Annotated in this window: 99 protein-coding genes (1 of these 99 running past the window's edge); 45 read left to right on the plus strand and 54 right to left on the minus strand. The window is 64.2% G+C overall.

Annotation, left to right across the window (positions count from 1 at the left end; translation table 11 throughout):
• The 4 genes from EN861_RS10570 to rplS form a co-directional block, all read right to left on the minus strand.
• A protein-coding gene (locus EN861_RS10570; RefSeq protein WP_135863424.1) for a transporter substrate-binding domain-containing protein crosses the window boundary here: on the minus strand, positions 1-284 show its 5' end (the start). The gene continues 514 nt to the left of window position 1, outside the view; only the first 284 of its 798 coding nucleotides appear in the window; its start codon is at positions 282-284; its stop codon lies off the left edge, out of view.
• Positions 285-452: 168 nt separating this feature from the next.
• Positions 453-953: a MarR family winged helix-turn-helix transcriptional regulator gene (locus EN861_RS10575; protein WP_127872826.1), complete on the minus strand. Its 501-nt coding sequence runs from the start codon at positions 951-953 to the stop codon at positions 453-455.
• A complete protein-coding gene (locus EN861_RS10580; RefSeq protein WP_135863425.1) occupies positions 950-1,363 on the minus strand; it encodes an organic hydroperoxide resistance protein in 414 nt (137 codons plus the stop codon). The genes EN861_RS10575 and EN861_RS10580 overlap by 4 nt, the downstream gene beginning before the upstream one ends.
• Before the next feature lie 439 nt (positions 1,364-1,802).
• Entirely contained in the window at positions 1,803-2,351 is a 549-nt protein-coding gene (gene rplS / locus EN861_RS10585; RefSeq protein WP_096451662.1) for a 50S ribosomal protein L19, read from the minus strand.
• A 338-nt stretch (positions 2,352-2,689) separates the two neighbouring features.
• Between rplS and EN861_RS10595 the strand changes: the two genes are divergently transcribed.
• A complete protein-coding gene (locus EN861_RS10595) occupies positions 2,690-3,442 on the plus strand; it encodes a sulfite exporter TauE/SafE family protein (RefSeq protein WP_127281190.1) in 753 nt (250 codons plus the stop codon).
• Here the strand turns inward: EN861_RS10595 and trmD are convergent.
• Together trmD and rimM are read right to left on the minus strand one after the other, a co-directional pair.
• Complete coding sequence (gene trmD / locus EN861_RS10600; RefSeq protein ID WP_127872825.1) at positions 3,424-4,122, minus strand: tRNA (guanosine(37)-N1)-methyltransferase TrmD; 699 nt, start codon at positions 4,120-4,122, stop codon at positions 3,424-3,426. The genes EN861_RS10595 and trmD overlap by 19 nt on opposite strands.
• The gene (gene rimM / locus EN861_RS10605) at positions 4,119-4,718 is read right to left on the minus strand and encodes a ribosome maturation factor RimM (RefSeq protein WP_127276297.1); all 600 of its coding nucleotides are present in this window, start codon (positions 4,716-4,718) and stop codon (positions 4,119-4,121) included. Before rimM ends, trmD begins: the two co-directional genes overlap by 4 nt.
• 115 nt (positions 4,719-4,833) lie before the next feature.
• On the opposite strand from rimM, the gene EN861_RS10610 reads away from it, so the two are divergent.
• Positions 4,834-5,772 (plus strand): tyrosine recombinase XerC, encoded by a 939-nt coding sequence (locus tag EN861_RS10610; RefSeq protein ID WP_127276294.1) that lies wholly within the window; start codon positions 4,834-4,836, stop codon positions 5,770-5,772.
• Positions 5,773-5,834: 62 nt separating this feature from the next.
• Entirely contained in the window at positions 5,835-6,905 is a 1,071-nt protein-coding gene (locus EN861_RS10615) for a TraB/GumN family protein (RefSeq protein ID WP_127276291.1), read from the plus strand.
• Positions 6,906-6,908: 3 nt separating this feature from the next.
• On the opposite strand, the gene EN861_RS36780 is transcribed toward EN861_RS10615, so the two are convergent.
• The 11 genes from EN861_RS36780 to mdh form a co-directional block, all read right to left on the minus strand.
• Complete coding sequence (locus EN861_RS36780) at positions 6,909-7,685, minus strand: DUF2867 domain-containing protein (protein ID WP_348629804.1); 777 nt, start codon at positions 7,683-7,685, stop codon at positions 6,909-6,911.
• 456 nt (positions 7,686-8,141) lie between these two features.
• Positions 8,142-9,548 carry a dihydrolipoyl dehydrogenase gene (gene lpdA / locus EN861_RS10630; RefSeq protein WP_127276288.1) on the minus strand — a complete coding sequence of 469 codons (1,407 nt, stop codon included), beginning with the start codon at positions 9,546-9,548 and terminating at the stop codon, positions 8,142-8,144.
• 24 nt (positions 9,549-9,572) lie between these two features.
• Entirely contained in the window at positions 9,573-10,328 is a 756-nt protein-coding gene (locus tag EN861_RS10635; RefSeq protein WP_127276285.1) for an SDR family oxidoreductase, read from the minus strand.
• The gene (locus EN861_RS10640; protein ID WP_245464273.1) at positions 10,325-10,837 is read right to left on the minus strand and encodes a hypothetical protein; all 513 of its coding nucleotides are present in this window, start codon (positions 10,835-10,837) and stop codon (positions 10,325-10,327) included. The genes EN861_RS10635 and EN861_RS10640 overlap by 4 nt, the downstream gene beginning before the upstream one ends.
• A gap of 35 nt (positions 10,838-10,872) precedes the next feature.
• Positions 10,873-12,150: a 2-oxoglutarate dehydrogenase complex dihydrolipoyllysine-residue succinyltransferase gene (gene odhB / locus EN861_RS10645; RefSeq protein WP_127276283.1), complete on the minus strand. Its 1,278-nt coding sequence runs from the start codon at positions 12,148-12,150 to the stop codon at positions 10,873-10,875.
• Positions 12,151-12,196: 46 nt separating this feature from the next.
• Complete coding sequence (locus tag EN861_RS10650) at positions 12,197-15,181, minus strand: 2-oxoglutarate dehydrogenase E1 component (RefSeq protein WP_127276281.1); 2,985 nt, start codon at positions 15,179-15,181, stop codon at positions 12,197-12,199.
• A 97-nt stretch (positions 15,182-15,278) separates the two neighbouring features.
• On the minus strand, positions 15,279-16,181 hold the full coding sequence (gene sucD / locus EN861_RS10655) for a succinate--CoA ligase subunit alpha (RefSeq protein ID WP_127276279.1): 903 nt from the start codon (positions 16,179-16,181) through the stop codon (positions 15,279-15,281).
• Positions 16,182-16,193: 12 nt separating this feature from the next.
• Complete coding sequence (locus EN861_RS10660; RefSeq protein WP_127276277.1) at positions 16,194-16,691, minus strand: DUF1579 family protein; 498 nt, start codon at positions 16,689-16,691, stop codon at positions 16,194-16,196.
• 3 nt (positions 16,692-16,694) lie between these two features.
• Complete coding sequence (locus EN861_RS10665; RefSeq protein ID WP_064981484.1) at positions 16,695-17,066, minus strand: cupin domain-containing protein; 372 nt, start codon at positions 17,064-17,066, stop codon at positions 16,695-16,697.
• Between the two features lie 4 nt (positions 17,067-17,070).
• Positions 17,071-18,264: an ADP-forming succinate--CoA ligase subunit beta gene (sucC, locus tag EN861_RS10670; protein ID WP_127872821.1), complete on the minus strand. Its 1,194-nt coding sequence runs from the start codon at positions 18,262-18,264 to the stop codon at positions 17,071-17,073.
• Between the two features lie 44 nt (positions 18,265-18,308).
• Positions 18,309-19,277, minus strand: a complete 969-nt coding sequence (gene mdh, locus EN861_RS10675; protein WP_127872820.1) for a malate dehydrogenase — start codon at positions 19,275-19,277, stop codon at positions 18,309-18,311.
• A 215-nt stretch (positions 19,278-19,492) separates the two neighbouring features.
• Between mdh and EN861_RS10680 the strand changes: the two genes are divergently transcribed.
• The gene (locus tag EN861_RS10680; RefSeq protein WP_127872819.1) at positions 19,493-19,921 is read left to right on the plus strand and encodes a GNAT family N-acetyltransferase; all 429 of its coding nucleotides are present in this window, start codon (positions 19,493-19,495) and stop codon (positions 19,919-19,921) included.
• A 42-nt stretch (positions 19,922-19,963) separates the two neighbouring features.
• Here the strand turns inward: EN861_RS10680 and zapE are convergent, their stop codons facing one another.
• The 3 genes from zapE to EN861_RS10695 all read right to left on the minus strand — a co-directional run bounded on the left by zapE (position 19,964) and on the right by EN861_RS10695 (position 22,414).
• Complete coding sequence (gene zapE / locus EN861_RS10685; protein WP_127276265.1) at positions 19,964-21,166, minus strand: cell division protein ZapE; 1,203 nt, start codon at positions 21,164-21,166, stop codon at positions 19,964-19,966.
• Positions 21,167-21,295: 129 nt separating this feature from the next.
• Positions 21,296-21,835: a protease inhibitor Inh/omp19 family protein gene (locus tag EN861_RS10690; protein ID WP_127872818.1), complete on the minus strand. Its 540-nt coding sequence runs from the start codon at positions 21,833-21,835 to the stop codon at positions 21,296-21,298.
• Between the two features lie 138 nt (positions 21,836-21,973).
• Entirely contained in the window at positions 21,974-22,414 is a 441-nt protein-coding gene (locus tag EN861_RS10695) for a hypothetical protein (protein ID WP_127872817.1), read from the minus strand.
• A gap of 213 nt (positions 22,415-22,627) precedes the next feature.
• On the opposite strand from EN861_RS10695, the gene EN861_RS10700 reads away from it, so the two are divergent.
• From EN861_RS10700 to EN861_RS10735, 8 genes are all read left to right on the plus strand, one after another.
• Positions 22,628-23,647 carry an MBL fold metallo-hydrolase gene (locus EN861_RS10700; RefSeq protein WP_127872816.1) on the plus strand — a complete coding sequence of 340 codons (1,020 nt, stop codon included), beginning with the start codon at positions 22,628-22,630 and terminating at the stop codon, positions 23,645-23,647.
• Positions 23,648-23,737: 90 nt separating this feature from the next.
• On the plus strand, positions 23,738-23,899 hold the full coding sequence (locus EN861_RS10705) for a DUF1328 family protein (protein WP_127281226.1): 162 nt from the start codon (positions 23,738-23,740) through the stop codon (positions 23,897-23,899).
• 91 nt (positions 23,900-23,990) lie between these two features.
• Positions 23,991-24,875, plus strand: coding sequence for a diaminopimelate epimerase (gene dapF / locus EN861_RS10710; RefSeq protein ID WP_135863427.1), 885 nt, complete (start codon positions 23,991-23,993; stop codon positions 24,873-24,875).
• The gene (gene mtaB / locus EN861_RS10715) at positions 24,875-26,200 is read left to right on the plus strand and encodes a tRNA (N(6)-L-threonylcarbamoyladenosine(37)-C(2))-methylthiotransferase MtaB (RefSeq protein WP_127872814.1); all 1,326 of its coding nucleotides are present in this window, start codon (positions 24,875-24,877) and stop codon (positions 26,198-26,200) included. Before dapF ends, mtaB begins: the two co-directional genes overlap by 1 nt.
• A gap of 13 nt (positions 26,201-26,213) precedes the next feature.
• A complete protein-coding gene (gene ftsY, locus EN861_RS10720) occupies positions 26,214-28,133 on the plus strand; it encodes a signal recognition particle-docking protein FtsY (RefSeq protein WP_127872813.1) in 1,920 nt (639 codons plus the stop codon).
• A 57-nt stretch (positions 28,134-28,190) separates the two neighbouring features.
• Positions 28,191-28,865: a septation protein A gene (locus tag EN861_RS10725; protein ID WP_127872812.1), complete on the plus strand. Its 675-nt coding sequence runs from the start codon at positions 28,191-28,193 to the stop codon at positions 28,863-28,865.
• A 23-nt stretch (positions 28,866-28,888) separates the two neighbouring features.
• Complete coding sequence (locus EN861_RS10730) at positions 28,889-29,509, plus strand: pyridoxamine 5'-phosphate oxidase family protein (RefSeq protein ID WP_127872811.1); 621 nt, start codon at positions 28,889-28,891, stop codon at positions 29,507-29,509.
• Positions 29,510-29,545: 36 nt separating this feature from the next.
• On the plus strand, positions 29,546-30,112 hold the full coding sequence (locus EN861_RS10735; protein ID WP_245512016.1) for an NADPH-dependent FMN reductase: 567 nt from the start codon (positions 29,546-29,548) through the stop codon (positions 30,110-30,112).
• 245 nt (positions 30,113-30,357) lie between these two features.
• Here EN861_RS10735 and EN861_RS10740 read toward each other — a convergent pair whose 3' ends face one another.
• Positions 30,358-30,564, minus strand: coding sequence for a 4-oxalocrotonate tautomerase family protein (locus EN861_RS10740; RefSeq protein WP_127280266.1), 207 nt, complete (start codon positions 30,562-30,564; stop codon positions 30,358-30,360).
• Between the two features lie 162 nt (positions 30,565-30,726).
• Positions 30,727-31,647, minus strand: coding sequence for an SMP-30/gluconolactonase/LRE family protein (locus EN861_RS10745; protein ID WP_127872809.1), 921 nt, complete (start codon positions 31,645-31,647; stop codon positions 30,727-30,729).
• A gap of 250 nt (positions 31,648-31,897) precedes the next feature.
• On the opposite strand from EN861_RS10745, the gene EN861_RS10750 reads away from it, so the two are divergent.
• Positions 31,898-32,065: a hypothetical protein gene (locus tag EN861_RS10750; protein WP_127280268.1), complete on the plus strand. Its 168-nt coding sequence runs from the start codon at positions 31,898-31,900 to the stop codon at positions 32,063-32,065.
• Positions 32,066-32,308: 243 nt separating this feature from the next.
• Here the strand turns inward: EN861_RS10750 and EN861_RS10755 are convergent, their stop codons facing one another.
• The 4 genes from EN861_RS10755 to ccmA all read right to left on the minus strand — a co-directional run bounded on the left by EN861_RS10755 (position 32,309) and on the right by ccmA (position 34,672).
• On the minus strand, positions 32,309-32,884 hold the full coding sequence (locus EN861_RS10755; protein WP_135863429.1) for a DsbE family thiol:disulfide interchange protein: 576 nt from the start codon (positions 32,882-32,884) through the stop codon (positions 32,309-32,311).
• Positions 32,881-33,054, minus strand: coding sequence for a heme exporter protein CcmD (ccmD, locus tag EN861_RS10760; protein WP_127280270.1), 174 nt, complete (start codon positions 33,052-33,054; stop codon positions 32,881-32,883). The genes EN861_RS10755 and ccmD overlap by 4 nt, the downstream gene beginning before the upstream one ends.
• Positions 33,055-33,186: 132 nt before the next feature.
• Positions 33,187-33,852, minus strand: coding sequence for a heme exporter protein CcmB (ccmB, locus tag EN861_RS10765; protein ID WP_127872807.1), 666 nt, complete (start codon positions 33,850-33,852; stop codon positions 33,187-33,189).
• Positions 33,853-34,063: 211 nt separating this feature from the next.
• A complete protein-coding gene (ccmA, locus tag EN861_RS10775; RefSeq protein ID WP_135863545.1) occupies positions 34,064-34,672 on the minus strand; it encodes a heme ABC exporter ATP-binding protein CcmA in 609 nt (202 codons plus the stop codon).
• 281 nt (positions 34,673-34,953) lie between these two features.
• On the opposite strand from ccmA, the gene acnA reads away from it, so the two are divergent.
• Both acnA and EN861_RS10785 read left to right on the plus strand, forming a co-directional pair.
• On the plus strand, positions 34,954-37,644 hold the full coding sequence (gene acnA / locus EN861_RS10780; protein ID WP_135863433.1) for an aconitate hydratase AcnA: 2,691 nt from the start codon (positions 34,954-34,956) through the stop codon (positions 37,642-37,644).
• A gap of 382 nt (positions 37,645-38,026) precedes the next feature.
• On the plus strand, positions 38,027-38,842 hold the full coding sequence (locus tag EN861_RS10785; RefSeq protein WP_135863435.1) for a thioredoxin family protein: 816 nt from the start codon (positions 38,027-38,029) through the stop codon (positions 38,840-38,842).
• A gap of 46 nt (positions 38,843-38,888) precedes the next feature.
• Here EN861_RS10785 and EN861_RS10790 read toward each other — a convergent pair whose 3' ends face one another.
• From EN861_RS10790 to EN861_RS10800, 3 genes are read right to left on the minus strand one after another with little or no spacing between them, the layout of a single operon-like run.
• Positions 38,889-40,274: an FAD-binding oxidoreductase gene (locus tag EN861_RS10790; RefSeq protein ID WP_135863437.1), complete on the minus strand. Its 1,386-nt coding sequence runs from the start codon at positions 40,272-40,274 to the stop codon at positions 38,889-38,891.
• 21 nt (positions 40,275-40,295) lie between these two features.
• Positions 40,296-40,553, minus strand: a complete 258-nt coding sequence (locus tag EN861_RS10795) for a TOBE domain-containing protein (RefSeq protein ID WP_245511786.1) — start codon at positions 40,551-40,553, stop codon at positions 40,296-40,298.
• A 20-nt stretch (positions 40,554-40,573) separates the two neighbouring features.
• Positions 40,574-41,233: an XRE family transcriptional regulator gene (locus EN861_RS10800; RefSeq protein ID WP_135863439.1), complete on the minus strand. Its 660-nt coding sequence runs from the start codon at positions 41,231-41,233 to the stop codon at positions 40,574-40,576.
• Positions 41,234-41,367: 134 nt separating this feature from the next.
• Here EN861_RS10800 and EN861_RS10805 point away from each other — a divergent pair, with 134 nt between their 5' ends.
• Positions 41,368-41,652: a hypothetical protein gene (locus tag EN861_RS10805; protein ID WP_135863440.1), complete on the plus strand. Its 285-nt coding sequence runs from the start codon at positions 41,368-41,370 to the stop codon at positions 41,650-41,652.
• A 110-nt stretch (positions 41,653-41,762) separates the two neighbouring features.
• On the plus strand, positions 41,763-42,149 hold the full coding sequence (locus tag EN861_RS10810) for a DUF2794 domain-containing protein (RefSeq protein ID WP_127279199.1): 387 nt from the start codon (positions 41,763-41,765) through the stop codon (positions 42,147-42,149).
• Between the two features lie 105 nt (positions 42,150-42,254).
• Here the strand turns inward: EN861_RS10810 and EN861_RS10815 are convergent, their stop codons facing one another.
• The 4 genes from EN861_RS10815 to EN861_RS10830 form a co-directional block, all read right to left on the minus strand.
• On the minus strand, positions 42,255-42,827 hold the full coding sequence (locus EN861_RS10815) for a GNAT family N-acetyltransferase (protein WP_135863442.1): 573 nt from the start codon (positions 42,825-42,827) through the stop codon (positions 42,255-42,257).
• A 104-nt stretch (positions 42,828-42,931) separates the two neighbouring features.
• On the minus strand, positions 42,932-43,705 hold the full coding sequence (locus tag EN861_RS10820; RefSeq protein WP_135863444.1) for a Bax inhibitor-1/YccA family protein: 774 nt from the start codon (positions 43,703-43,705) through the stop codon (positions 42,932-42,934).
• A 230-nt stretch (positions 43,706-43,935) separates the two neighbouring features.
• Positions 43,936-46,485 (minus strand): ABC transporter permease, encoded by a 2,550-nt coding sequence (locus tag EN861_RS10825; protein WP_135863446.1) that lies wholly within the window; start codon positions 46,483-46,485, stop codon positions 43,936-43,938.
• Positions 46,485-47,180 (minus strand): ABC transporter ATP-binding protein, encoded by a 696-nt coding sequence (locus EN861_RS10830; protein WP_135863448.1) that lies wholly within the window; start codon positions 47,178-47,180, stop codon positions 46,485-46,487. Before EN861_RS10830 ends, EN861_RS10825 begins: the two co-directional genes overlap by 1 nt.
• Before the next feature lie 85 nt (positions 47,181-47,265).
• On the opposite strand from EN861_RS10830, the gene EN861_RS10835 reads away from it, so the two are divergent.
• Together EN861_RS10835 and thpR are read left to right on the plus strand one after the other, a co-directional pair.
• Positions 47,266-47,910, plus strand: a complete 645-nt coding sequence (locus EN861_RS10835; RefSeq protein WP_135863450.1) for an arylesterase — start codon at positions 47,266-47,268, stop codon at positions 47,908-47,910.
• Between the two features lie 128 nt (positions 47,911-48,038).
• Entirely contained in the window at positions 48,039-48,635 is a 597-nt protein-coding gene (thpR, locus tag EN861_RS10840; RefSeq protein WP_135863452.1) for an RNA 2',3'-cyclic phosphodiesterase, read from the plus strand.
• Here the strand turns inward: thpR and EN861_RS10845 are convergent.
• Positions 48,539-49,057, minus strand: a complete 519-nt coding sequence (locus tag EN861_RS10845) for a low molecular weight protein-tyrosine-phosphatase (protein ID WP_135863454.1) — start codon at positions 49,055-49,057, stop codon at positions 48,539-48,541. The two genes, thpR and EN861_RS10845, sit on opposite strands and share 97 nt — an antisense overlap.
• Before the next feature lie 50 nt (positions 49,058-49,107).
• On the opposite strand from EN861_RS10845, the gene EN861_RS10850 reads away from it, so the two are divergent.
• The 3 genes from EN861_RS10850 to EN861_RS10860 all read left to right on the plus strand — a co-directional run bounded on the left by EN861_RS10850 (position 49,108) and on the right by EN861_RS10860 (position 50,680).
• Positions 49,108-49,404: a 4a-hydroxytetrahydrobiopterin dehydratase gene (locus EN861_RS10850; protein WP_135863456.1), complete on the plus strand. Its 297-nt coding sequence runs from the start codon at positions 49,108-49,110 to the stop codon at positions 49,402-49,404.
• Between the two features lie 138 nt (positions 49,405-49,542).
• A complete protein-coding gene (locus EN861_RS10855; RefSeq protein WP_127278702.1) occupies positions 49,543-49,905 on the plus strand; it encodes a YkvA family protein in 363 nt (120 codons plus the stop codon).
• 271 nt (positions 49,906-50,176) lie between these two features.
• Positions 50,177-50,680, plus strand: coding sequence for an invasion associated locus B family protein (locus EN861_RS10860; RefSeq protein WP_127278701.1), 504 nt, complete (start codon positions 50,177-50,179; stop codon positions 50,678-50,680).
• Between the two features lie 53 nt (positions 50,681-50,733).
• Here the strand turns inward: EN861_RS10860 and EN861_RS10865 are convergent, their stop codons facing one another.
• Complete coding sequence (locus EN861_RS10865) at positions 50,734-52,089, minus strand: chloride channel protein (RefSeq protein WP_135863458.1); 1,356 nt, start codon at positions 52,087-52,089, stop codon at positions 50,734-50,736.
• Positions 52,090-52,297: 208 nt separating this feature from the next.
• A complete protein-coding gene (locus tag EN861_RS10870) occupies positions 52,298-52,597 on the minus strand; it encodes a hypothetical protein (protein ID WP_135863461.1) in 300 nt (99 codons plus the stop codon).
• Positions 52,598-52,865: 268 nt separating this feature from the next.
• Between EN861_RS10870 and rlmN the strand changes: the two genes are divergently transcribed.
• The 3 genes from rlmN to EN861_RS10885 are packed head-to-tail and all read left to right on the plus strand — an operon-like array spanning position 52,866 to position 55,023.
• A complete protein-coding gene (gene rlmN, locus EN861_RS10875; RefSeq protein ID WP_135863463.1) occupies positions 52,866-54,101 on the plus strand; it encodes a 23S rRNA (adenine(2503)-C(2))-methyltransferase RlmN in 1,236 nt (411 codons plus the stop codon).
• Positions 54,098-54,547, plus strand: a complete 450-nt coding sequence (locus EN861_RS10880) for a hypothetical protein (protein ID WP_135863465.1) — start codon at positions 54,098-54,100, stop codon at positions 54,545-54,547. Before rlmN ends, EN861_RS10880 begins: the two co-directional genes overlap by 4 nt.
• On the plus strand, positions 54,544-55,023 hold the full coding sequence (locus EN861_RS10885) for a hypothetical protein (protein WP_135863467.1): 480 nt from the start codon (positions 54,544-54,546) through the stop codon (positions 55,021-55,023). Before EN861_RS10880 ends, EN861_RS10885 begins: the two co-directional genes overlap by 4 nt.
• Here the strand turns inward: EN861_RS10885 and EN861_RS10890 are convergent.
• Complete coding sequence (locus EN861_RS10890) at positions 54,995-55,636, minus strand: LysE family translocator (RefSeq protein ID WP_127280596.1); 642 nt, start codon at positions 55,634-55,636, stop codon at positions 54,995-54,997. The two genes, EN861_RS10885 and EN861_RS10890, sit on opposite strands and share 29 nt — an antisense overlap.
• A 91-nt stretch (positions 55,637-55,727) precedes the next feature.
• A complete protein-coding gene (locus EN861_RS10895; RefSeq protein ID WP_127872788.1) occupies positions 55,728-57,779 on the minus strand; it encodes a bifunctional diguanylate cyclase/phosphodiesterase in 2,052 nt (683 codons plus the stop codon).
• A 307-nt stretch (positions 57,780-58,086) separates the two neighbouring features.
• Here EN861_RS10895 and EN861_RS10900 point away from each other — a divergent pair, with 307 nt between their 5' ends.
• On the plus strand, positions 58,087-59,310 hold the full coding sequence (locus EN861_RS10900) for an argininosuccinate synthase (protein WP_127872787.1): 1,224 nt from the start codon (positions 58,087-58,089) through the stop codon (positions 59,308-59,310).
• Positions 59,311-59,315: 5 nt separating this feature from the next.
• A complete protein-coding gene (locus tag EN861_RS10905) occupies positions 59,316-59,837 on the plus strand; it encodes a hypothetical protein (RefSeq protein WP_127280414.1) in 522 nt (173 codons plus the stop codon).
• A 48-nt stretch (positions 59,838-59,885) separates the two neighbouring features.
• Here the strand turns inward: EN861_RS10905 and EN861_RS10910 are convergent, their stop codons facing one another.
• Positions 59,886-60,683 (minus strand): lytic transglycosylase domain-containing protein, encoded by a 798-nt coding sequence (locus EN861_RS10910; protein WP_127872785.1) that lies wholly within the window; start codon positions 60,681-60,683, stop codon positions 59,886-59,888.
• Between the two features lie 293 nt (positions 60,684-60,976).
• Here EN861_RS10910 and EN861_RS10915 point away from each other — a divergent pair, with 293 nt between their 5' ends.
• From EN861_RS10915 to rpsP, 6 genes are all read left to right on the plus strand, one after another.
• A complete protein-coding gene (locus EN861_RS10915) occupies positions 60,977-62,074 on the plus strand; it encodes a putative zinc-binding metallopeptidase (protein WP_135863469.1) in 1,098 nt (365 codons plus the stop codon).
• A gap of 63 nt (positions 62,075-62,137) precedes the next feature.
• Positions 62,138-62,737 carry a DUF1236 domain-containing protein gene (locus tag EN861_RS10920; RefSeq protein WP_127280417.1) on the plus strand — a complete coding sequence of 200 codons (600 nt, stop codon included), beginning with the start codon at positions 62,138-62,140 and terminating at the stop codon, positions 62,735-62,737.
• A gap of 176 nt (positions 62,738-62,913) precedes the next feature.
• Positions 62,914-63,867 (plus strand): type II CAAX endopeptidase family protein, encoded by a 954-nt coding sequence (locus EN861_RS10925; RefSeq protein ID WP_135863471.1) that lies wholly within the window; start codon positions 62,914-62,916, stop codon positions 63,865-63,867.
• Between the two features lie 292 nt (positions 63,868-64,159).
• A complete protein-coding gene (gene ffh / locus EN861_RS10930; protein WP_135863473.1) occupies positions 64,160-65,764 on the plus strand; it encodes a signal recognition particle protein in 1,605 nt (534 codons plus the stop codon).
• A gap of 8 nt (positions 65,765-65,772) precedes the next feature.
• On the plus strand, positions 65,773-66,114 hold the full coding sequence (locus EN861_RS10935; protein ID WP_127279013.1) for a chorismate mutase: 342 nt from the start codon (positions 65,773-65,775) through the stop codon (positions 66,112-66,114).
• 64 nt (positions 66,115-66,178) lie between these two features.
• The gene (gene rpsP / locus EN861_RS10940; protein ID WP_127279014.1) at positions 66,179-66,580 is read left to right on the plus strand and encodes a 30S ribosomal protein S16; all 402 of its coding nucleotides are present in this window, start codon (positions 66,179-66,181) and stop codon (positions 66,578-66,580) included.
• A 76-nt stretch (positions 66,581-66,656) separates the two neighbouring features.
• On the opposite strand, the gene EN861_RS10945 is transcribed toward rpsP, so the two are convergent.
• The 3 genes from EN861_RS10945 to EN861_RS10955 form a co-directional block, all read right to left on the minus strand.
• Positions 66,657-66,920 carry a YMGG-like glycine zipper-containing protein gene (locus EN861_RS10945; RefSeq protein ID WP_127279015.1) on the minus strand — a complete coding sequence of 88 codons (264 nt, stop codon included), beginning with the start codon at positions 66,918-66,920 and terminating at the stop codon, positions 66,657-66,659.
• A 121-nt stretch (positions 66,921-67,041) separates the two neighbouring features.
• Positions 67,042-67,452 (minus strand): DoxX family protein, encoded by a 411-nt coding sequence (locus tag EN861_RS10950; protein ID WP_127872781.1) that lies wholly within the window; start codon positions 67,450-67,452, stop codon positions 67,042-67,044.
• Between the two features lie 103 nt (positions 67,453-67,555).
• Positions 67,556-68,461 carry a bestrophin family ion channel gene (locus tag EN861_RS10955; protein ID WP_127279017.1) on the minus strand — a complete coding sequence of 302 codons (906 nt, stop codon included), beginning with the start codon at positions 68,459-68,461 and terminating at the stop codon, positions 67,556-67,558.
• A 176-nt stretch (positions 68,462-68,637) separates the two neighbouring features.
• On the opposite strand from EN861_RS10955, the gene EN861_RS10960 reads away from it, so the two are divergent.
• Positions 68,638-69,045, plus strand: coding sequence for an ACT domain-containing protein (locus EN861_RS10960; RefSeq protein ID WP_135863475.1), 408 nt, complete (start codon positions 68,638-68,640; stop codon positions 69,043-69,045).
• Positions 69,046-69,047: 2 nt separating this feature from the next.
• Here EN861_RS10960 and EN861_RS10965 read toward each other — a convergent pair whose 3' ends face one another.
• The 3 genes from EN861_RS10965 to EN861_RS10975 form a co-directional block, all read right to left on the minus strand.
• A complete protein-coding gene (locus EN861_RS10965) occupies positions 69,048-69,500 on the minus strand; it encodes a GNAT family N-acetyltransferase (RefSeq protein ID WP_135863477.1) in 453 nt (150 codons plus the stop codon).
• 163 nt (positions 69,501-69,663) lie between these two features.
• Positions 69,664-70,698: an aspartate-semialdehyde dehydrogenase gene (locus EN861_RS10970; RefSeq protein WP_127279020.1), complete on the minus strand. Its 1,035-nt coding sequence runs from the start codon at positions 70,696-70,698 to the stop codon at positions 69,664-69,666.
• A gap of 107 nt (positions 70,699-70,805) precedes the next feature.
• Complete coding sequence (locus EN861_RS10975; RefSeq protein WP_135863479.1) at positions 70,806-70,994, minus strand: hypothetical protein; 189 nt, start codon at positions 70,992-70,994, stop codon at positions 70,806-70,808.
• 345 nt (positions 70,995-71,339) lie between these two features.
• Here EN861_RS10975 and EN861_RS10985 point away from each other — a divergent pair, with 345 nt between their 5' ends.
• On the plus strand, positions 71,340-73,202 hold the full coding sequence (locus EN861_RS10985; protein WP_135863483.1) for a DEAD/DEAH box helicase: 1,863 nt from the start codon (positions 71,340-71,342) through the stop codon (positions 73,200-73,202).
• 32 nt (positions 73,203-73,234) lie between these two features.
• On the opposite strand, the gene EN861_RS10990 is transcribed toward EN861_RS10985, so the two are convergent.
• Positions 73,235-74,674, minus strand: coding sequence for a glycosyltransferase (locus EN861_RS10990; RefSeq protein ID WP_135863485.1), 1,440 nt, complete (start codon positions 74,672-74,674; stop codon positions 73,235-73,237).
• Between the two features lie 139 nt (positions 74,675-74,813).
• Between EN861_RS10990 and EN861_RS10995 the strand changes: the two genes are divergently transcribed.
• From EN861_RS10995 to EN861_RS11005, 3 genes are all read left to right on the plus strand, one after another.
• Positions 74,814-75,524, plus strand: a complete 711-nt coding sequence (locus EN861_RS10995) for a DUF805 domain-containing protein (protein ID WP_127872774.1) — start codon at positions 74,814-74,816, stop codon at positions 75,522-75,524.
• 155 nt (positions 75,525-75,679) lie between these two features.
• Positions 75,680-76,108 carry a polyketide cyclase gene (locus tag EN861_RS11000; protein WP_127872773.1) on the plus strand — a complete coding sequence of 143 codons (429 nt, stop codon included), beginning with the start codon at positions 75,680-75,682 and terminating at the stop codon, positions 76,106-76,108.
• A gap of 49 nt (positions 76,109-76,157) precedes the next feature.
• Positions 76,158-76,556, plus strand: a complete 399-nt coding sequence (locus EN861_RS11005; RefSeq protein WP_245512017.1) for a MarR family winged helix-turn-helix transcriptional regulator — start codon at positions 76,158-76,160, stop codon at positions 76,554-76,556.
• 13 nt (positions 76,557-76,569) lie between these two features.
• Here the strand turns inward: EN861_RS11005 and leuB are convergent, their stop codons facing one another.
• From leuB to EN861_RS11025, 4 genes are all read right to left on the minus strand, one after another.
• Positions 76,570-77,673 carry a 3-isopropylmalate dehydrogenase gene (gene leuB / locus EN861_RS11010; RefSeq protein ID WP_135863490.1) on the minus strand — a complete coding sequence of 368 codons (1,104 nt, stop codon included), beginning with the start codon at positions 77,671-77,673 and terminating at the stop codon, positions 76,570-76,572.
• Between the two features lie 178 nt (positions 77,674-77,851).
• Positions 77,852-78,202, minus strand: coding sequence for a VOC family protein (locus EN861_RS11015; protein WP_127276575.1), 351 nt, complete (start codon positions 78,200-78,202; stop codon positions 77,852-77,854).
• 13 nt (positions 78,203-78,215) lie between these two features.
• Positions 78,216-78,599 carry a RidA family protein gene (locus EN861_RS11020; RefSeq protein WP_127276581.1) on the minus strand — a complete coding sequence of 128 codons (384 nt, stop codon included), beginning with the start codon at positions 78,597-78,599 and terminating at the stop codon, positions 78,216-78,218.
• A 205-nt stretch (positions 78,600-78,804) separates the two neighbouring features.
• Positions 78,805-79,809, minus strand: a complete 1,005-nt coding sequence (locus EN861_RS11025) for a L,D-transpeptidase (protein WP_135863492.1) — start codon at positions 79,807-79,809, stop codon at positions 78,805-78,807.
• A gap of 201 nt (positions 79,810-80,010) precedes the next feature.
• Here EN861_RS11025 and EN861_RS11030 point away from each other — a divergent pair, with 201 nt between their 5' ends.
• Positions 80,011-80,958 carry an IS1595 family transposase gene (locus EN861_RS11030; RefSeq protein WP_135863493.1) on the plus strand — a complete coding sequence of 316 codons (948 nt, stop codon included), beginning with the start codon at positions 80,011-80,013 and terminating at the stop codon, positions 80,956-80,958.
• 428 nt (positions 80,959-81,386) lie between these two features.
• On the opposite strand, the gene EN861_RS11035 is transcribed toward EN861_RS11030, so the two are convergent.
• A complete protein-coding gene (locus EN861_RS11035; RefSeq protein WP_135863495.1) occupies positions 81,387-82,142 on the minus strand; it encodes a DUF5343 domain-containing protein in 756 nt (251 codons plus the stop codon).
• Positions 82,143-82,490: 348 nt separating this feature from the next.
• Between EN861_RS11035 and EN861_RS11040 the strand changes: the two genes are divergently transcribed.
• On the plus strand, positions 82,491-82,703 hold the full coding sequence (locus EN861_RS11040; RefSeq protein ID WP_135863497.1) for a hypothetical protein: 213 nt from the start codon (positions 82,491-82,493) through the stop codon (positions 82,701-82,703).
• Here EN861_RS11040 and EN861_RS11045 read toward each other — a convergent pair.
• The 3 genes from EN861_RS11045 to leuD all read right to left on the minus strand — a co-directional run bounded on the left by EN861_RS11045 (position 82,700) and on the right by leuD (position 85,156).
• The gene (locus EN861_RS11045; protein WP_135863499.1) at positions 82,700-83,230 is read right to left on the minus strand and encodes a hypothetical protein; all 531 of its coding nucleotides are present in this window, start codon (positions 83,228-83,230) and stop codon (positions 82,700-82,702) included. The genes EN861_RS11040 and EN861_RS11045 overlap by 4 nt on opposite strands.
• A 331-nt stretch (positions 83,231-83,561) precedes the next feature.
• Positions 83,562-84,497, minus strand: coding sequence for a hypothetical protein (locus EN861_RS11050; RefSeq protein WP_135863501.1), 936 nt, complete (start codon positions 84,495-84,497; stop codon positions 83,562-83,564).
• 53 nt (positions 84,498-84,550) lie between these two features.
• Positions 84,551-85,156: a 3-isopropylmalate dehydratase small subunit gene (gene leuD / locus EN861_RS11055; RefSeq protein ID WP_127276567.1), complete on the minus strand. Its 606-nt coding sequence runs from the start codon at positions 85,154-85,156 to the stop codon at positions 84,551-84,553.
• A gap of 152 nt (positions 85,157-85,308) precedes the next feature.
• Here leuD and EN861_RS11060 point away from each other — a divergent pair, with 152 nt between their 5' ends.
• The 5 genes from EN861_RS11060 (at position 85,309) to EN861_RS11080 (ending at position 87,975) form a co-directional block, all read left to right on the plus strand.
• Positions 85,309-85,734, plus strand: a complete 426-nt coding sequence (locus EN861_RS11060; RefSeq protein WP_127276565.1) for a GNAT family N-acetyltransferase — start codon at positions 85,309-85,311, stop codon at positions 85,732-85,734.
• 86 nt (positions 85,735-85,820) lie between these two features.
• Positions 85,821-86,138 (plus strand): metalloregulator ArsR/SmtB family transcription factor, encoded by a 318-nt coding sequence (locus EN861_RS11065; RefSeq protein ID WP_127276562.1) that lies wholly within the window; start codon positions 85,821-85,823, stop codon positions 86,136-86,138.
• Positions 86,138-86,584, plus strand: a complete 447-nt coding sequence (locus tag EN861_RS11070) for an SRPBCC family protein (RefSeq protein WP_127872766.1) — start codon at positions 86,138-86,140, stop codon at positions 86,582-86,584. Before EN861_RS11065 ends, EN861_RS11070 begins: the two co-directional genes overlap by 1 nt.
• Before the next feature lie 43 nt (positions 86,585-86,627).
• Complete coding sequence (locus tag EN861_RS11075; protein WP_135863503.1) at positions 86,628-87,119, plus strand: SRPBCC domain-containing protein; 492 nt, start codon at positions 86,628-86,630, stop codon at positions 87,117-87,119.
• Between the two features lie 70 nt (positions 87,120-87,189).
• A complete protein-coding gene (locus EN861_RS11080) occupies positions 87,190-87,975 on the plus strand; it encodes a DUF72 domain-containing protein (protein ID WP_135863505.1) in 786 nt (261 codons plus the stop codon).
• The last annotated feature ends 215 nt before the right edge of the window (positions 87,976-88,190 follow it).

Raw genomic sequence — 88,190 nt, forward strand, 5'->3', positions numbered from 1 at the left:
ATGTTGTACTGGTTGTCGGAAACCGCCTGGATCATCGCGTCCCAGGAAGTGTTCTGGTACTCGACCTTGAAATTGAGCCGCTTGGCGATCTCGTTCATCGCGTCATATTCCCAGCCGATCTGTTTGCCGGTCTTGGCATCGATGAACTGCAGCGGCGGATAGGCGTTTTCCGTCACCACCACCACCTTCTTGCCGCCGAGATCGGGCAGCGCCTGCGCGAAGGCGGCAACGGGCGCCAGGACCAGAGCCAACAGGCCGGCCAGCAGCAATTTTGATTTTGTCACGACACACCCCCGAAATGATTGGCCGCGCGATGCTGGCGCGGCAGGAAAATCCAGCGCCGACTTTAGCTTTCCGCAAGCGCCTTGCAAGACGGGTCCACTGCGACGTTACGCGTCAACGTGGATTCCCGTGCTTCTGGGAGGCGGTTTTGAGGACAGTCCTTGCCGCGATCAATCTTGGTCAATCGTGGCTTCGCGCAATCCCGCGACCAGGCGGGTGAGCGTGCCGTGTAGGGTTTTGAGCTCGGTCCGCTCCAGCGGCATGCCGCAATCGAGCGCGGTCTGCACATCCTTCATGTTCGCGCGCAGGGCCTGGCCCTTGGCCGTCGGCTCGACCAGCACCCGGCGCTCATCGGCGGCATCGCGCCGGCGGGTGACGAGCCCGCCCGCCTCCATGCGCTTGAGCAGCGGCGTCAGCGTCGCCGAATCCAGGCCGAGCGCCTCGCCAAGGTCGCCCACCGTGCTCGGCGCGCGTTCCCACAGCGCCAGCATCACCAGATATTGCGGATAGGTCAGGCCAAGCGGATCGAGCAGCGGCCGGTAGAGCTTAGTCATCAGCCCGCTCGCCGAATAGAGCGCGAAGCAGAGCTGCTGATCGAGCCGTGGCACGGGGATCGCCCCGGCGGCTTCCGCCGGGACTTCGCTGGCTTTCGTTTCGACCTTTGCCGTCATACCGCCTTTACCGAAAGCGCCACTTCGACATTGCCCCTGATGGCGTTCGAATAGGGGCAAATCTGATGCGCCGCCGATACAAGCGCTTCCGCGGCCGCCTGATCAAGGCCTTTCGTCTCCGCCGCCAACGCGACGCCGAGCTTGAAGCCCTCGCCATTGGGAAGCAGGCTGACCGTGGAGGTTACCGCGGCATCCGCGAGCGGCAGCTTCTGCTTGCGCGCGACGAAGCGGACGGCGCTTTCGAAGCAGGCGGCATAGCCGATGGCGAAGAGCTGCTCGGGATTGGTGGCGCCGCCCGGCCCGCCGAGCTCCTTGGGCATCGCCAGGTCGACCTTGAGCAAACCGTCAGCGGTCTCGCCATGGCCGGCGCGGCCGCCGGTGACGCGAGCCTGTGTGGTGTAGAGTGCCATATCGTAATCTCCAGTTAATTTGTACACGATTATTTAGTACACAATATAATCAGGCGTCAAGCTCCCTGCCGCTGTGTTTTCGCTATCTTAGAGGATGGGAATCCCAGACTTCGTCATCCTAGGGTGTAGCAGTCGCGAAGCGACGTCGCGGAAACCCTAGGATCCATGCCGTGACGGTCAACCTAGCACAGCGGTTCAGATGGGGTCGCGCTCACCGGAGCCAGCTCTGCACCGTAGCGGCGCTCAGAAGTTGCGGCATGGATCCTCGGGTCTGCGCCGCGTCGCTTCGCTCCTTGCTTCGCCCGTGGATGACGACACACAGATGTCTCGGCCAATCGCCAAGGTGTCCGTAAACACGAAGAACCACGGTAGAATGCCTGGCTGTTCGCCAAAACGAAAAAGGCGGCCGAAGCCGCCTTTTGAATGGATTTCCGAAACCTTATTCGGCCGGAGTGGCTTCCGCGGCGGCCTTGGCTGCTTCGGCCTCGGCGGCCGCCTTCTTCTCGGCGGCTTCCTTGGCGGCCGTCTCGGCGGCCAGCGCCTGGGCGGCGGCGACCTTCTCGGCCTCGATGCGGGCCTTCTCGGCGTTCAGCGCATCGCGCTCCTCATCGTTGAGCTTGCGGGCGCGCACGCCGGTGTTTTCCGAAATACGGGCCGACTTGCCGCGACGGTCGCGCAGGTAATAGAGCTTGGCGCGGCGCACCTTGCCGCGGCGCACGATCTCGACGCCTTCGACCATCGGCGAGAACACCGGAAACACGCGCTCGACGCCTTCGCCATAGGAGATCTTGCGGACGGTGAAATTTTCCTGGAAGCCGGAACCGGCGCGGGCGATGACGACGCCCTCATAGGCCTGGACGCGGGTGCGGGTGCCTTCGGTCACGCGGACCTGGACGCGCACGGTGTCGCCGGGCTGGAATTCGGGGAGCTTGCGCTTGGCTTCGATCTTGGCGGCCTGTTCGGCCTCGAGCTGACGGATGAGATCCATCTTGAAATCCACTTCTTGTTCTTCCGACAGTCAGAGCGCCCTACGCTTGCCTTGCAGTTCCATTGACCGCTCGGCTATGCCCTTTGTCTCCAAGACAATTGTCTTTAAAACATCGGACAGGGGCGACTACACCGTCATTGTTGACGGGTCCGGAAGATTGTTCTTGCCGGTACGGGCGGGCACATACAGCTATTTCGGCGCTTTGTCACGCCTTGGCCATGCATTTTTTGCCGGCATGGCTCCCGGCATGGCACCATCGTAATCCTGTCGTGCCGGGTTGCGCCGGTCCGGCAAGCTTCCTAAGCCAGAAATAGCACAGTTCTTCACGGCGGCCTTCCATGTCAGTCTTCGATGCCATCCTGCTCTTCCTGGCGGGCTTTCTGTCAGGCGCCGCCAACGCGGTCGCCGGCGGCGGCACCTTCATCACCTTTGGCGCCATGACATTGATCGGCGTGCCGCCGATCGTCGCCAACGCCACCTCCTCGGTAACGCAATTTCCCGGCTACATCACCTCGACGCTCGCCTACTGGGACGACATCAGGCACTTCTGGCGCGGCGCGCTGCTGCTCTGCCTGATCTCCGCCATCGGCGCCATGGCCGGCGCGCTGATTCTGCTCGCGCTCGACAATCCATCCTTTCGGGCATTGGTGCCATGGCTGCTTTTGGGCGCGACCGCGCTGTTTGCCGCCGGACCATGGCTGAAGCCGGCGCCGAAAGCCGGACACGAAGCGGCCGTGGGCTCGCTCGCCGGTTCGCTGGCGCAGTTCATCACCGCCATCTATGGCGGCTTCTTCGGCGCCGGCATGGGCGTGATGATGCTGGCAACGCTCGGTCTGACCCAGGCCGGCGACTACCACCGGCTGAACGCGCTGAAGAACATGCTGGCCGTGGTCATCGCGGCAGTCGCCATCGTCGTCTTCGTCTCGGGCGGCGTCGTCGCCTGGCCGCAGGCGATCGTCATGATCCCGGGCGGAGCGCTGGGCGGCTATGCCGGCGTCTGGATCGCCAAGCGCGTGCCGCAGAACGCGGTGCGCGGCTTCGTCGTCGCCGTCGGCCTGTTTCTGGCTTTTTACTATTTCACCAAGGGCTGAGCGCTCAAAAGATCGGGCCGCCTCTCCTTCGTCAGCCGCTCTGACTGGTCCCGCCGCCATTCGGCGATCTTCTTGTGATTTCCGGAGATCAGCACGTCCGGAATCGGCCTGCCCTCGAACTCTTGCGGCCGCGTGTAATGCGGATGTTCGAGCAGGCCGTTCTCGAAACTCTCTTCCTCGCCGGAGACCGCATTGCCCATCACGCCGGGCAACAGCCGCACCACCGCGTCGAGCAGCACGAGTGCCGCCGGTTCGCCGCCCGACAGGATGAAATCGCCGATCGAGACTTCCTCTAGGCCCCGCGCGTCGATCACCCGCTGGTCGACGCCTTCGAAGCGGCCACACAGGATGACAGCGCCCGGCCCGGCGGCGAGTTCGCGCACGCGCGCCTGCGTCAGTGGTTTGCCGCGCGGGCTCATCAGCAGGCGGGGGCGCGCATCTCCCGGCGGCGAGGCATGGTCGATCGCCTTCGCCAGCACATCGGCGCGCATCACCATGCCGGCGCCGCCGCCGGCCGGCGTGTCGTCGACGGTGCGGTGGCGGTCGGTGGCGAAGTCGCGGATCTGGATCGCATCAAGCGACCAGGTGCCCGCCTCCAGCGCCCGCCCGGCCAGCGACAGGCCGAGCGCGCCCGGAAACATCTCGGGATAGAGCGTCAGCACCGACGCGGCAAAGCTCACCGGTTGCCCCCGGCGTCACGCGGTCCGCGCGGCCGGCCCTTGGGATCGAAATCGTCCTCGCGCGGCGCCTCGCCATCCTCGTCCTCGACCAGGCCGGCCGCCACCGGGTCGACGCGGACGAACCCCTCGGCGATCGACACGGCAGGCACGGCGGCCTGCGTGAACGGGATCAGCACGCCCTTGCGCCCGGCGAGCGTCACATCGAGGATGTCGCCGCCGCCGAAATTGTGCACCGCGACGACCTTGCCGATGGCAGCACCGGTATCATCCCGGATTTCCAGCCCGATCAGGTCGGCATGGTAGAATTCGTCCTCCTCGCCATCGTCCGGCAGCATCGAACGGTCGACGAACAGCTCCGTGCCGGCGAGCGCTTCGGCCGCGTTGCGGTCGCTGACGCCCTTGAAGCGCACCACGACAACGGTGTTGGCGGGCCTTATGTCGGTGATCTGGAAGGCACGGCCGTCCCTGGCGTAGAGCGGCCCGTAGTCTGCCAGCGCCATTGGATCGCCGGTGAAGGTTTTCACCCGGAGCTCGCCCTTGATGCCGTGGGCGGCACCGATCACGGCCATCTGGACGGGGTTTTGGAGCTTGCTCATGGCGAAAAATCCTTTGTCCCTGCTCTAGCGCCGCCCCGCCGTCATTTCAATGACGGGCTCTTCACCGCTTCCTAACCCGGCTGCCGGAAAATGACCGCGAACCGGAACAGACCCGATGCAGGAATTCCTCATACCGGCAAAACCCGATCTCCAGGCGGCGCGTGAAAACTGGCTGAAGATGCTGGCGCGCGAACGCCGGCTGTCGCCGCAAACCGTCGAGGCGTATGAGCGCGATTCTCGCCAGTTCCTGCACTTCCTCACCGGCCATATCGGCGGACCGCCCGGCATTTCCGATATCGCCAATCTGCGCCCGGCCGATCTGCGCGGCTTCCTCGCCGCCCGGCGCAATGCCGGCGCCGGCGCTCGCACGCTCGGCCGCGGGCTGGCAGGCATCCGCTCGCTGCTGCGATTCCTCGAACGGCGAGGCCTGGCCAATGCGGCGGGCGCCGCGGCCCTGCGGGCGCCACGCCAGCCCAAATCGCTGCCCAAGCCGCTGACGGCGAGCGATGCCAGGCAGGTGGTCTCCGTCGAGGGTCAACTGGCCGAAGAACCCTGGATCGCCGCCCGCAACGCCGCCGTGCTGACGCTGCTCTACGGCTCGGGCCTGCGCATTTCGGAAGCGCTTGGCCTCAGCGCCGCCGATTTGGCATCTGAAGCCGACACCGTGCTGCGCGTCACCGGCAAGGGCGGCAAGACGCGGCTGGTGCCGGTGCTGCCGGTCGCGCTCAGGGCTATCGCCGAATACCGCCGGCTCTGTCCCTACCATCTCGATCCAAAGGAGTTGCTGTTTCGGGGCGCGCGCGGCGGCCCGCTCAACCCGGCCATCATCCAGCGCGACATGGCAAAACTGCGCTCGGCGCTCAACCTGCCCGATACAGCGACGCCGCATGCCTTGCGCCATTCCTTCGCCACTCATCTGCTCGGCCGAGGCGGCGATCTGCGCACCATCCAGGAATTACTCGGCCACGCCAGCCTGTCGACGACGCAGATCTACACCGGCGTCGACACGACGAGACTGCTGGAAATCTACGAATCGGCCCATCCCAGAGCCTGAACCCTTCAATTTTGCCGTCCCGATTAACGGTTTTGCCGCTTTTCGGTCCTAGGAATGGGACCATGAAACGCGTCATCGCCATCGCCGACCGTGCAGCTTCCATCTCGCTGAAGCTGCTTGTCGCGCTCAACGTGCTGTTTTTCCTATCCTTCCTTGCTGTCCTGCTGTTCGCGGCCGGCAGGGCGCACGCGGAAATCCCGACCTGCACTGGCGCCGACATGCTGTCGGCCTTGCAGAAGGGCAGCCCCGCCACCTACGACAAGATCGAGGCAGAGGCCGCTGCCACGCTCAACGGCAAGGGTCTGCTGTGGAAGCTGGAAAAATCAGGCGAACAGCCATCCTACCTGTTCGGCACCATGCACATGACCGATCCGCGCGTCACCACGCTGCCGGCCTATGCACAGAAGGCCTTTGACGCCGCCGGCACCCTCATCATCGAGACCACCGACGTGCTCGACAAGCAGAAGATGATGACGGCGATGCTGAAGGAGCCGGACCTGATGATGTTCACCGACTCCACGACGCTGTCGTCATTGCTGTCGCCGGACGAGGCGGCAGCCATGAACGCCGCGCTCGACGCGCGCGGCATCCCGCCGGCAACGGTCGCCAAGATGAAGCCGTGGATGCTGTCGGCCATGATGGCGCTTCCGGCTTGCGAACTCGCCCGCCAGTCCAGCGGAGCGCCGGTGCTTGACGTCAAGCTGGCCGAGAGCGCCAAGGCGGCGGGCAAGCCGGTGGAAGGATTGGAAACAGCCGAGAGCCAGCTGCGCGCCATGGCTTCGCTGCCGCTCGCCTTTCACATGAAGGGTCTGGTCGACACGCTGAAGCTGGGCGACAAGGTCAACGACATCAACGAGACCATGATCGTGCTCTACCAGCGTGGCGACACCGGCATGTTCTGGCCGCTGTTCCGCGCCGCCATGCCCGACGAGCAGAACGACCCTGCGGGCTACGCCGCCTTCGAGGAGACCATGATCACCAGCCGCAACAAGGTGATGGTCGATCATGCCGGGCCGATCCTGGCCAAGGGCAACGCCTTCATGGCGGTCGGCGCGCTGCATCTTCCCGGTCCCGAGGGACTGGTCGAGGATTTCCGCAAAGCCGGCTATACCGTCACGGCGGTGGGGCTTTAAGCCCTATTTGATCAGGACCTGAGCCAGCATCGCCGGAACGATGATGCGGTGAAACGGCATGATGATGGCGAGATAGGTCCGCCCAAGCAGATTATGCGTCTTCACGATCGTCGACGCAGCCACCTCCTGCCGGCCCGCGCCGAGATCGTTCACCTCCACCAGGATGCGGAAATCGAGATGCCGGTCGTCCAGCCCAAGGACGACCCTGCCATGTGCCTGGCTGATGAGCGGAAATATGCCGATCCTGCTTTCCGGCGGCGCGTCGGGTTCCGCCCCCGTTTTCAGCCCAAATGGCCTGACCGCGAGGTTGCGCAGCTGCGTCAGCAGGCCGACCCATCCCGGTGTCCGCCCCAGCACGCGTTCGGCCGCGCCAATGGCGGTCAGGGCAAGGCCATCGGTTATCAGCACATATCGGTCGGCGAACTGAGCGCCGGCAAGAGCACCTTCGGGATCAGGAAAAGTCCGTGCAGTGGGCGTCATACCGGCAAATCCCTCGTAACCAACGATAGCATCCGCTGGTGTGGCTGGCTGCGTGGCGAAACGCCGCCTGACCGACGCGTTCATCGCGGTCGGCGCGCCGCACTTCCCGATCCAGAGGGACTGGTCGAGGATTTTCGTAAAGCCGGCTATACTGTCGCCGCTGTCAATTGAGTCGGATGGCAACTGGCGGATCTGCCCGTCGTATTTTCGGCGTGTCCCTTCGCTAGCGTGAAACCTGTTCAACGATAGCGCGTTGATGTCTGTTGATTGATAATTTTCATCCACGGAGGACACTTTCATGGCGAACACACCAAACGACACTCCTAGGCCAAGCGGCGGCGGCGGCGGCAGCCCTTGGCTGATTGCGCTGGTCGTCGTTATTCTGGCGATTGTCGCGTATTACGTTTTCGGAAGAAGCGGCGAGCACCCGGCACCCGCCGAGCCGCCAGCGGCGAGCACCCCGGCCCCGGCACCCGCGCCGGCTGAACCGATGAAGCCTGCCGAACCGGCCAAGCCAGCCGAACCGGCGCCCGCGCCCGCCCCGGCTCCTGCACCAGCGCCCGCGCCGGCCCCCGCGCCAGCTCCGGCACCGGCTCCGGCACCGGCCAACTGATCGGCTCGATATCAAAGACGAACGGCCCGCCGAATGGCGGGCCGTTTTGTTTTGGGCGACGAGCACGGGGTGTTTTGAGATTCAGGGCAGGCCGAACCGACCCTTCGTTCGCAGGCCGGCATCACCTGAATATCAAGACAACCCTAAATGTGGATCGGCTTGAAGAACGTGGCCAGCGCCGCTTCCTTCACCGCTTCCGACATCGTCGGATGCGCGTGGCAGGTGCGGGCCAGATCCTCCGACGAGCCGCCGAACTCCATCAGCACCGCCGCCTCATGGATCATCTCGCCGGCGCCGAAGCCGACGATATGCACGCCGAGCACGCGGTCGCTCTGCTTGTCGGCGAGGATCTTCACGAAACCGTCGGTGTGCAGCATGGCGCGGGCGCGGCCGTTGGCGGTGAAGGGGAATTTGCCGACCTTGTAGTCGATGCCGGCCTTCTTCAGCTCCTCCTCGCTCTTGCCGACCGAGGCGATTTCCGGACTGGTGTAGACGACGCTCGGAATGACATCATAGTTCACGTGGCCGGCCTGGCCGGCGATGGTTTCGGCCACCGCCACGCCCTCGTCCTCGGCCTTGTGCGCCAGCATCGGCCCGGCGATGACATCGCCGATGGCATAGATGCCGGGCACGTTGGTCCTGAGATGCCCATCGGTCTTGACCCGGCCGCGCTCGTCGACCTCGACACCCGCTTCCTTCAGCCCAAGGCTGTCTGAAAAGGCGCGGCGCCCGGTCGAGATCAGCACGACGTCGGCATCGATGGTCTCGGCCGCCCCGCCCTTCACCGGTTCGAAGGTGACGGTCGCGCCCTTCTTGGCCTTGGCGACGCCGGTGACCTTGGCGCCGAGCTTGAACTCGAAGCCCTGCTTGGAGAGCAGCCGCTGGAACTGTTTCGACACCTCGCCGTCCATGCCGCCCAAGATGGTGTCGAGGAACTCGACCACGGTGACCTTGGCGCCGAGCCGTGCCCAGACCGAGCCGAGCTCGAGCCCGATGACACCGCCGCCGACCACCACCAGATGGCCGGGAACCTTCTCCAACGACAATGCGCCCGTCGACGACACGATCACCTTCTCGTCGAAGTCGACCTTGACGCCGGGAATGCCGGCGACGTCGGAGCCGGTGGCGATAACGATGTTCCTGGTCTCGATCTCCTCGACCTTGCCGTCCTCGCCGGTCACCGAGACCTTGCCGGCGGCGACAACCTTGCCGGTGCCGCGGAAGGCATCGATCTTGTTCTTCTTGAACAGGAAGGCGACGCCGTTGACGTTGGCCGACACCGTCGCGTCCTTGTGCGCCATCATCTTCTTCAGGTTCAGCTTGGGCGCCGGGATTTCGACACCCAGCGCGTCGAAGGAATGGCCGGCCTCGGCGAACATCTCCGAGGCATGAAGCAGCGCCTTGGACGGGATGCAGCCGATGTTGAGACAGGTGCCGCCGAAGGTGGCATTCTTCTCGACCACCGCGACCTTCAGCCCGAGCTGTGCCGCCTTGATGGCGCAGACATAGCCGCCCGGTCCAGAGCCGATGATAACCACGTCATAAGCCATGTTTGTTTCCCTTTTGCTTGGGGCTCAGCGGCCGCCGCTGACATTCAGGATCGCGCCCGTCGTATAGGACGCGGCATCGGATAAAAGATAGAGGACCGCGCCGGCGACTTCATCCGCGGTACCGGCTCTTTTCATCGGCAGCAGGTCGCGGAACCGTTCGATCCGGTCGGGCTGGCCGCCGGAGGCGTGGATTTCGGTGTCGATGATGCCAGGCCGCACCGCATTGACGCGGATGCCTTCCAGAGCCACCTCGCGGGCAAGCCCGATGGTGAAGGTGTCGATGGCGCCCTTGGAGGCGGCGTAGTCGACATATTCGCCGGGCGAACCCAGCGTCGCCGCCGCCGACGAGATGTTGACGATCGCACCGCCCGAACCGCCATGCCGCGTCGACATGCGCTTGACCGCCTCGCGGGCACACAGGAACGAGCCCACGACATTGATGCGCATCATGCGCTCCAGCCGCGACACATCCATCTCGTCGACGCGCGCCTTGACGTCAACGATGCCGGCATTGTTGACGAAGGCATCGAGCCTGCCAAAGGCGCGGTCGACGGCGCCGAACATGGCCACGATGTCGGTTTCCTTGCCGACATCGCCCCTGACGGCAACAGCGTCGCCGCCGCCGGCCCTGATCTCGGCAACCAGCGCATCGCCGGCAGCCTTGTTGGAGGCGTAATTGACCGCGACACGATAGCCGGCCTTGGCTCCGAGCCGGCAGATAGCGGCGCCGATGCCGCGGCTGCCGCCGGTGACCAGCAGCACTTTTTGCATCGTGGTCATTCCTGGCACCCCTTCATCGAGAACACATCCGAGGGCACTTTCGAGAAGCCGGTGCCGCCGCCGTAGGCTCGGGATTGCCTGAGCACTGGCCCGAGATCGGGCAGGATCAGCGTCTTTGGCGCCTCTACGCCCTCGGCCGGCAACAGGCCGACAGCGCCCTTGTCATCGGCCGTATAGATGACGCCGTTCCACAGCGTGCAGGCGGCAAGCTCGGCGCCGGTCACGTCACCCTCCGGGCATTTGTACATCAGCGCGCCGTTTGGCCGCGATACGTCCTGGGTCCACATGACGATGCCGTTCAGCACCACATTGTTGTCGAGGATCAAGCGAAACGTGTTGGTGACTGTGGCCGAGGTGCCTGTCGGGGTGAAGTCGATCTCGGCGCCACTTTGTGCATCGCCGTAAACGGCAAGCTCGATTGGACAGGCGGCCTGGGCATTTGCAACAGGCGCGAGAATGCCGGCCACCAGCACGACCGGTCCGGCGAGCCCAAGCAAACGGGCCATCATTGGCCACCCCTGCCGCAACCCGCCATCCGACCGCCTCAGAGATCAAGCACCAGCCGTTCCGGATCCTCCAGGCTTTCCTTGACCCGCACCAGGAAGGTCACCGCTTCCTTGCCGTCGACGATGCGGTGATCGTAGCTGAGCGCCAGATACATCATCGGCCGGATCACGATCTGGCCGCCGACCACGACCGGCCGGTCCTGGATCTTGTGCATGCCGAGAATGCCCGACTGCGGCGCGTTGAGGATCGGCGTCGACATCAGCGAGCCATAGACGCCGCCATTGGAGATGGTGAAGGTGCCGCCCTGCATGTCGGCGACCGACAGCTTGCCGTCGCGCGCGGCGATGCCCAGCCGGCCGATATCCTTCTCGATCTCGGCGATCGACATCTGATCGGCATTGCGCACGACCGGAACCACGAGACCCTTTTCGGTGCCGACCGCGACGCCGATATGGGCATAGTTCTTGAAGATGATGTCGGTGCCGTCGATCTCGGCATTGACCGAGGGGATTTCCTTCAGCGCGTGCGTGACGGCCTTGGTGAAGAAACCCATGAAGCCGAGCTTCACGCCGTGCTTCTTCTCGAACACGTCCTTGTATTTGGTCCTGAGCGCCATCACCGCCGACATGTCGACTTCGTTGAAGGTGGTCAGCATGGCGGCGGTCGACTGCGCTTCCTTCAGCCGGCGCGCGATGGTCTGACGCAGCTTGGTCATGCGCACGCGCTCCTCGCGCGAAGCATCGTCGCCGGACGACGGCGCGCGCACGGCAACCGGTGCCGGCGCCGCCTTTGGCGTTTCGGCCGGCTGCGACGGCGCGCCCTTGGAGATGGCGTCGAGCACGTCGCCCTTCAGCACCTGGCCACGCTTGCCCGAGCCGGAAAGCTGGTCGACAGACAGATTGTTCTCGGCGATCAGCTTTGCCGCGGCCGGCGCCGGCGGCATGGTGCGTGGCTCGACCGAGCCGGCATCGCCGGCAACCTTGGCAGTCTCGGCCGCGGCCTGCTTGGTGGTCTGCGCCGCGTCGGGGCTGGACGCCTGCGCCACCGCTTGCGGCTTGGTCGCGGGAGCAGCCGCCCCACCGCCCGAAATCGACCCGAGCAGAGCGCCGACGCCGACCGTCTCACCTTCTTTTACAGTGATTTCGCCGAGCGTGCCGGCGGCGGCGGCAGGCACTTCCACCGTCACCTTGTCGGTCTCGAGCTCGACCAGCGGCTCGTCGGCGGCAATGGCATCGCCGACCTTCTTGAACCATTTGCCGACGGTCGCTTCGGTGACGGATTCGCCCAGGGTGGGGACGCGGATTTCGGTAGCCATTGTGCCTGTCCGTTCTTTCGGTTCAGTTCTATTCGCCCAGTTCTGCCTATTCGCCGAGCGCGTCTTCGAGCAAGGCGGCGAGCTGGGCAAGGTGCTTTGACATCAGGCCGGTCGCCGGCGACGCGGCCGCGGGACGGCCGGTGTAGCGCACTCGCTGATGCTTGGCGTCGATATGCGCCAACACCCATTCCAGATACGGATCGATGAACGACCAGGCGCCCATGTTCTTGGGTTCCTCCTGGCACCACACCATCTCGGCATTGCGGAAGCGTGACAGCTCGGTGATCAGCGCCTTGGCCGGGAACGGGTAGAGCTGTTCGACGCGCAGCAGGTAGATGTCGTTGATGCCGCGCTTCTCGCGCTCCTCGTAGAGGTCGTAATAGACCTTGCCCGAGCACAGCACGACGCGGCGGATCTTGGAATCCTTGGTCAGCTTGATCGCCTGGTTGGGCAGCAGCTGGGCATCGTCCCACAGCAGCCGGTGGAACGAGCTTTCGCCCGAGATTTCCGGCAGCGTCGACACCGCCCGCTTGTGGCGCAGCAGCGATTTCGGCGTCATCAAGATCAGCGGCTTGCGGAAGTCGCGCTTCAGCTGCCGGCGCAAGATGTGGAAGTAGTTGGCCGGCGTCGTGCAGTTGGCGACCTGCATGTTGTCTTCGGCGCAAAGCTGCAGGAAGCGCTCCAGCCGGGCCGAGGAATGTTCTGGGCCCTGGCCTTCATAGCCGTGCGGCAGCAGGCAGACGAGGCCCGACATTCTGAGCCATTTGCGCTCGCCCGACGAGATGAACTGGTCGAACACCACCTGGGCGCCGTTGGCGAAGTCGCCGAACTGCGCCTCCCACAAGGTCAGCGCCTTCGGCTCGGCCAGGCTGTAGCCGTATTCGAAGCCTAGCACCGCCTCTTCCGACAGCATCGAGTTGATGACTTCGTAGCCGGCCTGCGCCGCCGACAGATTGTTGAGCGGGATGTAGCGGGTCTCGTCGCGCTGGTCGTAAAGCACGGAATGGCGCTGCGAGAAGGTGCCGCGCTCGGAATCCTGGCCCGAAAGCCGGATCGGGTTGCCGTCGAGCAGGATCGCGCCAAAGGCCAGCGCCTCCGCCGTCGACCAGTCGATGCCTTCGCCGGACTCGATCGCCTGACGCCGGTTCTCGAGGAAGCGGATGATCGTCTTGTGCGCCTCGAAACCCTTCGGCACCTCGGTCAGCTTCTTGCCGATTTCCTTCAGCGTCTTGACCGGCACGGCGGTCTTGCCGCGCCGCTGTTCGTCCTGGTTGTCGGCCGTGCGCAGGCCCGACCAGGCGCCGTCGAGCCAGTCGGCCTTGTTGGGCTTGTAGGCCTGGCCGACTTCCCATTCGGCTTCCAGATGCGCGCGCCAGTCGGCCTTGAGCTGGTCGAGTTCGGCCTGGGTGATGTGGCCTTCGGCGATCAGCCGGTCGCCATAGATCTGCACCGTCGTCTTGTGGGTGCGGATGTTGCGGTACATGAGCGGCTGCGTGAAGGCCGGCTCGTCGCCCTCATTGTGGCCGAAGCGGCGGTAGCAGAACATGTCCACGACCACCGGCTTGTGGAACTTCATGCGAAACTCGATCGCCACCTTGGTGGCGTGCACCACGGCTTCCGGGTCGTCGCCATTGACGTGGAAGATCGGCGCCTCGATCATCTTGGCGACGTCGGACGGATAAGGCGACGAGCGCGAGAAACGCGGATTGGTGGTGAAGCCGATCTGGTTGTTGATGATGAAGTGCAGCGTGCCGGCGACGCGGTGGCCGCGCAGGCCCGACAGGCCGAGGATTTCGGCGATCACGCCCTGGCCGGCGAAAGCGGCGTCGCCGTGCAGAAGCAGCGGCAGCACCTTGGCGCGTTCCTCCAGCGGCACGATCTCCTCGCGGCCACGGCCGAACAGATAATCCTGCTTGGCGCGCGCCTTGCCCATCACCACCGGGTCGACGATTTCCAGATGCGAGGGGTTGGCGGTCAGCGACAGGTGCACCTTGTTGCCGTCGAACTCACGGTCGGACGAGGCGCCGAGATGGTACTTCACGTCGCCCGAGCCTTCGACCTCGTCGGGGGCGGCCGAGCCGCCCTTGAACTCGTGGAAGATGGCGCGGTGCGGCTTGGCCATGACCTGGGAAAGCACGTTCAGCCGGCCGCGATGGGCCATGCCGAGCACGATCTCCTTCATGCCGAGCTGGCCGCCGCGCTTGACGATCTGCTCGAGCGCCGGGATCAGCGACTCGCCGCCGTCCAGGCCGAAGCGCTTGGTGCCCTTGTACTTGACGTCGATGAACTGCTCGAAGCCTTCCGCCTCGACCAGCTTCTGCAGGATCGCCTTCTTGCCGGTGGCGGTGAAGGAAATCTCCTTGTCGGCGCCTTCGATCCGCGCCTGGATCCAGGCCTTCTCCTCGGGATCGGAAATATGCATGAACTCGACGCCGAGCGTCGAGCAATAGGTGCGGGTGAGTATCTCCAGCATCTGCCGGATGCTGCCGAATTCGAGCCCAAGCACATTGTCGAGGAAGATCGGCCGGTCGTAGTCGGCTTCGGTGAAGCCGTAATTCTCCGGCGACAGCTCGTTATAGTCTTCGAGCTTGGCAATGCCGAGCGGGTCGAGATTGGCGTGCAGATGGCCGCGCATGCGGAAGGCGCGGATCATCATGATGGCACGCACCGAATCGCGCGTCGCCTGGTGCACGTCGGCGTCGGACAGCACGACCCCGTTGGTGACCGCCTTGTCCTTGACCTTCTTTTCCAGGTGCTTCTCGACAATGCCCCAATTGCCGTCGAGCGCGGACACCAGTTCGCCATTGGCCTGCAGCGGCCAGGAGGGTTTTGCCCAGGAAGCGCCCTTGGCGTTCCTGCGCACATCACCGGCATCGTCCTTCAGACCCGCGAAGAACTCCTGCCACTCGGGATTGACCGAAGCGGGATCGTCCTCATAGGCGGCGTAGAGCGCGTCGATATAATCGGCATTGCCGCCATAGAGGAAAGAGGTGAGCGAAAACCGGTCGTTGGCCTGATCTTGTCGTGCCATTTTTGTCCGCGGAGCCTGGCTCCGTCTCCTTTTGAAGGGAATGGTGAGCAGTCAGCTGCTACTCACCGTTAGTCCCTATTCACTACTGCCTACTCACTTAACCCTTGATCGCCTCGACCAAGGTCGTGCCCAGCCGCGCCGGCGAGGGCGAAACCTTGATGCCTGCCGATTCCATCGCCGCGATCTTGTCTTCGGCGCCGCCCTTGCCGCCGGAGATGACCGCGCCCGCATGACCCATGGTGCGGCCGGCCGGTGCGGTGCGCCCGGCGATGAAGCCCGCCATCGGTTTCCGGCGGCCGCGCTTGGCCTCGTCCTTGAGGAACTGCGCGGCGTCTTCCTCGGCCGAGCCGCCGATCTCGCCGATCATGATGATCGACTTGGTCTCGTCGTCGGCAAGGAACATCTCGAGCATGTCGATGAACTCGGTGCCCTTGACGGGATCGCCGCCGATGCCGACGGCGGTGGTCTGGCCGAGGCCGACATTGGTGGTCTGGAACACAGCCTCATAGGTAAGCGTTCCCGAGCGCGAAACAACGCCGACCGAGCCCTTGCGGAAGATGTTGCCGGGCATGATGCCGATCTTGCATTCGTCGGGGGTGAGCACGCCCGGGCAGTTCGGCCCGATCAGCCGCGACTTGGAGCGGTCGAGCCGCGCCTTGACCTTGACCATGTCCATCACCGGAATGCCTTCGGTGATGCAGACGATGAGCGGGATTTCAGCCTCGATCGCCTCGATGATGGCTTCGCCCGCGCCAGCCGGCGGCACGTAGATGACGGAGGCGTTGGCGCCCGTCCTTTCCTTGCCTTCGGCGACAGTGGCGAAGATCGGCAGGCTCTCGCCCTTCGAGCCGTTCCAGGTCTCGCCGCCCTTCTTGGGATGGATGCCGCCGACCATCTTTGTCCCGTGATAGGCCAGCGCCTGTTCGGTATGGAACGTGCCGGTCTTGCCGGTCAGGCCCTGCACCAGCACCTTGGTGTTCTTGTCGACGAGAATGGACATCGGAGCCCTTTTCTAAAAACCGTTGATCGAGGAAGGCGAGACGCGCCGGTAGACGCCGCTCACCATGTCTTGCCAGCCATCGCTGCCGGCGGGTTTGAATTGCAATCGCATGCGGTAGGTGTCGTTATCGTCGAAAATATACGTCACGCGCGCAAAACCGCGCGGCGACGACCGTTCCAGATTGAGTTCACTGCCGTTCCATATGCCGGTGGCAGGCGACACCGGCACGAAGCCCATCGAATCGAACTGGTGCATGGTGACGACGCCATTTTGCTGGTCGAAACCAAACACGGTGTGCGAACCAAACGAAATCGTGCCGTCGCGGCGCTGGCGATAACGCTGCACCACGAACTGGCCGCCGAACTGTGCCTCAGCCAGCACTTCGCTGGTCGCCGCACCGCCATCGGCCCATTGTGTATCCGCCACCTCTTCCTCGCCGCGCCACGCACCGACCAGCGCCTGCAGGCGCTGGTGATCGGCCGAGAGCGAAGAGAAGGACGCCGCGTTCATCAGTCAGAGCCGCTTCAGATCGGTGACGGTAAGGTCGCTCTTGGCGTTGCCGGTGTTGAGCGTCGTCGCCGGCTCGAACATCAGCACCACGGGCTCGGCGGTGAGCGAACGCGGCCGGTGCTCGACGCCGCGCGGCACGACGATGAAGTCGCCCTCGCCGAGCTCGACCGGACCGTCGCGGAAATCGATGGCGATGCGCCCGCGAAGCACTAGGAACGCCTCGTCCTCATTGTCATGCGCGTGCCAGTCGAAGGTCGCGCCGAACTTGGCGACCTTCGCCTGGCTGTCATTGACGTCGCCGGCGATATGCGGATCGAAGACCTTGCTGATCTTTTGATCCGCCGCCTCGACCAGGTTTATCTTGCGCGGAGGCACCGGCTCAGCCCTGCACCGCCGCAACGATCTTCTTGGCCGCGTCGTCGAGATCGTCGGCGGACACGACGTTCAGGCCGCTGTCGTTGATGATCTTCTTGCCGAGCTCGGCATTGGTGCCTTCAAGGCGCACCACCAGCGGCACCTTCAGGCCGACTTCCTTGACCGCGGCGATCACGCCTTCGGCGATGATGTCGCACTTCATGATGCCGCCGAAGATGTTGATCAGGATGCCCTTCACCGCCGGGTCCTTGGTGATGATCTTGAACGCCGCCGTCACCTTCTCCTTCGACGCGCCGCCGCCGACGTCGAGGAAGTTGGCGGGCTCGGCGCCATAGAGCTTGATGATGTCCATGGTCGCCATGGCAAGGCCGGCGCCGTTGACCATGCAGCCGATATTGCCGTCGAGCGCGACATAGGCGAGGTCGTATTTCGACGCCTCGATCTCCTTCTCGTCCTCTTCGGTGGTGTCGCGCAGTTCCATCAGGTCGGGGTGGCGAAACAGCGCGTTGTTGTCGAACGAAACCTTGGCGTCGAGCACGCGCAGCCGGCCGTTCTTCATGACGATCAGCGGGTTGACCTCGAGCAGGCTCATATCCTTCTCGACAAAGGCCTTGTAGAGGATCGGGAACAGCGTGCCGCCATCCTTGGCCGCGTCGCCGTCGAGCTTCAGCGCGCCATTGAGCGCCTTGACATCATCCGCCGTCACGCCCTTTTCCGGATCGATGGCGACGGTGATGATCTTTTCCGGCGTGTCGTGGGCAACACCCTCGATGTCCATGCCGCCCTCGGTCGAGACGACGAAAGCGATGCGGCCGACCGAACGGTCGACCAGGATCGACAGATAAAGCTCGCGCTCGATATCGGCGCCGTCCTCGATATAGAGACGGTTGACCTGCTTGCCGGCCGGGCCGGTCTGCTTGGTCACCAGCGTGTGGCCGAGCATCTCATTGGCGTTGGCGACCACCTCGGCGACCGACTTCGCCAGCCGCACGCCGCCCTTGGCGTCGGGGCCGAGCTCCTTGAATTTGCCCTTGCCACGGCCGCCGGCATGGATCTGACTCTTCACCACATAAAGCGGGCCGGGCAGCGCTTGCGCGGCGGCTTCCGCCTCGCTTGCCTTGAACACCGGCACGCCTTCGGCCACCGGCGCGCCAAAGCTCTTCAGCAGCGCCTTGCCTTGATATTCATGGATGTTCATGGGGAACTATCTCCAGGTCGTTTGCCGGGGTGATGTTGGGGAGGTCACTTCGAGGCGAGTTGCGGCGCGATCTTGACGCAGGCCTCGGTCAGGCCCTGCACGGTCGCCACCGAGGTGTCGAACATCTTCTGCTCTGCCTTGTTCAGGTCGATCTCGATGACGCGCTCGACACCGCCGGCACCGATCACCACGGGAACGCCGACATAGGTGCCCTTGACGCCATACTGGCCGGAGAGGTGCGCCGCGCACGGCAGCACGCGCTTCTTGTCCTTGAGATAGGATTCGGCCATCTGGATCGCCGAGGCCGCCGGTGCGTAATAGGCCGAGCCGGTCTTCAAGAGGCCGACGATCTCGGCGCCACCGTCGCGGGTGCGCTGCACGATCTGGTCGAGCCTTTCCTTCGAAGTCCAGCCCATCTTGATCAGGTCTGGAAGCGGAATGCCCGACACCGTCGAATAGCGGATCATCGGCACCATGGAATCGCCGTGGCCGCCGAGCACGAAGGCGGTGACGTCCTCGACCGAGACCTTGAACTCCTCGGCCAGGAAATAGCGGAAACGCGCGCTGTCCAGCACGCCGGCCATGCCGACGACATGGGTCTTGGGCAGGCCCGAAAACTTCTGCAGCGCCCACACCATGGCGTCCAGCGGATTGGTGATGCAGATGACGAAGGCCTTCGGCGCGTACTTCTTCAGCCCGGCGCCGACCTGCTCCATGACCTTCAGGTTGATGCCCAGCAGGTCGTCGCGGCTCATGCCCGGCTTGCGCGGCACGCCGGCGGTGACGATGCAGACATCAGCGCCCTCGATGCCGGCATAGTCGTTGACGCCGGTCAGCCGGGAATCGAAACCATCGACCGGCGATGACTGCGCGATATCGAGCCCCTTGCCCTGCGGAATACCCTCGGCAATATCGAACAGGACCACGTCGCCGAGATCCTTGAGGCCGATCATATGCGCGAGCGTGCCGCCGATCATGCCAGAGCCGATAAGCGCTATCTTGTTGCGTGCCATGTGAGGATGATTTCCCTTTGTCTGTGGCGACGCCAACACGGCGTCGAGGAAGAGGCCGGAATGCTGCGGGGAACCGCTGATATCGCCGCACCCAATAGCTCCGGTGAGAAATAAATTCAAACGATTATTTCAACCCCTGCATTTTCAATCGGTTAGAGCGTTTGGGATTTACGTAAACGTCAAAATTTGTAAGCCGACTTGGGAGAATTTACACAATGACGGTCGAGATCAGAAGGCTCTATCCCGGCGATGACGCCCTTGTGATGCGGGTTGCCGACGACGTGTTCGACGAGCCGGTGAGGCCCGATCGCCTGGCCAGTTATCTCGCGCAATCGGGCCATTTCATGATCGTCGCCCTCGTCGAGGGCCTGGTCGTCGGCCAATGCGCGGCGGTCATCCACCGCCATCCGGACAAGCCGACCGAACTTAATATCGACGAGGTCGGCGTCTCGCCGGCCTTCCGGCGCCAGGGCATTGCGCGCAAAATGCTCGACGCCATGTTCGCGCTCGGCAGGGAGCATGGTTGCGAGGAGGCCTGGGTCGGCACCGAACTTGACAATCTGCCGGCCCGAGCGCTTTACGAGGCGCGCAAGGAGCCGCATGCCGAGGCGGAGACATTTGTGATGTATGTGTATCGGCTGTAGATTTTGGAGCTGGCAGGATCTCTATGGAACAAGATTGAGCTCTTATGCCTGCGCCCGTGACGCGTCAGCCGGGGCAGCCTTCGCCTTCCGCCGCACGGCCCAATCGTCCAGCCAGTCGCGGCTCTGCATCTCGATCAGACGCGAGGCCGTGCGCTCGAATTCGAACACCTCGACGCTGCGCTTAGCCACATAAAGCTCGTGCGGCGGCGCATCCGCGCTCACCACCAGGCGCACATGATGGTCGTAGAGCGTATCGATCAACAGGATGAAGCGCTTGGCCTCGTTGCGCTTGCCTTCGCCCAGCACCGGGACATGGTCGATGAAGACGGTCGAAAACCGGCCGGCGATCGCCAGGTAATCGCGCGCGCCGAGCGGCTTTTCGCACAGGTCGGCAAAGGAGAAGCGCGCCGCATCGCCGGCGGCGGCCGGCACGGCCACCTTGCGGCCCTTCAGCGTCAGCGACGTCTCGGCCGTCGGCGCCCCGTGCGTCATCGCCTGCCAGGCCTCGTCGAGCGCCTCGTCGGCAGCCGCATCCGCCGGCATGACGTAGACAGGCGTGCGGGCAAGCTTTTCCAGCCGGTAGTCCTTGTCGCTGTCCAGCGACAGCACCTCAGCATGGCGTTTCAGTATGGCGATGAACGGCAGGAAGAGCTGGCGGTTCAACCCGTCACGGTAGAGGTCTTCAGGCGCCACGTTCGAGGTGGCGACGAGCACGACCCCACTGGCGAACAGTGCCGAGAACAGCCTGGACAGGATCATGGCGTCGGCGATGTCGGTGACCGAAAATTCATCGAAGCACAGCACCCAGGCCTGCTCGGCGAGCGCCTTGGCCACCGGCGGGATCGGATCGTCTTCCCTGACCGTGCCTTCCTTGCGCGCCTGCCGGTGCTTCTGGATGCGGTCCTGCACGTCGGCCATGAAGTCGTTGAAATGGACGCGGCGCTTGCGCCTGACCGGCAAGAGTTCGAAGAACATGTCCATCAGCATGGTCTTTCCGCGCCCGACGCCGCCATGGATGTAGAGGCCCTTGACCGCCTCCTGCGTCTCGCGCTTGCGGGCAAACAGCCAGCCCAGCGCGCTGGACTTTTGCGCAAGCCGCTTGGCCGAGATCTCGTCGGTCAGCCGGTCGAGCGCGGCGGCGATCTCCTCCTGCGCGGGGTCGCGTCCGATCGCGCCTGATACCACCAGATGGTCGTAGCGCTGCCGGACGGTCGCATGGGTCTGGAGGCCGTCACGCAGATGCATCGGTCACGTCGTTGTTCGGAGCGGTATGCTCAAGAGAGAAGGTATATTGAGATTCAGGCCAGGCCGAGCCGAAAGGGCAGGAAGCCGCGATTCGCAGGCCGGCATCACCTGAATACCGGCATACCCAGCCTATCTTGTAAGCGAAATCGGTTGCCCGTTGGAAGTCTGGCCGTCGAATTTCGAGCCGCCCGACGAATAGAGACGTGCCAGCGAACCGCCATTCTCGTCATAAAGCGTCAGCTGCTTGCCGGCGACGTTCCACGATTTGATGCCGTCGATCGGCGCCGGGCAGTGCAGCGGACCGGCGCGGAAGCCGGCGCCGAACTTGGTCTGTGGCGTCGCCACCTTGCAGCTCTGGCCGGAAACGCTGACGTTCCAGACACCGGCGACGCTTGCCGCGTTGAGATCCGCGGCACCCGCAGGCGCCGCGCCATCCGGCGGCAGCGAGGCAACCTGCGTGTTTGCCGGCGCGGTCGGGAATTGAGACGGGTCGGTGGTGCCGGGGGACGCCGGCGGCGGCAGCTGATTCGAGCTCACCTGGCCGGCAGGCGCCGGCTGCAGCGGGGCGGGCTGCTGGTCGTCCATCGACGAGAAGCGTGAGGTTGAGCAGCCGCTCGCAACGAGCGCCGCCAGGGATACGGCCACCAGGCCGCCTTTCGCAAAATTCATTACAACCTCCGTCGGAATCGGCTGGGGGTGCCGTCCGCGCAATCTCACCTCCACCAAGATGGAGAAGGTGGCGAAATTTCAACCCGATATGGTTAAAATAGGGTTTGCGGCAAGATTGTTGCAAATTTATCGCAATCATCACGCCAGGGCGGCACTTGGGACGAACACATATCCGTCCGGCCCCACGATATAGCACTCGCGCAGACCATGCGGCTTGTCGACGGCGCCGGCCAGCACGATGTGGCCATGATCCAGCGCCGCCGCCTCGATCGCGTCGGGATCGGCGCCATAGAGGCGCAATTCGATGCCAGCACCGCGTGTCTCGGCGCCCGTGATGGAGCCCGTCATCGGGTTGTCGAGATAGGAATGGTCGGCATGCAGCATGAATACCGACCCCAGAAGCTCGATCGCCGCGAAATCCTCGTCGGCATAGATGACCCGGGCGCCAAGCACGTCGCGGCAGAAGGCTTCCATCGCCGGCATGTCGGTCACCAGCAAATTGACGCCGACGCCGCGCGGCAGCGAGCGGCCAAAATCCTCGGCCTTCATCCAGAGCGTCTTCGTCCGCTTCATCGCCATGGCGTCCTCCTCCTGATCCGCGATCCTAGCCGAGGCCGCTTCGTCCCCCTTGGCCTTCGGCCGGCAAACGCTTGCGCCAGCCGCGGCAAGGCTTATGTCTAGAATAGTCCCAGGAAAAGTGTGCAGCGGTTTTCCCGGGAAAACGCGTAGCGCTTCCCCCCAGGGAATTGCGTGAAAACAAAGAGTTCACCGAAACCCGCCGGAGCGCAGACCTTGGCCGCGAGACACAAAGCCGCCAACCGCTACTACAGCGGCCCGCCCAGCGATCATTTCGACGGCACCCTGTTCTTCAACCCCGACGGCCGGATGCCTGGCCCCTTCACGGACCTGCTGAAATGGCAGTTCAGCGGCCAGCGTTCGAAATGGCCGCCTGCGAGTCCGAGCCCCTTCGCACAGGCAAGGCCGGCCGCGATGGTCGAAGGTACCGAACTGACCGTGACCATGGTTGGCCATTCCACCTTGCTGATCCAGACCGCCGGGCTCAACATCCTCACCGATCCGGTGTGGTCGGCGCGCACCTCGCCGTTCTCCTTTGCCGGACCCCGGCGCGTCAATCCGCCGGGCATCGCTTTTGACGATCTGCCGGCGATCGACGTCGTGCTGGTCAGCCACAACCACTATGACCATCTCGACCTTGCCACGCTGAGGAAGCTGAAGGAGACGCACGATCCGCTGGTAGTGACGCCGCTCGGCAACGATGCCATCATCGCCGCCGCGGTGCCCGGCATGCGGCTTTCCGCGCATGACTGGGGCGACAGGGTCGACGTCTCCGACGGCACCGCCATCCACATCGAGCCCGCGCATCATTGGTCGGCGCGGGGTGCCCGCGACCGGCGCATGGCGCTGTGGGCCGGCTTCGTCATCGAAACAGCGGGCGGGAAGACCTACTTCGCCGGCGATACCGGCTTCCACGACGGCATCAACTACCGGCTGATGGCGGAAAAACATGGCGGCTTCCGCTTCGCCATCCTGCCGATCGGCGCCTACGAGCCACGCTGGTTCATGGCCCCGCAGCACCAGAATCCCGAGGAAGCGGTGCAAGGCATGAAGCTGTGCAACGCAAGCTTTGCCGCCGGCTGCCACTGGGGCACCTTCCAGCTCACCGACGAGCCGATCGACGAACCGGTCCGAAAACTGGCCGAGGCGCTCGGGGCTGAGGGTGTACCGCAAGAGCATTTTCGCGCCTTGCGGGCCGGCGAAGTCTGGGACGTGCCGGAAACGACGGCGGCCTGAACCGACCAGGCTTCGAAACGAGCGGGAACCCAAGCACGACAGCCGCGTTTTTCCTGCGGTTTCAAATCTGTCGGCTTACGAGGCATTCCCATGCTCAAATGGATCATCATTCTTCTCATCGTCGCCGCCGCGGCGAGCCTGCTCGGCATGCCGGCGCTGGCCGGCGCCGCCGCCACCGGCGCGCGCATTCTCATCGGCGTCGTGCTCGTGATCTTCCTGTTGATCTTGCTGGGGGTCTTCGCGGTGACGTAAGTCCGGCGCCGTCGCGTGAAAGCGGCTGCGCACTGGTAATTCCTGCCCGTTTCCGCCATATAGCGCCGAACGGACATGGAATTTCGGAGCAATGGCAGGCACGGCCCCTTTCGCCAAGATGAACGGCATCGGCAACGAGATCATCGTTGCCGACATGCGTGGCCGTGCGGATCGGGTGACGGCCGCGGCCGCCATCGCGCTCAATGGCGACGTCGCGACGCGGTTCGACCAGATCATGGCGATCCACGACGCCAGGACGCCAGGCACCGCCTATTTCGTCGACATCCTGAATTCCGATGGCTCCGCAGCGCAGGCCTGCGGCAACGGCATGCGCTGCGTCGTCCAGGCCCTGGCCGCCGAGACCGGCGTGAAGACCTTCACCTTCGAGACCGTGGCCGGCATCCTCAATGCCCGCGAACACGCCGACGGCTCGATCTCTGTCGACATGGGCACGCCGCGCTTCGGCTGGCGCGACATTCCGCTGGCCGAGGAGTTCCGCGACACCCGCATGATCGAGTTGCAGGTCGGCCCGATCGACGCGCCTGTGCTGCATTCGCCTTCCGCCGTTTCGATGGGCAACCCGCACGCCATCTTCTGGGTCGATGACGACGTCTGGACTTATGAACTCGACCGTTTCGGCCCGCTTCTGGAAAACCATCCGATCTTTCCCGAACGCGCCAACATAACCATCGCGCAGGTGACCTCGCCCGACAGCATGATCATCCGCACCTGGGAGCGCGGCGCCGGCCTGACCAAGGCCTGCGGCACCGCGTCCTGCGCGGCTGTCGTCGCAGCGGCCCGCACCCGGCGCACGGGCCGCAGCGTCAACCTGCTGACGCCTGGCGGCGGCACGCTGCATGTCGAATGGCGCGATGACGACCACGTCATCCTGACCGGGGCGGCCGAATGGGAATTTTCCGGCAGCTTCGATCCGTCGACCGGACAATGGGCCCGCGACACCGAAAGCGCGGCCTGATGTCCGCTCTTGCCAAAGGCGTCGACGTGGCGAAGCAGCCCGGCCGCATCGACGTGGTGACCTTCGGCTGCCGTCTCAATACCTATGAGTCCGAGGTGATGCGGCGCGAGGCCGAAAGCGCGGGCCTCGGCGCGCTCGACGGCGGCGCCGTCATCTTCAACACCTGTGCCGTCACCGGCGAAGCGGTGCGCCAGGCCAGGCAGGCGATCCGCAAGGCGCGCCGCGACAACCCGGCCGCGCGCATCATCGTCACCGGCTGCGCCGCGCAGACCGAGCCCGAAAAATTCGCCGCCATGGACGAGGTCAATCTCGTGCTTGGCAATGAGGAAAAGCTCAAGGCGAATTCCTATCGCGCGCTGCCCGATTTCGGCGTCAACGACACCGAGAAGGCGCGCGTCAACGACATCTTCTCGGTGCGCGAAACCGCCGGCCACATGGTCGACGCCATCGAGGGCCGGGCACGTGCCTTCGTGCAGGTGCAGAACGGCTGCGACCACCGCTGCACCTTCTGCATCATCCCCTATGGCCGCGGCAATTCGCGCTCGGTGCCGATGGGCGCCGTGGTCGAGCAGGTCAAGCGCTTGGCCGGCAACGGCTATGCCGAGATCGTGCTGACCGGCGTCGACATGACGTCTTTCGGCGCCGACCTGCCTGGTGTGCCGAAGCTCGGCAAGCTTGTGAAGACCATCCTGAGGCAGGTGCCCGACGTAAAGCGGCTCAGGCTGTCCTCGATCGACTCGATCGAGGCCGACGAGGACTTGCTCGACGCCATCGCCACCGAGCCGCGGCTGATGCCGCATCTGCATCTGTCGCTGCAGTCTGGCGACGACATGATCCTGAAGCGCATGAAGCGAAGGCATCTGCGCGACCAGTCGATCCGCTTTTGCGAGGATGTGCGCAAGCTGCGTCCCGGCATTGTTTTCGGCGCCGACATCATCGCCGGCTTCCCGACCGAGACCGAAGCCATGTTCGAGAATTCCGAAAAAATCGTCGAGGAATGCGGCCTGACCCATCTCCACGTCTTCCCGTTTTCACCGCGCGAAGGCACTCCCGCCGCGCGCATGCCGCAGGTTCGCCGCGAGCTGGTCAAGCAGCGCGCCGCCCGGCTGCGCGCAGCCGGCGAAGCGACCTACCAGCGCCATCTGTCTTCGCTCGCCGGCAGCCGCCAGTCGATCCTGATCGAGCGCGACGGCCTTGGCCGCACCGAAGGGTTCACGCTTGCCGCACTCGCCACCGGCGCGCCGGGAGAGATCGTCGAAGCTGAAATAACCGGCCACGATGGCGCGCGGCTGACAGCCGCTCCCCTTGCCGCCCGCGCCGCCTGAGAAACGCAAAAGCATGGCTGGTTTTTTCAAGAAGATATTTTCGTTCGGCAAGAAGGAGGTCGTCGAGGAGCGCATCGACGAGACCGCCCCCCTCCCGCCGATCAAATGGGATCAGCTCGACGCGCTGAAGCCGGCGGCCGAGCAGGCCGTGCCGGAGTTTTTGAAGCGGGAGGAGGCTGTGGCGGAAGCCGCGCCGGCGGCCGCGCCTGGACCGGAGCCCGAGGAGCCCAAGCCCGAACCTGTCCCCACCATTCCGCCCCCGCCGGAGCCTACCGTTCCGTCAGAACCGGAACGGCAGCCGGAGCCTGCGCCGGAAGAGAAACCGGCAGCCCCGCCCCAGACGCCTGAACCGCCGGCGCCCGAAGAAGTGCCGCAGCCGCCCGTCGTTCCGGAGCCCGCGCCCGAACGGCGGCCGCGGGAGATTCCGCCCGCGCCATCCGAGCCGGAGATCGTTCCATCGCGTCCGGAGAGGCAACCGGAACCCGCGCCTGTGGAAGTGCCGGCGCCCCCAGTCGAAGTGCCGGCCGACATGCCCGCACCGGTCGAAGTGCCGCCGGCGTCGCCGGTTGAAGCCCCTCAGTCGACGGCCGCCTCCGAGCAGCCGACTTCAGAGGCTGGCGCTGCCCCTCATCCGCCTGCCGGCACCTTTTCCCCGCATAGGGACGAGGAGAACGGAGCTGATCGCGATGCCGGCGCCCCTCTTGGCGACGTCAAGGAGAAAAGCTCAACGCTGACGCCTCCCTCTCTCCGTCCTTCACTGGGAGAGGGTGAGGGGCAGCGCCAGCCTGCGGAAACCATCCCATCTCCGATCGAAACCGCTCCATCGGCGGAAATCGCGTCACCTATCCGCCAGCCGGCACCCGTCGAAACCCAGCCGGTCATTGCCGAGATCGCGCCCGAGCCTCAATCGATCCCACAACCCGCCCCGGAGCCCAAACCCGCTCCCGGCAAGGTGACGGTGGCCAGGAAGGTCGAGCAGAAGGCCGAAGTGCAGAAGGCGCCCGAGCCGGCGCCGAGGCGGTCCTGGTTCCAGCGCATGCGGGACGGACTTGCCCGGTCGTCGCGCGAGCTGACCGGCAACATTGCCGGCGTTTTCACCAAGCGCAAGCTGGACGAGGAGACGCTGCAGGACCTGGAGGACGTGCTGATCCGCGCCGATCTTGGCGTGGAGACGGCGCTGCGCGTCACCGATTCACTGGCCTCGAGCCGTTACGGCAAGGATGTTTCCGATACCGAGGTGCGCGCCGTCATGGCGGCCGAGGTGGAGAAGGTGCTCGCCCCGGTCGCAAAGCCGCTCGAGCTCGATCTCTCGCACAAGCCGCATGTCATCCTGGTGGTCGGCGTCAATGGCACCGGCAAGACCACGACCATCGGCAAGCTCGCCGCCAAGCTGACCGATGGCGGCCTGTCGGTGATGCTGGCCGCCGGCGACACGTTCCGCGCCGCCGCCATCGAACAGCTGAAGATCTGGGGCGAACGCACGAAATCGCCCGTCATTGCCTCCAAGCTCGGCGCCGATGCCGCCGGCCTTGCCTACGACGCCTTCGAGAAGGCGAAGGAGGCGGGCTCCGACGTGCTGATCATCGACACTGCCGGCCGGCTGCAGAACAAGACGGAACTGATGGCCGAGCTGGAAAAGATCGTTCGCGTGCTTGGTAAGCTCGATCCCGAAGCGCCGCACACCGTGCTGCAGACAGTCGACGCCACCACCGGCCAGAACGCGCTCAACCAGGTCGAAATCTTCCGCAATGTCGCCGGCGTCAACGGCCTGGTGATGACCAAGCTGGACGGCACGGCGCGCGGCGGTATTCTGGTGGCGATCGCGGCAAAGCACAAATTGCCGGTCTATTTCATCGGCGTCGGCGAGCAAGTCGACGACCTCGAACCGTTTTCCGCAAGCGAATTCGCCAGGGCGATCGCTGGAGTGGCTTGAACAGGCACGATGCCGGAAGTGAGGCTTCCGGATTGGATCGTGCGTAAGAAGGAAACCATGAACCCACCCATTCTCGAACGCGATCCGTCCGACCCGCAGAAAGAGAAGAAGGAAGGCATCAACCCCCTGCTCAAGCTGGCGCTGGAGCTGGGGCCGCTGCTCGTCTTTTTCTTCGCCAATGCGCGCGGCGAGTGGCTGACGCAGAAATTTCCGGTGCTGGCCGAATTCGGCGGTCCGATCTTCGTCGCCACCGGCCTGTTCATGGCCGCGACCGCGATCGCGTTGATCGCCTCATGGCTGCTGACCCGCACCCTGCCGATCATGCCGATGGTGTCTGGCGTCGTCGTTTTCATTTTCGGCGCGCTGACGCTCTATCTGCAGGACGACATCTTCATCAAGATGAAGCCGACCATCGTCAACACGCTGTTCGGCGGGGTGCTGCTCGGCGGCCTGTATTTCGGCCGCTCGCTGCTCGGCTATGTCTTCGAGTCCGCCTTCAAACTCGATGCCGAAGGCTGGCGCAAGCTCACCTTCCGCTGGGGCCTGTTCTTCCTGTTCCTGGCCATCGTCAACGAAGTGGTCTGGCGCAATTTTTCCACCGACGCCTGGGTTACCTTCAAGGTCTGGGGCATCATGCCGATAACGCTTCTGTTCACCTTCAGCCAGATGCCGCTCATCCTGCGCCATTCGCTCGACGACAAAGCCGGCGGGGAAGAGAAAGCCGGCAAATAAGGCAGGGAATAAAGGGGAGAGCCATGGAATTCGTCACCACCCAGGAAGAGCTGCGGACGATCTACAAGACGCCGCGCCCGACCGATGGTTCGATCCGCAAGGAATTGAAGGCGCTCGACGGCCATTGCCGCTCCTTCATCGGCAAGAGCCCGTTCGTGCTGATCGGCTCGTCCGATGGCGAAGGCAATGCCGACGTTACCCCGAAAGGCGACAAGCCCGGCTTCACCGCCATTCTCGACGAGAATACGATCGCCATTCCCGACCGGCCCGGCAACAACCGGCTGGATACGCTGGAGAACATCCTGCGCAATCCCTCGGTCGGGCTGCTCTTCCTCATCCCGGGCATGAACGAGACGCTGCGCCTCAATGGCGAAGCCCGCATCACCGTGGATGCCACTTTGCGCGAGCGCCTCGCGGTCGACGGCAAGGAGCCGCAAAGCGTCATCGTGGTCGCCGTCAAGGCCGCCTACATGCATTGCGCCAAGGCCTTCATGCGCTCCGATCTGTGGAAGCCCGAGAGCTGGTACGACCGTGCCACGCTGCCGACGCTCGGCCAGATCCTGCGCGATCAACTGGCATTGGCCGATTCGGCCGAGGCGACCGACCGCTGGCTGGACGACGAGTACAAGCAGACGATGTGGTAGGGTTTTCGGCCCACGATTCGCCCGGACCTATCCATCTTGCTCCACCTTCTTGCCATCTCAGGCAGCCTGCGGGCGGCCTCCACCAATTCGGCCCTGGTCGCGGCACTGGCGCTGAACGCGCCCGAGGGCTGTCGTATCACCGTCTATGACGGAATTCGCGGCCTGCCGATCTTCAACCCCGACGACGAGGGCGAGCGAACACCGGGCGAAGCCTCCGACCTGATCGACGCCGTCACCCGCGCCGACGGCGTCATCGTCTCCTGCCCCGAATATGCGCATGGCGTGCCGGGCGGACTGAAGAACGCGCTCGACTGGCTGGTCTCGCGCGACGCCGCCGTCGACAAGCCGGCCATGCTGGCCCACGCCTCGCCGCGTTCGCTCTATGCCCGAGCCGCTTTGGCCGAGATCATGCGGACCATGTCGTTCGCGCTGCATGATGGTGGGTTGGAGATCGCCCTGCTCGGGAAGAAGCCAGCGGAGATGGAGGCCATTTTGGCTGAGCCGGAAAAGGTGCTGGCATGCGCAATGCGCTGTCCGGTTTCGCAGATTTCATACGCTAGCCTTGATCCTTTAGCGGCCAACCATGCGACTTCGTCATTCTAGGGCGGAGCAAGGAGCGCAGCGACGCGGCGCAGACCCTAGAATCCATGCCGTGACATTTGCCAAAGAATGCAGCGGTTCAGAACAGGCACCCCGACGTGGCTAGTACACTGACCGTATCACAGACGGAAACTGCACCGCCGCGACGTTCGAAAGGTCCGGCATGGATCCTAGGGTCTCCGCGACGTCGCTTCGCGACTGCTTCGCCCTAGGATGACGAAGTGGAAAGGACTTCGCCTTCCTTCGATCTACCCCTTCCGCAAGGTCTCGACATCGGTCTTACCGACATACCAGTCGCGGGCGTTGACCTCTTCGAACACCACCCAGACGTCGTCATTGCCGAGTCCGGTGGCGTCCATGATGGCCGCCGTGACTTTTCTGGCGATGTCAGCCTTCTTGCCTGCCGGATCGGCGGCGATCACTTCCTTGACGATGCGGATGTTGACGAATGGCATGACGTCCTCCCATTGATTTGTGCCTGATACCATCGGCGGACTGCTTCGAACTCCGCTCCGGCGGAGCAAATAATGGCGGCTGCGGAAGCCGCGGCGAAGCGGGTGCCGCGGCTATCCGCAGAAGCGCCAACAAGGGCCGCCAGAGAAAAGTTGCGAGCAGCCTCAAAAAGTCTTGGCCCCATTCACCATCAGCCGCACCGAATAGAGCGAGGTGGTGCCGGCGATGTAGAGGCAGTTCAGCTTGGTGCCGCCGAACACGCAATTGGCGGTCACCTCCGGCACCTTGACCTTGCCGATCAGCGTGCCGTCCGGATCGTAGCAGTGGATGCCGTCGGCAGCGCTGGTCCAGATGCGTCCGTCGGCGTCGAGCCGGAACCCGTCGAATAGGCCTGATGTGCAGTCGGCGAAGACCTTGCCGCCGGAAACCTTCTTGCCGTGCTTGCCGACGTTGAACACCCGCATATGCGCCGGGTTCTCAGCGCCATGCGTGCGGCCGGTGTCGACGACATAGAGCAGGCTTTCGTCGAGCGAGAAGGCAAGCCCGTTCGGCCTGACCATGTCGGTGATCACGGCCTCGACCTCGCCCGTGTCGGGATCCACCCGGTAGACGTTGCAGGCGCCGATCTCGCTCTCGGCCTTGTCGCCCTCATAGTCGGTGTCGATGCCGTAGCTGGGGTCGGTGAACCAGACCGAGCCGTCGGATTTCACCACCGCGTCGTTGGGCGAGTTCAGCCGCTTGCCCTTCCATTTGGCGGCGATGGTGGTGACCGAGCCATCATGCTCGGTGCGGCTGACGCGGCGGCCCGAATGCTCGCAGGTGACGAGCCGGCCCTGCCGGTCGACGGTGTTGCCGTTGGAATTGCCCGAGGGCTGGCGGAACACGCTGACGCTGCCGTCGGTTTCGTCATAACGCAGCATGCGGTTGTTCGGAATGTCCGACCACACGACATAGCGGCCGGCGGCGAACCAGGCCGGCCCTTCGGCCCAGCGGCAGCCGGTGAACAGTTTCTCCACTTGCGCGCTGCCATTGAACAGGCGCGCGAAACGCGGATCGAGAATTTCGTAATAGTCTGCGGCCGCCATGCATTTCCTCCCGGCATCACGTGACGCCGGATCAAGCCAGCCCGCGATCGATCTGGCAAGACGGGGTATCAGCAATTTGTAAGACAAAACGGCGGGACGTTCCTTAGGACGCCATTAACCGGCTATGCGCGCAGTGCAATGGTGCATTGCAACATCTTCTTTTTGCAATGCACCATTACTATGTCATGCTCCGTATCGATCAAGGGAGGAAGAACCCGCCGCGAGAATGCGGCACAGAAGGAACCTTGCTATGATCTTGAATGACCTGATGACCCGCGCTCGCAGCAGCATCGCCAAGCGCAAGCACTACAACCGCCTCGTCGCCGAAATCGACAGCTTCTCCAGCCGCGACCTCGCCGACATGCGCGCCGACCGCTCGGAAATGCTCTACCAGATCCACAAGCAGATCTACGGCTGAGCCCCACCGCGTTTCGTCATCCTCGGGCTTGACCCGAGGATCCATGCCGCGACTTCAAACGAAGCATGCAGCGGCTCGGAATAGCGGTTCTATCAGCGGCGAAGAGTCCCTTATCCTGATCCGCCTTGCCTGTCACTAATATCACGGCATGGATCCCTTGGGCTGCAAAGCAGCTCCAGGGGTCTGCGCCGCGTCGCTTCGCTCCTTGCTTCGCCCTAGGATGACGAAGGCGAGTTGGAGTTGTCAGTTCGGTACGCCCAGCGCTTTTTCAATCTGTGGCAGCAAGAGATCCCTCGCCGACTCCGCCGTCAGCGGGCCGACATGCTTGTAGGCTATCTTGCCATCCTTGCCGATGACGAAGGTTTCCGGCACGCCATAGACGCCCCAGTCGATCGCCGTGCGGCCGGCTTCGTCGACGCCGATCGCCTGGAACGGATTGCCGAGGTCGCCGAGGAAGCGGCGGGCGTTTTCCGGCCGGTCCTTGTAATTCAGCGCCGCCATCGTGAACCGCTTGTCCTGCGCCAGCGCCAACAGAACCGGGTGCTCTTCCCGGCACGGCGCGCACCACGACGCAAAGACGTTGACCAGAGTGACCTTGCCGGCGAAGGCTTTCGAATCGAGCCCCGGCAGGTTTGACCCCTCCAGCGCCGGCAGACTGGTCTGCGGCGCCGGCAGGCCGATGAGCGCCGATGGCACTTCCGAGACATCGCGTCCCGACAGAAGCTGCGACAGGAACAGGCCGGCCAGGCCGAGGAAAACCAGCAGCGGCAAGAACACGAACAGGCGGCGACGCGTCGGCGTTTCGATTTCGCTGCTCACGGCTTTCCCGCCCCGGTCTTGTCGGAGCGCCGCCGCACCCCGGCCGCCTCGAGTTCGGCGAGTTCGCGCTTGCGTGCCCGCTGGTCAAGCAGAATCCAGCCGATCAGCCCGGCCAGCACGATCGCGGTGATGGCATAGGCGGCGGTGACGTAGAGTGCGTGCGGGCTCATGCCGGCCGCCTCCCTGGCATGCCGCTCGCCAACCCGGTCCGTTCGCTGCGCTCGCTCATGCCTTCCCTTAACCTCGCGCCACGGGCCGCGCAATCTGCCGCCGCGCCGCAGCCTCTGCCGCTCGCGGCCGACTCAATCCGTGCCATGGCGCAGCGCCAGCGCCGCGGCCACGGGGCCCAGCACCGCAAGAAACAACGTCAGCGCGGCAAGAATGAGGAAAGGCTGCAGGAACGGATCGGGATTCGCCGTCGCCCCGTAGCTTGCCGAAACACCGAAGATCAACACCGGAATGGTCAGCGGCAGCACCAACACCGAGATCAACAGCCCGCCGCGCGGCAGCGCCACCGCCACCGCGGCGCCGACGGCGCCGATGAAGGTGATGGCCGGCGTGCCGACCAGAAGCGTCAGTGCCGTGGCGCCGATGGCGACCGGTTCCATGTTCATGAACAGGCCGAGCAGGGGCGCGGCGACCACCAGCGGCAAGACGCTTCCCGCCCAATGCGCGACGCATTTCACCAGCACCGTCAGCGCCAGCATGTGCCGGTCGTGGCCGAGCACCAGCAGATCGAGCGCGCCGTCCTCGCGGTCGGCCTGGAACAGCCGGTCGAGGCCGAGCAGGCAGGCAAGCAAGGCGCCGATCCACAGGATCGCAGGGCCGATGCGGGCCAAGAGCTTGAGGTCCGGCCCGACGCCGAAGGGGATGGTGGCGATGACGGCAAGGAAGAAGATGACGCCGGTCAGCGCGCCACCGCCGGCACGGATATTGAGGCGGATGTCGCGGGCTAAGAGGGACCACATTACGATGTGGTCCCCGGTTGAAGAAGGCGTTCCGTCACGCCCCCCTCTGTCCTGCCGGACATCTCCCCCACGAGGGGGGAGATCAGCCGTCGGTTCGGCTTTCGCCAATCACTAGCGTCGCCAAGATGAGCGAGGCGCCGAAGCCACCAATCTCCCCCCTCGTGGGGGAGATGGCCGGCAGGCCAGAGGGGGGCGCCGTAGAGCACGGAAATCAATGGCCTACCCTCATTTGCAGCTCGCGCGCCCCTTCCAACCCCAGCGGCAGATGCGTCGCCGCGACAATCATCCCGCCTTCCGCGCAATGCCCGCTCATCAACCGCGCGAACCTTCCCTCCGAAGCCTTGTCCAGGCCCGCCGTCGGCTCGTCCAGCAGCCACAGCGGCCTATGGCTGACCAAAAGCTTGGCGATCGCCGCGCGGCGCCTTTGCCCGGTCGAGAGATAGCCGAACGGCAAATGACCGATGCCGCCCAGCCCGACCGTTTCCAGCGCCTCCTCGACACCGAGCCGGCCTTCGCCATGGAACTCCCGCCAGAAGCGCAAATTCTCCGCCACGCTCAGCGCCGTCTTCATTGCATTCTGATGGCCGAGATAGTGGCAGGCCGACGCGATCGACGGGAATTCGTCGCCGCCGCCTTCGAGCAGCAGGCGGCCTGCGGCTTTCGGCAGCAGCGCGGCGACCACCCTGAGCAAGGTCGATTTGCCCGAGCCGTTCGGCCCGGTGACGACCAGCGCCTGCCCCGTCTCCAGGGCAAACCCGATGCCGGAAAACACCGCCTCGCCGCCGCGCTCGCCGCCCAGATTTTCGGCGATCAGCCGCATCCCTTGCCTGTCCCTCGAACGAAGCGGCACGGCCGCTGCCGCATCGCACAAATTTGCTTTGCAACTGTCTAGAACTATTCCAGAAAATTCTCTATATGCGGGTCATCCGTGCCAGCGGTCGGCACGGGAACAGAATTAGCGCCGAACCAGCGCACGCGCCGCCTTGAACGGCTCGGGTTGCTTGGGAGCGGACAGCGGAAATGGCCGTACCCGCACCTTTGCGCGTGATTGCATGCCATCGGCGTCCGTTCCCTTTCAGGCTGAACAGACAAGGATCGCACGTGTCAAAATCCCTCGACAGTTTCAATTGCCGCCGCACGCTGAAAGCGGGCGACGCCGAGTATGTCTATTTCGACCTCGTCGAGGCCGAGAAGAACGGCCTCACCGGCATTGCCCAGCTGCCCTATTCGATGAAGGTGCTGCTGGAAAACCTGCTGCGCAACGAGGATGGCCGCTCCGTCACCAAGGAATCGATCCAGGCGGTGGCCGGCTGGCTGACCGACAAGGGCACCGCCGGCGTCGAGATCGCCTACCGCCCGGCCCGCGTCTTGATGCAGGATTTCACCGGCGTCCCGGCCGTGGTCGATCTCGCCGCCATGCGCGACGCCATGGCCTCGCTCGGCGGCGATCCGCAGAAGATCAACCCGCTGGTTCCGGTCGACCTCGTCATCGACCATTCCGTCATCGTCGACGAGTTCGGCACGCCGATGGCCTTCGCCCGCAATGTCGAACTCGAATATGAGCGCAACGAAGAGCGCTACAAATTCCTGAAATGGGGCCAGCAGGCGTTCCGCAACTTCCGCGTCGTGCCGCCCGGCACCGGCATCTGCCACCAGGTCAACCTCGAATATCTCGGCCAGGTCGTGTGGACCAGCACCGAGGACGGCGAAACCACAGCCTATCCCGACACCTGCGTCGGCACCGATTCTCACACCACCATGATCAACGGCCTTGGCGTGCTCGGCTGGGGCGTCGGCGGCATCGAGGCCGAGGCGGCCATGCTCGGCCAGCCGGTTTCCATGCTGTTGCCCGAAGTCATCGGCTTCCGCCTCACCGGCAAGCTCAAGGAGGGCGTCACCGCCACCGACCTCGTGCTCACCGTCACCCAGATGCTGCGCAAGAAGGGCGTCGTCGGCAAGTTCGTCGAGTTCTTCGGGCCGGGCCTCTCCAACATGACGCTGGCCGACCGCGCCACCATCGGCAACATGGCGCCCGAATACGGCGCCACCTGCGGTTTCTTCCCCGTGGACTCGGAAACCATCCGCTACCTCACAATGTCGGGCCGCAGCGAGGACCGCATCGCCTTGGTCGAGGCCTATTCCAAGGCGCAAGGCATGTGGCGCGAGGCCGGTTCCGCCGATCCGGTCTTCACCGACCTGCTCGAACTGGAACTCGACAGCGTCGTGCCGTCCATGGCCGGCCCCAAGCGCCCGGAAGGCCGTGTCGCGCTCGAGGGCATTCCGGCCGGCTTCGCCAAGGCGATGGACACCGAGTACAAGAAGGCCGCGGAAATCTCCAAGCGCTACGCCGTTGAAGGCACCGACCATGACCTCGGCCATGGCGACGTCGTCATCGCCGCCATCACGTCCTGCACCAACACCTCGAACCCGAGCGTGCTGATCGGCGCCGGCTTGCTTGCCCGCAACGCCAACCGCCTCGGCTTGAAGCAGAAGCCGTGGGTAAAAACCTCGCTGGCACCCGGCAGTCAGGTGGTGGCCGAATATCTGGAAAAGTCGGGCCTGCAGAAGGAGCTCGACCAGATCGGCTTCAACCTGGTGGGCTTCGGCTGCACCACCTGTATCGGCAATTCCGGCCCGCTGCCGGCGCCGATCTCCAAGACCATCAACGACAAAGGCCTGATCGCTGCCGCCGTGCTCTCCGGCAACCGCAACTTCGAAGGTCGCGTCTCGCCCGACGTGCAGGCGAACTACCTCGCCTCGCCACCGCTGGTCGTGGCCCACGCGCTCGCCGGCACCGTCACCAAGGACCTGACATCAGAGCCGCTCGGCGACGACAAGAACGGCAATCCGGTTTATCTCAAGGATATCTGGCCAAGCTCGGCCGAGATCCAGGAGTTCATCGAGAAGAACGTCACCCGCGAGCTGTTCGCCCGCAAATATGCCGACGTCTTCAAGGGCGACGAGTACTGGCAGAACGTCAAGGCGCCGGAAGGCCAGACCTATGCCTGGGACAACAATTCGACCTATGTGCAGAACCCGCCCTACTTCGCCGGCATGACATCAGGTTTCGGCAAGATCGGCGACATCAAGGGCGCCCGCGTGCTCGGCCTGTTCGGCGACAAGATCACCACCGATCACATCTCGCCCGCCGGGTCGATCAAGGCCGCCTCGCCGGCCGGCAAATACCTCACCGACCATGGCGTCGGCGTCGCCGACTTCAACCAGTACGGCACGCGGCGCGGCAACCATGAGGTGATGATGCGCGGCACCTTCGCCAACATCCGCATCCGCAACCACATGCTGGGCGAGAATGGCCGCGAGGGCGGTTACACCATCCACTATCCCACGAAGGAAGAGGAATCGATCTACGACGCGGCGATGGAATACAAGAAGGAAGGCGTGCCGCTGGTCATCTTCGCCGGCGTCGAATACGGCAACGGCTCGTCGCGCGACTGGGCGGCCAAGGGCACCAACCTGCTTGGTGTCCGCGCCGTCATCGCCCAGTCCTTCGAGCGCATCCACCGCTCGAACCTGGTCGGCATGGGCGTCATCCCCTTCGTCTTCGAGGAAGGCACCTCCTGGGCCTCGCTCAACCTCAAGGGCGACGAGCTGGTCGAGATCGATGGGTTGAGCGCCATCAAGCCGCGCCAGACGATGACCGCCAAGATCACCTATGGCGACGGCACGGTGAAGAACGTGCCGATCATCTGCCGCATCGATACGCTGGATGAGCTCGACTACTTCAAGAACGGCGGCATCCTGCAATACGTGCTGCGCGATCTGGCAGCGTAGAAAGCAGGGGAGTAGGGAACTAGCCGGGGACGGGTAACCTACTCCCCTACTCCCCTACTCCCCTACTCCCCTACTCCCCTGCTCCCCACAGTCCTGCGGCGATGAAGGCAAGGTCCGTCAAAGCATTGACCGGCTCGGACCAAAGTCCACGGCTGGTTCGCTCGCAATAGAAATCGACGGGGGTGAGGAGAACCTGCCACATGGGGATGATGCCGCCGCCGAATCGAACCACGCCCTGAAATGCCGTGGCTTCTCCTATTGCGGCCTTACCTCACGGTTGCGGCGGTAAAATTTCACCGCAACGTGACTTCCCGTTGACTTCCCGTTCTGCCACATATTTCGGCAAAGCAGAACAAAGCCGGCATCACCGGCGGGAATTGGAATGGTCATGGCCTCGCGACGATCTTTGTGGCTGGCAGCCTTCGCGCTGGCCTTCTCGGCTTTTGCCGGCGCTGGCCATGCCGGCGAGACCGAGAGGGCCCAGGCAGACAAGCCCCAGCTGGAGAAGCCGCTCGGCGTGGTTGAGCTTTTCACCAGCCAGGGCTGCAGTTCCTGTCCGCCGGCCGATGCATTCTTCGCCGAACTTGCCGTCCAGGAAGACCTCGTCGCGCTCTCCTATCACGTCGACTATTGGGACTATCTCGGCTGGCGGGACACGCTGAGCCATAAAGAGAATACCGAGCGCCAGAACGACTATATGCGCGCCTTCGGCAGCCGCTCCGTGTACACGCCGCAAGCGGTCATCAACGGCCGTGTCCACGTCAACGGCGCCAACCGCGGCGAAGTCGACGGCGCGCTTGCCCGTATGGCCCGGGGCGGCGAAGGCATGCGCGTCGCCATCAAGGTCAGCCGGACCAGCGACCGCGTGATCATAGACGCCGGCGATGCCGGGGCGGGCCCCAGCGACGCCCATGTCGTCATCGTCTATTTCGAGCCTCCGCAGACGGTCAAGATCGCCGAGGGTGAGAACTCCGGCCGCAAGATGACCTACTGGAACGCGGTGACCGGGATCCAGACCGCCGGCATGTGGCACGGCAAGGCGCAGCGCTACGAATTGCCGCTGAGCGAGATCACCAAGAAGGGCGGTTGCGCCGTGCTTCTGCAGTCGGTCGGCAAGGATGGCCTGCCAGGTCCCATCCTGGGTGCGGCTTTCATTCACAAGCCCGTATCCGAGACCTCCCTCGATCGAAAACTGTAACGTCACGCGGTTCGGCGTGGTTCCAGACGGAACCCGCTGCACATCTTCAGTGTCCGGTCAGGCGATCGGCAAAGGCCGCAAGGCGTGAGGTCCGGCCCAGGCCGTTTGCTTCACGCCGGTCGGCGATGCGATAGAGCTGGTACATGGTGTGCACGCCGAGCCAGCGCAGCGGTTCCGGCTCCCATTTCTTGACCGTGCGGTTGACCCAGGGCAGCCGGGTCAGCTCGGTGTCGTGGCCGAGCACCAGGTCGCGCAAGGTGCGGCCCGACAGGTTGGAGCTCGACACCCCGAGCCCGACATAGCCGCCGGCCCAGCCGATGCCGCTTTCCCTGTCGAAACCCGAAGTCGTGCACCAGTCGCGTGGCACGCCGAGCGTGCCGCACCAGGCATGGTCGAGACGCGCGCCCTTGGTCTGCGGCAACAGCCTGGTCAGCACCTCGTGCAGCTGGTCGATGGTCGCCTGCTGGGTCTGGCCCCGCACATCGGTGCGCGAACCGAAGCGGTAGGGCACGCCGCGGCCGCCCATGGCGATGCGGCCTTCGCGCGTGCGCTGCGCGTAGCAATAGGTGTGGGCGGCATCGCCCAGCACCTCGTAGCCGTTCCAGCCGATCGCGTCCCAGAGCTTCTGCGGCAGCTTCTCCGTCACCACGATGGCGCTGTTGAGCGGCAGCCAGAGACGCTCATAGCCGGGAATGCCCGCCGTGAAGCCTTCGGTGGCGCGGACGATCTTCTGCGCCCGCACGATGCCCCTGGTGGTGGTGACCTTGCCCTTCTCGATCGCCAGCACTTGCGTCTGCTCGTAGATCGGCACGCCGAGCCGCACGACCGCCGCCGCCAGACCCTGGACCAGCTTGGCCGGCTGCACGCGCGCGACGTTGCGCACGACGAAAGCACCCAGCACCTTGTCGATGGCGATGCGCTGGCGCGCCTCCCGCGCGTCGAGGAACGCCAGCCGCTCCGGCGGCATCTCCCAGCTCAGCAGCTCCTCGTATTCGGCCCTGGCGCGCTGCAATTGCGCGGCGTTGGTGGCGACGGTGATGTTGTCGACACGGCGGATATCGGCGTCGATGCCCTCGGCTTCCGTCACCGCGATCACCTCGTCGACCGTGCCGAACATGGCGCGCTGCATGTCGATCACCGCGCCGCGCGACGAGGTTTTTGCGTATTTCTCGCGCGACCAGCTGAAGCCGCCCGACAGCCAGCCGCCATTGCGGCCCGAAGCGCCGAAGCCGGCGAACTCCTTCTCGACGATGGCGATGCGCAGCGCGGGCTGCGCCTTCTTCAGATAGTAGGCGGTCCACAGGCCGGTGTAGCCGGCGCCGACGATACAGACATCGGCCTCGATGTCGCCGGGCAGGGACGGGCGATAGGCCGGCACGCCGCCGATATCGGCATACCAGAACGACACGTCGCCATTGTGCTTGGCTTGCATTTTTTGAAATCCGTTCCGAAATCAGGTGAGCGTAAGATCGGCCTTGTCGTCATCGGCGAGCAGCTTCACGTCGGCACCGGCGAACAGCACATCGACCTCGTCGCCGATGGCAAAACTGTCTGCTTCCAGCGTCGAGCGCACGATCGCTTTCGACCCGTCGGCCAGATCGACCTCGTATTTGGAGCCCGAACCGAGGTAGATCGCTTCGCCGATGCGCCCCGTGAGCCGGTTGCGGCCGTCACCGGCAACGCCGCGACGGGCGAGCGCCAGTTTTTCCATTGCAGAACTCGCATTTGATTTCATTCACCCGGATGCGAGCGGTTTCCGGGCCTGTATTGATCGAGTTCGAACGCGCCGGCGGTCGGCGGGGCGATGATCCACAGCACCTCCGCCGGCGTGTCGCCGACATTGACCGTGCGATGCGGCACCGAGGTCGCGTATTCGACGCTGTCGCCTTCGTGCATGACGTGGCGCTCATCGGCGAGTGTCAGTTCAACGGTGCCCTTGAGCACTAGGAACATTTCGTGCTCGCCGCTATGGACATAGGTCTCGTCGCCGGTCGAGCCGCCCACCTCGAAATGGCCGGCATAGACCTCGAATTGGTGGATCGGCCGCCGCGACAGGAGCATCTTGCGGCCGTGCCTGCCGACCGGGACGACCGGCCGTTCCTCACGCCGCAGCACCTTGTGCAAGGGGCGGGCATTGTCCTCGAACAGATCGTTGATGCCAAGGTCTAGAGCGCCGGCGATCTTGAGCAGCGTGCCGGTGTTGGCGCCGCACAGATTGCGCTCGAGCTGGCTGATGAAGCTCGCCGTCGTGCCGGTCATGTCGGCGAGCTGCCGCAGCGAGACGCGCCGTGCCGTGCGCAACGCCTTGATGCGAGGGCCGACGCCGCCGGCCTCCGGCGCGGCCGCTACACCATCCAACTGTTTTGCCGTGGAGTCCGATGCGCGTGGCATTGCTGTCTCCGTTCCACTTAACACCCTATTAAGTGAGACGGCAGATGGCAAGCAGGGTCGGCGGAATTGAGTCGCGATGTGAGGGCTGGCCGCTTCGAGCCTGCGCCGGCTTCCCACGCTCGCCACGATCCGGGTTGAAAAAGGTCCAAAAACGAAAAAACCGACGTCAGCTTGCTTCTGACGCCGGTCATTTAGGTTTTGGGATCGTCGCACCTGGTTTTTCCGAGGAAAAGACCGAGGTTGGTTCGATCCGACGCAGACCCGTGGGCGGGGGGCTTGGGGTTTACGAGCCGGTGCCGGACCGAACCGTCTCAGGCAACGCCGGTAAATTCGTCGGACATTGGGGCATGAGCGCGGATAAAAAAAGGCAGAAATGTGGCGAAGCATCACCAATTCCAACATGCGTTTCACAAACGTGACTGGACGCGACGGAAATGGCGCACCGCCGCCTCCGCTTCGCCGGCTCTTGCAATTGCGGTGCGAAGGGGCCAACTTTGGTTGGCAAAGATTCATTTCGAGGGATCGAGGCATGACTGATGACGGCGGCGGGATGGGGGATGGAGACGCATCCGCAATATTGATCCCGCTACACGAGGCGCGACGTGAACGCCTCGACCAGCCGGTCCGCTTCGACCGGCGTGAACTGGATCTGATCCTGAGGCTCTACGGACGCATGGTCGCCGCCAATGAATGGCGCGACTACGCCATCGATCATCTCACCGACCGCGCCGTCTTTTCCGTCTTTCGGCGCGCCAGCGAAGTGCCGCTGTTCCAGATCGTCAAGGATCCGAAACTGGCACGCAAACAGGGCGCCTTCGCCGTCATCGCGGCGGGCGGCCGTATCCTCAAACGCGGCCAGGAGCTTGGCCGCGTGCTTGGCGTCTTCGATCCGAAGCTGAAGGTGGTCGAGGCGTGAAGGGGAACTGAGGAATTGAAGAAATGAGGAATTGGAGAAAAGAGCGCTAAGCGCCTGACATTTCTCCAGTTCTTCAATTCCTCAATTCTTCAATTCCCATTCTTCTCATTTCCCTCCGAGCCTGAACCTCCGCTCCGGCAGCGAATCCGGATCGGGCGCGACCGATGCCCCGCCGTTCAGCGATAGCTGCATGAACACCGTGTCCAGCCAGCGCCCATGCTTATAGCCGGAGCCTTCGAGGCGGCCGGAATGGCGAAAGCCGAGCTTCTCGTGCAACCTGACCGAGGCGCTGTCGGCGCGGCCGTCGCCGATCACCGCGACGATCTGGCGAAAGCCCGCCGCCTCGACCGCGGCGACCAGGCTTTGCATCAGCTTGAGACCGACGCCCTGGCCCTTGGCGTCAGGCGCGACATAGACCGAATCCTCGACGATGAAGCGATAGGCCGGGCGCGGCCGGAAGGGGCCGGCATAGGCATAGCCGAGCACGGCGCCGTCCTTCTCCGCCACCAGATAGGGAAAGCCGCCGGCCGCGAGCGTGGCGAATCGCGTCCCCATCTCGGCACGGCTGGGCGGCTCCAGTTCATAGCTCGCCGTGCCGTTGGCGACCGCGTCGGCATAGATTTCGGTGATGGTGTCGAGGTCGGCCGGGGTCGCCGACCTGATCACGATGTTGCTCATTCTTTATGCAAACCTCCTTTGTGCCTCCAACAACAGCAGAGGCCCGCACAAAAGAAAAGGGCGGCCATTGGGCCGCCCTTGCGAAAGTTGATGGTCCAATACCCTTAGCGGCGGTCGCCCATGAACTGGAGCAGGAACATGAACAGGTTGATGAAGTCGAGGTAGAGCGACAGCGCGCCCATGATCGCCTTGCGGCCGGCGACATCGGAAGCGTCACCCTCGAAATACATCTCCTTGATCTTCTGCGTGTCGTAGGCGGTGAGGCCGGCGAACACCAGCACGCCGATCGCCGAGACGGCGAAGGTGAGCGCCGACGACTGCAGGAAGATGTTGATCACCGAGGCGATGATGATGCCGAACACGCCCATGATCAAGAACGAGCCCATCGCCGACAGGTCGCGCTTGGTGGTGTAGCCGAACAGCGACAGCGCGCCGAAAGCGGCGGCGGTGGCGAAGAAGGTCTGCGAGATGCTTGCCGTGGTGTAGACCAGGAAGATCGAAGACAGCGACAGGCCGACCAGGCCGGCATAGACCCAGAAGGTCGTCTGCGCGGCGGCGACGCTCATCGACCGGATCCTGAACGACAGGAAGAACACGGCGGCCAGCGGGGCCAGCATGACAACCCAGCGCAGCGGCGAACCGAAGATCGCGTAGCCGAACGAGGTCAGCATCTCGCCGCTCGGCAGCGTCGCGACGGCCGAGGCCGGGTCGGTGGTGGTGGCCAGCGTGATCGTTCCGATGGCGGCAAGGCCGGTGATGAGCAGACCGAGCCCCATCAGATTGTAGACCTTGATCATATACGCGCGCAGACCCTGGTCGATGTCGGCACGGACGCCGGGCACCGCCGACGTCTGATAATTGCGAATGGGATCAGCCATTGGAAATCCTCTGTTGCTTCTGCCCCGTCCGGTGTCGGGCCTCTTGCGGACCCAGGCGCCGCTGGCGGGGCTCCAGCATGCCTGCGCGGAATATGATGGTTCTTGGCGTCAAGAACAAGTCCGTAACCTGTTGTAACGGTTCGTGACAGGCTAAAATGCCGCTTCGCCGGCCGTTTCGGACGGTATTCTTACCAAGATTTAACCCGGGGCAGGCGCGCCGGACCGGCGAATCAGAGGTTGCGCAGCACGGGCGCCGCCTTGTGGCCGAGCACCCGCCAGGTGCCGGCAAGGCCGATGCCGACCGTGATCACCAGCGAAAAGGCGATCGTGGCGACCGCGACCTCCGGCATGAAATGCGACGGCAAGGCCATGATGCGCGCGACGATGTACCAGGCGGCTGCACCGCCGGCGGCGAGCGCGAAGATGGCGGTGGCGAGCCCGATCAGCATGTATTCCAGCGAGAAGGCCGATATCAGCGTCGTGCGCGTCGCGCCGAGCGTTTTCAGCACCACTGCGTCGTGGATGCGCGCCCGGTTGCCGGCGGCAAGCGCGCCGGCAAGCACCAGAACCGAGGCGATCAGCGCCACGCCGGCCGCCGCCCGGATCGCCGTGCCGAGCTGGCCGACCAGCCGGTTGACGATGTCGAGCGCGTCCTTGACCCGCACCGTCGTCACGGCCGGAAAAGCGCGGGTGACGGCGTTGAGGACGCGCGCGTCATCGGCCGTCGACGCGCTCTTTTCTGTGAGCGTCGCTATCCAGCCATGTGGGGCGCCCGCGAATGTGTTGGGCGAAAACACCATGACGAAGTTGATGCCCATCGTCTCCCATTCGACCTGGCGGAAATTGGCGATCCGGGCCGTGACGTTGCGGCCAAGCACATTGACGGTGACGGTGTCGCCGAGCTTCAGCCCGATTTCCTTGCCTTCCTTGTCGGAAAACGAAACCAGCGGCTCGCCGGCATAATTGTCCGGCCACCATTTGCCCTCGGTCAGCGTCGTGTTTTCCGGCTGCCTGACGTCATAGGTCAAGCCGCGATCGCCCTTCAGCACCCAGGCGCCCTCGGCCGGCACCTTGACCTTGTCGACATCGACGCCGTTGAGCGCCATCACCCGGCCACGCAGCATCGGCACCCTGGCCAGCGCTCCCCGCGGCGCCTCCTTTGCGATCAACGCGGAGAAGGCATCGACCTCGCTGCCCTGGATGTCGACGAAGAAGAAGTTGGGCGCCCGCGCCGGCAGGTTGCCGGAGATCTGGCGCCTGAGATTCCCGTCGATCAGCGCCAGCGTCACCAGGAGTGTCAGTCCAAGCCCCAGCGACAGCACCACGGACGGCGTCAGCGCACCGGGCCGGTGGATGTTGCCGATGGCGAGCCTGAGCGCGACAAAGCGCACGCGCGGACTTTTCCTGGCCGCCCATTGCACCAGCGCGCCGACGAGACGCAGCACCAGGAAAGCAAAAATCGTGGCGCCGACGAAGATCGAGGCGATGCGCTGGTCGCCCGAAAACAGGATCGCCAGCGCCGCCAGGAAAAGCGCGATGCCGAGCGCGCAAACGACATAGACAGGGCGCGGCAGGCCACGGCCTTCCAGCCCCATCTCCCGGAACAGCGCGGTCGCCGGCACATCACGGGCGCGGCCGAGCGGCAACAGCGCGAAAGCGAGCGTCACCAGCAGGCCGAACAGGGCCGCCATGGCGAGTGCGCCGGGATAGAAGCCGCCTTGCGCCGGCACCGGAATGACGGACTGCAGGGCCGCACTTGCGGCAAAGGGCATCAGCGCGCCCAGCACCAGGCCGGCGCCGATGCCGATGAGGGCGATGATCAGGATCTGCACGAGGTAGACGGCAAAGACGAAGCCGCCGGACGCTCCCAGGCTCTTGAAAGTGGCGATGACGCCGCGCTTGCCGTCGAGATAGGCACGCACCGCGTTGGCGACGCCGACGCCGCCGACCACCAGCGCGGTGAGCCCGACCAGCGTCAGGAACTGCGAGAAGCGTTCGATGTTGGAAGACAACGCCGGGGCGGCATTGCCGCGCGTGCGGATCGACCAGCCGGCCTCCGGAAAATCCCTGGCCGCCTGGTCCTGGATGGCCTTGAGCCGCGCCTCGTCGGCATCGGCGGGCAGCCGGACCTTGTAGGCATTCTCGACCAGGCTGCCCGGCTGGATCAGCCCTGTGGCGGTCAGGCCCTCTGTCGAGATCATCAGCCTTGGCGCGAAGCCGAAGCCGTCGGAGACCGCGTCGGGCTCGGTCACCAGCCTGGCGCGCAGTTCGAAGATGGCGGTGCCGAGCTTCAGCCGGTCGCCGATCTTGAGATGCAGCCGTTCGAACAGAAGGTCGGGTGCCGCGGCGCCGAAAACGCCGAACTGCCCGCCGAACAGTTCCTGCTTCGTCAGCGCCGGTTCGGTTTCCAGCGCGCCATAGAGCGGATAGGCATCGTCGACCGCCTTGGCCTCGACCAGCGCCTGGTCGGATCCGTCGGCCAGGCGCGCCATCGAGCGCATGCCGGCGGTGTGCGAAACGACGCCCAGCCCGTCGAGAAAGCCAAGTTCGGCCTGGCTGGCGTCGCGCTGGTTGATCTGGAAGCGAAGGTCGCCGCCAAGCAGTGTCTGGCCCTGATCGGCGACACCGGCGGTGATGGAGCGGGCCACCGAATTGACGCCGCCGATGGCCGCGACGCCGAGTGCTATGCAGGCGAGGAAGATGAGAAACCCGGACAGGCCGCCGCGCATCTCGCGCAGCGAGAAACGGATGGCGAGCTTCAATGTCCGCGCCAGCGGCATCAGGCAATGACCTTGATCGGCGCCGGCGCTTCGATCCTGCCGGAGCGCATCGACACCTGGCGCGAACAGCGCGCCGCGAGCGCCGGATCATGGGTGACCAGCACCAGCGTCATGCCGCGCTCGGCCGCCTTGGCAAACAGCAGGTCGGCGACCTGCCGCCCCGTCGCCTGGTCGAGATTGCCGGTCGGCTCGTCGGCGATCAGGATGCGCGGCGACGGCGCCAGCGCCCGCGCGATCGCCACGCGCTGCTGCTCGCCACCGGAGAGCTCGCCGGGGTAGTGGGTGACGCGGTCGCTGAGGCCCACGGCCGCCAGTTCCCGCTCCGCCACCGAAAACGGATCCGCGTGGCCGGCCAATTCCAGCGGCACCGCGACATTTTCGAGCGCCGTCATGTTGGGGATGAGGTGGAAGGACTGGAACACGATGCCAATGTTTCGGCCACGAAACGAAGCGATTTGATCCTCGGTCTTGCCGTTGAGCAGCTCGCCCGCGATTCGTACCGTACCCGAATCGACCCGCTCCAGCCCTGCCAGCACCATCAGCAATGTGGACTTGCCGGACCCCGACGGGCCGACGATACCAGTCGCCTCGCCGCGCGCCACCTCGAGGCTGACGCCCTTCAGCACATGGACGGACGAAGCGCCTTCGCCGAGTGTCAGGGATACATCTTCCAGCGCGATGACGGCTTCTGTCAAAATGAAAGCGTCCTATATGGGGAGGGAGGCTCTGCCTGTCGCAAGCCATCGCCGGAAGAATTCTCTGTCATATGGGGCTTGCCGCATGTCTTTCAAACGCCGCTTTGCCGCAGGCCTGATCGTTTTCCTCGCCATTTGCGGCGCCATTTCGTCGGCGCGCGCCGAGCCATTCAAGATCGTCGGCTTCGGTGACAGCCTGATGGCGGGGTTCGGTCTTGGCCCGGGCCAGGGGTTTACAGACAAATTGCAGGCCGCCCTTCGCGCCAGGGGCCATGACGTCACCGTCGCCGATGCCGGCGTCTCCGGCGACACCTCCAGCGGCGGCCTGGCCCGGCTCGACTGGTCGGTGCCCGACGGCACGCAACTGGTGATCCTCGAACTCGGTGCCAACGACATGCTGCGCGGCGTTTCGCCCGACATCACCCGGAAGAACCTTGACGCCATGCTGGGCAAGCTCAAGGAGCGCAAGATCGCCGTGCTCCTGGCCGGCATGCGCGCCGCGCCCAATCTCGGCGCCGACTACCAGAACGCCTTCGACGCCATCTTTCCGGACCTGGCCGGCAAATACGCTGTGCCGCTCTACCCGTTCTTCCTCGAGGGCGTCGCCGGCCAGCCCACCCTGCAACTCGAGGATGGGCTGCATCCGAACGCCGGGGGTGTCGACCTGATGGTCGAGCGCATCCTGCCGACGGTCGAGAAGGCCATCGCCACGGCCCCGGGAGGGTCGTGAGGCCGCCAGGAATCACTTTCCGTTAGGGAAGTTTTTAGCAATGACTGTGACCAATAAACCTCTTGCTCGATCAGGCTATCGATGATTCGCTACAGGTGACAGTTCGATTCGAGGAAGGGAGGCTCTTCATGCCGCGTCTTTTCACCGCCCTCGAAATTCCGCGTGATGCTGCCCTTTCGCTGTCGCTGCTCCGGGGCGGCCTGCCCGGGGCCCGCTGGATCGACGTCGAAAACTACCATCTGACGCTGCGCTTCATCGGCGATGTCCAGGGCCATGTCGCCGACGAGATCGCCAATGCGCTCGACCGGGTGCACCGCCCGTCCTTCTCGCTGACGCTGTCGGGTGTCGGCGCTTTCGGCCAGAAGAAGCCGCACGCCGTGTGGGCCGGCGTCGCCCCATCACCGGATCTGAGCGCCCTGCAGGGCGAGATCGACCGCATCTGCCAGCGGCTCGGCTTGGCCGCCGATCCGCGCAAGTTCACGCCGCACATCACCCTGGCGAGGCTGCGCAATTCGAGCCCGCTCGACGTCGCCCAATATCTGTCGGCGCGCGGCAATTTCTCGACGCTGCCCTTCCGCATCGGCCGCTTCGTGCTGATGTCGTCGCGCGATTCGGTCGGCGGCGGCCCCTATATCGTCGAGGAAGCCTGGCCGCTGTCAGGCGTCGATACCCGCGCCGCCAGCCGTGTCGCCAGCGCCTCGGACGCCTCGCGGATCATGCGGTAGACCGAAGCAAACGCTTCCTGGTCCTCATAATAGGGATCGGGTACGTCGCGCGCCTGTCCATGCGCGAACTCCAGAAACAGGTGGACGCGGTCGCGCACCGCCGCCGGCGCCAGCGCCTTCAGATCGGCGACGTTGGACCGGTCCATGCCGAGGATCAGGTCGAAGCGGTGAAAATCCGCCGGTGTGATCCTGCGCGCCCGCTGCCCTGAAAGGTCGATGCCGTGGCTCGTCGCGACCGCGATCGAGCGCGGATCCGGGGCGGAGCCGACCTCCCAGCCGCTGGTGGCGGCCGAGTCGAGCACCATATCCCCGCCGTATCCGCGCTCCGCCAGCACGGCGCGAAGGACGCCTTCGGCCAGAGGCGACCGGCAGATGTTGCCGAGGCAGACGAAAAGAATGGAATTTATGGGCTTCGCGATCATGGATCCGGCGCTATGGTGGCGACTTCGTCGCAATAGCACGGGAAGCGGACATGACGAGAGAGAAACTGGGCAGGGAAGCCGCCGAAGCAGCGCTGGCAGGACTTGACGGCTGGGCGCTGGCACTGGACGGCGCCTCGATCGGCCGCACCTTTACCTTCAATAATTTCTCCGAGGCCTTCGCCTTCATGACCCGCGTCGCGCTCGCCGCCGAGAAGATGGACCATCATCCCGACTGGTCGAATGTCTACAAGACGGTCGACGTGACCTTGAACACGCATGACGCCGGCGGCGTGACGGCGCTCGATATCGAGCTGGCCAAGAAGATGAACCGCTATTTCGGCGGCTGAACACCGGCTGTCCATGCTCTGGGCCGGGCGCGGACCCGCCAAATCGGCACCGGCATCTTGCAGCCGGGTCCGGCTTTCACCACATTTTGATCCGCGAGCATGCGCCAGTCCGCGCATGGGACCCGCAAGGAGAGATTGATGGCGCAACAACCCGGTTTTGACTTTTTCGGCTTTGGCGACAGGCTGGGCGGCGAGGGCGAAGTGCGCGAAAAGTTCTGGCGCACGGCCAAGAAGGCCGCGCGGCAGATACCGTTCATGGAAGACGTCGTCGCCGCCTATTACTGCGCCATGGACAAGAACACGCCGCTGCGCGCCAAGGGCATATTGGTGGCCGCGCTCGGCTATTTCGTCCTGCCGGTCGACCTCATCCCCGACTTCATCTTCGGTCTCGGCTTCACCGATGACATCGCCGTGCTGACCGCCGCGATCACCGCCGTCAGCGCCCATATCACGCCCGCGCACCGGCAGGCCGCCAAGGACGCCATCGCCGACAAGGGCTGAAGTCCCGCCGCGTCGGCCCGGCTTCTGGATCGGGCGTTCAGCGGCGCGTCAAAAGTCAAACTCTTGCCGTTTTCGTGGCCTCCAAGTCACCAAAGGGACGCCGTGCCGGCCGCTGACAAGGCGGCGGCGCGGAAATGGCGGCGGTTTCCTGGGGTGAGGGTCCTTTTCTCTTGGGAACTTCACCGTTTGGTAACCCAGATTAAATCAAAATGAACCGACGGCAGGACGCCATGCGGCCCGCCTCCGCACCATTTGGAATACGGGAAAAACGATGCGCGGATTGATTGCACTAGTTTCGAGCCTGGTCCTGGCCGCCTCGGCAGCGCCGGCGCTGGCGCAGCAGGCGACCAAGATCGGCCAGCACAATGCCTGGGGCACCTACAGTTACCAGGCGTCGGGCGGCAAGGTCTGCTACGTGCTGACCGTGCCGACCGACAAGCAGCCGCCGACGCTCGACCATGGCGACATGTTCTTCTTCGTCAGCCAGCGGCCCGGCCAGCAGGTATCCTATGAGCCGCAGTTCATCGCCGGCTACAATTTCCAGGAAGGCTCCAAGGCCACCGTCACCATCGACAAGAAGACCTTCTCGATGTTCACGCGCGGAAAATCGGCCTGGGTCGAGAACGCCGCCGAGGAGCCGGTGCTGATCGCGGCGATGAAGACCGGCACCGACATGAAGGTGTCGGCGAAATCGGGCCGCGGCAATCCCACGAACTATGTCTTCTCGCTGAAGGGTATTTCGGCGGCGCTGTCCTCGATCGCCAAGTGCAAATAGGCTTCTTCGTTTTTGAACCAAGGCCGGGCCGCAACGCCCGGCTTTTTGCTTTTTCAGCCCAGGCCTGATTCCGGTGCGGCCCCCGCCCGCCGCCGCCGGATTGCCTCGGCGATGAAGACCCGCGACAGCGCGTGATAGAGCGGCTCGTGCGAAATCAGGCGCGCCGTGCCGTAGCCCAGCATCGAGGCCAGCATCAGGCCGATGACATTGTCGTGATTGCCGGTCATTTCGAGGATGATGACGAAGGCCGTCATCGGCGCCTGCACGACCCCGGCGAAATAGCCGGCCATGCCGAGCAGCGCCGCGACGCCGGCGCTGCCGCCGAACACCAGGCCGAGCGAACTGCCGATGCCGGCGCCGACCGCCAGCGAGGGCGCGAAGATACCGCCAGGAATTCCTGAAATCATCGATAGCAGGCCGGCTGCGAATTTCTCGGCAAAGAAGAACCAGGGCAGCGGCGTGCCTTCGACGGCGCTGCGCGCCTGCACGTAGCCGGTGCCGAAGGTCAGCCCGCCCGAGACGATGCCGATCACCGCCACGGCCAGCCCGCAGACGGCCGCCACCAGCAGCGCGCGCCACAGCGGCTGCAGCGCGTTCCAGCGCCGGATGCGCCGCGTCGCCTTCAGCGCCAGCAACGAGAACAGGGCGCCAAAGCCGCCGCCGATGACGCCGCAGACGATCACCAGCGGCCAGTCGGCGGCAAACGAGATCGTGTCCTTGGACACGCCGAAATAGGTGTAGTTGCCGAGCACGCCAAGCGAGGCGAGGCCGGCCAGGATGACCGCCGTCAGCACCAGCCCGTTGGTGCGCGCCTCATAGGTGCGGCCCATCTCCTCGATGGCGAAGACGATGCCGGCAAGCGGCGTGTTGAACGCGGCGGCGATGCCGGCGGCCGATCCGGCCAGGATCAGGCCGCGCGCCTGCGCCATGCCGCCCCAGCGTGCCGCCTGCAGCATCAGCGACGCGCCGACCTGCACGGTCGGCCCTTCGCGGCCGATGGAAGCGCCGCAGAACAGGCCGACAAGCGTGAGGGCTATCTTGCCCGCCACCAGCCGCAGCGACAGGATATGGCTGCGGTCGTCATCGTCGCGCAGATGCCGGGCGGCGATCGCCTGCGGAATGCCGCTGCCTTGCGAGCCCGGAAAGAAGAAGTGCGCCAGCCATGCGCACAGGACAAAGCCGAGCGGCGTGATCGCCAGCGGCAGATACGAACGCCAGCCGCCATCATTGCCGATCACCACATGGAACAGCGCCTGTGCCTTGTCGGCCAGCGCGGCAAACAACACGCTGATCAGGCCGATCGAGATCGCACCCGCCCAGAACACCAGGCGCGGCTGCCAGACACGCCGCGATGCCCACATGGCGCGCGAACGCCGCAGCATGGGATGTCTTCGCGATTGGCCGGCCATGTCTGTCCTCGTGGGGAAACCCCAGCCGTAACACAGGCACGATGCCAATCAAGCAATAGTCTGATGATCGGACCGGGACCAAAGGGCCGCGATGTTGGGCGTCCGCTCGCGGGCATGGTCAACAAAGCGCATAAGCCCCCGTTCCATCGAAGTGAGAACTGCCCGTCCCGCCGGCCTCCAAGCCGGCGGGCAAGCGCTCGCGAGATCGTCACATGGCCATCTTTTCACATTCGGCCTGGGCCTTCTTGGTCGACGTATCGATCATGTAGGCCTTACCCTTGGCGTCGGTCATCATCATCATGCAGTGCTTGATGGGCTTGGCCATTTTCATCATGTCGGCGCTCATCTTCGCGTCCGGCATCATGGTGCCCATGTGCCCGTCCGGCATGATCGCCGTCACCTGGCCACCTTTCATCATGGTCATGGTGCCCATCGTATCCTCGGCAAACGCCTGCGAGGCGCAAAGAGCGGCGACGCCGGCAATGACGGCGAGTTTGATCGATTTCATTCTGCATACTCCCATTGTGCGGGGGCACAGTTGCCCCATTTCAGGGTTCGCCGATGGCTCGCCAGCCGTTACGCCGACACGAATATGTGATCGATCGCGCGCCGGCAAACAGCACCAGGCAGGCGCGGCTTGTCCACCGCCACCCGGCGGCGGGACAGGCCGCCCGATCGCCCGCGGCATGACTCTGCCGCCAAGCTGTGCTATGCGCCGCGCTTGACATCGGGCCGATGGATGAAATCGGCCGTAAACCGCTTATATCAGTGGAACCATGACCCTTTCACTCGACCTTACCGCCGAAGGCGCCCGCGACGCCTTGCGCGCCCGCCCCGTGCAGACAGAAAAGCCCTCGCTGATTGGCCTGACACGAGCCGAACTCGGCGAGGCTCTCGTCGCTTCAGGCATCGTGCCGGAGCGTCAGGCAAAAATGCGCGCCCAGCAGCTCTGGCACTGGATGTATGTGCGCGGCGTTTCAGACTTTGCCGGCATGTTCAACATCTCCAAGGACCTGCGCGCCGAGCTCGACAGGCATTTCACCGTCGCCCGGCCAGAAATCGTCGAGGAGCAGATTTCCGCCGACGGCACCAGAAAGTGGCTGTTCCGCTTCCCGCCGCGCGGCGCCGGGCGGCCGGTCGAGATCGAAACCGTCTATATCCCCGAGGAAGGCCGAGGCACGCTCTGCATCTCCTCGCAGGTCGGCTGTACCTTGACCTGCTCGTTCTGCCACACCGGCACGCAGAAGCTGGTGCGCAACCTGACCACGGAAGAAATCCTGGCGCAGTTGCTCACCGCGCGCGATCGGCTCGGCGACTTCCCCGACCGCGACACGCCAGACGGCGCCATCGTGCCGGCCGAGGGCCGCAAGGTCTCCAACATCGTCATGATGGGCATGGGCGAACCGCTCTACAATTTCGAGGCGGTGAAGAAGGCGCTGCTGATCGCCTCCGACGGCGACGGCCTGTCCCTGTCGAAGCGCCGCATCACGCTGTCGACCTCCGGCGTCGTGCCCGAGATTTTCCGCACCGGCGAGGAGATCGGCGTCATGCTGGCGATCTCGCTGCATGCCACCAATGACGATCTGCGCGACTTGCTGGTGCCGATCAACAAGAAGTATCCGCTGAAGGAGCTGATCGCCGCCTGCCGCGCCTATCCCGGCCTCTCCAATGCCAGGCGCATCACTTTCGAATATGTGATGCTGAAGGACGTCAACGATTCCATCGAGGACGCCAAGGGCCTGATCAAGCTGCTCAAGGGCATTCCGGCCAAGATCAACCTGATCCCCTTCAACCCGTGGCCGGGCACCAATTACCAGTGCTCGGACTGGGAGACGATCGAGAAATTCGCCGACTACATCAACAATGCCGGCTATGCCTCGCCGATCCGCACGCCGCGCGGCCGCGACATCCTGGCCGCCTGCGGCCAGCTGAAATCGGAATCGGAGCGCATGCGCAAGGTCGACCGGCTGGCGCTGGAGGCCATGATGATCGCGGGGCACGGCGAGGTGTGAGCCGTCTCGTCGCCGGCCTCACGCGCCTCGCCATAATAGCAGTCGGCTACGTCGCCGCCGTGCTGACCTCTATCCTGGTGCCTGTGCTGCTGATCGTTCTTCTGGCCGGGATCGAGGACGGCAACTGGTCGATCATTTTCACATTCGACTGGCTGGCCTCCTTCCCGCTCGCCGTGCTGACCGTGGCGATCTGCGCGCTGCTGATCGTCGGTCCCGCGATCTTCCTCGCCGAACGGCTGGCGCTGCGAGGATGGTTCTACTTCGCCGTCACGGGTGCGGTCACGTCGATCGCCTTCGGTGTTTTTGTCCCTGGCTCGGCAGGAGGCTTCGTTTTCAACCCGGGCTTCCTCGGTTTTCTGGCCGCGGCCGGTGTTGCCGCCGGCTGGGTCTACTGGCTTCTGGCTGGACACAAGTCCGGGCATCTCACGGGACGCGACCCCCCATGACCCGTCTCGTCGCCTATATCGTGCGCTTCGCCGTCATCCTGTTCGGCTACGCCGTCGCCGCGCTGGCGGCGAGCGCCTTCCTCAACGTCCTGTTCCTGGCCTCGCTCGGCTACGCGCCGGCGCAAGCCCATCCGGCGGCGACGGCATCGCTCTATTTTTCCATTCCTTTCGTCGCCCTGTTCGTCGCTTATTTTGGCTTCATGCCGGCCGCCGTCGTCATCCTGATTGCCGAAATCCTGGGCCGGCGCGACTGGCTGTTCTACGCGCTGGCGGGCGCGCTGGTGGCGGGGGTTTTCCTCGGCCTCGTCGACAATGTCCGCGAATCCGCTTTCGCGGTCACCGAGACCAGCGCCATCATGGCCGTCATTGGCGGCGGCATGGTCGGCGGCATCTTCTACTGGCTCAGCGCCGGGCGCTGGGCGGGAAGCTGGTGGGTCGAGAAAGCCCCTACTTCGCCTGGGCAGTCAGGATCTTGAGCGCGAAGGCCGAGAACACGCCGGCGAAGAGATAGTCGACCACCCGCGTCACGCGCGGGCTGGCCTTCATCGCCGCCGAGAATTTTTCCGCCGCCAGCACCATCGGCACCGTCACCGGGATCGACAGCACGATGAACATGGCGCCGAGGAAGAACAGCTTCCCGGGCGCGTTCGGATCGTGCGCGGAGACGAATTGCGGCAGGAAGGTCATGAAGAACAGAATGACCTTCGGGTTGAGCAGGTTGACGCCGATCCCCGCCGCCCAGCTGCGCAGCAGCGAAATCCGCGGGCCTGTCTTCTTCTCCGGCGAGAAGGCCGAGCCCTTGGCGATCGCCTGCCAGGCCAGGAAGACGAGATAGCCGGCGCCAAAGATCTTCAGCACGAAGAAAGCCATCGGCGAGGCGACGATCAGCGCCGAGACGCCGACCACCACCAGCGTGGTGTGGATCAGCGTGCCGCACAACGCGCCGGCCATCGAGGCAAAGCCGGTGGCGCGGCCCTGGCTCAGCGTGCGCGAGACGAACAGCGTCATGTCGGGGCCCGGCGTGATCGCCAGGATCACGGTGGCGATCGCGAACTGGATCAGCGTGGTCGTATCGGGAATGAAGGACATGCAAGGCCTCGGGAAGGTCCCGAGCCTATACAAGATACGCCGCGCCGACGCCAGATGCGCAGGCGGGAGTATCCTCCCGCGGCGGGGTTTTCTAAGCCGCCGACAGATCGATCTCGGCCAGCGAATGGGCGGCCGCTCCGGTCAGCAAAATCTGGTCGATCGGCTTGGGGCGGCCGAGGAAGTAGCCTTGCGCCTCGTTGCAGCCTTCCACTTGCAGGATGGTGAGCTGGACATGCGTCTCGACACCTTCGGCAAGCACCGGAATGTCGAGGCTGCGCCCCAGTGTCAGCACCGCGCGGATGATCGCCTTGGCCTGCGGGCTGCGCTCGACATCGGCCATGAAGGAACGGTCGAGCTTGATCTTGTCGAACGGAAACGAGCGCAGGGTGTCGAGCGACGAATAGCCGGTGCCGAAATCGTCGATCGCGATCGTCACGCCCAGCGCCTTGATCTGGCGCAGCACGTGCAGCGTGCGGACCTTGTCGGCGACGATCGTCGATTCGGTCAGCTCCAGTTCGAGGCGCCTCGGCGACAGGCCGGTTTCGACCAGGATCTGGTGGACGAGCTTGGCGAGATCGGCATGGGCGAGCTGCACCGGCGACAGGTTGACCGCGATCTTGTGACCCTTGTCCCAGGACGCTGCCTGGCGGCACGCGGTGCGCAGCACCCATTCGCCGATCGCCAGGATCGAGCCATTCTCCTCGGCGATCGGAATGAATTCGGCGGGCGGGATCATGCCATGCACCGGATGGGTCCAGCGCAGCAACGCCTCGTAGCCGCAGGTGGCGCCGGTCGAGACCGAAGTCTGCACCTGGTAGTGGAGCGTGAGTTCGCCACGTTCGATGGCCTGGCGAAGGTCGGTGGCCAGGGCGCGCCGTGCCCGCGCCGTCTCGTCCATGGCCGATTCGTAGAAACAGACGGCCCGCGCCACGTCGTTCTTGGCCCGGTACATGGCCAGATCCGCATTGCTGACCAGCCTCTCCCGGTCGGCCCCGTCACGCGGATAGACGGCGACGCCGATGCTGGCGCCGGTAACGGTCTCGAAATCGTCGAGCAGCAGCGGCTCGAACAGGGACTTCTCCAGGCGTGAAACCAGGCCGAGCAGCTCGTTCTGGTCCTTGAATTGCTTGATGGCGGCGAATTCGTCGCCGCCGAGCCTGGCGACGAACTCGCCGTCGCCGGTCAGTTTCGCCAGCCTGCGGGCGATGATCTTGAGTGCCTGATCGCCGGCCGCATGGCCCCTGAGGTCGTTGATCTCCTTGAAGCGGTCGAGATCGATGACGATGACGGCCGTCATCGCGCCTCCCTCGCGTGCCCGCTCGATCTCATGGTCGAGGCGGTCGTTGAAGGAGACCCGGTTGGCGAGACCTGTCAGCGCATCGTTGAGGGCAAGGTGCTGCAGTCGCTCGAAGCTCTCGAGCCGGCCGCGTTCGTCGATCAGGTAGCTGGCAAAGCCTGTGGCCGCGACGATCAGGCCGACCACGGCGACGGCGACGGCCATCGCTTCGAGGATATCGGGATTGGTGCCCGTGGTGATGAAGGAGAGCGGCGTCACCGCCACCGCGGCCATGGCCGTGAAATGCAGGCCGACGATCGCCAGCACCAGCAATCCGATGCCGAGATAGTGCGACCAGCGATATGGCCGGCGCTCCGCCTGGCCGATCGCCACGGCGGAGAACGCCATCGCGATCAGCAGCGAAGCGACCACATAGCGGGCGTCCCATTCGACGATGCCGGCCACGTGATAGGCGATCATGCCGGTATAGTGCATGGCACAGATTGCCAGCCCGACAAGGCATCCGCCCCATTCCGGCGCCAGGCCGCGGCTTTTGTCGAGGGCAAGACCGAAACCCGCCCCGGTTCCAACCATGGCGATGACCAGGGATATCATGGTGAGCGCCGGATCGAAGGTGATCGGCGCGCCGGGCTGATAGGCCAGCATGGCGATGAAATGCGTACACCAGATCGAAGAGCCGGCCGCGACCGCGGTCAGGAACAGCCAGCCCCGCATCTGCATGCCGACGGTCTTCCTGGCGCGATCCAGGAGACCGATCGTCACCCAGCAGCCGGTGACGCACATCAGCGCGGCCAGCAGGACAAGCCACAGATTATGCTCCGTGACGATGCAGGATATAACGCGCATCGAGGATGACCCAAGCCCGAGGATACCCGCGACGAACGGGCAAAAGCCGCTTCGGCGCCAACATGCGGCCAGGCGGCTCTGTCTTGGTTGTTTAGCGGCTGGGGGTGAAAACTTGATTAAATACGGTATATAAATGCAGCCACTGATTGTAGCAGGTTGTTTCCCCAACCCGTTCGGCTGCCCCGCCATTGGCTGGATCAGAAGGCTGGCGCCGCCTGCGCTTGCTCGCTTTGCGGTTCCTGCTAAAAGGCGCTCCGACAATCCGTGACGCCATTGCCTCAAGCGTCCGCTTTTCGACGGAGCAGAAATGTCCAAGACCAAAGACGTCAAGAAGGTCGTGCTCGCCTATTCCGGCGGCCTCGACACATCCATCATCCTGAAATGGCTGCAGACCGAACTCGGCGCCGAAGTCGTCACCTTCACCGCCGATCTCGGCCAGGGCGGCGAATTGGAGCCGGCGCGCAAGAAGGCCGAGATGATGGGCATCAAGGACATCCGCATCGTCGACGTGCGCGAGGAATTCGTCGCCGACTTCGTCTTCCCGATGTTCCGCGCCAACACCGTCTACGAAGGCACCTATCTCTTGGGAACCTCGATCGCGCGGCCGCTGATCTCCAAGCACCTGGTCGACATCGCCAGGGAGACCGGCGCCGACGCCATCGCGCATGGCGCCACCGGCAAGGGCAACGACCAGGTCCGCTTCGAGCTTTCGGCCTATGCGCTCAACCCCGACATCAAGGTGATCGCGCCATGGCGCGACTGGTCGTTCAAGTCGCGCACCGACCTGATCAACTTCGCCGAACAGCATCAGATTCCCGTGGCCAAGGACAAGCGCGGCGACGCGCCGTTCTCGGTCGACGCCAATCTTCTGCACTCCTCTTCCGAAGGCAAGGTGCTGGAAGATCCATGGAGCGAGCCGCCGGAATTCGTCCACCAGCGCACCGTGTCGCCGATGGACGCCCCGGACGCCGTCACCGAGATCGAAATCGAGTTCCTCAAGGGCGATCCGGTCGCGCTCAACGGCAAGAAGCTGTCGCCGGCCACCATGCTGGCCGCCCTCAACGATCTCGGCCGCGACAATGGCATCGGCCGGCTCGACCTGGTCGAGAACCGTTTCGTCGGCATGAAATCGCGGGGCGTGTATGAAACGCCCGGCGGCGCCATCCTGATCGTGGCCCATCGCGCCATCGAATCGATTACGCTCGACCGGGGTGCGGCGCACCTCAAGGACGAGTTCATGCCGCGCTACGCGGAACTCATCTACAACGGCTTCTGGTTCTCGCCCGAGCGTCTGATGCTGCAGGCGATGATCGACAAGAGCCAGGAAGACGTCGAAGGCACGGTGCGGCTGAAGCTCTACAAGGGCAACGTCATGGTCACCGGCCGCAAGTCGAAGAAGACGCTCTATTCCGACGCGCTGGTCACCTTCGAGGACGACCGTGGCGCCTACGACCAGAAGGACGCCGCCGGCTTCATCCGCCTCAACGCGCTGAGGCTGCGGACTTTGGCCGCGCGCAACCGCAACAGCTAGACGGAATGCGCTGTCCCGGCCGATGCCTGGTGCCGCTGGTCCTTCTGGCGGCCCCAGCCATGGCCGGGGATTTCGACCCTGGCCCGCTCGACCTTGCCGCGCTGATCGAGTGCCGGGTCGACGTGCCCAGCTACAACGGCTTTGCCCTCTGGCTGGCAGGCGAGCCCAGCGTGGCGGACACGCTCGGCTGGAAAGAAGTTCCGTCAGGCAATCCGTTCCTGCGCCAATACAGCTTGCCCGCCCCGGTCCACGTCTTCGGGCGCGAGACCGGAGCGATCGTCTTTACCGCGACGGGCCCGATGGCGGTGCTTGACGGCATCGCCGCACCGGACCTCGCCCGCCAGCTCGACGTCCCGGCGACGGTCTCGACGCCGGGCAAATTCCTCGGCGAGAAGGTCGTGGCCGAAAACACCGAGCAAGCCGGCGGCGTGAGCCTTGTCACGCGCGTCACGCTCAACGTCTCGACGGTCGAGTCCCATCCCGGCAAGGCGCTGGCCGGCTGCTCCTATGCGCTCGACGTGAAATGAAAAACCCGGCGCGGAGGCCGGGTTCTTCGTTCAATACCGTATGTTCGATCAGTTGGCATCGATCGCGTCGGCGATGCGGGCGATGGCTTGCTGATAGACGTTTGCCGAATTCCAGCCGGCAATCGCGCCCATATTGGCGCTCGCGCTCGCGCCGGCCCGCCAGCCATGACCCTTGAGGTAGTTGGCGGTGGAAGCCAGCGCGGTGGCCTTGTCGCGCAGGTTTCCGTTGCCGACCGCATATTTCAAGACATTTCCGGGCAGGAACTGCGTGTGGCCGACCTCGCCATGCATGGCGCCGACCGACGACGAGGTCAACGCGCCGCGGTCAACCAGCTTCAGGGCCGCGATGGCATGCGGGTGGAAATAGTCCGGACGGCGGCAATCATAGGCAAGCGTCAAAATCGCTGAGACCGTGTTCTGGTTGCCCATCGAGGCACCGAAGCCGGTTTCCATGCCCCAGATGGCGAGCAACACGCCCGGCGACACGCCGTAATTGGCTTCGATCTGGTTGAACAGCGCCGCGTTCGACTTCTTCAGCGAACGGCCCTTGGAAATGATCGCCGACCCGCCACGGCGTTTCATGAAATCGTCCACCGAGCCGCTGAAAGCCTTGTGGATGGCGCGGTCCGCGGAGATCGTCCTCGTTGCGTAGGTCGCGCCCGCCAGAGCGGCCAGGCCCCTCGACCCGACACCCTCGGACTTGGCCTCGGCGGCGAAATCCTGCTTCCAGGCGTCGAAGCCGGCGCCGGTCTTGCCGCAACTGGCCGCCGCCTGCGCGCCCGTTGCCAGCCCCAGCACCGCCACCATTGCGGCCGCTAAAATCCTACCCTTGGCAAGAAATGCCATGTTGTTCTCCTGATTGCCTGATTCACGTCCCGATTGCGAATTTGCCAGCGAAACGCGCATTTGTCACCGTCTGTGGCGCGATGCTGGCGAATGCCGGGGAATTTGCCTACGATCAAGTGATTATTATGGCGAGGCCAGGCATGAGAGACGATGCCGGCCGTGGACAGCATCGGCGGGGCGGCCGGACCGGCGAAGCGAAATAGTCTCGATGGAGTGCGGAACGCCGGCCGGTGGTTCGCGTTTGGGCACGGGCCGCCATGCATCCTATGCCTTCCTGATGAATTGAGACCGACATGAAACTTTTCGACTGCCCGCATTGCGGCCACCGTCTCTATTTCGAGAACGCCCAATGCCTGAACTGCCGCAGTCTCGTGCTCTACGATCCCGAGGGCGCGCACTTTGTCTTGTCCGGCGTCGATGGCGCCATCCAGTGCACCAACGCCGACGAATGCGCCTGCAACTGGATGGCCGAGCCGGGGCAGGTCTTCTGCCGTGCCTGCGTGCTGAACCAGCTGATCCCCGACCTCTCCGTCGACGGCAACCGCCGCCGCTGGATCCGTGTCGAGGCGGCGAAGAAGCGCGCCATCTATTCGCTGCTCGCCTTCGGCCTGCCGGTCGCGCCCAAGCAGAGCCCGACGGACGAAATCGGGCTGGCCTTCGACTTCCTCGCCGATCCGATCGGTGGCGGCCCGGGCGGCGAACGGATTCTCACCGGCCACGACAACGGCCTGATCACGCTGAACGTCGCGGAGGCCGATTCAGCCGAGCGTGAAAAACGTCGCATCGAGATGGGCGAGAACTACCGCACCCTGCTCGGCCATTTCCGCCACGAGCTCGGCCATTATTACTGGGACCGCCTGATCCGCGACGATCCGCAAGGGCTGGAGGCCTTTCGCGCTTTGTTCGGCGACGAACGCGCCGACTACGAACAGGCGCTGAAGGCTTACTACGCCAACGGCGCCGCGCCCGACTGGCAGCAAAACCACATCTCGGCCTACGCCACCTCGCACCCATGGGAGGACTGGGCCGAGACCTGGGCCCACCACCTGCATATCACCGACACGCTGGAGATGGTCCATGCCCTGAACTTCCCGCTCGGCCGGCTGGAAACGGTGGAGGCGAACGAACTGTCACGGGGCGACACCGGCGGTGAACTGCAGCCAGCGCCTTCGGAGCCTGCAAACACGCCCGAGCCTTTCGACAGGATCCTTGTCCGCTGGCTGGTGCTGTCGGAAGCCTCCAATTCGATCAACCGCTGCATGGGCCTGCCCGATCTCTACCCCTTCGTCATTTCGGACGTGACGGCGCAAAAACTGGCCTTTGTTCACGACCTTGTGACCGATTTGCCGAAAGGCGCGGGAACAAATCGTGAGTTGGCTCGCGCACTTTAGCCGGAACGCATGCGCCGCTGCCCCGTTTTCACAGCCGAGGGGTCACGAAAACGGAGAGTACCCATGAAATCCTTATTGTTTCCCGCAATAGCCGGGATGCTGACCGCAATGTCTGGCGCCGCATTGGCCGATACCGCTGTCTCGGCGGTCACCGATCTCAATGTGCGCGCCGGTCCGGGTCCGCAATATCCGGTGATCGGCGTGCTCGCCGCGGGCCAGTCGGCGACGCTCAACGGCTGCATCGAAAACAGCAAATGGTGCACCATCGCCGAAGCCGGCGGCCAGGGCTGGGTTTATTCCGACTACGTCACCGCCGATTTCGGCGGCAGCCGTGTGGTGCTAACGCAGCGCCGCTCCGCTGTCGCCGTCGTCTCGCCGCCGGAGGACATCGGCAACTACTCCACCGACTATACCGGCGCGATCATTTCCAGTGATCCTGTCGTAGGCGAGTTCCCCGCGCCGCCGGCCGCGGTGCGGACCTATGTCGACACCCACCGGCTGGACCCCGTCTATCTCGACGGCGAGGTGGTCACCGGCGCGACCCTGCCAGACACGGTCGAGCTGCGCGAAATTCCTGACTACAACTACCGTTATGTCTATGTGAACGGCCAGCGCGCGCTGATCGATCCGCAGACACGGCGCATCATGTACGTGGTGCGTTGATAGACGCCGGCGGTCGCCGTCGCGGCCGCTGGCGACACCTGGGTTGGCGATCGGGGCAAGCCGGCCAGCGCCGGGTGCCGCGGCCGCCGGTTTGCGCCTGTCCCCGCTGATATCGATTCCGATTCCCGAGGCCATCGGCTAGATCAAGCAGCTATGGATTGGGATCGAGGACAAGCGTGACAATCGACGACACCGCCTTCGAGCGCTATCGCAACACCCCGAACGCCAGGACGACCTTGCCACGCCTGTTGCTGGGAACGCTGATCGTCGTCCTGTTCTGGGGCGCCACGACCGCGGCGGTGCTGTTCGGCGGCAGCCATGTTTACTTCGCCTGGCAGGCGGCGGCTTCGCCATACGGCATGGAGGGTTTCCTTGCCTCGCCCATCGGCATCCTCAGCGCGCTCACCTCTTTCGGCGGGATCTGGATCGGCCTGTGGATCGCCATGCGCTGGATGCATGGCGAGCCGCTGTCGGCCCTCCTCGGCGCCAGCCGCCGCGCATCGCGGCCCGACTTCCTCAAGGGGCTGATCGCGGTGCTGATCACCTCGGCTTTGTCCGAAATCCTGCTCTATCTGCTGGAGCCGGGGATCGCTCGCGGCACGATCAGCCTGTCGTCCTGGCTGTTGTTCGCGATCCCGATCGTCGCGCTCGTCTTGCTGCAGACCTCGTCCGAAGAGGTGCTGTTTCGTGGCTACCTGCTGCGCGGCCTGGCCAACCGGTTCCGCAACCCTTTCATCTGGGGGCTGCTGCCCGGCCTGCTGTTCACCTCGCTGCACTGGAGCGGCGGCTCCTCGGCCGCCATCAACGCCTGCGTCCTGGTCTCGATCGCCGCTTTCGCGCTGCTTCTGACGCTCGTGGTCTATGCCACCGGCAATCTCGGCGCGGCACTTGGCGTTCATCTCGGCAACAACCTGACCGGCTTCCTGCTGATCTCGCATCAGGAGAGCTACAATTCCTTCGCCTTGTTCACCGCCAAGCCGCTCGAAGGGCCGGGCTGGATGATGTCGGATGCCATTCTCATTGCCCTCATCGGCATCGCCTGCAGCCTGCTGACGATTGTCTTGCTGCTGCATCCGCGCTCGCCGCTGAGGGTTACGGCCGAGGTTACGGACGGCGCGGGTGCGGCCTGATCGCGGCCCGGGAAACGGCGTGACGCGGGCCTTGCCTTGACTCTCGCGCCGATTTCCTGTCTACAGCCCCCGAATTCCGCGACGAGTATCCCTCCGAGCAAGCCGACCAGGACGCCGAAGCCTCTTTGAGGCCAAGTGCTGTAAACAGATCCTGGAGGCCAACACCCGGCAGCGCTGTGCGCCCCCGGGTGCTTTTTGGTTTTGGGCTTTTGCTTGGACTGGCTTTTGCTTGGAGACTGGGCGCGAACGCATTACCTCTCGGATCGAATGAACCGGGATCGAAGGAAGCAAGATGTTTGAATCGCTGCAGGAGCGCCTTGGCTCCATCCTGAACGGCCTGACCGGCCGCGGCGCGCTGTCGGAGGCTGATGTCTCGGCGGCGTTGCGCGAGGTGCGCCGTGCGCTGCTCGAGGCCGACGTGGCGCTGGAAGTGGTCCGCTCCTTCACCGACAAGGTGCGCGAGAAGGCCGTCGGCGCGGCGGTGCTCAAGTCGATCAAGCCGGGACAGATGGTCGTCAAGATCGTCCATGACGAGCTGATCGACATGCTCGGCGCCGAGGGCGTCGCCGTCGATCTCAACGCGCCGGCGCCGGTCGTCGTCATGATGGTCGGCCTGCAGGGCTCCGGCAAGACGACGACTTCGGCCAAGATCGCCAAGCGCCTGACCGAGCGGCAGAACAAGAAGGTCCTGATGGCCTCGCTCGACACGCGGCGCCCCGCCGCGCAGGAGCAGCTGCGCCAGCTCGGCGAGCAGGTCAAGGTCGCGACGCTGCCTGTGATATCAGGCCAGAACCCGGTCGATATCGCCAAGCGCGCCGTGCAGGCGGCCAAGCTCGGCGGCCATGACGTCGTCATCCTCGACACCGCCGGCCGCACCCATATCGACGAGCCGCTGATGGTCGAGATGGCCGACATCAAGAAGGTGTCGAGCCCGCACGAAATCCTGCTGGTCGCCGACTCCCTGACCGGCCAGGACGCCGTCAACCTGGCGAAAAGCTTCGACGAGCGCGTCGGCATCACCGGCCTGGTGCTGACCCGCATGGACGGTGACGGCCGTGGCGGCGCCGCGCTTTCGATGCGCGCCGTCACCGGCAAGCCGATCAAGCTGATCGGCACCGGCGAAAAGATGGACGGGCTGGAGGAATTCCACCCCAAGCGCATCGCCGACCGCATCCTGGGCATGGGCGACATCGTCTCGCTCGTCGAGAAGGCGGCGGAAAACATCGACGCCGAGCAGGCGGCGGCGATGGCCAAGAAAATGCAGTCGGGCAAGTTCGACCTGAACGATCTAGCCCAGCAGCTTCAGCAGATGTCGAAAATGGGCGGCATGGGCGGCATCATGGGCATGATGCCCGGCATGGGCAAGATGAAGGACCAGATGGCCGCGGCCGGCCTCGACGACAAGATGTTCGGCCGCCAGCTCGCCATCATCTCCTCGATGACCAAGGCCGAGCGCGCCAATCCCGACATGCTGAAACACTCGCGCAAGAAGCGCATCGCCGCCGGCTCCGGCACCGATGCCGCCGAGATCAACAAGCTGCTCAAGATGCATCGCGGCATGGCCGACATGATGAAGGCGATGGGCGGCAAGGGCAAAGGCGGCGGCTTGATGCGCGGCATGATGGGCGGTCTTGCCTCCAAGATGGGCCTCGGCGGCATGATGCCTGGTGGCATGGGCGGCATGATGGGCGGCGGCATGCCCGATCTGTCGAAGATGGACCCCAAGCAGCTCGAAGCCTTGCAGAAGCAGGCGCAGGCCGCCGGCCTCGGCGGCATGAAGGGCTTGCCCGCCCCGGGCGGCGCTGGCCTGCCGGGCTTGCCCGGCGGCATGAAACTTCCGGGGCTGCCCGGCCTTGGCGGCGGTGGCGGTCTGCCGGGTCTGGGCAAGAAGAAGTGAGGACAAGGATGAACGAAGAAAAGGACATGGCCGACGCCCGCATCATCCTGGCCGGCTACCGCGCCTCGATCGACAACATCGATGCAGCCCTCATCCATATGCTGGCCGAGCGCTTCCGCTGCACCAAGGCGGTCGGCGTGCTCAAGGCCGAGCATGGCCTGCCGCCAGCCGACCCGGCGCGCGAGCAGCAGCAGATCGCGCGTCTCCGCCAGCTGGCGCATGACGCGCATCTCGACCCCGATTTCGCGGAGAAATTCCTCAACTTCGTCGTCCGCGAAGTGATCCGCCACCACGAACAGATCGCCGCTTCGAGCAGCGGCGGGTCAAAAAACTCGCTGCCAACGGCGTGACGAAAACCGGCTGATGACCAGCCTCGATTAATCAACGAAATCAGAGCTTTTAGGAGAAAAGAAAATGGCACTGAAGATCCGACTGGCCCGTGCGGGCTCGAAGAAGCGTCCTTACTACCACGTCGTCGTCGCCGACGCCCGTTCGCCCCGCGACGGCCGGTTCATCGAGTCGCTCGGCTCGTGGAACCCGCTGCTGCCGAAGGACGGCGAGCGCATCAAGGTCGACGCCGACCGCGTCAAGCATTGGCTGTCGCACGGCGCCCAGCCGACCGACCGCGTGCTGCGCTTCCTCGACGAAGCCGGCCTTGCCAAGCGCGAAGCCCGCTCCAACCCGAAGAAGGCCGAGCCCGGCAAGAAGGCGCAGGAACGCGCCGCGCTGCTGAAGAAGGCCCAGGAAGACGCCGCTGCCGCCGTCGCCGCGGCCACTGCCGCACCGGCCGAAGCGGAAGCCGCCACGGCGGAATAATCGCTTCCTATTCCTTGCGGGAACAGAACGGCGGGCCTGTGCCCGCCGTTTTGCTGTGTTCAATCTTGGTCGCCGATCAATAGCCGCTTGGGCAGCGATCGACATAGGTGCGACCGTAGCGGTCGCGGTACCGGCATTGGCCGCTTTCGCTGGCATGGCCGATCAGCGCCCCGGCCACCGCGCCGACAGCGCCGCCGACGACTGCGCCCTGCACCGGGTCACCAGCCACCGCTGCGCCGACCGCTGCACCGCCAAGGCCGCCGACTGCCGCGCCTTTCTCCGTTTGCGAACAGGCGCCGAGCGCCGTCGTCAGCACCAGAATGGTCAGGATTTTCTTCATTGTCGTTCCTCTCACATGCGGGTCGCCGTCTCGCCGCCAAGGGCTTAACTCTCGGGCGGCTAATTTGATCCCGAGAGAATCAAGATCGCCACGGCAGCCAGCAGCGGGTGGCGCGGAACTGCTATCGGCTGAGCGGGATCACAGCGCGCACCCTGGGATCGCGCAGATAGAGGCCGCCCCACAGGATGATGCCGAGATAAACGCCGAACAGCGTGTGCGAAAACAGCGGATTGCCGATACGCGCATTGGTGGCGATGGCGCCGCCCATATAGGCGGTGAGCAGGATGGCGCCGAGCACGGAGGTGCGCGGCAGTGCGTAGAGCGCGGTCGAGACCAGGCCGATAACACCCAGCATGCGCGCGACGTTGGCGTCGGCCGGCCAGCCGAGCGGCACCATCGTCTGGGTGACGATATCGAGCGGCGGCAGCTTGATGGCGCCGTCGAAGATCATGAACAGGACGATGAGGCCGCTGAGCACGCGGCCGGTCCACAAGGCGCCGGACGAGACGGGCGCGATTTCGGAAATGCTCATTGGTTTCCCTCCGGTTGGTTAGCCCCTTTTCAGCGGGGTCGAACCAAGGACGTGCCGTGAGGCGTCGGTCCGACAAGTGTCCGGATTCTTTGACGATGCGGCCCTACGAGAAGTAAAACTTTTCGGCCGGCAGCATCTTTGGCGGCGTTTCGCCCAGGGCCTCGAACACAGAGATTTCACAGACCCGGCACAGGCCGTCGAGCGCGAGGTCGTTGGCTTCGGTGCCGAACGGATCCTCGAGTTCTTCCGAAAGCGCGTCGAGGCCGAAGAAGGTGTAGGCGATCAGCGCGGTGAACAATGGCGTCGCCCAGCCGGTGGTCGAGATCAGGCCGATCGGCAACAGCAGGCACACGATGTAGGCCGTGCGGTGCACCAGCAGCGTGTAGGCGAAGGGCAAGGGCGTGCCGGCGATCCGCTCGCAGCCGGCCTGGATGGCGGTGATTGATGCCAGCCTCTCATCCAGGATGCGGAAACCGATCGTGTCGAACTCGCCAATCTGGCGCTGCGCATTGGCGCGGCGGCCCATGCGCCTGACCATCTCGTCCGCCGGATTGGCGAAACGCGCCGCCGTCTCGGCTTCTGCCTCGATGAAGGCACGGACGTCCTTGACGCTGTCGATCCTGCGCAACTGGCCGCGCAGGAAATGACAGAAGGCCAGCGCCTCCATCAGCAGGGCGCGTTGCTCGGTCCGATCGGGGATGAGGCTGGTCGTGGCGCGGGCGAGATTACGGATTTCGAAGACCAGCGCGCCCCACAGCTTGCGCGCCTCCCACCAGCGGTCATAGGCGGCGTTGTTGCGAAACGACAGATAGATCGACAAGGTGACGCCGACCAAGCCGAAAGGCGTGATGTTGAAGACGCCGAGATCGAGCTGGAACCAGCGCGCCACGACGAGGATGATCACCGAATAGATCGCGAAGCCGAAAATCTGCGGCAGGATGCGTGGCACCACCGAGCCGCGCATGATGAAGAACAGCTGCAGGAAGGTGGGGCGCGGACGAACGATCATTCGGAGCCTTTCACGGACCGGCGTCGGCCCTCAGATCCTCTATTGTGCGATGCGCCAGATGCGCAAGCGCAGCCGCCAACGACATCGCCATGTCGTCCACACGGTGTGCGGACTACCGGTGTGTGCTGGTTGCGGATATTGAGAAGCCTGCGGCCGTCCCGATACAGGCGAGAAAAATGACCGGCGAGACCGATCTGAGGACTTTGTTGGCGTCGATGGCGCCGGAATTGCTTGATGGCACCTATGTCTTTGCCAGGCTGGAGCCCGGCGTTCCGCGGCCCGAAGGCCTGGAGCCGGTGATGGTGTTTCGCGAGCGCGAAGGCACGACCCTGATCGTGACCGAGGAAGCCGCGCAGACGATGGGGCTGGCGGCCTCGTTCCGCTGCCGGATGATCACACTGAACATCCACTCCTCGCTGGAAGCGGTCGGCTTCCTTGCCGCCATCACCGCGCGCCTCGCCGCCGCCGGCATGGGCGTCAATCCGGTCTCGGCTTTTTATCACGACCATCTGTTCGTGCCGGCCGAGCGGGCGGAAGAGGCGATGGCATTGTTGCTAAGGCTGGCGGAGGACAGCGCGACCTGAAATCAGCGCCTGCGGACATAAAGAATGTCCGGCAGCCCTTCCTCGTTGGTCGTGCCATCGCCGAACGCCTTCGCCTGGAACCCATGACGCTCATAGAACCGCCGGGCGCCGGTATTGGCCTGGAAGCAATGGAGTTTGACTTGAGGCAGCGCGGCGGTCGCGTCCATCAGCAGCCGGCTGCCGATGCCTTGCCCGGTCGATGCCGGGTCGAGATAGAGCTGTTCCACCCAATCGCCGATGACGGCGATGAAGCCGACAATGTCGGCGCCGTCCTCAGCGACCGTGACCTGCTGGTTGGGCAACACGATATCGCGGATGAAGAAAAGGTCTTCCTCCGGTGTGTGCAACACTGGCATCCAGTCGAACGCGTTGAGCGACGCGCGCATGGTCTTGGCGATGGCGGCGGCATCGGAAGCGGTGGCCGCTCGCAGCAAGACTTCAGGAAAATTGGACATCCCGGCCCGGCCCCTCATCCGCCCTTCGGGCACCTTCTCCCCGTGAACGGGGAGAAGGGAGCTAACGGCCGAACGCTGAGCCCGCGACCGCGGGCCGCCGGTTGTCCGGCGCCCTCGCGGAGGGCCAGCCGCGGCAGCGGCGGTGCGGCCCGTGAGCGAAAAATTATGCCGCCTTCTTCTTCGGCTGGATCAGGCCGCGCTCGACCAGCAGCTCGGCGATCTGCACCGCGTTCAACGCCGCGCCCTTGCGCAGATTGTCGGAGACGATCCACATCGACAAGCCGTTGTCGATGGTCGAATCCTCGCGGATGCGCGAGATGAAGGTGGCGTCCTCGCCGGCCGATTCCAGCGGCGTGATGTAGCCGCCGTCCTCGCGCTTGTCCAAGACCTGGCAGCCCGGCGCCTCGCGCAGGATGTCGCGCGCCTCGTCGGCGGTGATCGGCTTTTCGAACTCGATGTTGACCGCTTCCGAATGGCCGATGAACACCGGCACGCGCACGCAGGTCGCCGTCAGCTTGATCTTGGGGTCGAGCATCTTCTTGGTCTCGGCGACCATCTTCCATTCTTCCTTGGTGGAACCGTCGTCGAGGAAGACGTCGATATGCGGAATGACGTTGAAGGCGATGCGCTTGGTGAACTTCTTGACGTCGACCTGGTCGGCGACGAACACCGCGCGTGTCTGCGTGAACAGTTCGTCCATGCCTTCCTTGCCGGCGCCCGACACCGACTGGTAGGTGGCGACGACGACGCGCTTGATGGTGGCGGCGTCATGCAGCGGCTTCAGCGCCACGACTAGCTGCGCCGTCGAGCAGTTCGGGTTGGCGATGATGTTCTTGCGCGTGAACAGCGAGATCGCGTCCGGATTCACTTCCGGCACGATCAGCGGCACGTCCTGGTCGTAGCGGAAGGCCGACGAATTATCGATGACGACGCAGCCCTGCTTGCCGATCTTCGGCGACCATTCCTTGGAGACGTTGCCGCCGGCCGACATGATACAGATGTCCGTGTCGGAAAAATCATACTGGTCGAGCGGCCTGACCTTCAGCGTGCGGTCACCGAACGACACTTCCGTGCCCATGCTTCGCCGCGAGGCCAGCGCCACGACTTCGCTGACCGGAAAGCCGCGCTCTTCCAGTATGTTGAGCATTTCCCGGCCCACATTGCCCGTGGCGCCGACGACTGCAACCTTGAAACTCATAGAAATCTCCTGTCCCTCTCCGCTTGGTTTTTGGAGAAAACCCGCCGGCCAAGTGCGGGTTCCGTCCCCCGGGCCGGACCCGGGAGAGGGTGGTTAGGCCAAGGGAATCACACCGTTTTGGTGGTGGTTTTTTTGGCCATGGTTTTGCTGGAACGAGCGGACGCGCCGACACGCCCGGCCCAATGGTTCACATTGAGGCTGGGGGCATCGAATGCAAGATGAGCCATCAAAAGGCCGCGCATCGAAAAACGATCCCGTTCGAAGCGGGCTTTTACGCGGTTTCGATAAAGAGTCAATTGGCGCGCCCTTCCTTCTCCCCGTCACTATACAGGGTGAAGGTGCCCGAAGGGCGGATGAGGGGCGGCGCTGACGTTGGCAGATAGCTCGTCCGGAGTGAGCCTCCTCGCCTTACTTATCAGCATTCGCGCCGCCCCTCACCTGCCTGCCGGCATCCTCTCCCCGTATAGTGACGGGGAGAGGGGCGCTCCCGCCAGCGGTTTCGCCAATCGCCGTGCTACGCAGCACCCTGTACAAGAAGGGCGGCAGGAAGTACGAACGGCCAAGATTGTTCGGCTGGCGCGGCGCCAGCCCCGTCATGTGCTCCATGATGAGCGCAGAACCCTGAATTCCGAAAGAACGAGATGTCCAACTTCGATGGTATTGTTCCCGCGCTGGCCCAAGCGCTGGAAAAACGCGGCTATTCCGACCTGACGCCGGTGCAGAAGGCGGTACTGGAACTCGGCCAGGCCGACGCGCTGGTGTCGGCCCAGACCGGCTCGGGCAAGACCGTGGCCTTCGGCCTTGCCATGGCGCCCACGCTGCTCGACGGCGCGGAACGTTTCGGCCCGGCCGCGGCGCCGCTGGCATTGGCGGTGGCGCCGACGCGCGAGCTGGCGCTGCAGGTGACGCGCGAGCTCGAATGGCTCTACGAGCCGACCGGCGCCACGGTGGCGTCCTGCGTCGGCGGCATGGACATGCGCACCGAACGGCGCGCGCTGGAGCGCGGCGCCCATATCGTCGTCGGTACGCCCGGCAGGCTGCGCGACCACATCACCCGCAATTCGCTCGACATGTCGACGCTCAAGGCCGTGGTTCTCGACGAGGCCGACGAGATGCTCGATCTTGGCTTTCGCGAAGACCTCGAATTCATCCTCGACGCCGCGCCGGCCGACCGTCGCACGCTGATGTTCTCGGCCACCGTGCCTCGCTCCATCGCCACGCTCGCCCAGGGCTATCAGCGCGATGCCGTACGCATCTCGGCCGCCGGCGAGGAAAAGCAGCATCTCGACATCGAGTACCGGGCGCTGAATGTCGCCCAGGCCGACCGCGAGAACGCCATCATCAACGTTCTGCGCTTCTATGAAGCCAAGAACGCGCTGGTGTTCTGCAACACGCGCGCCGCCGTCAACCATCTGACCGCGCGCTTCAACAACCGCAATTTTTCGGTCGTGGCGCTTTCGGGCGAGCTCAGCCAGAACGAACGCAGCCACGCGCTGCAGGCGATGCGCGACGGCCGCGCCAAAGTCTGCATCGCCACTGATGTCGCGGCGCGCGGCATCGACCTGCCCAACCTCGAGCTGGTGATTCACGCCGACCTGCCGACCAATCCGGAAACGCTCCTGCACCGCAGCGGCCGCACCGGGCGTGCCGGGCGCAAGGGCGTCAGCGCACTGATTGTGCCGGGCAGCGCCCGCAGGCGCACCGAGCGGCTGCTGCAAAGCGCCAAGCTGACGGCGACATGGGCGAGCCCGCCCTCGGCCGACGACGTGATGCGGCGCGACGACGAGCGCATCCTTGCCGATCCGGCTTTCGACGAACCGGTGAAGGATGACGAGCGTGCATTCATCGACGCGCTGCTCGCCAGGCACGGTGCCGAACAGGTGGCGGCCGCTTTCGTGCGCCAGTGCCGCTCCAGCCGCTCGGCGCCCGAGGACCTCATGGACGTCGCGCCGTTCACACCTTCGCGCGAAAGGCTGGCGGGCGAGAAGTTCGCGCACCGCGACGAGACGCCCAGCCGCCGCGACGATTTCGGCGCCAGCGTCTGGTTCTCGCTCTCGGTGGGACGCCGGCAGAATGCCGAGCCGCGCTGGTTGATCCCGATGCTGTGCCGTGCCGGCAGCATCTCGAAGCGCGAGATCGGCGCCATCAAGATGCAGCCGGAAGAGACGTTCGTGCAGATCGCCGCCGACTGGGCGGACCGGTTCGTGGCGGCAATCGGCCCCGACCGCAAATTGCAGGGCACCATCCTGGTGAAGCGGCTGGACGGAACGCCGGACCTGTCGCGGGCCGGCTATCAGCCGCCGAGCCCGGACAAGAAGCCGCATCGCGGCAAGGCGCCGTTCGATCCGAACGCGCCGAAGCGCAAATTCGACAAGCGTGCTCCGGTCGACCAGCGCCCGGCCGCCGCGCATGAGGCAAAGCCGTGGGCGAAAAAACCCAACAAGCCGAAATTCGAAAATACCGGCGCGCCGAAGCACAAGAAGACGAAGAAGCGTCCGTCGTAAGACCGACGCGAAAGCGGGCCGCGGATTTTGCGTCAGGCCGTCTCGGAATGCTGGCGGGCCGCGCTCTCCTTCAGGCCGGCCTTGATGGCGGCCCAGCTTGCCGATGCCGGCGTCGGCCGGTGGTTTTGGGCGATGCGCCCCGCCAGTGCGGATCGCCAGGCATGGTCTTCCGCCATTTTGCGGATCGCAGCGTACCAGCCGGCCTGGTCGTCGGGGTCGATCGCCGGCATCATTCCGCCGGTCGCCTCGATCAGTGACGGCGCGGTCGAGACGATGACCGGAACGCCGAAATCGAGACATTCCGAAGCGCCGTAGCCCCAGCCCTCTATATGCGAGGGAAAGACGCCGAAAGCGGCGCTGCGATAATAGCCGATGAGCTCCTCGTCGCTGACCAGCCCGGTGAATGTGACCGACTGGAGCAGCTCGGGATGCGCCGCGAGATAGGCGCGCAGCGGCTCGATCATCCATCCCCAGCGCCCGGCGCAGACAAGCCGCGGCAGTTTTACGCCTTCTTCCAGTGCCTGCTGCCAGATCCGCGCCAGCAATATGTGGTTCTTGCGCACTTCGATGGTCGAACAATAGATGACGAACGGTTCGCCGGTCTCGATGCGCGAGGTCGCGCCCATGCGCGAAGCGGTTTCGTGCAGGATCGAAGGCATCGGAAAGCGGTACACCACAGGCGCGGAGACGCCGGCCTTGCGCATGTGATCGGTCAGAGTCGCGCCAACCTCGTCGGAAGCGCAGAACGCCGGCGCGCCGCTGCGCACCAGCTGTTCGAGATAAGAGCCGAAACGGGTTTCGCCGATGCCCGAACCGACCAGGTCCGGGCGCAGCGCCGGGATGAGATCATGGCAAAGCAAGGCAAGCTTGCCGGCGGCGCTTGAAACCGCGGAGCGGTCTTGCTGGGTCAGGACGTGATGGCTGATCAGCACGAGGCCCGGCTCCGCCTCGGTGCTCCGGCCCGGAGCATCGGGCTCCACGCACAGCCGGATCCGCGCCCGCTGGTACAGGCGATAGGCGCGGATCAGCAGCTGCGTCGCCTGGTAGGCAGCCCCTTTGCGGCCGCTTGTCACCGTCTTGGCAAGATGGCGGTCCGTCTCGCGCTTGTGCCATGGCTGTTGCCTCACCGCAGCCAAAGCCTGCGACAGGGCCGTGCGTCTTCCCGGCCACTGTTTGGCGCGGTGCGGTGAAATCCGGCCCGTCGCGACGTGATCCAGTTCATAGGGGGCAAGCGGCCGAAACTTGCCCTCGTTCGGCCTGAACGCCACCACCTCCACGCAAGGATCGGGATCCGCCAGCGCCGCGTTGACGAGAAAGCTCTCCACGCGCGGAATGCCCGCCAGGCCCTTGCCGGCCGGCCACAACATCAGCCCGGTGACGTCGATGGCCAATGTGGGGGAGGCCGATGTCGAAGGCGTCGCGGTCTTACCGTCCTCGATCACAGCGCCGGCATCGGAACGTTCGACTGTCATTGTCTGCTTTGGCGAAACGGTTGCACTCGATGTCTTATGCTTCATTTGCCGGGGAAGCGGTAGCCTGGGAACACGGCTTGCCCCCAGGCTCAGCCCTGTGCCACACCTTCACTGGGACGCGGCGACAAGCGGGTGGGTCATGCGCGGCGAAGTGCTTCACTACGACGAGGTCCAGGGCTTCGGTTTCATCACCGGAGCCGATGGCAACCGCTACACTTTCACCCGGGAGAACCTTCGCCGGCAAACCACGATGCCCACTGGCACGCTGGTCGAATTCCAGGCCAGCGGCGGCCAGGCGCGTGACGTTTTTTCGATCTCCGCCCGGGCGGCCAGCCCGGCCGCCGACGCCGGCGCAAGCCCCGCACCGGCTCAAACTGGTCCCGCGCCTGCGGCTGCCGCATCGCACGCGCAGCATTTCGGCCGGATGTGCGAGCCAACCGAACCCAGTGATCTCTGGAGCTATTTCTGGCGTGGACTGACGCAGAACTACTTCAACTTCGCCGGTCGCGCCCGCCGCAAGGAATATTGGGGCTACTGCCTGTTCTGGATGGTCTGCCTGCTGATCATCTTCGGCATCGGCATCTTCACCGATATCGAGATGGGCAATTTCGACACCGACGTCTCGGCGGCGGTCACCGTTGGCTTGTGCGGCACCTTCCTGCTGGCGACATTCCTGCCCGGCCTCGGCATGACCGTACGCCGGCTGCACGACATCGGCCTGTCGGGCTGGCTCTATCTGCTGATCCTCATTCCGAGCATCGGCAGCCTGATCATCCTGGTCTTCGCGCTGATCCCGACGCAGGCGCGGGAAAACCAATGGGGACCGGTGCCGGCGGGGGTCAGAATCTAGCCAGCGTGCATATTGCGGAGGATTAGGTCACTCCCAGGATCCACCGTGGGCCGGAGGTCATCATGGCTGAAGATTTCTCTTGCAATTTAATCCGTGCACAGATAGTCTGTGCACGGATCGAATAATCGATCACGCAAGACGGATGGAGCAAGACGATGTGGACCAATGAATACACCGCGACTTCCCCGCTTCCGGCGCAAGCCATCTGGAACGCGCTCAGGGCATTGCATGAAGGCCGCCTGACCTATGAGGGCTCCGACACCTTCGTGCTGCACGGGCCGTTCGCCAAGGGCACCCGCGTCTCGGTGACACCGGTCGGTCAGGACACATTCGAATCGGTCATCGTCGATCTCGTCGACAACGTGACCTATGCCGACGAAACCTCGTTCGGCGACACGACGCTGCTGTTCCGGCACACGCTGGTGCCGGTCGAAGGCGGCACGCAGGTGACGCACCGGCTCGATATCTCGGGCCCTTCGGCCGCCGAGGTCGGCCCGGAACTCGGGCCGCAGATCAGCGGCGATTTCGACGTCTCGATGGCCAAGCTGTTCGAGCAAGCGGAGGCGTTGGCGAAGAATGGCTGACGGTCAGGATTTGAACACCCGCTTCAGTGGACCTTCGGAGAGCCCCGGCTTGTTGCTCTGGCGAACCACCATGCGCTGGCAGCGCGTCATGACGGCGGCGCTGGCGCCGCTCGACCTGACGCATGTCCAGTTCGTGCTGCTCGCATCGGCGATGTGGCTCGGCCGCGATGGCGAGCCGCCCAACCAGGTGCAGCTTGCCGCCCAGGCCGGCACTGAGGTGAAGATGACCTCGGATGTCGTCGCCCGGCTGGAAGCCAAGGGATTGATCGCACGCGAGGCTGATCCCCGGGATTCCCGGGCCAAGGTGATCCGCGTCACATCAGCCGGGGCGGCGGCGGCGCAGCGCGCCATTGTCGCCGTCGAGGCCGCCGACGCGGCCTTCTTCGAACCGGTGGACGAGGCGAGGCTCGTCGGCCTGCTGCGTCAGCTTGCCGGCGAGATCCGCTGAGGCCGAACGAGCGTTACGCCAGGAATTTGGCGATGATCGCGTCGCCCATCTCGACCGTACCGACCTCGGTCATGCCCGGCGAGAAAATATCCTTGGTGCGCAGACCCTGGTCGAGCACGGCGGCGATTGAAGCTTCGAGCTTGTCGGCTTCATCGACCATGCCGAAGGAATAGCGCAGGCACATGGCGAAGGAGGCGATCATGGCGATCGGGTTGGCGATGCCCTTGCCGGCAATGTCGGGCGCCGAGCCGTGCACCGGCTCGTAGAGCGCCTTGCGCTTCTTGGTCTTCACGTCGGGCGCGCCGAGCGAGGCCGACGGCAGCATGCCGATCGAGCCGGTCAGCATGGCGGCGATGTCGGACAGCATGTCGCCGAACAGATTGTCGGTGACGATGACGTCGAACTGCTTTGGCCAGCGCACCAGCTGCATGCCGCCGGCGTCCGCCAGCATATGGTCGAGCTTGACGTCGGAATAGCGCGCCTTGTGGGTCTGGGTGACGACTTCGTTCCACAGCACGCCAGACTTCATGACGTTGCGCTTTTCCATTGAGGTGACGTGGTTCTTGCGGGTCCGCGCCAGCTCGAAAGCGACGCCCGAAATGCGCTCGATCTCGAACGTGTCGTAGACCTGCGTGTCGATGCCGCGCTTCTGGCCGTTGCCGAGATCGATGATCTGCTTGGGCTCGCCGAAATAGACGCCGCCGGTCAGCTCGCGCACGATGAGGATGTCGAGGCCTTCGACCACTTCCTGCTTCAACGAGGAAGATGCCGCCAGCGCCGGATAGCAGATTGCAGGCCTGAGATTGGCGAACAGCTCCATGTCCTTGCGCAGGCGCAAGAGCCCGGCCTCGGGGCGCACCTCGTAAGGCACCGCATCCCACTTCGGCCCGCCGACGGCACCGAACAGCACCGCGTCCGCCGCCATCGCCTTTTCCATGTCGGCATCGGAGATCGCCGCGCCATGCGCATCGTAGGCACAGCCGCCGACAAGGCCCTCATCGGTGACGAAGCCGCTGCCGAGCTTTTCGTTCATCGCCGCGATCAGCTTCTTGACCTCGGCCATGGCCTCGGGGCCGATGCCGTCGCCGGGGAGCAGGAAAAGATGCTTCGTTGCCATGGAGAAAACCGTCCCAGAAAGATTTGAACCGCGGCCTTGCTAAACGCCAAGTGGTTGCAGCGCAAGCCGTAACGGGAGGGAGAACGCCGCGATGCGAACAAGGGCACCATCGGCGATCCTTCGCGCTGCCCCGCTGACATGTCACGGAATCCAAGCCATAGCCCCATGGCAGATGCCATCACCGGTGCGAGAGAATGTTGACCAGCCGTCCGAGGGGATCGCGCACATAGAAGCGCCGCACGCCCCAGGGTTCGTCGGCAGGCCCATATTCGATGGCGAAACCGGCGGCCTGCATCGCTTCGAGCGCCGCATCGACATCGTCGACTTCGATCGACAGGTCCGGCACCGGCGTGCCGGACCCGCCTTGCGCCATGAAGCTGACCTGCACCTGCATCGTCTCCCCGGAGCCGTAGGTGGCGATCCAGCCCTGGTCCATGAGCAGATCGAGGCCGAGCACATCGTGGTAGAAACGGCTGGCCGCCGCCGCGTCCCGTGTCTCGATATTGGCCACGATGCGCCGGACCTTCATCGCCTTGGTCCCCTCAGGCCGTACGCCGCAGCGCCGTCACCTCGATCTCGATCTTCATTTCCGGCTTGTTCAGCTGGCACACGATCATCGTCGCCGCCGGCCTGATGTCGCCGAACGTCTCGCCGAGGATCGGGAAGACCACATCCACGAAGGCCTGGTCGGTGATGTAGTAATGCGCCCGCACCACATCCGCCATTTCGAAGCCGCCATCCCCGAGCGCCTTGCCGATCGTCGCCAGGCAGTTGCGCGTCTGCGCCTCGACCGTCTCCGGCATCGTCATGGTCGCATAATCATAGCCGGTCGTCCCGGACACGAAGCACCAGTCGCCCTGCACCACGGCACGCGAATAGCCGGCGGTCTTTTCGAAGGGTGAGCCGGTGGAGATGAGTTTGCGCATGAGGAGCCTCGCCATGATTGCAACCATTCTGTGGCGAAAACGCCGACCCTGCCATGGGCCAATACGAATGGATCGGCAGTGCAGAATCTGTGGCGTCGACGTGCCGCGCGATCGCGCGCACGCCGGGCGACGCCGGCCTCTATGATCCGGCATTCCACGACGCCTATCCGGCACCGGCCCAGAGGTCTGCATTGCCCGCCATGCGTCAGCCGGGTTGGTCCTTGGCCGATCCAGCCGTTTCTCCAGTGAAGACAACCCTTGTGCCTTTGTGCACCTCAAGGGCGAGATCTTCGGCATCCCAATTGGTCAACCTGATGCAACCATGCGAGAAGGTCTTCCCGATCTTGCCTGGTTCGGGCGTACCGTGAATCCCGTAACTTTCAATGGACAGATCGATCCAGACCGATCCGACAGGATTGTTGGGTCCGGCAGCGATGGTGAAGGGCCTTTTGGTTCTCACCCCCTTGAAGGCGAAGTGGGGATCATAGTGATAGGTGGGTTTGTGGACCACGCGTGTGACTTGTGCCTCACCGCTCGGCGCCGGCTTCTCTTCGCTTCCAATCGAGGCGGGGTAGACCGAAACCACTTTGCCGGAATTGTCGAGAACGCGAACTTGGCGCGCGGCCTTGTCGACTTCGACGCTGGCAACGGCTGAGGGCGGATCGCCTCGGGCGACAGCCGGCACCAGCAGCTTTGCGCCCGCCGTCCTGAAGCCGATGCCCGGGTTGAGCCTTCGCAGCAATTGTTCGCTGATGTGGAGGCGCTCCGCGATCCGTTCCAGCGAACTGCGATAGCCGAGCCTGCGCAGGTGAGCCATTCTTTCCATGCTGGCCGGAATGCGCTTGGTAAACGGTCCACGCACGTCCTTGCGCGTCAGCTCGTAGTTCACAAGAACCGCGCCTGGTGAGGTTGCGACCAGCTTGTCCCAGGTCTCCCGGTTGAGCTCGCCATCGGCGGGCAGGGCGTTGGCCGCCTGAAATGCCCGCACCGCCTTGGCGAAGTTCTCCGCCTGGCGGCCGTCAATGAGGCCAGGCGAGAACCGCGCGCGATCCAGAAGGATCTGTGCCTTCAGCACGGTCGCATCGACGCCCTTCGTTGCGGCGTCGCCGAATTGAGCATTGTTGACGGTGACTGCGTCCAGCTTTGCCGCCTCTGCGGCGCCAGCTGCGAAGACGAACAAAACAAGCGCCAGAAGAACGAGTCTGACCATCAATGTTACTCCAGGCACTGCCGCGCGAAGCTGCTTCTATGACGCCGCGCGGCCGATCTGGTTCCGTTTGTCCCAGCAAATATCGCCGCTGAGGCGGGTTGGGCAAAAGGCCATCTTCGATCTCCGCGCCGGCGACCGGGGCGATTATATATTTGACAAACCCAAGCGCATATGCGATAACGAATCCAAGGAGTTATCGCTATGTCCATTCTGTCCCGCCCCTATTTTCACGACGAAGCCGCCGCCTTCGAGCATGTCGAGGGAATGCTTTGGCCGCAGGGTCCGGTCTGCCCGAAATGCGGTTCGATGGACAAGCACTACAAGCTGGTAGGCGTTCGCTCTAAGCCCTCAAAGAAAAGCCCTCATGGTGTAGAGCGCCACGGCCTGTACAAGTGCGGCGCTTGCCGTTCGCAGTTCACGGTCCGCATGGGCACTATCTTCGAGGAAACCCATCTGCCGCTGCATAAGTGGTTGCAAGCCATCCACCTCATGTGCTCATCAAAGAAGGGTATCAGCGCCCACCAGATGCATCGTGTTCTGGAATGCACCTACAAGACCGCGTGGTTCCTCTGCCATCGCATCCGTGAAGCCATGCGCTCGGATGACTTCACGCCCATGGGTGGCATCGGCAAGTTCGTTGAAGTGGACGAAACCTACATCGGTCGCTTGAAGGGTACGCCGGTCAAGTCTGGCGGCGGCGCTCACAAGAACTCGGTCGTTACGCTTGTTGAGCGCGGCGGCATTGCCCGCTCCTTCCATGTCGATACCGCCCGCATGGGCAATGTCATGCCTATCGTCCGCGCCAACATCGCCAAGGAAAGCGCGTTGATGACGGACGAAAGCGGCATCTATCGCCGCGCCGGCCAGGATTTTGCGTCTCATGAGTTCGTCACGCATTCCAAGGACGAATACGTTCGCGGCAACGTCCACACCAACACCATCGAAGGCTATTTCTCGATCTTCAAGCGCGGCATGAAGGGCGTTTACCAGCATTGCGCCGAACACCATCTGCACCGCTATCTGGCAGAGTTCGATTTCCGCTATTCGAACCGCGTTGCCATGGGCGTCGATGACGCTGTGCGCTCACTCATCGCCTTGAAAGGCGCCAAGGGCAAGCGCTTGACCTATCGTAGACCTGTTGAAGGCTAAGGAACGACACTACCGCAAGCCGGTGCAGCTCGAATTGCCGCTTTGGCGATATGCACGGCACCGCAAGAAAAGGCCGGGGATCTAATCCCCGGCAATTTGATTGATCGGACCGGCTAGGCGGCTACGCCGCTAGCGCCGCTTATCGGCTGCGAAAATGGCCGCAGACAGCTTCGATGCGTCCAAAGCGGACGCGCGTATAGGCACTAACCCATACCATCGCAATCTCCCTTTCAGGGGCAGGCCTTGAAAAGAGGCGGTAGAGGTGCGATTCTACAGGAGTTGTAGCCGAGAAATCGCAGAGGCCTACTGCCTCTTTCCGGTTGCTTGGTCACCTAGGGTCGCCTCACCGTTGCAACCGGTTTGGCGGCCCTTTCATTAGTCTCCCCTCAGGCGCCGGTGACCGGAACGCGAGGGGCTTCTAGGTCTTGTCACTCCCTATCCTCCTCTTCGTCGTTTTCTGGCTCTTCCTTCCGCTTAGGCCGATCATCGATCGGGAAGCAGAAGTCGAGAACGGCGCCGAATGTCACCACGAACCTTTCCCTTTCCACGGTAGTCCAAGTTTGGCCTGCACGCGGAAGACTGGAAAGAAGGCCCGCCAGCGGCGGCGGCAAATCCTGGTTGGACTGTCCTTGGCTGAAAGCAGGCAATGCTGGCGGCACTTTCTGCTCTGGCTGCTTTCGTTTGGGAGGAGGCAAAAGCCTATGGTTGCCGGAGGTACGCCCGACGGAATTGCGCGGCGCCGGCGGTCGGGGTCGTTCAGCGCGAACGCCAGCTGCGCCATATAGCCCGATGAACGTCGTAACCATGCGCGGTTGCTGCCCGGTTGGAACGTAACTGCGAAACGCATCTCGGATACGGGTCTCGCTATCAACGGCTGGGTCAATGAATTGCAGAGCGTCATGGTACGCGGCGTTGAGCCATTCAACCATACGCGGCTGGAACTCCGCTTCTGATGCGAGCCGGAGCCCCTCCATGGTCTGGGTAACCTTGCCATCGGCGTCGATCAAATCCAACGTTTGAAGAGCCTGCAACGTGCGTGGAATAAGGCTTTCCGGCACAGATGATCGAGACAAGGCTTCTGCGTCCACCGTTGCCGGAAGGCCCTTGCTACGGTGGCGTTCGATCAAACCAATAATTGCCGAGGCTGGCGCGTAGGGTGCGGGTTTTTCGGTGGTAACTGGCATGGCAAGTCCCGTCGTGAATCTATGTACCGCAGACTGAACCAGCGTACCGGAAAAGTCAACGTCGGTTCTGGTCTCTCGGGTACGAACGGTACACGGCGTAAATATTTGAAAAATAAGGAATAAAAATTTAGCATGGCGCTCTGTACCGAAACTGGAGCGCTGAAGCCATGTATGAGCCGATCATTTTTAACAGGAGCAATGGGGGATTCTTGGCCATGACGCCGCCTGATTCCCAGCTACGGATAGCGGTGACGGCGGCAACGGAAGACACGGTAAGGTCAAACTTTCGTGAGGCTGTAGAGCGATGGGAACTTCTGCTACGGTCTGCCGCTAACGAAAGCGGGACCGATGACGAAGACGCCTGACAAGAAGCAAATAGACAAGTTCCGCGAAGCCGCCCGCGAACTCGGGACGGACGACAGCGAAGAGAACTTCAACGCGCGGCTAAAGAACGTCATCAAGAGTTCTCAGCCGAAGGAAGAGGCACCGCCAGTGCCAGGCAAAAGGGTCGCCAAGTCGCCGCCACCGAAAGACGGCAAAAAGAACAGCGCTGGCGGCTAGGCCAGTTGAGCCATAAATTCTTCAATCCGGGTCAGCCGGTTGTTGACCCAAATTGCCCGATCCCGCTGGTGCGACGTCATAGGAGGGCCGCCGACTAAATCGACCGCCATGAACCCGGAATTGCTTCGGAAACGAAAGGCAAAGGAATCGTCCATCTCGGTTTTCAAATATTGGACAACTTCATTTGCCCAAACGTTTATCTCAGCATCCAATTCGTCCCCATCGATTTGTGCGCACCTTCGGCGGACCTCCCTGCCTATTTCCGCCAGCCGAGCGAGATCGAGCCTTTGCTGTTTCTTGTCCGGCACAGCTGAAAGAGCCGAAAGCTTTGTTTCCAAGATGGCAATCGTCTGCATGCTTTCAGCGTGCATCTTGGCAGGGATCGTCAGCATCCTAATCGCGAAAAACAGAACCGCGAGGCAGGCAGTCGCACCGATAGTCCCGAAGAATCGAACGATGCCGCCGCTGGCATCGCCGAGGAAATACCAGGCAGCTATAGCCGCAACGATCAGGGGAACGAATGCCATTAGCACTCGCTCCCAATTATCCCACCGAACGGCCTGAAGGCTTTCGCGCCATGCGCGCCTACTGACTGTCCGCCAATACCCACCATCGCCCATGCGCTTTTCATATCAGCGCATCCCGGTTTCGGGCAATGGGTTTGTGAAATATATAATCGCCGCGACCGGCGGGGCTCAAAGGAAGAACGGCGCATAAACCGCAGTCCCGCGCGCGTCGGCATCCGCGGTGGCCGCATGTGGTGCGAATTTGACCTATTTGATCGCCTTGGCGTCTGATTCGCCTGTTGCGTAGAAACGAGCACTAAAGTGCGCCCGGTTTTCGCCGGAAATGCCCCGGTTAGTTCGCCGACCCCAGCGCCTTGTCCAGCGCTTTCTTCACATCGGCCGGCCATGTCGCCACCGGCGGCCAGGCGTTCGGTTGGCCATTGTCGCCGCGACGGGCGAAGTAGAGCTGGTGCTTGGCCGGGTCAACCGCCATGAAGCCGTCATTGCCGCCGCAATCATGCGGTACGCAGCCGCTGGCATAGAAGGCGCCGGACGCGGTCTTTTCCGTGCCGCCGCCGACCAGCAGGCTGGTCGCCATGTCGGGCATGTCCTTGCCGAGCAGTTTCTGGGCTTCCTTGTAGACGGCCTCATTGTGGAAGGCGTCGATGATGTTGTCGTATTTCGACGGGTCGATATCCTTCCAGTCCGTGCCGGGCTCCGGCATGTAGGCCAGATTGCCCGAAATGGTCAGTCCGCTCGCTGGCGACCATTGCAAAGCCGGCTTTTCATCGCCGGGCAAAAGATACGGCACGAAATAGATGGCGTTGTCGGACACCGCCGAGGGCGGCGCGCCGCACTCGTCCTGCTCGACCGTGATGCTCTGGATGGCGCCACCCTCCGGCTTCCAGACGATCACCTTGGCCGGGCCGCACTGGTTGCCGCCATCGCCGACATCGACCAGCGCCACATTGACGTCGCCGATCTTGACGATCTTATCGAAAAAGACGTCATAGTTGCTGGCCAGCTGTTTGCCGTCATAGGACAGCACCTTCTCGCCGTCCTGCTCCGGCTGCGTGATGGTGAGTTGGCCGCCTTCGAACGGGATCGGCGCCTGCTTGTCGTCCTCGGAAGCGTCGGCAGCGTTCGTTCCCGTGTCCTGGTCGGTGGCTGGCTTTTCGGCCGCCGGCGCCTGCTCCGCGGCGGGCGTCTGGGTCTGGGTTTGCGCAAACGCGGTGGGTGCCAACAACAAGGCCACCCCGCAGGCGCCGGCCAGAAGCTGGTGTCTCATGACTGTCCTCCCTCAGTCGCGTCCCGGCAGGAAAGGCCGGGCCTATCGGCCGCTCAGGCCCAGGGGCGCAGTTCGGCGTTCTTCTTCTCGAACGAGGCGATGGCGCCGGCCTTTTCCATGGTCAGGCCGATGTCGTCGAGCCCGTTGAGCATGCAATGCCGCTTGAAGTCGTCGAGATCGAAGGTCACGACGCCGCCGTCCGGGCCACGGATTTCCTTGGCTTCGAGATCGACCGACAGAGTTGCGTTGGAGCCGCGCGAGGCGTCGTCCATGAGCTTCTCCAGGTCCTCGGGGCTGACGGTGATCGGCAGCACGCCGTTCTTGAAGCAGTTGTTGTAGAAGATGTCGGCGAACGAGGTCGAGATGACGCAGCGTATGCCGAAATCGAGCAGCGCCCATGGCGCGTGCTCCCTGCTCGAGCCGCAGCCGAAATTGTCGCCGGCGACCAGGATCTGCGCCTTGCGGTAGGCCGGCTTGTTGAGCACGAAGTCCGGATTTTCCGAACCGTCGTCCTTGTAGCGCATCTCGGCAAACAGGCCGGTGCCAAGCCCCGTGCGCTTGATCGTCTTGAGATAATCCTTCGGGATGATCATGTCGGTGTCGACATTGACGATCGGCATGGGGGCGGCGACGCCGGTGAGCTTGGTGAATTTTTCCATGGCTTTGGCCCGTGTTTTCGTTGCGGGGATTTTCTGGAGCCCGGTTTACACAAAGCCGCGGGCAAATAAAAGGCAGCTGTTCGTGCGCGCCGGCGCCAGGGTGCCGACGAAACGGCTTCGAATTCACCGCCCGATGGTGCACTCTGGCTGTGATGGCAGAAAATTCCCACGTCCTCTACGCCCGCGAGGCATCGCTCGATACCGCGCAGTTCCGCCGCGTGCTGGCCGAATCCGGCCTCGGCGAAGTCAGGCCCGTCGATGACGAGGCCAGGCTGAAGGCGATGCTGGAGGGCGCCGACCTGATCGTGACCGCTCGTCTCGACATGGAAGGCAAGCCGCTGATTGGCGTTGCCCGCTGCCTGACCGACTTTTCCTGGGTCTGCTACATCTCCGACCTCGCCGTCTCGGCCAAGGCGCAGGGACTTGGCATCGGCAAGGGGCTGATGGACGAGGTGGCCCGGCAGCTCGGACCGTCGGTCGCCATCAGCCTGATTTCGATGCCCGATGCCGTCGGCTTCTACGAACGCATCGGCATGAAGCGCATGCCGGACGCCTTCTGGATCTCCCGCAAGCGCTGATTCCTTATCTGCCGCGATCTATCCGGTCGCCAACGGCGTGCGATCTTGCCGCTTGACATGCAACCAAATGGTTGCATATTAGAGCAATGAGCATGGATGCAGTCTTTCGCGCCCTGGCGGACCCGACACGCCGGCAATTGCTGGACAGCCTCCATGCCAGGAATGGGCAGACGCTGAATGCGCTGTGCGCCGAGATGGCCATGACCCGCCAGGCGGTGACCAAGCACCTGGCGATCCTGGAGGAAGCAAACCTCGTCGCCACCATCCGCCGGGGTCGAGAGAAGGAGCACTACCTCAACCCGGTTCCGATCAACGAGATCGCCGACCGCTGGATTGGCAAATTCGAGCGGGGGCGGCTGACTGCCCTCAGCGACCTGAAGAAACGCCTCGAAAGGGAAGACTGATGAGCAACAGCTTCGTTTATGTGACCTATATTCGCACCACGGCCGAAAAGCTCTGGGAAGCGTTGACCGACCCGGAGTTCAACCGGCAGTTCTTCCTCTGCTCCTATCAGGAGAGCGAATGGAAGGTGGGCTCCAGCTGGAAGCTGATCTTCCCCGACGGGCGGGTCGCCGACAGCGGCGAGATCCTCGAGATCGATCCGCCGCGGCGCCTGGTCATCAAATGGCGCAATGAATGGATGCCCGAGATCAGGGAAGACGGCTACACGCGCTGCACCTTCACCATCGAGCCGGACGGCGAGCTGATGAAGCTTGCCGTAACCCATGAAGCGGACGGGCCGCACAGGCTGATCGGCAACGTCGCCAAGGGGTGGCCGCTGGTGCTGGCCAGCCTGAAGAGCCTGCTTGAGACCGGCAAGGGCTTCGAGCGTCCGCCATCAAAGGGTTGAAGGCTCGTTTCGTCAACGAAACAAATTTGATGTGGAGGCATCCATGATCCACGCTCCCAGGGTACGGAGCATGACCAATGGCGACACCGTCATGGCATCGGCCGAGATCGAAGCGCCTCCGGAACGCATCTTCGAGGCACTGGTCGGCGAGGAAATCGGGCAATGGTGGGGGTCGGCCGACACCGAACGGATGGTCGACTGGTCGGCCGACCTGCGCGTCGGCGGCCATTGGACCGCTATTGTCCGAACGGCCGACGGCACGGACCTGCCGGCCAGCGGCGAATTCCTCGAGATCGAGGCGCCGCGCCGGATCGTCCAGACGCGGGCCTATGCATGGGACCATCCCGCGCTTGGCCGACGGCAAACCACGGTAGCCTGGCTGCTGCAGCCGGTTGCCAGGGGCACGCGCCTTACCATCTGCCATGGCGGTTTTGCCGGGCTGCACGAAGCGGCGGCGGAACATGCAGAGGGCTGGGCGCGGGTGCTTGCCTGGCTGCAGGCACATGTCGAGGCTGGAAGACTGGCCGCGGCCTGAGCGGCGGGCCGTTGCTTTGCGTAGCCTCTCTCCGCCTTGACCCACATCTCATCCGGCCCACATCCCATACATGGGAAAACAGGCATGTTTCATAGGCACGGCCGGTTGGGGCGTTCCGACACGATACGGCCAAGACTTCCCACAACCCGGCTCGCATCTCGAACGCTATTCCCGGCACTTTCCGGTCGTCGAGATCAATACATCCTTCTACAAGCCGCACCGCCGCGAGACCTATGAGCGCTGGGCACGCGCCGTGCCGGAGCACTTCCGCTTCGCCGTCAAGCTGCCGAAGGCCATCACCCATGAGCACCGACTCGCCGGCTGCGACGACCTCCTTGAGAGCTTTCTCCTGCAGGCCGAAGGTCTCGGCGCAAAGCTGAGCGTGCTTCTGGTGCAGCTGCCTCCGAGCCTATCCTTCGAGCCGGATGTCGCGAGCGGTTTCTTCGACATGGTCGGCAAGCGAACCCAAGCAAGGCTGGTTTGCGAACCGCGCCATCCCAGCTGGTTCGAAGCCGACGCTGAAGCGCTTCTGGCCGATCGCCGGATCGCGCGTGTCGCCGCCGACCCCGCTCCGGTGCCATCTGCTGCGGCGCCGGCAGGCTGGCCCGGCCTCGCCTATTTCCGCTGGCACGGCGCGCCGCGCGCCTATTACTCCGACTACGATGCCGATAGCCTCGCCAGATTTGGCCGGCAAATGGAGGCGGCGGCGGCCTCCGGTGCCGAGGTCTGGGGCATCTTCGACAACACGGCCGCCGGCCATGCGCTGGGCAACGCGCTTGCCGTCGAATCGACGATCGCCCAGACGCTTCTTCCTTCTCCCCTTGTGGGAGAAGGTGTCGCCGAAGGCGACGGATGAGGGGTGTTCCAGCTTGGCAAGGACGGAGATCTGTCACGCACCCCTCAACCGTCTCGGCGCTGCGCGCCGATCCACCTTCTCCCACAAGGGGGCTGTTGCGCAGTTAGCTGAGAGATTGCTGTGGGGAGCGGATCGCCGCTTTTTGAGCGGGAATGGGTTCTGGTTTGGAGTTTCAGGCGGCAATTCAGCCCATTGGGCTGGATTGCGGACGCACC

This window comes from Mesorhizobium sp. M8A.F.Ca.ET.218.01.1.1 (assembly GCF_004791165.1).
GTDB lineage: Bacteria > Pseudomonadota > Alphaproteobacteria > Rhizobiales > Rhizobiaceae > Mesorhizobium.

Excerpts from the sequence above, each read along its gene's own strand:
- EN861_RS10575 (WP_127872826.1), bottom strand. The coding sequence starts at position 953 with ATGACGGCAAAGGTCGAAACGAAAGCCAGCGAAGTCCCGGCGGAAGCC.
- EN861_RS10580 (WP_135863425.1), bottom strand. The coding sequence starts at position 1,363 with ATGGCACTCTACACCACACAGGCTCGCGTCACCGGCGGCCGCGCCGGC.
- rplS (WP_096451662.1), bottom strand. The coding sequence starts at position 2,351 with ATGGATCTCATCCGTCAGCTCGAGGCCGAACAGGCCGCCAAGATCGAA.
- EN861_RS10595 (WP_127281190.1), top strand. The coding sequence starts at position 2,690 with ATGTCAGTCTTCGATGCCATCCTGCTCTTCCTGGCGGGCTTTCTGTCA.
- rimM (WP_127276297.1), bottom strand. The coding sequence starts at position 4,718 with ATGAGCAAGCTCCAAAACCCCGTCCAGATGGCCGTGATCGGTGCCGCC.
- EN861_RS10610 (WP_127276294.1), top strand. The coding sequence starts at position 4,834 with ATGCAGGAATTCCTCATACCGGCAAAACCCGATCTCCAGGCGGCGCGT.
- EN861_RS10615 (WP_127276291.1), top strand. The coding sequence starts at position 5,835 with ATGAAACGCGTCATCGCCATCGCCGACCGTGCAGCTTCCATCTCGCTG.
- EN861_RS36780 (WP_348629804.1), bottom strand. The coding sequence starts at position 7,685 with ATGAAAGTGTCCTCCGTGGATGAAAATTATCAATCAACAGACATCAAC.
- lpdA (WP_127276288.1), bottom strand. The coding sequence starts at position 9,548 with ATGGCTTATGACGTGGTTATCATCGGCTCTGGACCGGGCGGCTATGTC.
- EN861_RS10635 (WP_127276285.1), bottom strand. The coding sequence starts at position 10,328 with ATGACCACGATGCAAAAAGTGCTGCTGGTCACCGGCGGCAGCCGCGGC.
- EN861_RS10640 (WP_245464273.1), bottom strand. The coding sequence starts at position 10,837 with ATGATGGCCCGTTTGCTTGGGCTCGCCGGACCGGTCGTGCTGGTGGCC.
- odhB (WP_127276283.1), bottom strand. The coding sequence starts at position 12,150 with ATGGCTACCGAAATCCGCGTCCCCACCCTGGGCGAATCCGTCACCGAA.
- EN861_RS10650 (WP_127276281.1), bottom strand. The coding sequence starts at position 15,181 with ATGGCACGACAAGATCAGGCCAACGACCGGTTTTCGCTCACCTCTTTC.
- sucD (WP_127276279.1), bottom strand. The coding sequence starts at position 16,181 with ATGTCCATTCTCGTCGACAAGAACACCAAGGTGCTGGTGCAGGGCCTG.
- EN861_RS10660 (WP_127276277.1), bottom strand. The coding sequence starts at position 16,691 with ATGAACGCGGCGTCCTTCTCTTCGCTCTCGGCCGATCACCAGCGCCTG.
- sucC (WP_127872821.1), bottom strand. The coding sequence starts at position 18,264 with ATGAACATCCATGAATATCAAGGCAAGGCGCTGCTGAAGAGCTTTGGC.
- mdh (WP_127872820.1), bottom strand. The coding sequence starts at position 19,277 with ATGGCACGCAACAAGATAGCGCTTATCGGCTCTGGCATGATCGGCGGC.
- EN861_RS10680 (WP_127872819.1), top strand. The coding sequence starts at position 19,493 with ATGACGGTCGAGATCAGAAGGCTCTATCCCGGCGATGACGCCCTTGTG.
- zapE (WP_127276265.1), bottom strand. The coding sequence starts at position 21,166 with ATGCATCTGCGTGACGGCCTCCAGACCCATGCGACCGTCCGGCAGCGC.
- EN861_RS10690 (WP_127872818.1), bottom strand. The coding sequence starts at position 21,835 with ATGAATTTTGCGAAAGGCGGCCTGGTGGCCGTATCCCTGGCGGCGCTC.
- EN861_RS10695 (WP_127872817.1), bottom strand. The coding sequence starts at position 22,414 with ATGGCGATGAAGCGGACGAAGACGCTCTGGATGAAGGCCGAGGATTTT.
- EN861_RS10705 (WP_127281226.1), top strand. The coding sequence starts at position 23,738 with ATGCTCAAATGGATCATCATTCTTCTCATCGTCGCCGCCGCGGCGAGC.
- dapF (WP_135863427.1), top strand. The coding sequence starts at position 23,991 with ATGGCAGGCACGGCCCCTTTCGCCAAGATGAACGGCATCGGCAACGAG.
- mtaB (WP_127872814.1), top strand. The coding sequence starts at position 24,875 with ATGTCCGCTCTTGCCAAAGGCGTCGACGTGGCGAAGCAGCCCGGCCGC.
- ftsY (WP_127872813.1), top strand. The coding sequence starts at position 26,214 with ATGGCTGGTTTTTTCAAGAAGATATTTTCGTTCGGCAAGAAGGAGGTC.
- EN861_RS10725 (WP_127872812.1), top strand. The coding sequence starts at position 28,191 with ATGAACCCACCCATTCTCGAACGCGATCCGTCCGACCCGCAGAAAGAG.
- EN861_RS10730 (WP_127872811.1), top strand. The coding sequence starts at position 28,889 with ATGGAATTCGTCACCACCCAGGAAGAGCTGCGGACGATCTACAAGACG.
- EN861_RS10740 (WP_127280266.1), bottom strand. The coding sequence starts at position 30,564 with ATGCCATTCGTCAACATCCGCATCGTCAAGGAAGTGATCGCCGCCGAT.
- EN861_RS10745 (WP_127872809.1), bottom strand. The coding sequence starts at position 31,647 with ATGGCGGCCGCAGACTATTACGAAATTCTCGATCCGCGTTTCGCGCGC.
- EN861_RS10750 (WP_127280268.1), top strand. The coding sequence starts at position 31,898 with ATGATCTTGAATGACCTGATGACCCGCGCTCGCAGCAGCATCGCCAAG.
- ccmD (WP_127280270.1), bottom strand. The coding sequence starts at position 33,054 with ATGAGCCCGCACGCACTCTACGTCACCGCCGCCTATGCCATCACCGCG.
- ccmB (WP_127872807.1), bottom strand. The coding sequence starts at position 33,852 with ATGTGGTCCCTCTTAGCCCGCGACATCCGCCTCAATATCCGTGCCGGC.
- ccmA (WP_135863545.1), bottom strand. The coding sequence starts at position 34,672 with ATGCGGCTGATCGCCGAAAATCTGGGCGGCGAGCGCGGCGGCGAGGCG.
- EN861_RS10785 (WP_135863435.1), top strand. The coding sequence starts at position 38,027 with ATGGTCATGGCCTCGCGACGATCTTTGTGGCTGGCAGCCTTCGCGCTG.
- EN861_RS10790 (WP_135863437.1), bottom strand. The coding sequence starts at position 40,274 with ATGCAAGCCAAGCACAATGGCGACGTGTCGTTCTGGTATGCCGATATC.
- EN861_RS10795 (WP_245511786.1), bottom strand. The coding sequence starts at position 40,553 with ATGGAAAAACTGGCGCTCGCCCGTCGCGGCGTTGCCGGTGACGGCCGC.
- EN861_RS10800 (WP_135863439.1), bottom strand. The coding sequence starts at position 41,233 with ATGCCACGCGCATCGGACTCCACGGCAAAACAGTTGGATGGTGTAGCG.
- EN861_RS10810 (WP_127279199.1), top strand. The coding sequence starts at position 41,763 with ATGACTGATGACGGCGGCGGGATGGGGGATGGAGACGCATCCGCAATA.
- EN861_RS10815 (WP_135863442.1), bottom strand. The coding sequence starts at position 42,827 with ATGAGCAACATCGTGATCAGGTCGGCGACCCCGGCCGACCTCGACACC.
- EN861_RS10820 (WP_135863444.1), bottom strand. The coding sequence starts at position 43,705 with ATGGCTGATCCCATTCGCAATTATCAGACGTCGGCGGTGCCCGGCGTC.
- EN861_RS10825 (WP_135863446.1), bottom strand. The coding sequence starts at position 46,485 with ATGCCGCTGGCGCGGACATTGAAGCTCGCCATCCGTTTCTCGCTGCGC.
- EN861_RS10835 (WP_135863450.1), top strand. The coding sequence starts at position 47,266 with ATGTCTTTCAAACGCCGCTTTGCCGCAGGCCTGATCGTTTTCCTCGCC.
- thpR (WP_135863452.1), top strand. The coding sequence starts at position 48,039 with ATGCCGCGTCTTTTCACCGCCCTCGAAATTCCGCGTGATGCTGCCCTT.
- EN861_RS10845 (WP_135863454.1), bottom strand. The coding sequence starts at position 49,057 with ATGATCGCGAAGCCCATAAATTCCATTCTTTTCGTCTGCCTCGGCAAC.
- EN861_RS10850 (WP_135863456.1), top strand. The coding sequence starts at position 49,108 with ATGACGAGAGAGAAACTGGGCAGGGAAGCCGCCGAAGCAGCGCTGGCA.
- EN861_RS10855 (WP_127278702.1), top strand. The coding sequence starts at position 49,543 with ATGGCGCAACAACCCGGTTTTGACTTTTTCGGCTTTGGCGACAGGCTG.
- EN861_RS10860 (WP_127278701.1), top strand. The coding sequence starts at position 50,177 with ATGCGCGGATTGATTGCACTAGTTTCGAGCCTGGTCCTGGCCGCCTCG.
- EN861_RS10865 (WP_135863458.1), bottom strand. The coding sequence starts at position 52,089 with ATGGCCGGCCAATCGCGAAGACATCCCATGCTGCGGCGTTCGCGCGCC.
- EN861_RS10870 (WP_135863461.1), bottom strand. The coding sequence starts at position 52,597 with ATGAAATCGATCAAACTCGCCGTCATTGCCGGCGTCGCCGCTCTTTGC.
- rlmN (WP_135863463.1), top strand. The coding sequence starts at position 52,866 with ATGACCCTTTCACTCGACCTTACCGCCGAAGGCGCCCGCGACGCCTTG.
- EN861_RS10885 (WP_135863467.1), top strand. The coding sequence starts at position 54,544 with ATGACCCGTCTCGTCGCCTATATCGTGCGCTTCGCCGTCATCCTGTTC.
- EN861_RS10890 (WP_127280596.1), bottom strand. The coding sequence starts at position 55,636 with ATGTCCTTCATTCCCGATACGACCACGCTGATCCAGTTCGCGATCGCC.
- EN861_RS10895 (WP_127872788.1), bottom strand. The coding sequence starts at position 57,779 with ATGCGCGTTATATCCTGCATCGTCACGGAGCATAATCTGTGGCTTGTC.
- EN861_RS10900 (WP_127872787.1), top strand. The coding sequence starts at position 58,087 with ATGTCCAAGACCAAAGACGTCAAGAAGGTCGTGCTCGCCTATTCCGGC.
- EN861_RS10905 (WP_127280414.1), top strand. The coding sequence starts at position 59,316 with ATGCGCTGTCCCGGCCGATGCCTGGTGCCGCTGGTCCTTCTGGCGGCC.
- EN861_RS10910 (WP_127872785.1), bottom strand. The coding sequence starts at position 60,683 with ATGGCATTTCTTGCCAAGGGTAGGATTTTAGCGGCCGCAATGGTGGCG.
- EN861_RS10915 (WP_135863469.1), top strand. The coding sequence starts at position 60,977 with ATGAAACTTTTCGACTGCCCGCATTGCGGCCACCGTCTCTATTTCGAG.
- EN861_RS10920 (WP_127280417.1), top strand. The coding sequence starts at position 62,138 with ATGAAATCCTTATTGTTTCCCGCAATAGCCGGGATGCTGACCGCAATG.
- ffh (WP_135863473.1), top strand. The coding sequence starts at position 64,160 with ATGTTTGAATCGCTGCAGGAGCGCCTTGGCTCCATCCTGAACGGCCTG.
- EN861_RS10935 (WP_127279013.1), top strand. The coding sequence starts at position 65,773 with ATGAACGAAGAAAAGGACATGGCCGACGCCCGCATCATCCTGGCCGGC.
- rpsP (WP_127279014.1), top strand. The coding sequence starts at position 66,179 with ATGGCACTGAAGATCCGACTGGCCCGTGCGGGCTCGAAGAAGCGTCCT.
- EN861_RS10945 (WP_127279015.1), bottom strand. The coding sequence starts at position 66,920 with ATGAAGAAAATCCTGACCATTCTGGTGCTGACGACGGCGCTCGGCGCC.
- EN861_RS10950 (WP_127872781.1), bottom strand. The coding sequence starts at position 67,452 with ATGAGCATTTCCGAAATCGCGCCCGTCTCGTCCGGCGCCTTGTGGACC.
- EN861_RS10955 (WP_127279017.1), bottom strand. The coding sequence starts at position 68,461 with ATGATCGTTCGTCCGCGCCCCACCTTCCTGCAGCTGTTCTTCATCATG.
- EN861_RS10960 (WP_135863475.1), top strand. The coding sequence starts at position 68,638 with ATGACCGGCGAGACCGATCTGAGGACTTTGTTGGCGTCGATGGCGCCG.
- EN861_RS10965 (WP_135863477.1), bottom strand. The coding sequence starts at position 69,500 with ATGTCCAATTTTCCTGAAGTCTTGCTGCGAGCGGCCACCGCTTCCGAT.
- EN861_RS10970 (WP_127279020.1), bottom strand. The coding sequence starts at position 70,698 with ATGAGTTTCAAGGTTGCAGTCGTCGGCGCCACGGGCAATGTGGGCCGG.
- EN861_RS10985 (WP_135863483.1), top strand. The coding sequence starts at position 71,340 with ATGTCCAACTTCGATGGTATTGTTCCCGCGCTGGCCCAAGCGCTGGAA.
- EN861_RS10990 (WP_135863485.1), bottom strand. The coding sequence starts at position 74,674 with ATGACAGTCGAACGTTCCGATGCCGGCGCTGTGATCGAGGACGGTAAG.
- EN861_RS10995 (WP_127872774.1), top strand. The coding sequence starts at position 74,814 with ATGCGCGGCGAAGTGCTTCACTACGACGAGGTCCAGGGCTTCGGTTTC.
- EN861_RS11000 (WP_127872773.1), top strand. The coding sequence starts at position 75,680 with ATGTGGACCAATGAATACACCGCGACTTCCCCGCTTCCGGCGCAAGCC.
- leuB (WP_135863490.1), bottom strand. The coding sequence starts at position 77,673 with ATGGCAACGAAGCATCTTTTCCTGCTCCCCGGCGACGGCATCGGCCCC.
- EN861_RS11015 (WP_127276575.1), bottom strand. The coding sequence starts at position 78,202 with ATGAAGGTCCGGCGCATCGTGGCCAATATCGAGACACGGGACGCGGCG.
- EN861_RS11020 (WP_127276581.1), bottom strand. The coding sequence starts at position 78,599 with ATGCGCAAACTCATCTCCACCGGCTCACCCTTCGAAAAGACCGCCGGC.
- EN861_RS11025 (WP_135863492.1), bottom strand. The coding sequence starts at position 79,809 with ATGGTCAGACTCGTTCTTCTGGCGCTTGTTTTGTTCGTCTTCGCAGCT.
- EN861_RS11030 (WP_135863493.1), top strand. The coding sequence starts at position 80,011 with ATGTCCATTCTGTCCCGCCCCTATTTTCACGACGAAGCCGCCGCCTTC.
- EN861_RS11035 (WP_135863495.1), bottom strand. The coding sequence starts at position 82,142 with ATGCCAGTTACCACCGAAAAACCCGCACCCTACGCGCCAGCCTCGGCA.
- EN861_RS11040 (WP_135863497.1), top strand. The coding sequence starts at position 82,491 with ATGACGAAGACGCCTGACAAGAAGCAAATAGACAAGTTCCGCGAAGCC.
- EN861_RS11045 (WP_135863499.1), bottom strand. The coding sequence starts at position 83,230 with ATGGCATTCGTTCCCCTGATCGTTGCGGCTATAGCTGCCTGGTATTTC.
- EN861_RS11050 (WP_135863501.1), bottom strand. The coding sequence starts at position 84,497 with ATGAGACACCAGCTTCTGGCCGGCGCCTGCGGGGTGGCCTTGTTGTTG.
- leuD (WP_127276567.1), bottom strand. The coding sequence starts at position 85,156 with ATGGAAAAATTCACCAAGCTCACCGGCGTCGCCGCCCCCATGCCGATC.
- EN861_RS11060 (WP_127276565.1), top strand. The coding sequence starts at position 85,309 with ATGGCAGAAAATTCCCACGTCCTCTACGCCCGCGAGGCATCGCTCGAT.
- EN861_RS11065 (WP_127276562.1), top strand. The coding sequence starts at position 85,821 with ATGAGCATGGATGCAGTCTTTCGCGCCCTGGCGGACCCGACACGCCGG.
- EN861_RS11070 (WP_127872766.1), top strand. The coding sequence starts at position 86,138 with ATGAGCAACAGCTTCGTTTATGTGACCTATATTCGCACCACGGCCGAA.
- EN861_RS11075 (WP_135863503.1), top strand. The coding sequence starts at position 86,628 with ATGATCCACGCTCCCAGGGTACGGAGCATGACCAATGGCGACACCGTC.
- EN861_RS11080 (WP_135863505.1), top strand. The coding sequence starts at position 87,190 with ATGGGAAAACAGGCATGTTTCATAGGCACGGCCGGTTGGGGCGTTCCG.